Origin of the sequence: Candidatus Nitrososphaera gargensis Ga9.2, assembly GCF_000303155.1 — an archaeon.
GTDB lineage: Archaea > Thermoproteota > Nitrososphaeria > Nitrososphaerales > Nitrososphaeraceae > Nitrososphaera > Nitrososphaera gargensis.
Genome location: NC_018719.1, coordinates 2,481,383 through 2,593,181, shown reverse-complemented (window position 1 = coordinate 2,593,181; position 111,799 = coordinate 2,481,383). Strand labels below are relative to the sequence as shown.

The following is a 111,799-nucleotide window of genomic DNA, read 5'->3' as shown; positions in this document are numbered from 1 at the left end:
CAAAATGACATCATCCCACTCTTCATCACCATCTGATCTTCTTTATAGCACTGCAAAGAGGATTTGCAGTCAGGTGTTGCAGCTAGATAATTCAATCAGATTTGCAGGCCTTGCCAACCATATGGGAAGCCTGATCTCCTATGAACTGCGAAAAGGGCTTGTGCCTCTGCTTAACGAGGAAGAGCTCAAGAGTTATACGTTAAAGACAGTCCTTCGTATGAAGACAAGAGAGGACTATGAGTCAAAATTGGGAGATGTGATCTACACTTTTGCACTGTACAAGAAGATCAAGAGGGCCACTATTCCACTGGATCATCCAAATTTGGCCGCCCTTACGGTTTCATTTGACATGGCAGCAGATCATGAAGGCATCATTATAGATAAGATTCTGCCAATGATAAGGCGGGAGAAGTTGTTAACTACTGCTGTAGAAGCATGAAAGTAGCATTATTACTTCTCGGAAGAATAAGAGATTTTCTTTCAAGTGGGTGTGCAAATGAAAGCTGATAACTATCCGACTCCCTTACATGAAAGAATCTTTCTCCCCATGATGTTTCTGCAGGTTCCGTTTCAAAAGTAACAGATTCGGAAATAGCCTTGTCATTTTTCATGTAGCGGTACAGGCTATCGATATCTTCAGTATGAAATATTATCCGGCCAAAATCTCTCTGGTTCGTTTGTGTTCTAGGGTCATTGGCGTTTGTATCATCATCAGAGTTCTAAATTCAGGTACATGTTGCTACCTCCAATTTCAGATGTGGTAAATCGATCTATCGCCCCACCGCCATATACCAGCTTGAAGCCGGGCAACTTTGAGTAAAAGTTGAATGATTTCTTTATGTCTCTTACTTTTAGAGTAACAGCAGAGATATGATATATGCTCATGATATGATATCCCGTTCATAACATTGCTCTGATCTTTTTATCATCAATTCAGACTTTCCAGTGACCGCCCGCGGGTGTGTGGCCCTATCAAGATTATTGTGGCAGCCCCAAAGCAGAATAACGATATAGCTACCATAGTATTCAAGAATCCAAATGGACTTAATAAAACGAAAATGAATGGACCTATTGAAGAAATTGCTCTACTAGATCCCTCAATTATACCGAAACCAAAGGTTCGTATTCTTGTAGGAAAGACCTCTGCAGTGTAGGCATATAGGCTAGAAACGAGCCATGCATTTGCTCCAAAGGCTATAAAGCCTGCAATAACAAGGCCCGCATAGTCATGGATCAATATTCCTCTGAGAATAAATCCTATTGCCATAATGATACTGGCAATTAAAATCTGATATTTTCTTTCTAATCGCTCAGAAATAAAAATAGAAAGAATGCCTCCAACAACGAAGCCGATACCGCTAATAATGTTAATAGAAATTGAATCAGTCAAAGAATATCCTTGGTTTATATATTCTACAACAAGGAGCAGTGATGCATATACTGGAACAAATATGCAAACCCAGACTGCTATCAATAATGCAATACGCGTTGCAATAGTCCTATTCTTTAGAAGGTGGTGCCACCTATTCTTACGTCGATGATTATTCTTGGCAAATGTGGTGGCAGCATAATCGTGCTTCCTTTCAAGCGGTCTGATATTGAGAGAGGCAAGAACTGTATTAGTCTCCCCAAGTCGATTCTTAGAAAGGAGCCAACGTGGAGATTCTGGCATGCGGATCCTAAATAATAAGGACAAAAAGGCAGCAATACTGGGAATGGCCAGCACTGCTCTCCATCCATCAATTCCAGCCACATTATTTCCCTGTTGGATAAGCATCAAGGAAATGGGACCAGAAGAGGCCAAACCTACCCATCCAAGTACAATTACGATTGAAGTGTACTTGCCTCTTTTTGATTTTGGAGACATCTCGCCAATATACGCGCTTGCAACTGCAATTTCTGAACCTATTCCAATTCCAGTCAAAAGCCTAAAGATGCTCATTTGCACCATATCTTGAGAAAAGGCTGCCAGAAGTGATCCTATGCCAAGGATCAGGGTGGAGGCAATAAGTGCAGGTCTTCTACCATTAGAATCAGCAAAAACAGTAATAACAAAAGCTCCTATTACATATCCAATTACTGTTGTTGACGCGCCAACTGCGATCTCGTTATCGCCAACTGAGAAAGTTGATTTCAGAACAGGTGCAATATATGCATAATTTGTAATATCATAAAAAGCGAAAAAACTTGAGAAGCTTATTGCGAAGATGGCGCTCGATGCAAGGGGTATACCTTTTAGACCATCAATCCTCTTAGCTAGGTCATCGATTAGTACATCCAATCTGCTCATTAAGAGACCTTTCTCAACATTGCCTCAATAATAATCAATACGCGAATTTCGGAAACTCCTTTAATTTTCAATATTCAAAGAAACATTCATTCATCATTTGCTTTGCATTATTGTTCCCACTAGCGATTTTTAGGGGATGGGGAGCCTGTGGCCACTTTTTATTTGCATATGCTATGTAAAGCAACTTGTGCAAGAAGATTTTTTCTATATGCCTGCGAAAATATATGTCTGGTTAGATTCTTGTCTCGCTTCGTATTGCATCACTATATTTTAGTTAATGGCGAGAGAGTGATGCTGCTTCTTCTTGTTGTTGTGCTGTAGTGGGAGCTGTGGCATCCCAGAGTTTGAAGTAATATTTTGTCAAGTCAGCAGCCATCTTTTCATCTGCACATGTAATGCCCCATTTTATTTTCTGTGTTTCGCTCCAATCGACCAATTCTAAGGCGATTTCATTGCGATCAAAGATCATAAGACAGAATGGGACTTGCCCTACAATTCTTTTGACTCGACTAGGATACCATGGATTGGTAGTAACAGTCTTGCGCTCACGTGCATGCTTGTCTACCTTATCAAGGCTATTGCCCCTCTGCTCATTGAGAAATTTTCCTATTAATGAACGATCTGCTATTACTCTTACATCAATTCCTGCATTTGCTTTTGAAGATACTGCATTAATAATTACTTCATCAAAGAATCGACTTGCCAAAAGAATCTCCCGTTTGACATAATGGGAACGTTGAACTATCCAAGATGCCAGTTCGCTATAGCTCCAGAAGAACTTGATATCTATAGATGGATTGTTCATTGCGCGAGGGCGACCAACCACCTTTTCTATAAAATTTTGTATCTCATCATTGGAATATTGTTTTGTATTTCTTAGTGTGTCTATCATTTGAAGTGTTTTTCTGTTTTTTGCTGTTTCCATAAGTTGAAGAATGTGATTCTGATAAATGATCCGACCTAACGATGTATGGGCATAGATGCCGTCGTACTTACTGATCAAGCCTGCATCAATAAGCTGATTAAGTCTTGTATAGTACTTTCTCTTTGTTAGCCCAGTTTTTTCTATGGTTGAAGAATCCGCTTTGATTCCATTGCTTGCTAACATAAACAGTGCAAGACTATCATTAGAGGATAAAGTTGAAAGTAACTGTGAAATAGAGCTGCTTGCCATTTCAGGTGCAAGCTCAGGAATTTCAACCATTCTATGCAAGCCCTCCGCCAAATGCGTTAATAATTTTTACTGTGCGAGTCGAAACTTGCAGAGACAGAGATGCAGGCAAAACAATAAAGTGATTAATGTAGGCATTCATTTATCAAGCGCAAATTAATGGCTGAGAATACACGCGAGGCATTGAAACGTCCAATTGCGTTCTCAAGTTTTTGCTCAACAATATCGAGTTTTAAGGGGATTTGGTGTTTGTCTATTCCATAGAGGATTGATAGTGTCTTGAAAATTAGCTCACTTGCATCTTTGCCAAATATGTCGACCAGTCCTTGCTCAAATATTGTAGCTACCTCCATCATCACTTTATTTGGCATAGTATGATGGATTGAATTTGTATCAATTGTGCTTAGATGATGGATTTTCAATATCTTTAGAAGGATTGATGGCTTAAGAGACAAAACAACTTTTAGATCATAACAGTATACTACCTCGATCGGAATGTTGAATCTCTTTCCAACAAAATTCTCAAAGTCTAGTGGTTCTTCCTTGTAGTTTCCTGTTTCAAGTTCGATTTGAGGATTGACAAAGATTATGATGCCGCGAATATTGAGTGATACGTGCTTAGCTTCCAAAATGCTTTTTGCCAAACTATTTTTTGACCAATCAACTGGATTGTGATATCTCCCAGCATAAATCAAAGGCCGATCAACTATTATCAAAGAACCATTTGAAATACTCTTATTTAATACAGTTTCATTTAATTTTGCCATTTTGCGCTTCACATTATTTCCATCCATTTCAACGCCATATATGATCGCAAAACCTGCTGCTAGATAATCGAAAACTTTTTTGTAGATGCCTAAAATGGAGTGTTCGTTTGTCATCTCAATGATGGAAATGTTGTGAGTTTTTAGAAGATCTGACAAGACGGCACTCTTACGATGATACTCTTTATAACAGTTATGTCAAGTTGTAACTTTGTGCCGTATATTACTATAAAACGTAACGCACATATCTAGATGGAAAATATGAGTGAATACAAGGCCTGATAATTTCCAAAAGTTACATAGAGCAAGTCATCCTTAGCTTTAAGACAAAATATGCTAGAGCTGCAATAGCGGCTCGCTCTAGAAGCAAAAAATATTGGCTGTTGAATTTAGAGTGGCTTGGTCATTGTAAAGAGGCTCTAAAGCATGAGCTCGTTCGTGTGACCAATAATGCCTCTCAGAACAAAAAGCCTTTGCCGCTATGGCTGAATAATTGCTGTAGTAGTTATTGCCAAAGCAGGCGTATTGATTGCCTGTTGTTATTTATGTATTGTCTCATCAGTAAAAATTGCTTCTGTGTCATGATATACAAGTTCTTATAATGCTCATGAGATATTTCATAAACCTTGGATGACCTAAATTATTATCATTATCATTATACCATCGGTATTACACCAATGTCAAAACCGACTGCAGCCATCAAAGAAATTGCTACTGAATATTTAGATGCAGAAAGTAGTGCCCCGCTAAGTTTCAATCAGGTCAATGATTTTATTGACAATAGTATTGGTTTTGATAATTCTTCTTCGTGTAGGCACATATGAAGAGATAGAATCGGCAAGACAAATCGAGATGCGATACTTAAAAAGCTGATTACAAAGAGGAGAAACTTGCGTGTGTCTAGCTCATAGCGACCGTCCAAGAGATCAGGCTTCTGAAAGTGACATACTATAAGCTCAAATGATGAATAATGAAATTGATGTTGATAAACTCTTTGGGATTGTGGCTTCAGAGGCGAACCTGATTAAAGCAAGAGGAAGGGCTTTGGCCATGCAACTACAACTCGAACAGGAAGGTAGGAAACGATTTGAAAGTTATAATGTAACATGTATGTGTCCATATACTATGTTGATAATATTTTGGAAAGCCTTGATAAGGAATGGATGCAAGAGCTGCTTCGAAATCATGATTCAGTTATCTATGCTCCAAAGTTTTCTAATAGTTTGGCCTTGGCATTACCACCAATGTAAAGGTGACTAGACAAGAAGAGGGAGAGAGTAGAGGCAGGCATAAAGCCCAGGAGAGCTACTGAAGCCATTTTTTCCTACTTTCCTTAAATCCTCCTGAACCCCCATTAACTCTTATAAATCTACAAACTCGCACTCCTTGGTTATTGTATCCAGTATCGCAGCGGTTGCCCTGTAACCAAAAAACCAGCCGTTAGCAGTTCCCGGATTGATAACCATCGTCTTGTTACCCACTATATTATTCTCTGTCTTGTGCGTATGTCCATAAACTACAACATCGTATTTGCCTGATTGAATTATGGATTCTCGCCTTTTGAACTCGGTTCCATGATAGACAGCAATGAGTAAACCGTCTTGTTCAATTTCACAAAAATCGCCCCTTAGTTCGCCTTTTATTTTTTGAAAAGCATTAGTCAGACCTTTTATATCAACATCGTTGTTTCCCAAAACTCCTATTACTCTAATACTGTCAGAGAATGCTTCGACAGCTTCAGGAGTTGTTATGTCGCCTGCATGGATAATGAGGTCGACCTTTCTTTCAGCAAATATCTCTGTCGCAATTTCTATGTTTCTGATGTTATCGTGGGTGTCAGAAATTAATCCAATCTTCATTTTCTTCTTATCCTAAAAGATACTGAGAGCACATGTTGCTAACGAATAATGATACAACTAGAGACAGACACTCACTATACTTCTTTTCGACTGATTGTATTCTTAATTTCTTACCTTTGATGGTGTAGTGGAACTGAGCTAAACTAAGCCTATGTACCTAGAATGACCAAATATTAGGATATTGTCAGAGCAGGGCTATAGCTTGAATAATCATTATCGCGATGATTTTATCAATATTTTTTGTATTCCAAAGGACAGGGATATATTTCCTGATACAATCTACTTAATCCACATATTTTATCGCTGTTACAGTTATACGATAGTAAGCCAATGCACACTCATGTCAGAATTCTAGCGGAGAGGACGCGTTTATTTTTCATATTGTTTATGCCTCCTGTTGGTTGTTACCGTTTGTATCCCATTATGACACTGCAAAAATACTCTATGCACTTGGGTATAGAGGACGGTCAACAACAATTATGTAAAAAAGGTGCACCATGATTATATGACGACAACATCCAACCATCCCCAGTTGGGTCATAGCCCTGTAAAACCCATCCTAATTATTGGGTCGCCCGGTTCTGGCACTAGCTTACTTTACCAAATCCTGTGTTTACACCGAGATGCTGCATACATCAGTCATAACATGTTCCGTGCAGGACTACGCAGGACTGGAAGATTCCTAGGCGACCGGAGAAAAGCGTTATTTATGTTACAAAATCTTATCCACCGTGACCGGGATTCTAATCTTCCAAACGAGGCAGATGCCTTCTGGATGATGTATTTTGGATATTATAACTACATGACAGAACAAGACTATTCCGAAGAAATGGCTACCTATTTTAGAAAAAAAGTGCTTCAGGTTCAGAGTCTTTGGGGCCGTCCACGATTTGTGAACAAGAATCTACAAAACAGTTTTCGAGTTAGACTACTCAATGCAATATTTCCAGATGCAAAGTTCGTGCATATAATACGAGATGGCAGAGCAGTAGCATTTTCAATATTAAACAAAAAAGATGGAGGCGCGACTAGTCCTATCCTGCTTGTTGGTTTTAAAGATATTTTAGGTGAAAAGTATCAGTCAAATCGTTCCGAGCTTTATAATTACGGCCTAGCTTGGGCAGAATATGTCAGAAAAGCGAGGGAAGCAAGCGCATTTGGACGAGACAGGTACTACGAAGTCCGTTATGAAAACCTTATCGCAGAACCATACAACGAGCTTAAAAGAATTCTAGATTTTTGCGAATTGGACTGGTATAGTGAATTTGAGGACAGGATGCCACCTATCAAAGATATGAACAAGAAATGGATACAGAAAGCGACCAAGGACCAACTTGTAGAGATGGACGAATCCACAATTGACATGAGAAGGAACCTTGGTTATGACAATACAGTATCCTTGGTCTAATCGTGAAATATTATATATCCAGCTCGCTAGTTGTTCTGATCTGGAATAACGGGCTATTTCGTGTATTTTATATTTAATACTGCTAATAATCTTGGGATACAAGAAATTAGATAACTACTAAAAAATGAAAAACAGAGATAATACTGCTAATCGCTTTCTTTCCAAAGATGTTGCGGCATCACTTTCTATCATTATTGCCAGGATCTTCCATGCCGTAAACTGGTTCAATGTTGCTGCAATATTTCCGCTTATCGCACTTGATTTTGAGAATGATGATATTGCTCTGCTGGGTTCCATATCTGCAGCATTTTTCATCGGAGTTGGGATATTTCAAATCCCTGCAGGCATATTTGCAGCCAAATTTACTCCTAGGAGTTCAGCCATATTTGGAATAGCACTATCATCTATTGCAGCTCTGCTCTATGGGTTTTCATCAGAGGCATCTCAGCTTGTCTGGCTGCGCTTTATAGTGGGCGCAGGCATGGCATTCTTTTTCAGCTCAGGCATTGTGCTCATAGCTAGATATGCAAGCGCGAAATTTTCTGGCTTTTCAATTGGTCTTATGAATTCTGCACACTCGGCGGAATTATCGGGATATTTGCTTGGATTGTTATCGCCCAGATAGTTGGCTGGAGGCCAAGCCTTATACTGAGCGGTGCAATCGGCATCGTGACAGCCATCCTGATGTTTGTGGCTGTTCCTACTTCTCATGAGGCAGGGCGGCGGCTTAAAGGATCATCATCAATAACCCATGATGGGGGAGCTCTTGATGATGAACGCAGAGAGGAGAAGGAGGAAAAATCTTCTTCTCCTTCGGCCAATAAACAAGCACAGGAAGGCACCAGCAGAGGATTAGACACTTCAGATATTTGGCGAATATTATCGAACACTCTATTAATTGCGCTTGGCCTTGTCCTGATAGGCGTTCAAGCCTCTTGGGCCTTGCTGCTTACATTCATCGTAGTTTACCTACAGAGCCTCAATATTTCGCTTGAAGGCGCAGGAGTGATTGCAAGCATGGCGCTGATATCTGCCATCATATCAGCGCCATTGATTGGCGGCTTCTATGATAGGGCAGTCAAGAATGCAAGAAAGATTCTAGTGATTTGCGGAGCCGGTATAAGCATATCTTTTGCGGCAATGTCTTCCCAAATTATGCCAGTCATAATCATCTCGGTCATTTCGATTGGATTCTTTTCTGGTGGTGCGTTTACTCTTGCATATGCCATAGCGCGTAGGATGAGGATCATAATATCATCAACAACCGGTAGTGACGTACATGAACAAAAAGATAGAAACGATGACAACAGCCCAGAATTGGAACCTAGAAGGGGAGAAGAAGAAAAACACGATAAGTCTAAGGACAAGATGCCAGATTACAGTGCACTAAACATCGCTTGGATAAATGGTCTGTCTCTCCTTGGCATACTGTGGATGCCACTTGTGTTCTCGTTTACAGTTAAATCTTGGGCAGGATATCCGGGTGCTTGGCTCTTGTCAGCAATATTGGTTGCATTGTTTGTGTTCATCCCGTTGCAAAAAGTGGCAAAATAAAAAATGTAGAGGACAGGGATATATGCAACAAATAATAAAGAAAGAAAAAGACATTAAGGTATAACTCATATTTCTCGAAAAATAATATGAATCAAGACATATGCTATGCCCGTTAGCTTTGGTATCATGATTCATGGCGGAGCGGGAACAGGTAAAATAAGAAAATCTTCAAAACATGCCCAAGATATCTCAAAAGCCCTCGAAAACTCCGTTAGCACAGGATATGATATTTTAGAGAAATCAGATGGTGATGCAGCAGCTGTTAACGCAGTTGAATCAGCTGTTGCAAGCATGGAGGATTCAGGTCTTTTCAACGTTGGCATTGACTCCTGCCTGATCTTGGACAAGAGAATTGAAATGAATGCATCAATAATGAACGGAAAGGACCTTGCAGCTGGGTCCGTCGGCATGGTGCAGCACATGCAGAATCCTGTGAAACTAGCGCGGCAGGTGATGGAAAGGACGGATCACACAATGTTCGTGTCTGATGGCCCTTTAGAACTTGCAAAGCTCTTCAATATCACAGTTGCACCTGTTGAACCCTTCCTCTTTATTATTGATTTTCATCTTTTGCGGGAATAAACTGGTCGCAGGCCAAGGCTATGAAGCCGGCGACTGCCTCGATATTGTTGGTTGTTTCTTGGGGAATTAATGCAGGGGGCGTGTGTGTAGTCTGTGACAAAAAAGGATCTACTAGGAGGACATTGTTACACCTCCACAAAGCGACTCGTTTTCTATAACGTCGCCCTCTGCCGGATTGTAGTCAAAGATTTCGGTGTATTGATCGCAGACAAACCTGTCAGCGCCTGCGCCGCCATGATGCTCTGCGCCGCCCACAAGAGTATCGTCTCCATCCTCTCCGTACAGCGCTCCTGCCTGCCCTATGCCTTTGATATAGTCATTGTCAATGCCGCCATATGCAACGTTTTCTACGTCGTGCGGCTGCAAGTATATCTTGTCGTTGTCGCCCTCGCCGTATATGGCGCACGAGTAGCCTTCGCAGCTTATAGTATCTGGCCCAGAGCCGCCATGGATGGTGCCGCCAACGCTGCCAAACTGATCGCCAGTGTCCTCCACAAATAGTATGTTTATTGTGTCTGCGCCGCCGCGCCCGTACACGGTGTTGTATCCATAAGAGTCTTGGATGTAGTCATTCCCTTCTCCGCCGTCAAGCAAGTCGTCGCCCCTGTATCCGTATATCTTGTCGGCACCAGAGCCGCCATATGCTTTGTCGTTGCCAGCACCGGCTGAAATTATGTCTCTGCCTCCTAAGCCATGGATGGTATCATCCTCACCTGTCCCATAGATCATGTCGCTTCTGTTTGTGCCGGTCAGGTCCGCTGCCGAGACGGCTGCAATCGTTGACGGCATTGCGAGCACCACACCTAGCAGAACCGGTACGATGAACCGTGATCTGTTCCGGTAAAGGTCTTTTGCGTGTATCATGATCCAAACACAATTCTTGAATATTTACGAGATTTGGAGACGGACTAACGTGGAAAATGGCAGAACAAGGTACTTCATTCTTAAACCACGACACAAGACGAAGATTGAACGCCCAATTGCTATGTTCTCTACTCTCTTGAACCATGCCGGTCTTAGACATCAGCAGTAGGTTGCCCCTCACGTCTATCACACCTTGTTTTCAAGAATCCTGCTTGGATTTTCTATCTGTCGGGTGAGCCGAACTCATCTAAATTTTCCGATTCCTTATGCTGAAGATGTGTGTACACATTATTGATTAATTGGCTAGCTAGCTTCTTCTCTCTTCAATGGGAGGCATCATCAGGAACTATTGTTAGTTCCGTTAATTTTTCAGATCTAAGAACAACCAACTTTACAGCTTTGCCAATCAGCTCTTGCGTCAGCAACTGCTCTATGTCATGTAAACTCTCAACTTGTTTTCCGTCAAGGCTCAATACCACATCACCTATCAGTAGGCCGGCCTTCTTTGCAGGAGAATTAGGTTCGACTGAAACAACCATCAGCCCGGAATCTTGGTTTATTCCTGCCTGCTTTGCTACCTCTTCTGGAATGGAGATGGAGTATGAGGTAATCCCCAAATATGCGCGCCTGACCCTCCCGTAACTCTTCAGGTTTTCTACAATCCCTTTGACTTTGCTTGTCCTGATTGCAATGCCTCTGGAAGATATGTAAAAGGCGTTCAAACCTATCATCTTGCCACTTGCGTCTACCAATGGTCCTCCAGAGTAACCCGGATTCAGCCGGGCATCTGTTATGACCACGTTGTTCATCATTGTCCTTCGCCACCGTCCTCTCACAGAGCTTCTCGATGATGTGATGATTCCTTTTGTTATGCTTGCCTGCTCTCCAAAAGGATTGGCAAGAGCAAGTATCATTTGACCTGCTTTTAGATCTTCACTATCAGAAATTTCAATTGGTTGCAATGTCTTGCCGTTGTTCTTTGCATTGCTGATTTTCAATATTGCAATATCAGAGTAAGGGTCCTTGCCGACCACGTCTGCATGCATGGCACTTCCAAGCTCCTGAGAGCTTACCTGAACTTCTTTGAAACCCTTGACGACATGATAGCATGTAACGATGTAGCCATCATTGCTCCAAATAACGCCAGAGCCGCCTCCAAACATCCGTCCCGTTTGCACTCCCACCACTGACGGCGAGACCTTTTCTGCAACACTTATTATTGCATCAGACAGCGACGTTAGCGTGCTTGAAGGAGATTCATTGTTTTTGCTCAATCATGTTTCACCTGTATGTACTATCTATGGATGTTGCATTATTTGTTGACTAGCAAAATTAGTAACTCAGTCAATCAATAGATGTTCAACAATTACATATTGCGCTAAACAATTGCATTATTTTGTTTTGAGTAGAGTTTGATGATCTGCTCCATTAGTTGATGCGATGCCCTGACGGCATTGCTCAAATCTTTATTTTTATTATTGTTTTTGTTTTGTAGCAGCTTGCCTTCTATAATTAGCGATGAATCTGAAAAAAGGGCATCAATCTGTACTTTGCCATCCACTGTCAGCCACTTAAGAGTTATGCTGCTTTCTGTCTCTGAAGATCCAAACCAGCGCAGCATTCCAAACCATTTTCCTTGAAGGCCTGAAAGAATAGATTGCGAATCTACATCCTCTGGAAGGATAGTCTGGATCAATGGAACAGCAACATATACAGAGGATGATGGATTATAGCTTAGTGGGGTTGCAAAATGATGCTCTTCTCTTATATTATCAGCGACGCGGTATCCTTGATTCGTCTTGGCTATTACACCTGCACGTTCTAGCTCATCAAGGGCCCTCGATAGAGTCTCTTGATGCATTCCGATTTTCCTCTTGATCCCATCAAAAATAAAATTTGAAAGATTTTCTTCAATAATTAATTGCAGTATACTTGCTTCCTTTTTGGAGAATTGGTTTGAAAATCCAGCCAATTGAATGTAATAGAGAATATGAGCATACTAGGATTTATTGACCAATGCTCCCATAACTTGGTCACAAAAGGGAACTGTTATAGCTGCTGGTGGATTAATAACAATGTCCAAATGGGTAGTGTTCAATTTTTGGTTGGTGGTCAATTATCCCGCCTTATCACACATGCTTTCAGTCGAATTTAGAATAGTACTTTACGGTGGGTTTGCTATTCTGCTTTTAAGTTATTCCTGCGCTATAGCTACACATGTCGTACGAGATGTCAATAATTGTTTGTGGATACCTACTTGGTGATGCTGCTGTCGTTGTTATCGCTGCCTATCAAAGAGTATCTGTCCCAAATTCCAATTCAAGGCAAGATCGGCCTGCTTGCCATCGCCTGCAATAGTCTCACTTCGGCTAAGTGTTGCGGCGCCATCAGCTGTCATCTGTAGTACATACTCGGAATTACGAATCTTGCGAGCAATCATTAATCGTGGCGAAAAAGCTTCCTCGAAATTGTGAGCTTCCTTGCTACTTGCTTTTTCTCTGATGCTTCTTGGAATTCCAAGAGCAGCCTCGAAGATGAAGGTTGACAGAAATGGAGCCAAATCTGCAATAAATCGTCTAAGGTTTGAAACCTCCTTTTGTGGTATTCCATATGAGGAAGTATTCCATTCCAGAAAGTAGTTTCCAACCCGGACATCAGGTTTGACATAATCCTTTGGGATTAGGTATTCATTTAGTACATTGGTAGGTATATCCAACAAGACTACAGACTAACGTAATCAGCTCATAAGGGTATCTACTAAGAAGTACAGCGCTAATTTCACGGGCGCTTTTCTAATTTATCCTTTACAGCTATCAAGACACAAGGTACTTGGTCTCTATGTAGGTCACGAAGTAATCTGGATTATATCCTTCTTCATTTAAGATATTCTTAAGAAGCACCTTGGGCGCATAAACAGATCCGTGTTGGTGTATTTTTAGTCTTAACCATTCTCTGATGGACTTGAAATCGCCCTTGCTGATGTTTTCCTCATAATCCTTCAGGTCTTTGCGCATCTTTGAAGCAATTATTGCTGAAACCAAGTTTCCTAAAGTGTAAGTAGGAAAATACCCAAAGAGGCCACTACTCCAATGAGTATCTTGAAGCACACCCTGCGAATCTTCGGTTGGTCTCACTCCAAGCAATTGTTCCATTCTATCGTTCCAAAACTGAGGAATTTCAGAGACGTCTAGCTCATCTCCAAATATCTTCTTCTCTATCTCGTACCTTATTGCTATATGGAGATTGTAGGTAACTTCATCGGCGTCGACTCGTATATAATCAGGCTTGACATTGTTGAAATAAAGGTACAGCTCCTCATCGGTAGCCTGGTTTGCGAAATTTACTTGCTTTCTAATCAAAGGTGCGATCAATTGAATAAATGGCCTGCTTCTGCCTACAATGTTCTCCCAAAACCTTGACTGGGATTCATGAAGTCCTAGCGAAGATCCGCCTTCGACGGGAGTGACGGATAATGATTGATCGCACTGCAAGTGATACAAGGCATGACCGGCTTCATGAATAGTACTAGATATGGACCTTTTGAAGTCAGTCCATTCATAACGAGTTGTTATTCTGACGTCATTGAGACCCATGGCCTCTGTAAATGGATGGGTAGATACATCGATTCTGAAACGTTCCATGTCGTATTGCAGGAGTTCTAGAATTTTGCGATTGAGTTCATCGACCTTTTGAATGTCATACCTTGATTTTCCAAGATTGCTTTCCTTGCAAAATGGGCTGCCTGAATCCATGAGCTTTTTCAATATTTTCTGAATTTGCGGAGTCAGCACTCCAAATACCTTATCCAAATCGTCTACTGTAAGCTCCTCTTCGAATTGATCCAAAAGCACGTCATACGGATGCTTTTCATAGCCTATCTTGTCAGCGATTTGCTTCTTTATTTCTATCATCTTTTTGAGGTGGGGCTCGTACATCTTGAAATCGGATTTTTCCCTTGCCTGCCTCCAGACCATGTTGCCCCTTATTCTTTCCAGAGACTCGGCTTCAATAAGCTCTTTTGGTATCTTTAGCTGCTTGGTTATGTCCCTATCAAGTATCCGTATAATGCCCTTCTCTACGTCGTTTAGGCCCTCCTGTTGTTTCTTTGCTGATTCGACAAGGTCAACAAAATTCTTGCTTAGCAAAAGCCCTTTATGCAGCAGATGAAGCTGAGAATAGGCCACTCCTCTTTCTTCAGAGCCTTTCTTAGGCATGTAAGTCTCAAAGTCCCAACCCAATAGAGAAGTGGCGTGATTTATCGACCATATAGGTTTGTAAGCATCAAGAACCTGGTTTATGACAGGGTTCTCAGATTTCATGTCATCACACTTTTCAGGGATTGAAGTGAATCAGTCTATTAATAGTTCTGGTGACTTCAAGGGAGGCCAGTATCAATTCACCTCGTGAAATCAAACTCATCTCCCGTCAAGTTACGGGTATCGGCTGGCGATTTGTGGGCACGCTTCCACTTGGCAAAGTGATCCTCAAAAACAGTGTATCAAGATGCAGAGTGTAAGCGGGTTCGGAGGGATTCGAACCCGAATTTAGTTACTCCGAACTATATGATATATTATTCTGAGAGCTGATGGAGGTTCAATCGCATCTCTATCTTCCGGTCAGGCTTATGTACTCGTACGCCTTGACTGCGTTATCAAACGCATACTGCACCTTCTGGAACTGTTTTCTAAACTCTGCAACATCTTTGGCCACAATTGCAGGGTCCTGCTTGTCTATAACTACGCGCTTGATAAAGTTGGCAATCTCTTTCATCTCACTCTCTTTCATGCCAAGGCGCGTCGTCTCTGGCACGCCTATCCTCACTCCACTTGGGTGCATATAGTGCCTGCCAGCCTTGATATCACCCGGCAGCAGCTGCCTGTTCAGAATTATGCCCGCCTTCTCTAGCTGTTTTTCAATTGTGCCACCATCGCCAAACTTCATGACATCAACCGCAATCTGGTGCGATGCAGTATAGCCGCGCTTTTCTCCTAAAACTCTAAAGCCATATCCAGCCAGCGCCTCTGCAAGGGCTTTTGCGTTCTTGATGACCTGCTTGGCATACTGCTTGCCAAATTCAAGTGATTCAGCAAGTGCGATTGCCTTGCCTGCGACATGGTGCAGGTGGTGGCTGCTAGTGTTGCCAGGGAATACTGCCTTTTTGATGGCTTCGGCATGCTTTTCAAGCGACACAATGATTCCACCCTGCGGGCCCCACAGAGTCTTGTGCGAGCTCATGGTCATCGAGTCAACACCCTCTCTCAATGGGTCCTGGAACTCGCCACCAGCTATCAATCCAGCAACATGAGCCCCGTCATAGTTGACGTACATGCCATGCTGGTGCATGTATTCTGCAAGCTCTTTCACCGGGTGTGGGAACAGAAACAGACTGCCGCCGAACATGCCCATGGTGGGAGGCTTGCCTTCGCGTACCATCTCGTCTATCTTTTTCTTGGTCGCATCAACATCAATTGTCATCTCTTCTTTTGAAAATGGATAGTGCTCTATGTTCAACCCATGCACAAGGCCGGCGGTACCGGCATGTTCCTTCTTGCCGTGAGAAATGTGTCCACCTGCCGGTATTGAAGCCGCCATCATCCAGTCCCCTGGATTTGTAAATGCCGCATATATTGCAAGGTTTGCTACGACACCAGAGGTCGCACGACAGTCCGCAAACTCTGCGCGGAACACTTTACGCGCAAGGTCATTGCATATCAATTCAACCTGATCAATGTAAATGCAGCCTGCATAAACGCGCTCGCCGGGCCACCCCTCCGCGTAGCGGTTGCCAAAGTCAGACATGATGGCCTCCCTCACCGCCGGGCTTGGGATGTTTTCGCTTGCAATGAGCGGTATGGACCTGTCAAACCAGTCGTGATGCTCGCGCATCAGCTTCAGGACGTCGTCATAAGCCTTCTTGGCACTCATGATATCTCGCTTCTTTGGTGAGGGAATTGGTTCTTTTAAGTTATCGCTTTCTTTTCCTGCGTATCTATAATCAAGAACCTGTGCAACAACTCGCAGACTATTGCCGGCTTTTCAGCAAACGGGGCGTGACCCGCATCCTCCACTATTACGACGCTCGAGCCGCTTATTGATTCTTGAAAAACCCTGGAGTATTCAAGCGGGATCAGCCTGTCCTGCATTCCCCATATTATCAACGTGGGAACCTTGCTATCGCCTATCTGCTTCAGTGCATCAACTCCTATCTGATTGTAAACGCTGTTATCAAAGGCCGACTTGAAGGCATGCTTCGCGCCCGGCTGATTTATCCGATAGATAAACCCGTTAACTAAAATATCTGGTATCCTTATTGGGTCTGCGACGAGTTGTTCGAACACTGCCCTTACAGACTCTTTTGAAGGGTTCATCGCTGCTTCGAGGTATTGCTGCAGAAGGGGCGTCGGCCCATGCAGCATCCCAGACGTGTCAATCAGGACAAGCCTGTCGATAAGGTTCCTGTGTCTTGCCGCCAGCTGAGCCGCTACATAGCCTCCAAGGGAATGCCCCACAAAGCTTACAGGGCCCTCTTCTCCCATTCCTGCCTTGCCCATAAAATCTGCCACCACTTCCACAAACCTGTCAATGGTATAATCTATGTCTTCAGGCTTGTCGCTCATGCCAAAGCCTGGAAGATCCAAGGCAACGGTATGTAAGTCGAGCAACGCCAGTGCGTCTGGTATGTCAAGCCACCTGTCTGCAGAAGACCCAAGGCCGTGGATAAACAAAACATGATGGCGTTTCTTCCTGCTGCTATCTGCAGGATCGCTGCCGCCTTCAAGATATCTTATGTTCAAGCCGCCTGCTTTTGCAAAGGCCTGCTTCAAGTGCACAGCACCACATTTTCTTGTGCCGCACATCTATCTTAATTATTATTCTGCTATTTCGTCTATCCCAAAAACCAGCCCGCACTGCCAGCACGAGCCACGGCTGTACGTGTTGACCTCATTGCACTGGGGGCACCGGATTATTTCGGACAGGACATCCTCCGTAGTCTTTTCTTCATATTCTTCATCGCGTTCTTTATCTTCATGCTTTGCATGCGGGTCAAAGACGTTGCCGCACGTCGAGCATACAAACACGCCTGAATTGTTAACAAAGTTGCACCTTACGCATTTGCCAAACGGCCCCGGCTGGCGCCCTATCTCCTCTTCATCTTCGTACTGCACAGTAAAGCGTTCTTTCGAGTTTATCGTGATCCTGTTTTCAAGGTCGTACTCTTTGCGCCTGTGCTCGTCGCGCAGGGTCTCGTACGCCAAGTTGATCTCGGCCATCTTTTCGGTTGCTTCCGGCGACTTGTTCCTATCTGGGTGATATAGCTTAGCCAGCCTAAAGTACGCCTGCCTCACTTCATCGGCAGTGGCGTCTGGCGAGATCCCAAGCACAGCATAATAGTTCATGACGACCGATCATCTGCTCCAAAGGAGATCCTGATTACTGCTTCAACTAGCAGCCGCATCAGCTTGCCGGTGAGCGGCTGGCTATACACCCTGTCCTGCACCTTCAGGGACATTACGACTCTATCGGCACCTTCAAAGTGCAGCTTCTGCATATTGTTCTTGGCAACAATGGTTATCCCGTTCTGGCTGTGGCTTATGGACTCTATTGCGCCAAAGCCGACCCCAATGTGCCGTGACTTGCCGGCGAACACCAGACCTTCGACAGTTATGGTAATTGTGCCCCTATCAACTTCTACCAGCTCTTCTGCCGGCTCGGGACTCTGCGGCTGCGCGACATAAAAGTACAGGCCCTTTGCTATCCTGCCCCTTATGCCGCCCTCCATCGCCCGCGCTGTCCGGGGCTCCATTAGCGAAATGTTGTACATTGTCAAGACAACTGATCCGTCAACGGTAGCACCTTCGATGAGCGATAGATCACCCTGCTCCAGCTTCTTGATGGCATAGCCTATGTCTACCTGCCTTTGCCTATCTACTACCGTAGGCTGAGCCTTCTTCTTCCAGAGGCCAAATGGCATTATGTCTGCGCAAAGGATATCCTCTGGCTAGAGCTAGATAGCGTGATGTATGTAAAAAGAAATTTTGACAAGCCTCATGAGAACATTCAAGGATACCCAAAATAGAATATTCCACCATACAACCATTTAAGCAGGCACATAACGAGCTAGATTGAGTCTCTGTACCTGGAACGACGTAGTCATGGAAAAAAGATTGGAAAAGAACGCTTCAAGGTGGCTTATTCCTGCCGTTATTGGCGTTGCTGTGGTGGCGGGACTGGCATTTGCTATACTCTACGTCACTTATAATAATACAGAGGCTAACATACGCCAGAGCCTGTTTGAGCAGCAGAAGGACCGCCAGCTAGAGACTACAAAAGCTCTTGCGCAGCACATTGGATCAGATATGGACTCTATACTGATGAGGCTGGAAGCCTTGGCAAATATCGAGCTGCTGCAAAATGGAGATCTGACATCTCCCGAAGTCCGTCAGTTAGCCCAAAAGTATTTCGACACAGCCAATGAAATATCATACGTTGACTACCTGTTTGTCTTTGATAAAGACGATGTTGCAGTCCTAAATATCGTCGACTCACCAGAACAGCAGACGCTTGAAGGCGCTGATTTTTCAGAAAGAGATTATGTTCAGCAGGCACATGCAACCAGAGCGCCTGTTTTCTCTGATGGCTTCCAGGGGATCGACGGGAAATATAGGATAGCGATTGTGCATCCTATCATAAACAGAGAAACAAAAGAATATGTCGGCCTTGTCGGTGTCGCAATACCGACCATAGACCTTTTTGGACGGTATGGCAACATTTACCAGATCAAGTCGCAGTATCTGGCGGTCCTTGACACAAATGCAAACCATCTTGTCCACGGTAACCACGATCTGATTGGCAAGAATTTTTTTGATGAATATACCCAGCAGTTTACCCAGCAGAATGCAGACCTTAACAATGCGATGCGACAGGTGCTGTCTGGCCAGCCTGCACATACAGTCTATACGATAGAGGCTGGCGAGCGCCTGACATCAGGGCATCCGGTTTTTGTCCAGAACAAGCTAGCCTATGTGGTGTTTGTAGTCACTCCTACTTCTGTGATCTACTCAAATATCAACAGTATCTTGGCAGCGGAGCGCACTCAGGTATTTGTGCAACAGGTTGCACTAGCTACAGCAGTCGGGCTATTTGTCGCCTTTGCAGTGTGGCTCAACAGAAACCTGAACAAAGAGGTGAAAAGGAGGACACAGGAACTTGAAAATGCAAACAGGCAACTTGCAGAGGCAAACGAACAATTGAAGGCAAATGACAGGCTGCAAAAAGAATTCATCAACATCGCTGCGCACGAGCTCCGAACGCCGATACAGCCAATATTGGGCGCTACTGAGCTGATTGATGCTGGGTTTGAAAACAAAGATCGAGTGGAGATAACAAAGCCAGAGCTAGACCTGATAGTCAGAAATGCGAAAAGGCTTGAGAGGCTGTCATCAACTATTCTAGAAGTTGCGCGGATTGAAAGCAATTCGCTAAAGCTGAACAGGAAGATTCTGGACATAAATGAAAGGATAACAAATATCATTGCAGATGTTCGCGTCACCTTGGACTCAAACGGCAAGACCAAGAAGAAGGGTCTGAAACTATTGTTTGAGCCGAAAAATTCGCCAATCCTCGTTGAAGCAGACGAGGAAAGAATCACTCAAGCCATATCAAATATAGTTGGAAATGCTGTCAAGTTCACTGAAAGTGGCTCCATTGTCGTTACATCAGAAGCAAAAGACGACCATGCAATTATTACGGTAAAGGATACTGGCAGCGGAATAGATCCAGAAGTATTCCCAAAGCTGTTTACCAAGTTTGCGTCCAAGTCAGAAAAGGGAACAGGATTGGGGCTCTTTCTCACAAAGAATATTGTTGAGGCTCATGGTGGCACAATAAGGGCCGAGAATAATGAAAACGGAAAAGGGGCAACGTTCACATTTACACTACCTATTGCTGCCAGTTGAAACGGCTGAACTCAGATTGGTAGATTGAATAGTTACTTTAAAACCTAAGAAGAACTCAGTAGATTAATTCGTTTTTTGATATTAATGAGACTGACTAAATCGCTTTCCAGAAACTTTTGTCAAATCCAATAAAACAAAACTGTGCTCATGATTTCTGTTGTTACTACTTGAAACCTTGGCATGGGTTTCGTTGTTTGTCTCTTTGTTTTTGCTTGTTTACCTCATCCGTTCGTTCATGTTTATCCATATTGCGAACAAGAAAGCTGGCCAACTACTCTCCATCAAATCTCGTATCAAACACCGCGAGAAATTTATCGATCAGGCTGAGACTCCTCATTTCAATAGCAACCTTCCATTTGTCTCCTTACTTGTACCAACCCATAACGAGTCCTTAGTCATCAGGCGGCTAATCCGCTCTATTTGTGGTCTGATATACCCAAAATCACGATTTGAAGTAATAATTATTGATGATTCCGAGGATGATACGTACGACATTATTACGGATACAGCTGCAAAATTGCCAAACCTAAAAACTATACGTAGGAAGAATAGAAACGGATGGAAGGGAGGCGCGCTTAATTTAGCTCTTGATCATCTAGATACAAAATCAGCATATGTTTTGGTCATAGATGCGGACAACGTTCTTGCTCCCGATACCATCGAGCAATTCATAATTCGATTTTCGCAAGCCCGGCAATGGGACGATTCAGTGATTGCAATACAAGGATTTCCTATCTCAACAAGTAATCCTATACATCAAGAAGAAATCTCTAACTGGGTCGCTCGGGGAATTGACTTTAGGCTTGCACAAAGAAATGCTATTGAATTCCTTGCAAAGAATGAGCTGCAGCTTCCAGTACAGATCACAGGCAGCTTGTTCATGATAAGAACAGACATCCTGAAGGCTACAAGGTTCTCAACTGATCTCTGCGAGGATTGGGAGCTGACGCTAGATTTGCATTGTAATTGCAAAAATCCACAGTTATTCCCAAAACTCCGCGTAGTATTTGATGCATCTTTGGTATCATACTGCGAAGCTACAACGAATTTTGGCTCTTATTTCAAACAGAGGTTAAGAGTGAGTGAAGGGCATACACGTGGATTTAAGAAAAAAGCAAATCAAGTGTTGAAAAGCAAAAGTTTATCATTTACAGAGAAATTTGAATTGGCTCTAACTGGATTGCAATATGCAAAATTCATTTCCATACTTGCTTTAGCTATGATTGATGCTGCGATTTTGTCACTAATCTTAGCAGATAGCAGTACCTTGATTGTGGCGAACAATCAGATACTAGTGATATCTTTTGCAATTCAAGCTGGACTACTAGTATCTATTGTTATTGCGAACTTTATTGCAACGCGAACATGCGCTGGCATTAGAAAATATGGAATTAGAGATGTTGCCGGATTGCTGGCATTGAATATCCTTACGATGCCGGCTTTTGCCATAGGCTCATTTTATGGATTCTTGCGCAAGAGGGGAATATTCTACCGAACGCAGAGGAATATCCTAGATACAATTTCTGACTCTGCGGTATAAACTCTGCTATATATTGTCCCTAAAAGAAGCTGATCATCTATCTCTTTTTGCCATTGGTACATCCTTGAACTGTGTTTCGCCGCTAAATTCATTGTTCATATTTATTTCTGCTAATTCTAGTAAGTTGCGAGAATCACTACATTGCTCATCAAAGTGTTAAAAGCTTTGTTTCTTCCATTATTGCCAATGAATAAAAAATTATTGTTGCCTTGGTAGGCACGGTTCTATTATCGCTAAGTACATTATCGACAATAATATTAGTAATACTCCAAATACTATCTCTGCACAGGCACAGAGTCAGAACAATTCAAGCACGCAAGGAACGTCAACAACCACTGTACCGCCTCAAGGTAATACCAATCAGACTGGCAATAACCAAACGATTACTGCAGGTAACGTTACATTGCAGCTACATGGACAACTGGATGCCGCAATTGTAGCAGCGCAGAACAATGATACGCTGGGTGTGTTAATGAGCCTCTCACAAATTTTACAAGGCTTGGCTGAAATACATCGCCCTGCTGGCGATGCCACTGAAGTAGCTGCCACTTCCAGTCCAGAAACAATATCTAACCAAACAGCTACCGGTCAGTCTAGAACAACAAATATGACACCAATACAACTACTACATCCGGCCGGTAAGAAGCGACAATCCTATAACTCTCTATCCGACGGCCTGTATAGAGACTCATCTACTTCAAAGAGAAGAACGAAACTCTGAAAGTTTTTTGTCTCCCAATCCAGATATGTTGCGTGCTTAGAGACCATCGTCATTATACTGATAATGTGATGACCATTTCACATTCATTGTCACTTGGCAGATTCTCAATGTTCTTTTTGCCTGTGAATGTCCATTTCTTTAAATGTATCAAAACGCCTCTTACATATGGGACATGTTCTATCCTTTCGGCCCTGCAAATAGTCTGCCAAGTGCATCAAGTATATGGTAAAGCCAAACATCTCTCTTACTGTTGTTGGCATTACATCATGTTATACAGTTGACAATAAATTTACCAAATTCCGATTTAGTCTTAATCTCATAGCGTAAGCAAATAGAAAATTATAGTGATCTTTGCTCGAGCCATTTTACCACCTGAGGCCATAGTTCCTTGTGAACAGCCGAACTTACAGAGAGCTCAATATGACCAGTTGGATATCTGAGCAATTTCTTATCCTTGCTGGTGGCAATATCGTTAATCGGAATGCTGGCGGGAGGTGTGCAAATATCATCTAGGTCGCCTACAATATTTAGCAAGGGCATTGTTATCCTAGCTAGATCGACCGTTTCCAGCTTGCCATCTGGCAGTGCTATCTCTAGCTTATTTTTGACGAGCTGGTTCTGCTGATAGAGCTTGCTGATATAGTCTCTGAAAAAGCCGGCAGGGATCAATGGAGTATCATTCAGCCATGCAATTATTCGCATTGTATCCAATCCAAATTTCATTGAAGGTGTCCAGCTATTCATGTCTGCTGCAAACCTGAGTGCATCAAATGAATGCACAGCAGGATTTCTCATTATCAGCGCGAAATTGATGAAGTGGCAGTCAATGGTGTCAAACGCTCTGGCAATATCGTCCACGGGTAACTTGCGAAACCAAGAGGCAAGGATACTGCTGTCCTTATGGAAATCAACATGAGCAGACTGGAGTATCAGATTCCTGACATCTGTACCCCGTAGAGAGGAATAGATCATTGACAAAACACCTCCCCAGCTGTAGCCAAGAATGCTGACCTGCTCCGAGTGCGAAGCCTTCTTGATTAGATCTACTGCTCTGTGTATATAGCCTACATAGCCCGAAACAGATGGCTTGTTGTTTAGCTGCGCACCCCAATCCAAAAGGTAGACGTCAAAGCCGGCTGATACAAATTGCTCCACGATGCTTCTTCCTTTTCTGATATCCATGATATGATAGCGGTTAACGGGAGCATACACGATTAACAAAGGAACAGGATATTTTTTTGTCGATCGATTTTGTTGCAAGTCATAATAATGTAGTAGCTTTACGTCATCCATCTGATATACAACCTCGTGAGGGGTCTCTTGCAGCTCTAACAAACTTCCTTGCATAGCGCCGATGTCCCTGTGCAGATGAGTAATGGCAGTTATTGCAGGAAAACATATCGCGTTTGTTGTCGAATAGAGTGTAGCAACAGACTTTGTGAACCCGATCAAAGAATCTAGAAATGATTCAGACCGCAGATATCGGTTTGACTCTATATCGCTTTGCGATAACCACCTGTGGAAATAAAATGGCAAAGAATCAGTGACATACGAGCTAGGTTTCATGGATGCTGATGCATACACCAGCCAGTAATGGAAAATCATGCTGTTGTTTGCCGTAATGGCCTTTTGCAGATTATCTATTGGAGTAAATTCTCGATCCATATCCAATCACAAAGCTCTCAATATAAGTTACTGGTCGCTTGCTGATTCTTCATCTTTTTCTTTTATTTGCCAAGAGCCAGTCTCATTGCCCTCTATTATTTCAAACTCCTTTTCTTGGCCCCTCTCAAGATGTCTTGCTTGGTCATCCGAGTGGATTCCTGCTTTGTCGCCTATCTTTGACATATCGACATCACCAACTTTTGTCTTATCTTTTGATTGCATAGATAATAGTACATTGAAACAACATAGTATATCATTACTATGCGATTCTTTTCGTCATCCAAAAGCGCAAACTAAATGCTCTGCTTACTGCCTTTGCATTTTGATGGGCATTCTTGAATAACATCGCCATGATAATGAACGATATGGCAAACAGCCCGGCTGACATCGAGAATGTGGCCGTGTATCCAAACTGGGGTGCTGCTTCTCCAGCTATGACAGAGCCCAAGAAGAGCCCTATCCCAACAACACCACCATTGATCCCAAACATCTTGCCTTCATTCCCCAAGGATATTCCTCTCATAAAGAGAGCGGTAGTTGCCGTATGCCACATGCTGAATGAAACATCTATTGCAATGAAGGCCACAAAAGTTATCGTCAACAGTATAGTTGCCGAGTTTCCTGCTACTCCTGCCGCAAAGGCTGCTATTGACAATATCCCTATTAGTCTTGGAACATAAGCCCACTTGATAGTGTTATTTTCGCCTCCTAGGGCAGACGTGGCTCTGCTGTTAAATGGCAGATAGATAACTTTTGACAGGTGGAGTATCGTATATGCCAAAAAGATTTCTGAATCGCTTATCCCGTTTTCTTTTAAAAATGGGGTATACGGAGTAAAGAAAAGGTTGCCTGAAATAAAATAGAGGCACAACCCAACAAGAAAGATACATTCTCTTTTTGTCATGCCCCCGAGCATACTGCGCCAGCTCTTGATACCTTGGTTGGCGGCATTTGGTGAGAGTTCTTTTTTGTCGGCACCGAGATATGACGCCGGCTTTACATTTCTTGACAAAGTTGACGCCATTATTATCGAGATCATTGCAAGCCCTGAACAAACTATTGCAAAAGATCTTGCATCATCCTGATAGAACATGAGCCACAAATATCCGGCTAGCATTGCGATGACGATTCCTGCACAGGTAGCAAGAGTGATCCAACTTGAGGTCATGACCCAGTCTTTTCTTGCGGATCTTTCCATCACGAAAACATTTGTCACAGGACCTATCCCTGCTGTGAGAAACCCAACCATAGTAGATATCAGAATGAGTACTGAAATATCTGACGCAAAATATGTACAAACTGCAAGTATTGAGAGCGATGCAGCGCCAACTATGATTACAGCTGTTCTCAGGCGCATCCTGTCTATTAGTTTGCCCCATAGCAATGATCCAATAGTGCTGGCAATAGCCGACAAGAATATCGCCAGCGCGACTTCTTTGACTCCACCACCATAATTGAGCAAGTATAATGGAATGGCAGTAGACAGGCCACTTGTACTAGCGTTAAATGGAATTAGATAGTACGCCCATGTAAGGCCCTTTGCCGGCCAGAAGCTATGGAAAGGATGCAGCAATTGTTGTAACGAGCCCGTAGGGCGAACTCTGAATCTTATATTAAAAATTCATGATGGAAAATACTGAATTGACTATCCATAATAACAACGAAAATCCAATCCTTCTAATGTCGCATCCTGTCGCGGCAGATTATCCATCTTACGGCTTCGCCATAGCAAATGAACGTACAACTTCAGTCCATGCTGCACCAATATTTGCCCTGTTATAGCCTCCTCCGCCAAGTGCAATTATTCTTCCCATGCAATGCTTGTGCGCCAATCTATGCAATGCATCGGCCGCATATCTATGAGCTGCCGGGCTGTACTGCATGTGCGTTATTGGGTCGCCGGCCAGCCCGTCAGCGCCGCACTGCAGTATTATAAGTTCAGGCTTGATGCCGTCGACAAACTGCTCGACCTTATCAAACGCCTTGATGAATTCGTCATCGCCGGCGCCTGGCTCCAGCGGCAAATTCAGCTTCGTCCCTGCTGCCGTCCCTTTTCCAATTTCACTTGCAGAACCTGTGCCCGGATAAAGATGCCTGCCGTCCTCGTGAATGTCTGCAAAGAACAGCAATGGATCATCTTCAAACTCGTAAAAGACGCCATCGCCGTGGTGCGCGTCGATGTCGACATACATCACGCGATTTATCCCGTACTTTTTGCGCGCGGCAAGGATGGCCACTCCGATATCATTGAATACGCAAAAGCCGCCGGCGGTGTCGCGCCGGGCATGATGCAACCCTCCGATCGGATTGAACGCGTGGTCTATCTTTCTTCCCTTGCTGTCCTTGCCGGCTACCACCATGTCTAGCGCAGCCAGAGTTGATCCGATAACATAGAGCGACGCTTCAAAGACGCCCTTGAACGCCGGAGTGTCACCCCTGTCTAGCAGCATGCCGCCACCATGTCTCGATGCCATTCTGACAAGATCGACATATTCTTTGTCGTGAAATGAAAGCGCGTCTTGGTCGGTCCCAAGCATCGGCTCTTCTACGACTATGTTGTCAACATTCTCACTCTGCAACTTGGACCAGAACGCACCCAGCCTGTCGGTGCCAAACGGGTGCGATCCCTCGAACCCATACCTTGCAAGCGCCTCACCGTAAAACACGGCTATCTGGCACATACAGCATATGAATGCGAGAGATTGCAAATAAATATTCAACATCCATTAGACAGGGTACATGTTCACCGGCATTGTCGAGGGAATGGGCAGAGTCAGGTCTGTCTCAAAGAGCAAAAGAGGGGCAGACACCATTATGAGGGTCAGCCTCGGCAGGCTTGGGCGCAGTCTCAAGCGTGGCGACAGCGTCTGCATAAACGGCGCCTGTCTTACGGTGACGAAACTCTCAAAAGGCGAAGCCGAGTTTGAGATGGTGGCTGAAACGATAAGGAGAACAAACCTTGGCAAGGTCAAGGCCGGCGACAAGGTGAACATCGAAAGATCCATGAAAGTCGGCGACAGGCTTGAGGGTCACTTTGTCTTGGGTCACGTGGACGGCACTGGCATCATTGAGGACATTCAAAAGTTGCCGTCCGAGACAAAGCTCTGGATAAAGCTGGACAAGGGGCTGGCAGGATCGCTTGTCTCAAAGGGCTCGATAGCGGTTGACGGCGTCAGCCTCACACTGGTAGATATTGACGGCGATCGCGTCTCTGTATCGCTCATCCCTCACACTCTGAGCGTAACAACGCTGGGCTTGAGGCGCAAGGGCGACAGGGTGAACATCGAGACAGATATTCTTGGCAAATATGTTGCCAGCAATCTGCCAAAATAGTTAGAGCACGGATGGAAAACTGCAAAAACATCTCTGAGTGTAACAGGATACAGCACAATTTTGTAAATCCAAATATAGCACTAGAGGGCAAGATACCAGCTCAAGCGGCGGCATTAAAAATGCGTGGTTGGAACGAGCTCTTGAGGCTGGCTTTATCCAAGCAGTGAATTTTTATCATACCTTTGCATCTATTGTAGCTGGGAGGGTAGGGCTTTCTAGAGGCCCGCGCTTGGATGCTAATAACAGACAAGCGTGAGAATGGGAAGTCCTAGCATCATGGGCACATAGCGATGATGCATAACCCTGTAACCAGTCGGGCTAAATCCCACTCTCTATCCGCACCAACTGTTTTTTAACAACGGAAACCAACACCTGAGGACTTAACACTACCAAAATAGTGGTAGCAACCAGATTTTTAGTAATCTATTAATAATATCTGCCTGCAAAGCTAGCTGTATTGTCTCTTACTGAAGCAATAGCTGCTCTCAAGGCCGGCAAGTTCGTCCTCGTTCACGACGGCAAGGGACGCGAGAACGAGATCGACATGGTGGTTGCGGCAGAGTATGTCAAGCCGCATCACATTGTAACGATGCGGAAGGATGCCGGCGGCCTTGTGTGCCTTGCGATTGCAAACAACATTACAACAAAACTAGGGCTTGTCTATATGCATGATATGATCGCCAGTATGGGTAAGGTAAACCCTGTATTTTCAAAATTGACAGAAGGCAGGGCAGCATACGGCGACAAGCCATCATTCTCGATTTCGGTCAACCACCGCTCGACGTACACTGGCATCACCGATCATGACAGGGCGTTGACGATATCCAAGATGGCACAGGTCTGCAAGAAAATTGACGATGGCGGCGTGGATGACTTTGCCAAGAATTTCCGCGCGCCGGGCCATGTGCCGATTCTGATAGCGTCAAAGCGCCTGCTGCAGGACAGGATGGGTCATACCGAGCTGTGTGTTTACATGATGCAGCTTGCAGGGCTCACGCCTGCAGTTGCCCTGTGTGAAATGATGGATTCTGACACGCACAAGGCGCTTTCGATCGAAGACGCACAAGAATACGCGGACAAGTTCAACATCCCATTGATTGATGCAAGCGAGCTCAAAGCTCATGCCAAGGTGGCATAGCTGGCAATTGTTGACACATCTTGCAATAGTGGTTTCCGAGTTCAACAGCGAAATAACGTTCAAGATGCTCGAGCGCGCAAGGAATCATGCAGGTAAGATAGGCGCCAAGGTGAGCTATGTCTTGTATGTGCCAGGCACTTTTGACATGCCCCTTGCTGTCGAGCGGTTACTGAAAAAGAAAAACATTGACGCGGTAGTCACCCTTGGCGCCGTGATAAAAGGGGACACAAGACATGATGACATTGTAGCTGAAAACGCGGCGCGGCTGATAGCAGACCTGTCGCTAAAGCACGGCAAGCCGGTGGCGCTTGGAGTAACGGGGCCGGGTATGACGATAGACCAGGCAAGAGAGCGGGCAGAGCTTGTGCCAGTGAGAGCTGTAAACGCAGCTGTCAACATGGTTGCCCGGCTGAGAAAGCTACAAAAGGCAGTCGGCGAGGGAACAGTGGTAATAAATGATACAGCTGACAATAATTAGGATCGAAGGATACGGGCCTTGGACGGTCACGCTTGGAAGCGACAGGGAAGCACAACTGCAGATGCTACAGGCAAAAATCTACCATGACGTGCAGCGGCTCTTTTCAGAAAAGAACTGCATCGTCTTCTTCAACAGGTTCGATGAGTATTTTGCAATAACGAACGGCCTTGATGCTCTGGACCACAAGGAGATACAGCGCGAGCTGGCAGAGCTGTACAACGACCTAAAGATGTCCATGGCGATCGGCGCCGGCAAGACCGCGTTTGAAGCGAACTTGAACGCCTACAATGCAAGAAAAGAGGGCAGGATGCTTGATAATGAAGCCAGAATATTTGGCAATGCTCTTGATGACGCCGACATGGCGCAGATAATGCACATCGATGTCGATAGCTCGACAAAGGTGGGCGATCGCCTGTCGCCATATGAAATAACTGCCTTGGTTATGAAGATCTACAGCAGGCTTGCTGAAGAGTTCCTCAAACGCAACGCACTCACGTTCTTCCTTGGCGGCGACAACTTTATGGTCATCTCAAACGGCGTGACAAAAGAGCAGACAGACGCTGTAATAAAAAAAGTAACAGCAGGAATCGATATCAAGCTCAACTGCGGAATAGGCATAGGTAAAACAGGCAGAATGGCAGCAGAGGGGGCGACCAAGGCTCTTGACACCATTAGAGACCTGCGCAAGCAAGGAAAAATCCAACCAATATATGAAATACGATGTCTCTAGTCATAACCAACGCCAGCCTGTTGTTGGGCAAAGAGCTCGATTATGTTGAGAAGGGATACGTCGAGATCAAGGACGGAAGAATCAAGAGCGCTGCTGCAGGCAGCTACAGAGGCCCTGGCAGGAAGAAGCTGGACGCCAGCGGGTTTCTGGTCATACCAGGATTTATCAACGCACACACTCATATCGCAGACTCAATAGGGAAGGACATTGCTGCCGGCCATCGGCTCAATGCGCGTGTCCATCCTGTGTTTGGAGCAAAAAAGAAGATCCTGCAAAAGAGCCAGCCAGAGCACCTAAAGGCGTTCATCCGGAATTCTGCTATATCGATGATGAAAAAAGGCATCATTGCCTTTGCCGACTTTAGAGAAGACGGACCGGGGGGAGTAAAGCTCTTGAGAGATGCGATCGCAGATCTGCCAGTAAAATGCGTGGCGCTTGGCAGAGCAAATTATTACAGCAACCCAAAAGATGTTGCAGGCCTGCCGCCCGAAGCAATAGGGCAGACCCAGCAAGTGCTAGAGATCGCAGATGGACTTGGAATTAGTGGTGCAAATGAAAACACCGACATGGCGCTTTCGCAATATAGACAATTGGCAGGAGAAAAATTGGTCGCTATACATGCTGCCGAGTCAAAAGAAACGGTCGAGTTTTCAAAGGCGCACACTGGCAGAAGCGAAGTCGCTAGGGTGATGGATCACTTGAAACCAGACTTTATAGTGCACATGGCGAATGCGACAGAAGACGAAATTTCAGTTACTGCAAAAAACAGAACAGGAATTGTAGTCTGCCCAAGGGCAAATGGCGTGCTGGGTGCAGGCATGCCAAGGGTTGCCCTGATGCTCAGGCACGGTTGCCTAGTGGCCATTGGCACAGACAACGTGATGCTGAACTCGCCGGACATCTTGAGGGAGCTGGATTACATCTGGAAAGCATCAAGGGCAACTGAAGGTGAAGAAATGATAGAGCCGCGCCAGCTGTTAAAAATGGCAACTGTAAACGCCGCGCAAATTCTCCGGCTGAATTCTGGCTGCATAGAGGCTGGCCGCGCTGCAGACTTGATATTCGTTGACAAAAAGCATGTAGATCTGTACCCTATGCACGACCCATATGCCGCAGTAGTTCACAGGCTGAGCCAGAACTCAATCAGAGCTGTCATGATCGACGGGCGATTTGTGGAGGCAATAAATTGAGGGTAATAATGAACGGCGCAATGACAGTTGATGGCAAGATCGCTACTGCAAGCGGAGACTCGAAAATTTCCTCAAAAGAGGATCTTGTGCGCGTTCACAAGCTGCGTGCTACCGTTGATGCAGTAGTAGTAGGTATTTCGACGATCTTGGCAGACGATCCCCAGCTCACAGTAAGGCTGGTCAAGGGCAAAAATCCAACCAGAATAATTGTTGACAGCAGGGGAAGAATTCCGATTGATTCACAAATAATGCGCACGGCGTCCAAGATCAAGACTATCGTGGCAGTCACAGATCAAGCGCCAGAGGAAAAAATACACAAGCTAGAGGACATGGGCGCTAAGGTGCTTGTCATAAGCGAAGGAAAAAAGGGTCAGAGCGCTGCCGTGCCTCATGGAGTCAACCTGAAAGAGCTGTTTCGCAGGCTGGAAAAGATGGGGCTCAGAAGAATACTTGTTGAGGGCGGCGGCGAGCTCAACTGGTCTCTTTTGCGCCTTGGGCTTGTTGATGAGTTGACCGTGACAATTGCTCCACGAATAGCTGGCGGTAGGCTGGCAACAACGCTTGTTGAAGGTGACGGCTTTGATGAAATCGCGCAGGGAATACGGCTCAAGCTGGTCAAGGTAGAGAGGAAAAAGACTGGCGAGCTTTTGCTGCGTTATCGGCTGCTCTAACTAGGCAATGGTAGTAAAACTTTCAGTTGCGCCGAACACACATAAGCTATACAAACAAAAGAAAAATGTTGCCTACGTCTATGCGTAGGCTTTTTTGTATTCTTCATACAGTGATCGTTTAATGTTATCTGTTGCATCTTGAAGCTCTTTCTCATTATTCAAATCATTTCTGCTCTTGGCGTCAACGCCCAAGGATCTCAATTCCACCAGCCAATTGTTTATCTTGTTCATTTCTTGATGAAATTCTTGCTCTGGCACGGCTAAAACCAGAGACGATACCGCCAATAAAAAAGAAAGTGGTGTAATTATACATAGGAAAGCACTAGTAAAAAGATTGATTCACAAACTCCCTTTGGCATAGGTTGGACATCTGGCAATCGCATGGCAGCCACCAAGTCCTAGAACACATCACCATAAACATTTTATTAATAGAAGTGTCTGCGTAAATACAATGGAGGAAGAACTCGATCACAAGAGATACGAGTTTGCATGCAACGAGTGTGGGCAAGAATGCCGGTCTATCGAGGAATACATTCAACACTGCAAAAATTCCCACCCAAAACTGATCGGAACTGCACTTACGTAGATCTTGGCAATGATTATTACATCATGCATATTCCACAGCACTTTTTAAGATGTCACTCTATACTGCACTCCATACTTGGACAGCCCTGCCAAATTCAATATAGGACAGGCAATAGATGGCACAAAATTTGAGCTTGACCGTGCGTCGCTTACAAAACATGCGATAATCCTTGGAGCCACCGGCTCTGGCAAGACAGTACTTTCCAAGGTCATTGTGGAAGAGGCCGCGTTGCAGGGGATTCCGACCTTTGCCATCGATCCAAAAGGCGACATCGGCAACCTTGCATTCAAGTCAGTCAGTTTCGATTTCTCAACATGGTCTGGTAAGGAGGCGGATGCACTAAAAATTGACAGGGCAAAATATGCTGCCAGCCTGCAGAAAACGTACCGCGACAAGGCAGCTGAATTTAAGGTAGCGCCAAACGCAGCTGCAAACTTTGATAAAGTGACCGTCAGGATTTTTACACCAAAGTCGTCGGCCGGGCTTGCAGTCGGAATTTCACCTGACCTATCTGCCCCAAAAGATTTCAATCAGCTGCTGAGCACCGACATTGCTTCGGCTGCGGATCTGCTTGACCTCACTTCTTTCAACCTCCTCCGTCTTGCAGGCTATGGAGAAAGTGACAGAAAGCAAGTAACCTTCGTTTCTGCAATCCTTGAGAACGCGTGGAAAAACGGCGAGAGCCTCACGGTAAAAGACCTCATCAGGAATATTGAAAGCCCATCATTCAGCTATGTCGGCTCGCTTCCAGTCTCCAAGGTAGTATCCGATAAGGAAAGGAAAGACCTTGTAACAAGAATAAATCTGCTAATATCAGATCCAAAGCTGCGGTCATGGTCGTCAGCTAAATCAATTAATTTCTCAGAATTGTTCAACAGCCCATCCATCAATATCTTGGATCTTCGCAACATCCAGTCAGAGCAGGAAAAGCACCTGTTTGTCGAGCTGATACTACAGCAGCTGTTCCAATGGCTGATCAAGCAGGGCAGCGCGCAAACGCTCCGCTACCTTCTGTATTTTGATGAAATCGCCGGCTACTGCCCGCCTGTCCGAGAGCCGCCCTCCAAGAAGCTGCTGTTGCTGCTGATCAAACAGGCAAGGGCGTTTGGCTTAGGGATGCTCCTTGCAAGCCAGAACGCAGTCGACTTGGACTACAAGGTGATTTCAAACGCCAATGTTCGCTTTATCGGGAGGCTTGGCGCGCACCGCGACATCCAGCGCGTAAGCGTGGGGCTGGAGCTCGATTCCGACGCAGAAAGGGAAATCGCAAGGCTGCGGCCAGGCGAATTTTTCTGCAACACTTTTGATCCCAAGTTCAGAGGCGTCATCAAGTCGAGGTGGACCCTGACATACCACAGGGGACCACTTGAGAACAGCGAGATAGCCCAACTGATGGCTGAGTTTAAGAAAAGTGAACCCGTTGCTGAAAAGGAGGAGGAAGGGAGAGAAGAAGAACCTATAATTGAAGAAGAGCCGGAAAAGCCGGCCAGGCTCCTGCTGCCTGTTGTAGCGCATGAAGACCCAATAGTGTTGGCTGCAAGCGACGACGAAACATTCCTCTTGCTGGAAAAGAAGTTTGAGCCAAAGGACCTGTCCAGCTTTATCAAGCTTGGAAGCAACCTCAGATCGATCAAGGTGCTATCGGTAGAGCCGGAGGAAAGATTCTATCCTGTCTTTGAGCTGAACGTCTCAGTTTTTGAAAAAGGTTATGCCAAACAGTCGCTTGATAAGATAGTAGAGTTTGCTGCCATCGGCGACGACGATGGTCTTGTCGATATACCAGAGGAGCACATCATAACTTCACATCGCCTTGTCCCTGCAGAAACGCGCAAAGAGGCCGAGGCATGGAAAGGTGAAATCCAAAAGGCAGTCAACAGAATTGAAAAAGAGCTCAGGCACAAGTTTGACATTCTGATTGAAGAAAAAAGAAAGGAGAACATTGCAGCAAGATCAGAAAAGCCTCGCGCCAAGATTGCCAACATTGATGAAAAGGTTGCAAAATTGCAGCAATCAATCAACACTGACATTGACACGGTAAAAGAATACGAAAAGCTATACAAGGATGTAAAGAAGGAAAGCAAGAAGAAAAAGAGCCTCAAGCCGCGCCTGATATCCATAGAAAACAGAATTGATACAAACAAACAAAGGATATTGTCAACAAGGAGGAAGATAGAGCAGCTGCACACCAACAGAAAGGCGCTTGAAGACGAGCTGAAAGATATACAACATGAAGAAAAAGAAAGGTTCCATCAGGCGCTTGGCAACATCAAGAGCAAGACAAGCTTTGGCATCACCGGCTGGCTTGTTGAGACAGTATATCGAGCTAGGATCCTTGTGAATGATTCAAAAGAGCATTATGGCGACGTGATGTGGAGCGCCTACACCGGGCAGGGGACGTGGGGCAGGTGCTCTTCATGCTCAGTAGCACTCGCAGAAGGCTCGATCTGTAGTTGCGGCAACCTGTTATGCAGTACCCACCTTGCGTACTGCAAGATGTGCCTAGAGCCGGCATGCATGGAACACCGCGCGATATGCTATATTTGCAGCTCTACCTTCTGCGCTGCTCACTATATCCGGTGCGAGATATGCCGGTCTCCTGCATGTGCCAACCATAGTGGCACTTGCAGCATTTGCAACAGGAAGGTATGCAGCAACTGCTCGCAGAAAAAGGGGCTTATCAAGAGCAAGATAATCTGCCGTGGCTGCTCTATCATCTAGAACAGTCTTCGGGTTGCCTTAAAAATACACCAGACAATCCTTACAGGTGAAAAAACTCGCTCTAGCTGTCCTAGCGCTAGCAGTAATGACCGTCATCATTATGATGCCTGCCAGCGCGCAGAGCGGGGTTCCTGTAAAAAACGCCCTTGTAGTAGTGAACGGGCAGGAAGACCTGATACTCCAATCGATAATTGCGACAGGAGGCTCGCCTTCCAACGTGCGAAATGCGCTTGAAACGGCAGAGCTGCTGTCAGCTTTTACACCTCATGTATCAACAGACGCATTCGGCAGGTTTGAGCTAAACGAATCGCTTGATCCGGGCATCTACAACGTAACAGTGTTTGTGCCCGGTTTTGTAGCGTCATCAAACAACATAGTAGTAGTTGACGGCACTAGCGCGGCCAAAAACCTGACGATCTTTATGCAGCCGTCTGCTATGGTATCCGGGCGCATTACAGACGAGCAGGGCAGACCAATCCCTGGCATTGTAGTTGCAGCATCAAGCCCGCATTCGGCCAATTATGATATTACAATGGACGATGGAGTTTTCGTGCTTGACACCGGCTTGAAGACTGGCCAATACGATATCTATGCTTTCAAGCCCGGAATTGACATTGCCATATTGCAAAATCTTTTAAACAATACCGAGCTTGGTTCGCTTCAGAACAAAGTCCCAATCCTGTTCAAAACACAAGATGCAGGATACATATCGCATGTCTCTGAAGTGCAGCTGGAGCAGGGCAAGCTCACCACGCTGAACGTGCAGCTAAAGAACTCACATGCCATATCCGGCAGAGTAACAGATAGCGCCGGTAATGCTGTGCCAGACGTGGCAGTGTTTGCATTTGATAGCAACGGCATCATGGTCGATACTGCAGCAATTACAGATTCTGACGGGCGCTATACGCTTGACAACGATCTGGCACCAGGAGAATACACCATCATCATCCCGTCACTTTTCAGCAAGGAGTACGCCCCTGCAAGCGCTGCCGTGACTTTGCCGGCAGAAAATAATACAGTTAATTTTACACTGCACAAATCCGGCACAATCAGTGGAAGGGTGGTTGAACCAAACGGCAACCCTGTTGCAGATGCCACCATCTTTGCAATGCCAAAGGGGCTGCATGTGGACGATACGCAGCTTGCACTATTCCTTGCAGCAGGCACGGCTACCGCAAAAACCGATCAGGATGGCAGGTTTACTCTTGACAGCGGCATTAGCAGCGGCACCTATGTCGTCACGGCGTCCTTTGGCAGCGTGCCTGTTAGCAGTTTAATCGAGGTTCAGGCCGGCAGCCTTGCAAATATCGTCCTTGATTTTGGAGAAACAATTACAATAAGAGGCAAGGTAACAGACAGTAGCAGCGGCAGGCCCATAGAGAATGCTTCAGTAGTACCAAGCTTTGCCAGCGTCATCCCAAGTGCCGAATTGTTTGCAGCCAAGACCGGCCCTCACGGGGCATACGAACTGATCATCCCTATCAAGGATAATAGCACAAGATCGCTCTTTGATGAAGTCACAGTATCGGCAGACGGGTACAAGAGTGCGACTGTGCCAAGCAGTGCGGCGACGGTCATCAGGCTGGACAAGATGCCAGCAACCAAAATAACCGGGGTTGTGATAGCGCAAAAGCCTCTTTCACCGCCAGTCGAAACGGTGCTCGTGAGGAAGGGGACAGTCGTTTTTGAACATGAAGGGATGCAATATGGTGTAGGCCTGCAAACGAACTCGCGCATAGTGGATGCAGCCTTTGACCCGCCGAGCAGGAGCATCAACATTAGCCTGGAAGGCGTGCAGGATGCATCAGGCAGATCAGAATTCTCAATTCCCAAAGAATTCATGGCCGGACCCTTTGCAGTCAGCCTTGACGGCACGTCGGCGGCAGAAGGCGTCAGCACGGCAGAGAATCAGACGCATGCTATGATAACAATAGAGCACGAACACGACCTGCAAAAGATCACAATACAGGGTACAACTGCAGTGCCGGAATTTCCACTGCCTGCAGCTATAGCCGCAGCTGGCCTGGCAGCAATACTGGCCTGGAAGCGGTTAAGGCGCTAGGAGAAACCGCATTCGCCAAACACTTTATCTTCGCCAGTCTGCACTATTATGCAGCTTGCTTGGGAGCTAGCCTCTTGAATACTGTTGTTGACGCTATTTGTAAATGCCGCAGCCACAAAGCTTGTTATGAAAAAGACCAGCGCAATGACTACCAACAGGAAGAGTACTATCCGCGATTTGCTGCTGGTAGCGCTCATTGTGTAGGGTGGTGGGTAAAAGTAATTAGTATTCTTTTCTATCACTCATGATTTTTAAGGTTCTTGTCACGATATCAGTAGTAGATGTTTGAAAACGAGCACACCGTGCGCAGGTTCATGGCAGAGAAGGCGGAAGGGCAGTTTCACGATAGGTACGAGAGGGCACTGGAGCAGGTAAGGACAGAGTTTGGCAGGAAATATGCAATGATAATAGGCGGTAGGGAGGTAAGGACGCCAGCCACCACATCTCACGTATCGCCAATAGATACCAGAATAGTGCTTGGCCACCTTCCGGTTGGAAGCGCCAGCCATGTAAAGCAGGCCGTGGCGGCGGCCAAAAAGGCGTTTGAGAGCTGGAGCCGGACGAACTACCAAGAGCGCGTGCAGATATGCCGATCTGCAGCGGACATTATGAGCCAGCGCAAGTTTGAGCTTGCCGCATGGATCTCGTACGAGAACGGCAAGAACCGCTATGAGGCCATAGCGGATGTCGACGAGGCTATTGACTTTTTGCGCTACTACTCTGAAGAAATGGAGAGGAACAATGGCTTTGAAACAGTGATGAAAAGCGCCCAACCAAACGAAAAGAGCAGAAGCGTCATGAAGCCCTACGGCGTGTGGGGAGTCATCGCTCCATTCAATTTTCCTGCCGCCATCTTGGTCGGCATGAGTACCGGAGCGATCATTACAGGCAACACCGTGGTCGTCAAGCCGTCGAGCAATACGCCGATAATCGCATGCAAATTTGCCGAGGTGTTCAAGCAGGCGGGGCTGCCAGATGGCGTCTTTAACTTGGTGATAGGCCCAGGCGGCAAGGTTGGAGGCGAGCTCGTCAGCAACAAGGACGTTTCAGGGATCGTGTTCACCGGCTCCCGTGATGTAGGCTATGGCATGGCCCAAGAGTTCAGCAAAACAAGACCCAAGCCGCTTATAGCAGAGCTTGGCGGCAAGAACCCTGCTATAGTGACCGAGACCGCTGACATTGGCAAGGCAGTCGACGGTGTGCTCAAGGCGGCATTTGGCTACTCGGGGCAAAAGTGCAGCGCATGCTCACGCGTCTATGTGCACAAGAAAGTAAAAGACGAGTTCGTCAAGAGGCTTGTAGAAAAGACAAGGGACCTGCCTGTCGGAAACCCACTTGACCCCAACACCTTTGTCGGCCCGCTTGCCAACGAGGACGCCTACAAGAAATACCAGCGGTACGCCAAGATGGCTGACAGGGATGGCAAGGTCCTGGTCGGCGGCTCTGCCATAAAAGACGGCGAGCTAAAGCACGGCTACTACGTCCAGCCCATGATTGTAACGGGACTTCCAAAAAAGCACCGGCTGTTCAAGGAGGAGCTATTCGTGCCGATCCTGTGCGTGGCCCACTATGAAAAGTTTGACGACGCGATCAAGCTTGCAAACGAGTCCGACTATGGCCTGACGGCCGGCATATTCAGCGGCAAGCAGGAAGAGATCAAAGAGTTCCTCGACTGCATCGAAGCCGGTGTCGTTTACGTCAACAGGCAGGCGAGCGCGACCACCGGCGCGATGGTCGGATGCCAGCCCTTTGGCGGCTGGAAGAGCTCAGGCACCACAGGCAGGGGGACGGGCGGGCCGCATTACCTTACGCAGTTTATGCGCGAGCAGAGCCAGACTATTATTGTTGAATGAGAGATCTGGCCAATAAAAGCAGGTTGCGCTTGCGCTCCCTTATCCTGCGCACAGAGTAGGGAAGCCACTGGCTGCCGTAGGGGATGTACTCGGCAACTGCAAATTCTTTTGTGGTAAGCTCGTTTTTCAACTCATCCCGGATCCCCATCAGCAACTGGAACTCGAACTCCTTTGTACTGTCATTGCTCAGCCTGATGGCCTCTTCGATCATGTTCGAGTCGTGGGTCGCTATGGCAAAAAAGCTTCCGCTTTCAAAGAGCATCCTCATGAGCTTTACATAATTGGCGTCAACCTCCTCTTTTGTAGAAAAAGCGTGTTCCTCAGGCTCGTGATACGCGCCCTTGACAAGCCTCACCTTGCCGCCATGCTCGGCTATGTGCAGTAGGTCGCTTGCGCTCCGGCGCAGGTATGACTGTATTGCTACGCCAGTCATGTCGTACTGCTTGTAAAGCTCCAGATAGATAGCAATCGTGTCCTCGGTGAACTTGACAGACTCCATGTCTATCCACATGAATTGATCAAGCTCTTTTGCTCTGGCAGTAAGCCTCTTGAAATTTTGCAGGCACATGTCATAGTCGATCGCAAGGCCAAGCTGGGTCGGCTTGACCGACACGCATCCCCGCACCTGCCTTTTGCCGATCAGGTCCATCAATGACAGGTACTCCCTTACAGTCTGATCCACGATCTTGGCGTCGGTGGTGTCCTCGCCAAGGAAGTTCAGGATGGCGGACATGCCTCTGCTGTTGGAATCAAGCGCAGCTGCTATCGCCTCGCCAGCGTCATAGCCGGCGACCCACTTTTTTGCCACCCTGAACAGCAGCCGCTCCATGAGGCCAGCGTCATAGCTGTGCGAGTGGGTTGATGACGCAGTCGCAGTAGTAGTCTCCAATAGCAACAAAAATAATCGTGTTTCTCTGATATAACTTTAGACTGTAAGGATTGCCTTCTTCAGCTCCTTTATCTTGTAGAATGCCTTGCATGAGACGCAGCTCCAACCATTGACATCGCCCAGCTTTGTCACGATGATCCGCTGGAACATCTCGCAGCCGCAATCGGGGCAGTGTAGCATGAAAAGACCGAGGTCGCCCGGAATTAAATATAGGAAGCGAGATTGTTCTGGGTTAAACCTCTGCGCGCGGGCATCATATCATCATAAAATCTTTTTATTGAGTCTGCGTTGAAGGGTGCTTGCGCATGTAATAATGGTAATAGTAGTAGACGTTCTAAAGCAGGCATGCAGGCAGGTCCACGCCAAGACCCGCGGCCTTGCCGGGACTGACCGGGCGAGCAGGCAGATAGGCAGGGGGGCGGGAGGCGACATGTCGCGCAGGATAGACCTGATAGCGGAAAAGACTGTGATCGATATCCTCAGGAAGCGAGGAATAGACGCCACGATAATTGGCGAAGAGTGCGGCAGGATCGAGGGCAAGCGCGGCTACATTATAATGGATGCGATCGACGGCACCACGAACGCTGTGCGCGGGATACCGTTCTACTGCTGCTCTATCGCCTATGCGACCGACTTTAGGCTGAGCACCGTAACCGACGCGGCGATAATCGACCTTGCAAGGGGCGATCTCTACTACGCTTCAAAGGGCAAGGGCGCATTCCTCAACGGCAAAAGGATATCGGCCAAGAAGGAGAGCCCGGCAGACCCCGCGATAGGCATCAACATATCGGGAGTCAAGCCCACAGTCATCGAGCGTCTTGCTCCTATAATCGCAGAGGCCGACCACACCCGGCAGTTTGGCGCAAACGCGCTTGAAATGTGCTTTCTCGCCCGAGGGCTTCTGGACGCCTACATTGACCTGCGCGGTAAGATCCGGCCGACCGACATTGCCGCCGGCTACCTGATCGCAAAGGAGGCGGGAGCAAAGGCATACTCTGACAGCGGCTCGGACCTAGAGTCGGACCTTGACGTCAAGACCAGGCTGTCATATATGGTGGTTGCAAACGACGGCATGCGCGAGCGCCTTGCAGCTCTGTTCTGACCTCGTGCACACGCTTCTAGTGGAGCATGTCGAGATACACATGCGCGTTTCCAGTCCAAGAATAATGCAGGAATAGTTCAGTTCTTTTATACTCTGGAATATTTTTATTCCATCTTCCACGCTTGCGTCTGGAATAATATTCCAAAATTGAAATATTTTGAGCACGGACGAATATTCCAAACAAAAAATTATTCTGCCTTGATTCCATTGCAAAGCTGGCACTAGCTGACATTGAGCAGCAATGGCAGTTTGTATTATTAAAGAACTAATTTGAGGTTGGGTTTGTGCAACCTGTGATCAAAGGCTCAAAAACAAGGGCAGGTATAGCAATTTTAACACCTACGAATGAACCTATTATGACTCAGTTTGTAGCATGATTTAAAAGAATAATGCAGCAATTAATCGTCAATGCTGAAGACATCCTTCAGGCCGTACCCTCCGCTCCAAGAAGACTTTAACACATCAATTATCAGGATCGAGAGTAGCCAGATGCGGGAGCTTGGTATCAATTCTGGCGATATAGTACGAGGAGTGCGCAGCACAGGGGTAATTTGCATGCTAATAGAGGATGGCTACAAGCAGCCAAGCGATTCTACAATAACATATTTGCATGAATTGGGCATCATCTTGCCACAGGCAAGAATAAGTAACATAGTAGCATTGAATACAAATAATAAAGGTGCTTCTATGGTCGAGATAGAAAAGGTAGCCCAATCAACGCCCGCGCAAAGGGTCATCTTTACTACTTCGGATGCTCGCTGATCCATTATTATTATTTGCCGGGTTTAACAAGCCGCCTTTCAATCACCAAAACTGCGTATAGTTTCTTCTTGCAGTGCCAATTGTAGTAAAAATTGCTGAATATTAAAAAACTCTATGCTACAAAAATTAGTACGAGCACCGGGAGTAGCTAAAGGCTCAAAAGAAGCAGATGTGATGTTATGATGGCAGCCACCATATGTCAAGCTCTTGGCTCTACATTGCATTTGGCATATCAGCCGCTCTTCTAATAATAGGGGCATTTGCCATCATTACTGCTCAGGCTGAACTGGCTTCTGGCAAAAGAACAGTAACTATGGTTGGCAAGGTGGCTGCCTGCCGCACAAAAAGCCATGGTTTGGTCTATTTGGCGGTGGTGCAGAAACGCAGGAATGCCGCTTTGGATTCTTGGGAGAAGATGGAAAGCATTATTATGGCATAGACTACAATAGCGGGAACGAGTCATTCTGGGCATTGCTGAAGATACAGCCCAGCCGCTTCTTAGGCGAAATAACTATACCGGCCGCAGCCTTTCCCTCTTCAGAGGGTCTTGATAGATACGATATCGTGGGTGTGATTGTTGTTGGTTCCGCTACCTCGATAGAAAGATAATAGAATGCCGCCGAAGAAGCACGTTCAAATTTTTCAGCTCATGTAGCCGCCTGCTCGATAATCATTCGCTGGTTCTTTCTCAAGGTCACTTCTGATACGCCGGCCGCGTCCGCTATAGCAGCCTGGCTTTTTGGCTCGCCACTGCTCGTGCAGGCTATGTACAGCACCGATGCTGCAAGCCCCATAGGGTCCTTGCCTGCCGCAAGCCCGCTCTTTATGACGTTGTAGATCATGTCCATCGCCTTCCGCTTTGTGCGCTCGCTTATGTTGGCCTTGCTCGCCACACGGGAGACACACTTTGCAGGGTCAAGCATCGGGACCTTCAGGTCAAGCTCGCGTAACAGTATCCTATAGGCCCTTGCAAGATCCTTTTCTGTCGTGTTTGTCGCGTTTATGATGTCCTGCAGGGTGCCAGAGACGCCCATCTCCCTCTGCACGATGTAGATGGCCGCACCCAGCACGGCGCGCATCGTCCTGCCCCGTACAAGCCCCCGCTCCTGCGCCCGGCGGTAGATGTAGGCGGTCTTTTCGACTATCGCATCTGACAGCCCGAGCGCGCTCCGCAGCCTGTCAAGCTCAACAAATGCGCGCCTGAGGCTCCGCTCGTCCTGCCCCTTTATCCTGAAATCCCACGCCCGCAGGCGGTCAAAGGTCGATCGCATGGCCGCGTTGAGGCCGCTGCCGGCGCTCATGTCCGGCCTGCCGATAATCGTGGAGAGGCCCATGCCAGAGCGGGCAAGCGAAGTGGGGCTGGTCCTCAATTTGCTGCCCGGCTCTCTGGCAAGGACGCTCCAGTCCTCCTCCTCATTGCCTACGCGCTCGCGTATCACAAAGCCGCACTTTGTGCAGATAAGCTCGCCCGACTCGACATCGGTGACCTTTTGGCCGTCGCCGCAGTTTGGGCATATGATGCCCGCCGACTTTATTAGCATAACGCGCTTTGATGCGCTCTATGAGATATAACAGAACGAGGAGAATGCCTTAGAAGCTGATTCCAAAGCGACCCTACATTTGTCCACGATTCGTAGCAACCATCCTTCACCATTAACTTTAGATATACTACAACTATCTTCATCTTTTGTGGTAAGCTCTGCGAACGTTGCAAGGGCAAGATGCAGAATACCTCGCTTGCTGTCTGTGGTAAGTGCTCTCGCCGCTGCGAATGGTGTAATGCAAAGCTGAACCAGCTCAACTATGCTCAGACTTGCAGGTTCTGCAAGGCTGGAGAAGTATTGGGCAAGGCTACTAACAGACTTGGTGCTGAAAGAATTTCAAAGTCATTCTTTAGGACGCTGTATTCGAACAAGAAAGAAGCTGTAAGCGCCCGGGCCGGGATTCGAACCCGGGTCGGAGGAGTGACAGTCCCCCATACTGGACCGGACTGTACGATTCTGGTCAACAGAAGCAACCAGGTATCTCTATACTACCCGGGCGCACGTAATCCGACTTTTGTAAAACCAATTAAAACGTTTTGGTTCGCATAGGCTCGTCATCGTCAGAGTAGTAGTTGGCTGGGCTTAACAAACAGGCCAATCATCACCAGACCCAGCCAACCAAATTCGCGTTCCTTCACATCCTGGGGCAGCTTGCCGGCCCCAGCCATGCTCAGGCGGCTGCATGATGCGCGACAAGGTAATTATCGCTAACCGATCCAATTTCCGGCGACTCTGGGGTTAATCATGCAATATAAGATGGCATTAATAGATATTGTTGGATTCGTGCTTCAGAATAAAATCACGTACTCTGGTTGCGATACTATGTTTGCAAATTCGTAATTAGGATATCCTCCAACCTTGTCAAGCATATGAGTAGGACAAAGAGCTCTGTCCTGAACTACACATTACCAGTAGCTGTGATGCTGGCTGGGCTATTTGCAATCTCGTCTCACGGGGACGCGAGCGCTCAGTATGGCGGATCAGGGGCTGCTGGTGGTCAGGTAACACAGGAACAGCTGGCCCGGTGTGAAGAGCTGGGCATTGAAAGAAGCCAATGCACCGATGTTAACATCTTGGCAAGGGAAAGGCTGACGGCGGCGCAGGAGAATCCCTCGTCTGGATCTGGAACACCAATGCTCTCAACTGAGACAGGCCAGATGGCAGTCTTTATCGGAATCCTAGGCGCTATCTTTGGCGGCGTTGCTGCGATATTCTTCTTCAAGGGCAGAGGTTCAAAACCGATAACTAGGTAAACCTTCTCCTTTCTTTTTGGCTAGATCAGGTGCTCCTCTATAGATAGACATTGTGCAATATTTATTAGCAAGTCAGTAATTACTACTAGGTATGATAGAAGGACTAACGGACGGCAAGGGCGCGACGTGCGCTATAGTAGGTGTATGGGAAGTGCTGGGCAGAAGGTGGTCTCTCCACATTTTGAAGAACCTCAGCACAAAAGAAGTCATCAGGTTCAACGAGCTAAAGCGATCGCTGGCTGGCATCAGCAGCACGGTGCTATCGGAGCGCCTACTGGAGCTGGAGCGCGAAGGGTTGGTCACAAAAAAGATCTATCCTGAAGTGCCGCCAAGGGTGGAGTATAGCATGACCCCTCAGGCAAAGGAGCTTGAAGTGATAATAAAAGAATTGGCCCGCTGGGCCGAAAAGTGGAAGCGCCCAGCAGGGTTGAGAGTAGCTACCGCTGCTACCGTGGCTGCGCAGAAAAAAAGTAGTAGCTAACTAGCTAGTGCAGCTTCTGAAACCGCCTGTCCTGAGCTGTGACTACGCCTATTTCGACTACAGGCCGCTCGCCTAGTGCCTTTTCTATCGCCTTGTTGCTCAGCCCGACTGCCTGCTCGACGCTCATGTCGGCGCTGTATTCGCGCTGCACCACGTCCAGTGCAATGTCAGCCGACTGGCCGATCACAAAGCCCGAGCCTCTCATGAAGGTGCCGCTTGGGTCCACTTGGTAGAGCTGTACGCCGGCCTGATCTACGCCTGCAACGATCACTGATGCCGCCTGCGGCCTGACAGCGTATATTGTATAGTTGTGCAGGAACGACCCAAGGTGCTTTGCAAGCGATCCGATGTCGATCGGGCTTTCAAAGTTGAGCCTGTGCTTCTGCGCCTCAAGCCTCAGCTCCTCGATCAGCTGCAGTATGTCTCCGATGTACCCCGAGCCTGTTGCCCCGACATGGCCGTCGATTGTGAATATCTTTTCAGCAGGGTCTATCAGCGGCCTGACGGGTTTGATGTGGCTTGCCAGCAGCGCAAACGCCGGCGTCTTGATCCCAATTGTAGTAGATCCCCTGCGTACGGCTTCCAGCGCGCTGTCGACTAGCACTAGCCGGCCTTCAGGCCCGTAAAAGTACGGGTATCTTGTTGCTGAACCGTAGCTTCCAGTTTCTGCTGTCATCTCTACCTTGCAACCTCCTGTACTACCAAGTTCGGGATCACTAGCACGTCTATCCCGTTGCCAGAGCCCGGATCGCGCTCCATTGCTGCAGACACTGCCTTTGTGGCGACCTGCTTGGCTTCCTCGTTCGTGATCTCTTTGTGGTACATGCTCTCAAGCACTCCGTACGCTATTGGCGAGCCGGAGCCAGAAGACGCAAAGTCCTCGCTTGTTATCGCACCGCTCATGTCGGCAGCATAGATGTGCCCGCCTTCCTGATCTACCCCTGCCACTAGCAGCTCTACAAAATACGGCTGATAGTTCTTCATGCCGGAATATGCAAGGTTGGATATCAGGCGTGCAGACTCTTTGACAGTCAGCGGGAACCCCCTGCGTAGCTCGATCAGCCTGCGCTCCGCCTTTGCCACCTTGATCAGGTATTCCGCGTCTGACAGCTGGCCGGCTATTGCCACTGCGAGCGTGTCGTCTATCTTGGCTATCTTTTGCGTTATTTTCGACCCGATGAAGAAGCCCTTGCTGGCGCGCTTGTCAGAGCCCAGCACGACTCCTTCCTTGGTCTTGATGCCTACTATTGTTGTCATCTTGCTCTATTATGAAAGGCGCCGGGTAAATTGACCGGCAACGCCGGAAGCAGGTCACAGCTACTACTGCTACTGGTCTTGCTCGTTGAACTCGTCATAAATGAAGCATATCGCCAGAGCGCCAAGCGTGTCTATCCACAAGTCTATCCCCAAGTCCCAAGGTCCCGTCTCGATATTGGTGTTTGGGTCAAACATGACTGATAGTAGTTCATACACCTCCCAGATGATAAACGCTGCCCACGACACGCCTATGGCCGTCGGGTAGTAGACCCTCCTCCCCCTTGTGAGGTTGGCGTTGAGGATGGCTGCCGCCACCGCCATACCTGAAATGCCGTGGGTGATCCGGTCAACAGGCGTGATGTCGTAGATATGAAGTGCATACTCTGCTAGATAGTGCGCGCCTATCGCCACGAGCCCGATAAACGCCGAGAACACCATCCACCTGTTGCTCGTATCAAGGATCTTGTGGCCGGCAATTTTCCTCTCTAGGTTGTAGCCATGCTTGGGCTCCCTTTTCATCATGTACAGCGATATAAAGAGAAGGACAAACCCTACAGCGATCAGCGCTATCGACAGGATAGGGTTTTCAAGCCAAGGGTGGCCGTGCAACTGTGCAATCTTGCTAAAGCGGCCAAGCAGATAGCGATTGTTTGAGAAAGTTACAGAACAATTGAGGGGAGAGGATACGCTTGCCATATATGGCTGAAGGACAGGTATTACAGAGATCAACCTGTAGTGACGCTTACCCCTCTTCATGTTGCCTTTGTGTGGTGGATGCTCAAGCCTGGCCTTGGCAGGCTGAGCTTTGCCGCCATGACGGTAGGTGCCATGATCCCAGACATCGAGCCTCTTGTCGCTTGGATCTTTGGCTGGTCGGTGTTCTGCGGGTGGGACTTTCCCTGCTCGCCGGCCCCTGACAGGCTGGTTCTGCATTCAATCGTCGGCGCTCTGACCGTAGATGTCGCCCTGACGATCCTGTTTGTTAAGATACTTGGCAGGCTCTTGAAGGTGGGAAGGCTTGGGATACGCGGCTTTGACCGCGTCAAAATAATGGACGTTAGCCTTTACGTATCTGCGGCCATCGGCGCCCTGTCTCACGTGCTTGTCGACTGGCTCCACCATCCTGCAAACCCAATCTTTTGGCCGTTTCTGGTCAATGGCTCGTACTATGTCGGCGGCCTGCTCTTGCAGTTCATGGGCGTACTGCCTGCCTCGGCGCTGGTGGCGGCCGTATCCAGCGCGATAATGGTCGCTACGGTAAACAGAGCTCTCAACAAGAGCGGCCACAACTTTTGGCTGGTGCTTTCAAACCCTCCAAAAGCCCTGATGCTGATAACGGAAAACCTGAGCAAGAGCTGAGCTGCAAAAAATCGCACTAGTGCGCTGCAGCCTATGGGCATCGTACTTTTCCTTAGTTGGAAACCCCCTACCGCAATTATCGCACAGGTACGAATCTCTGGAAAGATGGCCCAGTCATGACGACCGGTCCTCATGTGGATTATTTACTGCTGGCCGCCATCTAGCTCTACTGTCTTTTCACGGCGGTTGTAGGGCGCGGCTATCCTGCTGCGGGTGTTGATCATTTTTCCGCTTCATTTTCTGCTGGCTCTTTTGATAGCATGTTCAGGCGCTTCTCTTTTGGCATGCCAGAGGTAGGCGAATATCCTATAAAGCAAGAATGAAAAATCTATCAGCTAATTGCTATGGTCATAGGCAAGAGCGACTCAAATCACATCATCCTTTTTCCAAGAAATTTGCAAAACCATAATGTCAGGCGCGAAAAGAATTAGCTTGCTGATAAATACGATAACGGCTGCAAAGACTGGCATGGCTAGTAGTAGCGCCGCTGCACTCCAGAATACAAAAGGCAAAGCTGCATAGACGCTTGCATGAGATGCGCCGAAGCATGCGAGTTCTGCGCCACCTCTGATCTCCGTGAGCAGGATGTCAAGATGATGGCCAGCTGCGCCCAGATCAACCGGGAATGCGCCGCCGTCTGCTGAGCGTCTGCATCGCTAATGTCAATGGACAGCCAGTTTGCAAAGCAATTTTGCAACCTGTGTGCCAACATCTGCGACGCCTGCGCTCAAGAATGCGATAGGCACAACGTTGACCACTGCAAGAGGTGCGCACAAGCATGCCGTAGTTGTGCCGAAGAATGCAGAAGGATGGCTAGATAAGAAGAATACCGAGCCACCTTCTTCTTTTTTGTCGTCTGGCGTTTGTAATTCTATTGAAGAGCAATAAACAGCGGCCCGGAACCCGGAACCATTTGCGCCAAGGTGACTTTCAAATGTGCAAGCTGGGACTGGGAGAGGCCCGGAAGCCGGCAACGTAGGGGAAGATGAAGAAAGCACCTATAACTTCCGGGCCAGCGTGCTTTTGGGGAACCCTTCGAAGGGTTAGGGGAACCTTTCGCTAAACGCCGATATTTGCCTACCGGATTTAATTAATAAAACAGAGGCATGATGACCTATCCATGAATGAACCCCGACCAGTCCTGTTCCTCATGCGGTACAAGTTTGACGCCTTGGGAAGAGGCCTGGTATTTTTGCAAGCAGCATCACTGCGTCATGCGGCGAGTGGCATGACTGCCGCAACGTCGGCGGATAATAATAATATTTTACAATTGTAAAGGCTCTGTTAACTTAGGTAATTCGTATAGCTAGGACTGTCTTAGCTTTTCATTGCCATGTGAGAAGAACCAGAACAGACCCAGCTATAATCAGATATGGTCTATACTTGTGTGTATTTCAATTCTAGGAGTTTCAGGCTATGGCAGCCACAAATCATTGGCACTGTCATCAAAAAGAGAACGAGCCACGTTACGGTATGAAAATGGGTACAGAAATACGCAGATTGTGCAGACAGGTTTCGGACAGACAGACACCTTGTAAGTGCGATATTTGTTGACGAAAAACATTGCTTCAGATAGACGGCATTGACTACTACTGGCTATGGGTTGCATATGAACCAGTACTAGGTACCTACTTGGCCATGCACCTGTCTCGTGACAGAACCATTTTCGTATGCTACCGGTTCTTCAAGCAGCTGCAAAGGAGGTAGGTAGGAAGCCAATATTCACAGATGGTGCTCAATGGTACATAATGACGCATGCAGGTGGCTCCGTCTACGTCATCGTCATCATCATCATGTCTATGGTACAGAACTGAAGAATTTGATGGAGCGGTTTATACAGAATATCAAGGACGACAGGACAGAATGTTTCGACGACCACTTTCCATGCAGAAAAAAGGCAGATTGCAGCAGGCAGCATGTGTGGAACTAGTTCAAGTTGTTCTTTCTATATTTGCACATGGGAGCAGACAGGATGCGGTTCATGTCATTTCTGGCTAGGGATGGTGGTTAAGTTAACGGAGCCTTGTAAACTGCTGTCGCTATATATGCAACGTGTATAGCCAATGCGATGCAAGGACATCATAGCAGCAACATGAAAGAGATGCACCAGCATCAGCATGGTGGCAGCAGCAGTCTGCGGTGGGCGACTGCAAAGCACGCCCTTAGGTGCCTGATAGGATGCAACATCGGCGAAGGAGCTGGAGTCGCAATAGGATTCCTGCTAGGGTGGGACGTGACCTCGACGCTTGTGCTGGCCGTAGGGCTGGCGTTTGCTGTCGGCTATGTGTTTACTCTGATACTGATGCTAAAGACATTGCCTTTGAGGCAGGCAGCAAGGGTGACGGTAGTTGGCGACACTGCAAGCATCTCGGCAATGGAGTTCACTGAGAACCTACTGGCGTTTACCATACCGGGCTTTATGATGGCGTCACTGACCGAGCCAATATTCTGGCTGGGCCTTAGCATAATACTGCCGGCCGGATACGTGGTGTCATATCCTGCTATGTACTGGGCCATGAAACGTGAACAGAGAAAAAGAGCAGGTGCGCAGGCCCCCATCCGCACCACCACTAATTTTTGTTGATAATTGCTATCAATTATTGTTGCTGTGGCCAAGCTGCTGCCTGTCCATGTATGCGCCAAGCTTGCTCTGCATCGCCTTTGTTATCTGCTCATAGATCGCGTACGACCCCACCATAGCCTCAACCTTTTCCTTTTCGGTGGACGCGTTGGTCTCTATCACAATGTAGTCGGAGATTAGCCGCAGGTTGATCTGGAATGAGCCGTCGTCGCTTGACCACTGGAGGGTGTAGCCAGTGCCGCTCTCTATCATGCCAAGCCACCTGAGGTTCTTGAACCATTTGCCTACCAGCTGGCGTATGATTTCGGTAGCTCTCACATTGAGTGGGATGTAGGTCTGCAACAATTGCATGTATTCCCTGCCCTTTGGCCTATGCATATCAAACTTTGAAATCGCAGACTCGCCTGTCCTGCTGAGCCTGTACCCTACCAGCGACTTTTCCACAAGCCCCATTCCTTCGAGCCTATGCAGCGCTCTTGACAGGCTTTGCTGGTGAAGGTTGAGCTTGCGCATCAGGCCCTTGAACGAATAGTTCGATCCCGTTTCGTTCAATACTGCCAGAATCTTGTTGTCGTTGTTGTGAAAATCAGCCGCAGAAAGCGCTTCTTGCTCTTCTTCTTCTTCTTCAACAAGTATCTGCGCCGTCTTGCCGTCACCAGAGATCACTTGCTTTTCTTTTACCACTACAACAGAATCCTCTGCCTTGGCCTCTTCCTTGAGGGCAGAAGATTTTTCGTGAGGGGCATCGCTTTCCACTTTCATGCTATTATCCGCTCTGCGAAATATAAGTTGTAAAGTAACTGTCTAGTGAGTAGGTAAGCAAAATGCTACTAGTACACCTCGATTGATTCTTCCTTGAAGCCCATCTCGACCAACATCGCCTTGACAGTCTCTCGGTGGTCGCCCTGCAAAATTATCTGACCGTCCTTGAACGTGCCGCCAGTGCCGATCTTGGTCTTTAGTTGCCTGGTTACGTCCTTGGCATTCTTGTTCTCCTGCAGGCCGGACACCACGGTCACCGGCTTGCGGAACTTTCTGACGTCCTTTGTAATCACGATGTTTGCTTCTCCTCTCTCAATCTCTTTTATCAGGTCGTCCATCGAATCAAAGTCGGACACTAGAGTTATCATAGCCACCCGCACTCAAAAGTGTTGTTATCGTCATCGTTGTGTAAAAAAATCGTCATGGGCGCTCGTCGACCTGTATGGGGATCTGGAGCTGGCGCCCATAGCGGTTGATGGTCAGCGTTAGCTGGTCGTTTACATGCTTTTTGCGGACGTGCGACGCGATCTGCGACGGGTCCTCTACCCTGTCGCCGTCTATTCCTTCAATGATGTCGCCCCTGCGCAGGCCCGCATCGTCTGCCGGACTGTAGGGCTCCACCTTGGCAATCAGCGCGCCCTCGCTTGCCGGCAGCCCGTAATAGCGGGCAAGCTGCGGAGTCACCCTCATTGATGAGACCCCGATCCACGGCCTTGTGACCTTGCCCCTTTCTATCAGCTCTTTCAGTATCGACTTGGCTGTGTTTATCGGGACTGCAAACCCGATCCCCTGAGCATAAGGCATGTTGGCTGTGTTGATTGCGACCACTTGCCCCTTTGTGTTGACAAGCGGCCCGCCAGAGTTGCCGGGGTTGATCGCGGCGTCTGTCTGTATGAGCTCTAGCACGCCGCTCCTTGCCTGTATACTTCTATTCAACGAGCTGATTATGCCGGCTGTGACTGCTGGCCCGCCAGTCAGCCCAAACGGGTTGCCGATCGCCATCACTATCTGGCCTGCCTTCAGCTCGTCCGAGTTGCCAAGCTCTGCGGCTGGCAGCGGCTGCTCGGCCTCCACCTTTATCACCGCAAGATCAGTCACCTCGTCGCTCCCGACCACCCTGCCTCTCAGCACCCTGCCGTCGGTGAGCGTCACCTTGAGCCTCTCTGCGTCGTCGATCACGTGGTTGTTTGTCAGGATGTAGCCCTTTTCGTCAATGACTACGCCAGAGCCCACGCCCTCGACCGGGAAGACCCTGAACAGCTGGTCCTGCAGCATCCTTACGCTTGCGATGTTGACCACACTCTTGGCCGCCTTTTCTACCGCATTAACAAGCACGTCTTCTGGAACAGGTATCATATGCGCCACTATATTGGAAGGCGGATGGTAAATTGACCAGCTATTGCAGAACCCGGTCACATCTGGTTTTTTGCCGTTTGGACAAAAGTAAATATAATTTGAAACATGGCACAAGGCACGTTGGCAGGAGGCTACACCAAAGTCATTGCTATTGCTGCGGTGGCCGTCTCTGCCGCTCTCCTTGTATCGATATTTGTTGTTGTCCCTTTTTTCACCTTGGTCGGCAGTGCGAATAACGATGCATCGGGCGGCTTGCGCATAGTGACAATCGCCCAACCCTATGCCGACGAGCCCGTCTTCCGGAATGTAAAGGCGTCGGACAGCGGCATGCAAGCCAGCTCGATGCAATGGGTCGTGGACCCGTTTGGCAGGAGCATGAGGACGTTCCATGAGAACAGGATCAACAGCAGCTCTTCTGAGGATGCAAAGCGTGCGTGGATTGGAAGCATTGACGCTCAAGAAAAGTACGTGCTCGTCCGCCTGCCTGAGTGGCTCGGCGGCTCGAAAAACGATCTATCATCCTATAGGGTCTTTAGCGCGTTTGATATAATGAGCCAGTGCAACATACGTTACTGGGATACCAGAATGCTCATTGAGGACCCCTGCCATGGGAATGGCTACAGGCCCTGGGACGGGTTGGTCGTGCAGGGGATAGCAAGCTTTGGCGCATCAGGCTCCAACGCAGGTCTTTTCAGCTCTTCCATCCTTGCCCTGCCACAGATGCGTCTTGGGGTTGACAGCGAGGGGTACATCGTTGCATACAGGCTGGATAATAGCCTGAACGGGGACGGAGTGGTAGGAGAGGGGAGGAGGTTCGCCCCTGAACAGCTTGAGCAGAGCAACAAGAAGATGATTGAAGTGGTCAGCGAATATGCCGGCTTTGAGCTTCCGCTTCCGACAATGGTTTCAGGCGGCCACCACTTGGTCTGGCTGGCTCCAGAAACGATGGGCATCGATCTGTTTCCCGGCCAGTCATTTGAAGGGTACGAAGGCACGTTCAGCGCAGTCTATCAACCAAGGCCACTGCAAGAGGGCTACAGCAGCTATAGAATCACAATCTTTCTGGATGAAAAACTGGTGGTGGATGATGCAAGCCAAGCAAAAGCAACATTTGATAAGTTGTTTGGGACAACAGCTTCGCCAGAATGTGAGCAAGGCTGCAGGTATATAGTCAAAAGCAACGATAACGCAATAGCCCGAGCTGACACCGAGGGTGAAGAAAACGGCACGCTTTATGCAGCGGCCCTTGCATGGGGAAAGTCAGACGGGCGGGATATCATGGTGGCAATTGAGGGAATAAATTCAAGCGCAGAAGAGCTGCTATCGATCGCAGAGAGCCTTGGCATCGCCGCCTACTAGCTACTACGGCCTGTAGTGAGCTGCAAACGTGTCCTGCTCGCTTGATCCAAGATCGCGCACAAACTGGCCGTTTATTAGCCTGCCATAAACGACCAAGTCCCGGGCCATCATCTGTACCCGTTTTGACAGCCTTGAGTTCACTATTTTGTCGCCTGAAAAGTCCTGCGGGCCGTTCACCGAGACGCCATATGGCATGCTCCAGCCGTAGCACTGGCGCACCGCCGTCCTCATCTGGTCCATCACCGTCAGGCCCTTCTCGTGGGACGCGACAATGTAGCCAAAGAGCTTGCCGGCAAACTCCTCATAAAAGTAGTCAAGAAAGTTCTTGAGGGCGCCTGACATCGAGCCGTGATAGTCCGGCGACGCAAGTATGATCGCATCAGCCCAAGCTACCGCCTCGGCCGCCTCTTCCACTTCTTTTGATGCCGGCGCGTTAGGGTCGTACAGCGGTAATTTCGCTTGAAGCAGGCGCACTTCTGCTCCCTGCTTTTTGGCATGTTCTAGCGCAATGTTGAGCGCCTGCGCGCTGTACGAGCCTCTGCGCGTGCTCCCTGCCACCCCTAGGACATTAAAAGTCGTTTTCATATTCTTCTATTACTTTAACGCATGCAAGAGACTAATTGACCGGCTTGTCTGCCACCCAGTCATGTCATCAGTTGTTGTTGACGGCGTACTTTTCCAGCAGGTCGAGCAGTATCAGCTCGGCCGGCCTGCCATCAGCCTGTATCGACAGCCTGTTTTCGTTTTCAACCTTTGTTGCGTCCCTTGTCTCTATTGAATTGTTGTCGTTGAGCTTTACCTTGCCTTCTATTACGAATACATTCGCCTTGCGATCCTTTGCAAGCTTGTGCTCTACTCTGCTTCCCGGAGTTAATGATGAGACATAGATTGCTGCGTCTTGGTGTATGTGGAGCGCCTGCCCGTTCTTTATGTTCTCTGGCACGATCACTGGCAGCAGCCTGTTCAACCTTGCTGCCCTGTCAAACCTGCGCTGCTCCCATGAAGGGTCAAGCCCGCGCTTGTTTGCAAATATACACATCTGCAGCAGCCTCAGCAGCTTTTCCTTTGAGTGGTTGTACTCCGACTGCAGTATGCCAGAGCCGGCAGTCATACTCTGGATCTCGCCGGGCTGGATAATGCCATGATTGCCTTGGTTGTCCCTGTGCTCAAGCTCGCCGTCAATGACATAGGTCACTATCTCCATGTCGCGATGCGGGTGCAGGTCAAAGCCGGTCTCCGGCTGTATGATGTCGTCGTTAAAGACGCGCAGTGGGCCAAAGTTCATCTTGTCCGGGTTCTGGTAATGGGCAAACGAAAAGTGCCAGTAGGTTGAGAGCCAGTCCTCCTCGTTATGGTAATGCTCGCTTGATCTGATTATCTCTATCATATGCCATTCAATACCCTGCAGGATATTTAAGCGTGGTAGCAATTCCTGACCTAGTTAGTTTGTCCCATACACCTAGGTAAGTCGGGGCTGACCTATGATCAACAATTTTCTCGGGCGTCGCCCACAGCGGAGCTGGCGTGGCGCCTTTTATGTCGGCAGTAAGAATGTAACAAACAAGTTTTTCATAGTGCAAATGGCGCCTCCTTAAATCATTTTCGATACTTTTGTTTACATGAACATGCTCGCAGCATCCCTGCTCTTGTTGCCGCTGGCGGCTGCATTTGCGCTGTTATATGGTCCGGCAGTGCAGGCTTCGTTGAACCCCGGCAACGAGCTCATGACTGCAAGCAACTACACGTTCCAGTCAGACACATTTTCGACCGATGGCGCTATAGGCTCGGTCGCTGGCGATCAGGTCGACCCTGTGATCATTACTGGCAGGTGGAGCCTAGATGTGCAAGGTGGCGTCGTCGCCGACTTTTCTGCAAACCTCACGATGGTAAATGCCAGCGGCGCAGGGTATCGCACAGTAGAGCTGTCAAACCTGTCGTCGACTGAAGTTACGATGGATGAAAACGGGACTGCGCTCATAAAAGGCGTGCTTGATGTCATAGTGAACAGCACAGAAAAATTGAGCGACGTCGATGTAGTAATCAAGCTTGCCAAGCTGCGCGCGCTCAATATGACCCTGAGCGAGCCGGATTATTATCTGGACGACGGCCCGATATATGGCACAGCAGACCAGCAACAACAGCAGCAACAGGAAACCACTACGACTGCTGGTTCAGCCGGCTTGATGCCTGAAGGCAGTGGCATATTTGGCAAAATCACCGAAAAGTTCAGGCTGCCGCAGCTGCCAAACCCGTTCAGATAGAGTTAGTCCTGTTTCTCGATGTTCTGGAGCGGGATTGTCACCTTGGGCTCGACCAGCAGCTCTTGCTGCTGCGCCCCTGCCGGCTTTTGCACTTGCGAATCTTTTCCTGCAGAATTAGAATCGGCGCCTATCTGTCTGCTTCTTATCAGAAACTCTCTGAGGATCTTGCTGCGCTCGTCTCCCATCTCGCTCGTCTTCACCTCGAACACGCCATGAATGACAAGCCTGTCATCTTTTTGATACAATCCAACCTCGATCAGGCCGTGGCCGTTGTTGATTATTGCCTGCTTCATGCTTTCCTCAAGCAGCTGGGAGTCGGGGTACGGGCGTGGGATGTACGACACAACCTCGTCGATTATGGTGTCACCGTAGATCATGACAGGGTTGCTGATCAGCATGTAGTTTGGCACCTTGATGAGCCTGCCCGTGCGAACGGATGGCAGACGCTCGCCGTCGCCAACCTCCATCACCGTCGTCCTCAGTATGCCAATTTCCATAATGTCTCCCTTTGTGGTGGCTCCGCCGTTGGTGATCTTGATCCTGTTGCCCACCTTGATGTCTTTGGTCTTTTTGATGACAACGGTTGCAATGAGATCCGCGATGTAATCCTTGAAGACAAATGACATGCCAAGCGAGCTAAAAATACTCAGCAGTGGCAGGATGGTGGCAAGATCCCCTACTTCCATTACTGCTGATGTTCATCCCAGAATCGGGTTAAGGCGCTGACTTGAAAAGTTCTAACAAGGCATGAAAAAGTGTTAAACTAAATCGATAGCCGCTTGGCGCACGAGAGGCACTCTACTATGACCTTTGTTTTGTTGTTCTCTATCACCTTGAATTTCTTGCCGCCGCATTGCGGGCAGACAGGGCACACCCTCAAGCCCTTTCCCATGCCTCTTCTACTACCACCTCTGAGGGTTGCTGTCAGAGCCGGCCAGCACCCTCATCCTCTCTATCCCGTTTACCTGTTCGATCACCCTTGCCACCGCTGGCGGCACGAGGCGCTTCCATTGCCCGCCGGCCAGCATGAGGCGGCGGATGTTGGTGCCGTTGTACTCCTCCTTTTTTGCGAACTTGGGGCTCTTGACAGCGAGCCGGGGGTCTTGAGAAAGCACAAGGTGCTTTACAAAGTCGTTGCCAGAGTAGAGCACGTCAAAGGATGGGACCATCGACCTGAGGTAGGCGATCCACCGGGCGTTGTTCTCGTCATTTGGGACCGGGATCACGTAACACTTGGCAAGGTCGATTCCGGTCTCTTTGAGCGCTTCATGTATCATGAGCACCCTCTCGCCGGCAGTGAAAGGGTCCTTGTCGATAAAGTTGAACTGGGCGCTGCCGATGACTACTACCAGCTCATCGCACTCCTCCAGAATCTGCTTTGCCAAGGCAAGATGGCCGCTGTGGAACGGCTGGAACCTGCCTGCCATCAAGCCCCTGCTGCTGGTGGTGGTCATGGCTTGCCTAGCTTATTCTTCCACTGCTCTATTTCCTTTGCTTCTATCTTGCGGAAGATGGGCTCGACTTTGCCAAGCTCATGCCCCGGCGCAACCGCCCGCAAATCCTTGGCTGATTCCCACGCCTGCTCGTGCACGCTGCCGCCACCCATCTTTAGCTGGCTCCATATTTTTTCGCAAGAGAATGGGATGAATGGCTCTAGCAGGATTGCCAAGCTCCGCACCGCATTCACCGAAACATACAGGGTGGTGTTTGCAGTGTCCTTGTTCGCCCAAGGCGTATTTGCCTGGAAGTACTGGTTCATAAAGCTGCTGTATTTCAGTACTCTCTTGAGCGCCTTGTCGATTTCGTTGCCTGCCAACAGCGACCCTGCCTCGTCAACTGCTGCGGCCAGCTCTTTTCCAAGCGAGTCGTCAATGTTTGCAGGCTCGGGCACCTTGCCACCAAAAGATTTTTGTGTAAATGACAGTGCCCTATTTACAAAATTGCCGACGTTGGCGATGAGCTCGTTGTTTATCCTTTCATAGAACGCGTCAAAATCAAAATTCAGGTCGTCCTGCGAATATGTGACTACAGAAGCAATGTAGAAGCGCAGGTAGTCTGGGTTAAAGGCAGAAGTGAAATCGCGAAGCCCGATGTACCAGTTCCTGCTCTTTGATATCTTTTGGTTCTGCAGCATAAGGTGGCCCCTTGTGGGTATGTAGTCTGGCAGCTTGTATTCAGAGTCGATTCCAAGGCGCATCGCGGGCAAAAAGAGATAGTGATGATAAACGATATCCTTGCCTATGAAATGGTAAATGTCAGATTCGTTCCAGAACTTTTTGCCGTCGCCCCCCTTCTTGTCGCTGATGAATTTTACAAGCGAAGAAATGTAGCAGAGGTGGTTGTCAAACCAGCCATAGAACACCTTGCCCTCTGCTCCCGGTATCGGCACGCCCCATGAGAGGTCGCGGGTGATGTCCCAGTCCTGAAGGCCCTCGTTTATCCAGTTGATGACATAGTTCCTGACTTCGGGTTGCAGGTTCTGATTTGCTGACAGCCATTCTTTCAACTTCTCTCCAAAGCTTGACAGCCTGAAAAAGTAGTGCTTGCTTTCCTTCTTGACCGGCGGCCTGCCGCATATGGCGCACTTGGGCTCCAGTATCTGGTCAGGGACGCGGCCGCACTTTTCGCAAAGGTCAGAGTACTGGTTCTCAGCGCCGCAGTAGGGGCACTTGCCTATCACGTAGCGGTCCGGCAGGAACTTGTCGTCAAAAGTGCAGTAAAACTGGATGACGTTCTGGTCATAGATATGCCCATTTTTCTGCAATTTTTTAAAGACGTACTGGACAAACTCGACATTTTCCTTCGAGCTTGTCTTGTAGAAAAAGTCAAACGAAATGCCAAGCGAGCTAAAATCTTCATAGTCGCGCCTGTTCCACAGCGCGACGTACTCTTCTGGGCTCTTTTTCTCCTTCTCTGCCCTTATCAGTATGGGGGTGCCAAAGTCGTCGGTGGCGCAGATGTGGTACGCCTTTACCCCGTTGAGCCTTGAAAAGCGTGTGAAAATGTCTGCCGGCAGGTAGGTGGAGGCTATGTGCCCGAGGTGTATTTCTCCGTTTGCGTAGGGGAGTGCGCTGGTGACTACCGCGCTCTTGGTGCTATCCGGCATCACAGTTCCAATCCACGCTCTGCATTTTAACCTAACTGGAGGAGGCTTGATAATGTCTCTGCTCTTTTGTCATTTCGTCTATCTTTATTCCCATGGCGCCAAGCGCGTACCTTGCAACCTGCTCGTCTATCTTTTCCGGCACGCTGTGCACTTTTCTTTCCATTTTGTCATGGTTTTTTGCAACATGCAGTATCGATAAAAGCTGATTGGCAAACGACAGCGCCATAACTTCTGGCGGGTGGCCTTCTGCCGCAACCAGATTGACCACACGCCCCTTTGACAGCAGAAACAGCCTCTTGCCGTTCACAATAAAGCGCTCGACATTTGGCCGGACCTGCGTGGGCCGGGCGGTGGCATAGAGCGCGCCAGTATCAATCTCAACGTCAAAGTGACCCGCGTTTGCCAGAACGGCGCCGTCCTTCATTTTCAGGAAATGCTCCTTCCTTATCACCCCTGTCTGGCCGGTGCACGTGATAAAAACGTCGCCTGCAGGCGCAGCATCAGATAGCCTTGATACCGCGAACCCGTCCATCTTTGCTTCGATTGCTCTCACCGGGTCTACCTCGGTCACTGTCACGGTGGCGCCCATGCCTCGTGCCCGGGAGGCCACACCCTTGCCCACCCAGCCGTAGCCGCAAACGACCACATTCTTGCCAGCAAGCAGCATGTCTGTCGCGCGCAGTATGCCATCCAATGTGCTCTGGCCTGTGCCGTGCCTATTATCAAAGAGGTATTTCGTGCGCGCGTTGTTGACCGCTATCACAGGGTAGAGCAGCTTGCCGGCAGCCTGCAGCGCGGCCAGCCTTTTCACACCAGAGGTCGTCTCCTCGGTGCCGCCAACGATGATGTTTCTTGCTTTCTGCTGACAGTGAGCCGCAGCATGCAGGTCGCCGCCGTCGTCGGTCACTATGGCTGGCTTGAACGCAAGGACGCTCTGGATGCACTGCTGGTACTGGGCCTTTGTCTCGCCACGCCACGCATAGACGTGCATTCCCTGCTCGTAGAGAAAGGCGGCAATATCATCCTGAGCTGATAGCGGGTTTGCAGAGCAGATTGCAATCTCTGCGCCCAGGCTCTTTGCGGCCATTGCAAGCACAGACGTCTCCTTTGTAATGTGGAGGCAGATGCCAAGCCGCAGGCCCGCCAACGGCTGCTCGCGTTCATTCTTTGATCTTATTTTTTCAATTATGCCCATCCGGCGCAAAGCCCATTCATGCGACAGCCTGCCCTTGGCTGCAAGCTTTGTGTCTGCTATCTTGCCGGGCATGCTTTCGCAATGTTTGGACCTGTACAAAAAGGCTACTGGTTTTCGTATTCTTGCCTGAATCTGGCTCTTCCCCTTCTCATTATCGCGAAAAGCGCCAGTATCACGGCTATCCACACGGCGGAAAGCATGATGTTGGTAAAGCTGACGTAGAGGTACGGCGTCGCATCCACAAGTTGCTTCTGTATGCCTTCTATTGATGCGTGGATGTCGTACATGCCTGTGTTGTATTCAGTGCTGTACGGCTCTAACGAGGATATCGAGTTTGCGCGGGCCAGTATGGCATCAAGGTTCCTATGTATGAGGCCAAAATCAGTCTTTGCAGTCGGGAACGACCACACGGGGTTGCCAAACTCTGGCAGCTCATTTCTGGCAAGCCTCACAAAGTATGCTATATCTTCTGGAGTCTGGGCCGACTCTGCCCTTGATAGGTAGCCGCCGGCCAAGTCCACAGGGTAGATGGCCACCTGATAGCCGTAAAGGGCCATGCCAACGCCAAAAGCGATGAGGGCGAGAACGCCGGCCATCATGAGCCTGTATGAGGATGCCATGCAGGACGGTATACACCCTTAGCGATATTTAGGTGTGGCGGAAGGATGCTCTTGCTCTAGCAATTGTCCAATAAGCATTTTATAACCAGATTGCTTACAGCAGGCTAGTTGGCATTTGTCAAGGTCGCCCAGAGGGGCGAGATCAAGGAGAACGGCGGCAAGGAGCTCAACATCAACGGCACGAGGGTCGCGCTCTTTTACGCAAACGGCAAGTACTACGCCATCGAGGCGCTCTGCCGTCACCAAGACGGATCGCTAGCGCCGGGCAAGATAGATGGCGAAGTTGTAGAGTGCCCGCTGCATTCGTGGCACTACAACATAAGGACGGGTGAGCTGCTCGACTACCTTGAAGGGGTCAAGCTGACGACCTACAAAGTGGACGTCCGGGGAAACGATATTTACATCGACGTCTAGAGTTCTCTTACTGTACCTTTCCAAGATTCCATGCAGAGAAGAATTTTGGCGTAATTTCAATTGTCCCATATGTCCCGCTCCGGGTATTTTCCATAAGCTCCCTTGCCACCGGGTGCTTAAGCGTTCCTAGGTACTTCAGGTTTATCTTCTCCAAGATAGAGATGTTCTTTTGCGTATCTTCGATAATGGTTGCTCGTGCCCTTCCCTTTACCCCTTCATAGAAGTAATTTTCATCATCGATGGAATAGTAGATCTTGTCAGGGTTTCTACGAATATTCTGAACTTTCCTTGATCTCTTGTCGGCATTAACATACATTTTGCCAGAATCCTTGTCGTAATAAAACATGACAGGAGCGATATTTGGATAACCCTCTTCGTCAAGCGTCGCCAGCTGCAGGTTAAGCCTGCTTTCAAGCAGTCTTGCAACATCAGCTTCAGTGACAGGCTCGGACATGCCGGGCATGGCCTGTATTAGCTTTGTCATGCGTTGATATCGCACACTTTTGATTTAAGCATTGAGAATCCAGACGACTACTCAGTTGTTATTGCATCGGCACATAACTCCTCATACCTGTCGGTCTGGCAAAGGTAAAAAGCCCGGGCAGGCCGCTTTAGCGACATTGAAATTATACAGCACGCTCAGCCGCCAGCTGGAGGAGCTAAAACCACAAGACAACAGCACCGTGAGGATGTACGTCTGCGGCGTAACAGTCTATGATGACTCGCACATCGGCCACGCGCGCACTGTAATAGTGTTTGATACGCTGCGCAGGTACCTGCTGTCAAAAGGCTACAGGGTCGTGTTTGTGCAAAATTTCACAGATGTCGACGACAAGATAATCAACCGCGCAAGGGCAGAGGGCAAAAAGGCGGAGGAAATATCTGAAAAATACATTGATAGCTACTTTCGCGATTTTGGCGGGCTGAACGTCATGCCGGCGGATTATCATCCAAAGGCGACAGAGCACATAAACGAAATGATCCATCTTATTGACGGCCTGATGAAAAAGGGCCACGCCTATCTGACGCTAAACGGCATTTACTTTCGGGTCAAGTCGTTCCCCGGCTACGGCAAGCTGTCAAGAAAGCCGGTGGAAGAGCTCGAGTCCGGCGCCAGAATAGAAGTCGACCCTACAAAGGAAGACCCGCTTGACTTTGCGCTCTGGAAGTTCTCATCAGAGGACCCCAATTGGCCGAGCCCGTGGGGCAAGGGGAGGCCCGGCTGGCACATCGAGTGCTCTGCAATGTCGCTCAAGTACCTCGGCGAGACGTTTGAGATCCACGGCGGCGGCCACGATCTGGTCTTCCCGCACCACGAAAACGAGATCGCCCAGTCAGAGTCGTACACGGGCAAGCAGTTTGCCAAGATATGGATCCACTCTGGCATGGTCACGATAAACTCACAAAAGATGAGCAAGTCGCTTGGCAACATCGTCACCATAGAGCAGGCGCTGAAGAGCTGGGGCATGAACCCTCTCCGGCTCTACTGTCTATCGGTGCATTACGCCAAGCCGCTTGATTACACCGACGAATTGCTGAAAGAGTCCGTGCAGAGGTGGCGTCAGATAGAGACCTGCGCCTTTGAGCTGCGCTCCGCAGCTGCTGGCAGCAGCGGAGGAGGCGAGGTTGACGCGGTGCACAAGATGTGTGACGAATCGATGAAGGCGTTTGAAGCAGCGATGGATGACGACATGAACACATCACTTGCGCTGACGGAATTCCTGAAGCTTGTCACAAGAATGAACCAGTATGCCGCAGCAGAAAAGCTGACAAAAGAGATGGCGGACGCGGCACTGCCAACATTCAACAGGATAATGAATAACATCCTCGGGCTCAAGACAGTCGAGGCCGGAGAAGAGGAAAGAAAAGAGATAGAGAGGCTAGTGGCAGCGCGCAACAGCCTGCGGGCGGAAAAGAAGTTCAAGGAGGCAGACGAGATCAGGAAAAAGCTGCTGGAGCGCTCGGTAGAGCTCTTGGATCACAAAGGCAGGACAGTGTGGGTCAAGCGGGAAAGGCCGGAATAGTGTAGTAGTCAAAATTTTCACCCTTTTGTGCATCTTCCTGCACTCTGGGACTAATGAGGTCGTCTGATGTTACAGAGGTGTAGTATATAATGAAGATAGTTGACGGCAAGCGTATGGGCTCAGTCACGGTCTTCGAGGATACTATCATGCTGGCGGAGGTTGTAGGCGATGTCATACTCAACAGTGGCCATCTTGAGCTCAAGGGCAAGGTTCTGGGCAACCTCTTTGTGCGCAAGGGCACGTGCAGGATGCTGGGCATAATACGGGGCAACCTTGAAAACGAAAAGGGAGACGTCGAGGTCTTTGGCACCGTTCACGGCAAGGTGATAACAAAAAGCGGCTATACCTATGTCAACCCCGGCAGCAAGGTTGGCTCTATAGAGCATGCTGTCCCGGTAAAGAGAGAAGAAAAAGAGAAAGAAGCAGTCAGCACCTAGTGGGTTTTTTCTTGCCTTATCTTATCCAAGTCTTTCTGCAGAGCCTTGATAGTCTTTGGTATCTCTTTTTCTGCGCACTGAAGGCAGACCTGCTGCAGCGAGAGAGGATAGGTGAAATACTTCTCGCCAAGCGCAATGTCGCGCTTGCATGATACGCACTTTTTCATCTTGTACGGGTCGGTGTTCTTGATTATCATCAATCAAACCTCGACCACTTCGCCTTGATCGGGCGCGTGGGCATCATAGCCGTATTTCTCGCGGATCTCCTCGGCAAACTTGATGCACGAAGGCCCGTCGCCGTGCACCGTCAGCACCTTGGGGTTGCCCTTGACGCGGTCTAGAATCTCAAAGAGTTCGCTTCTGCTGTTGTGGCCGGAGAATTCAAAGCGCCTGACATCAGCGTAGCATTTTGTTATCTTGCCGTCAAAGTTGGCGACGCGCTTGTCCAGGAGCATCCTGCCCGGCGTCCCTTCTCCCTGGTACGACACGAGCGCAATGCCGTTCTTTTCGCTCTGCGCTATCTGCTGCGTATAGAAAATTGCAGAGCCGCCCACCAGCATTCCTGCTGGAGAGATTATCGCGCACGGCTCGTTGACCACCTTCTTCCTCCTGCTCCATCCCTGTACCCACTCTGCCTCACCGATGGCGCGCTTGAACATGTCCGGGTCCCTGAGGAAAGCCTGGTGCCGGCTCATTATCTGGTTCGCCTTTAGCGCCATGCCGTCCATCACGACCTTGTGCTTGAAATTGTAGGCTTTAAGAACACAGGCTATCTCCTGCGCGCGCTCTACCGAGAACGACGGGATGAACAGCGTTCCTCCACGCTCTACAATATCGTTGGCGTATTCGATGAGATCCTTTTCAGCCTCCTCGCGTGGCTGTTGTTCAGTCTGCGAGTACGTGCTCTCTATTATCATCATGTCAATTTCGCCAAAGTCAAGATCGGCTGGCCGCAGCAGTTTCGAGCCGCGGGTATTGATGTCGCCGGTGTAGAACACCTTCTTGCCGTCATGCTCTACCACGACCGTCGCGCCGCCGACAACGTGGCCCGATTCGTGGAGCGTCACCTTGGCATCATTCACCATGTACGGCTCCCTGTACTGCAGGTTCTCGGAGCTCTTGAGCATGGTCATGACGTCGATGTATTCAAACGGCAGGTAGAACCCTGATAGCTTGATCATGTCTTCAATCAACAATTCAGACAGCTCAAACGTCGGCAGCGTGCCGAGCGCTGGGATGTCTGACGTGCCTGACAGATAAAGCGACGGCACAAAGCCGGAATGATCGAGATGTGCATGGGTAATGACTACGGCGTCTACCTCTTTTGGCTTGACGTGCATCGGGAATATAGGCTCCCTCTTGAGAAGGACGCCATAGTCCATCAGTATGTTGGTGTGGTCGCAATTTACGAGAAATCCAGAGCGGCCGACCTCTTTGGCCGCCCCTAAAACCTTTACTTTCAACTTGTTTTTACAGTAAAACTTTGGCAACACTTGCTTTAAATCTTGCTAATTTAGCGCAACAACAGATCTGGTTAAATAAATCACTTACCGCTTAGTCCTATGGTGCTGTCCAAGGACCTGGAAGATTCTTCACCGCCGCCAGACGGGCAAAAGTACGCCAACTTTATAGGAGTCAATGGAAAGCTGCAGCCGGTACCAAAAGGCGTGACTGCAAGAGGTCAGTCGTAGAAGAAACGCTCTGGAAAACACAGGTCAAAGCAGGTGCTCTCCAGCTTGATACCACTCTAAAATTAGAGCTGACGAACTTGCAGGCGATACGCGACAACCAGTGGGTAATGCTCAAGGACTGCGACATTATTGTCATAGACAAGACTACACAGGATGGCACAACAGTTGGGGACATCAAGTTCATCAAGCAGGGTACCTGTTATCACTTTCACCAAAGTCCCCGATCCCGATCGCATTGCAGCTATGGCGATAGCTGCCAAGGAACACGTGCTTGCACTCATCAGAGGGAGAAGCAGAGATCAAGGAAGAGGCGATTGCGCGCATAAAGGTTCGAATCAATGACATCACGTGCTTGCGCTGTACAAAGAAAAATCCTCTTGGGAGTAAGTTCTGCCGCCACTGCGGAAACAAGCTCTAGCCAAATTGCACCTGCCACATCAGCTCCGGCGCAGCCGGGTTTTCCAGCTTTTGCAAATAGCCGTAACCGCACTCATCAAGCACGCTTTCAAACTCATAGCAATCAGCCGGCTGCTGCTCTTTTTCAAGCTGTTTTTTGAGCGCCTTTTTGACAATGCCGGCCTTGTGCGGCCTGCTGTAGATGTACCAGAAGTTGTGAGCGCCCCGCATCTTGGCAAGCTCTATGCGCTTGCTGTCCGGCATCTTTGTGTAGTAGCGGTTCATGATCTCGGTATTCACGTCCTCCCACGAAGGCGTCCTCCACCAAGCGACCCTTTGGAAGCCGTGGCCATCAAACTCGGCCGCTAGGCTGATGCCTTGGTCAAGCGTCGTTATGATGACGTCGGTATTGCGTGCGACAGGGTCACGAAAGTCCTGCCCCGGCTCCATCCAGCCTACAAAAACAAGGTCATATTTCCTATCTATCCAGTGCGCGTCTGCTATCCTGATGTATTCTGGCTTTTCAATGCCAAGGCCGTAAAAGATCCCGCCTTCCTTTTCCATCCCCTCGGCATCTGGCAGGAACTCCCTCACATGCTTCAAAAAGTCGCCGTAGCCGCAGCCGACGTCAAGGTAGCTAGGATTGTTGGAGATCGCCCGGGTGATTGCGACGACGCGCAGCACGTCGACCTTGCGGTAGGCAAAATAGGAACCAGCAAAGAATGGAAAGATGTAGCGCTCATGGTACGGCGACACGGCAGCTGACTTGAACTGCGCCAGTGCCTGCCTTGCCTTGCGCAGGTCCTCGACGTTGAACGGCATGGTTAATCAAATATCACTTCCCATAGTTTTCTGTTGCCTGCAAGCGCCGGAAGCTCCTCTTTGTAGTGGAAGCCGCACTCGTCAAGCACCGACTCAAAATCGTACCTGTCACCTGCATCTTCCTTATTCAGCTGCGCCTTCAGGCCAGACCTGATTCTACTCGCAACGTCGGGCCTTGCATAGACATACCAAAAGTTGTGCGCAGTGCGCAATTTGGCAAGCTGCTCTTTCTTTGCAGCGTCAAGTGAAGGCGTGTAATAGCGGTTCATGAGCTCTGCGTTGACGTCTATCCACGAAGGCGTCCTCCACCACGCTATGCGCTTGTAGCCAAATTCGTCGTATTCGCAGCCGCCATTTATCCCGCACTGGCCGCCAGCGTCAAAGGTTGTGACCACGCACTTTGCCCATCGTGCCACGGGCCTGCGAAAGTCCTGCCCCGGCTCCATCCAGCCCACAAACGCCAAGTCTACCGGCTGGGACAACCCTTCAACAGGCACCAGCTGGATGTAGTCGGGCTTGGGGATCTGAAAAGCGTAAAAGATGCCTCCTTCCTTTTCGATGCCAGTAGCGTTCGGCAGGCGCGTGCGCACCTTCTCAAGAAAGTCGCCATACCCGCATCCAACGTCTACATAGCTTGGGTCTGGTGAGATCGACTTGGCGATGGCTGTCACCCTCTCTACGTCGACCTTGCGATACGCAAAATACGAGCCAGCGAAAAATGGGAAGATGTAGCGGGCATGGTGGGCAGGCGGCCTGCGGGCAAGAAACTGCTGATAAGCTTTGTATGCTCCCTGCAATTCCTGAATCGCGAAAGGCACAAGCTTTTGTTTCCAAATTAAATCCCTATATTTCTAATGCATTGTGGAATCCGTCGCGATTGCTATATAACGGCGTTTGCAAGAACCCAAAACGCTTATTAAGTTCGGTTTTCACTTTGGTGGTATGGTTAGGAAATTTGATGACTGGTGGAGAACTGTTCCAGCTGACTTGAAGACAAAGGCTCGCAAGGGCGACGAAGCAAACAAACCGTTGCTCAACCAGATAAACTATGTCCTTTTGCATCTTCATCTGGCAGGCAAGCACGATGCCAAGCCAACTCATGAAGAGCTGAAGGATTGGCTACACAGCGGCCAAGTCGATGTTCTCCGCATGAACAAATAAAATAACAATTCTTCCTTTCTCTTTTCCTTTATTTTCTCCAGCTCGTTAGCGCAAGCGCGCTTGCCGGATGCGCGTATATGTGTATGTTATAACAGCGTTTTGCAGTACCCATAGGGTTTAAATAGTTTCGAACAATACTGACGTCTAAGTGAATTATAGATGCCAATTGCTATACTTCCAGACGTCGATGAGCAAAGATGCATTGGCTGTGCACTCTGTGTAGAGATTTGCACTGCCCTCGGCCCGGACGTTCTCAGGGTAAAACCAGTCGAAGGATGGAAGAGGGGTAAGGCGTTCGTCTTTTATCCAGAAAGATGTATCTCAGACGGTGCTTGTGTAGGCGTATGCCCGACACATGCTATCTTCTGGATGAGGCCGATGGAATACACGGCAGGACAGCCAGTCCCTCTACACAAGAACGGTGTGTTCAGCAAGGGCTGGGAAGAAGGTTAAGTCCCGGACGAAAGAAAAAGAACTTCTTTCCTTTTTTTCATTTTTATTTTCTTCAACTATATTACAATGACAAAAGTTCAGGCTAATTTTTCCGCAGATACGTCAGGATGTAAGCTAGGCCGCCTGCAAGCACTCCTATGCTCAGCAATCCTGTAAAGGCCGCGATTATGGGTACGAATTGCTCCATTATTGCAGTGTTTGGCTGTAGCGAATCGCTCCCGCCCAGGATAATGCCAAGTATTCCCGAGCCTGCAAGACCTGCGAATATCATGGCGATCGTGGTAACGGCTCCGCCGACGTTCATGCCTGCAAAGTGTATCCACGCAAGGACAGATCTGAAACCCCGGATCTGCCTTCCCATACTTACTTCAAGGTGGCTGTAAAAGACAGCTGTTACTGCTATGGCCACCACCAGTATCAGGTAAAAGATGTACCCGAGGAAGAACCATTTTGCCGGACCTTCAAATGATAGCGAAAGGAACTGGATGATGTTAACCCCCGAAGTTAGCATCTGCGCAGCGACGACGGCCAGTGTAAGCCCAGTGATTACCGCGCCCTGAACTATGGCAGCTATTATGAACCTGTTAGACCACGCGCTGCTCTTGGTGACATATCCAGAGGAGCGTGCATCTGCAGCCATAGTCATTGTCATGGTGTTATTGTTTACCATCTGTTCGCAAATCAGCCTTGCTGAACCTTGATGCAAACTTGTCCAAAAGGAATTTGAGAAAATCTTAACTGCAAGATCCGACTTATACTATGGCATTACAAAAAGAAAGATGCATGAAGCATCATGATCTTTAACTAACTTGACACCATATTTCATTGGCGTCACATTGGCACTGGTAACTCCTACCTCAATTATTGGATATTTTTTCGCCAAGACACAGCAGGTCCGTCGCGCAGTGATCGTAACTACTCCCTGTCTTGTAGCTTTCAGCTATCTGGTAATATTTGGAATCCCATGTTTTTGATGATGCTACAAAACAACCAGATTTGTTGTTGCTAATAGAAACCTACTACACGAAAAGCCTTATCTGCTATGCTTCGCATTATCTGTCTGATATGTGCGACTACATGTATTATGAGCACAAGCAAAGGGGCAAACTGAAGAACGTGGTACCTACAGAGGAACCCGAGCTGGAGAAGGTAGAGGAGCAGCCAATGACAGTCAAGGCCTGAGCCCCTTCCTCCTTTTTTGCGCCTTGGAATTGATGTCTGCAAGCCTCAAAGGCTCGATGCCAAGCTCTTTCACAATCGCGACTGCAGTCTCTAGGCTAACCCTGTGGCCGACGCTGACGTACAATCTTTTCTTCTTGCCAATGACGCAGCCAAGGACTTCGCCGCCAAGCTCTACAAAGCCGTCAGGCCGGGCAGTCCCGCACAGATGGCTTTTTGCAACTCCTATGGTGGGCTTGTCAAGCGTGACCCCGACATAGCACGCAAGCCCGCACTTTCTTGGGTGCAACTGCCCGTGGGCATCGACCATCAACAGGTCATAATCAACACTCTTTAGCTTCTTGAGCACATGAAAGATTGGCTCGGCCTCTCTCAGCATCAAGAGCCCCGAGACATAGGGGTGCGTTGCCACGGTTTCTGCATGGACTGATTCCAATAGTTGCAAATTTCTATCCATTACCACTGCAGAGCAATAAGCAGTGTCGCCGCTGTATGCAACGTCAACTCCGCAGATACGGTTTATTTCGCCAAAATCGTCTTTTGCAACTACCTTTTTGGCAACCTCTTTTTGCAGCTTTATGGCGTCAGCGTAAGTAGTAGTCAAAGCGCCGAGATATCATTGACGAGCCGGGCATTTAGCCTTGCAGCTTTTGCAGCCTGCTCCATAAAGTCGTCGGCTATAATCGTCACCTGCTCAAATTTCTTCACGAACTCTTTCAACGATTCGATGAACGTGGGATAGTCCTCCGGCCTGTGGCCATATCTTGTGGCAAGGTTGTGCGCTGCCGGGAAAATGTCCGATATCTCGGCCGGGATTATGCCAAGGAACGGGCTGTAGCTGCAGACCTGCGCATCAGGTAACCTTTTCACGATCTCTCTGTAGCTTCTGGTAGAATAGAAAGGGTGGACCTCGCCTTCAGGGCACAGAACCAGTTTTTTCTTTGACGACTGGAACCCTGCGGCAGCCCTCCTGAACCTCTTTGCCTCTGGCCTATGCTGGTCTATTGGATCGTAGAAAAAGATTGCCCTTTCCTTGAAGAGCGGCGTTCCGCTCTCTAGCATTTCGATGTCCTTGAAGAGCTGCACCGCCTCCATCAGCTTTGGGTGCGCCCGCGCCTTTTGCATGACATATTCCCACAGCCTGCCATCCATTATCGCCTGCTTGACTGCGTCCACCTCGGCCTTGAGCACGTGAAGGTTGTGCTTTGCAACCTCGATTACGCGCTCGTCCCCATTCATGCCGCGCAGCTCCTGCAGACTATGAGAGGAGCACACCGGGCACTGGCACGGCAGGTAGACAAGCTCGTCAAGTCTGACAGTCCCGTTTGGGGTCATGTACCTGCCGTCCTTGGCGTACAGCATGTAAGAGGCAGAGTCAAACATGTCGCAGCCTAGCGCGACTGCAAGCGGAATAGTGAGCGGGTGGCCGGCCCCAAAGAGGTGGACGGGCTTGGCAGGGATGACTTTTTTGGCGGCTACTATCATGCGTGCAAGCGTCGCAAATTCATAAGCTTCCATCAGTTCGACCGGGCTTCCAAGCGCCATCAACTTGAACCCCATCCTGCCAAGCTCCCTTGCAGAATGTTCTACCAGATCAGAGTGCTCTGCGCCCTGCACAGGGCCGACCCAGATCGCGTCCGTATTTCCAACAACATCAAGGGTTTCCTGTGAATTTTTCAGAGTGGTTGCGACATACTCTTTGGCCCTTTCGTAGTCAAGGCCGTAGCCTGTTGGCTTGTCAAGCGGGATCGGTATGTCGCTCCTGATGTCCTTTTCAAACTGCGCCATCGCTGCCGGCTCGACTTCGACGGAGCCGTATTCGAGCACCTGATAGCCGCCCGAATCAGTCATGACTGCGCCGTCGTAGCCGATGATGTCATGTATGCCCCGCCTGCGTGCCTCGTCGCCATAGTGCCTGAGCGTAATGTAGGCGTTCGTAATCACAATACCAAAGCCCATTTTCTTCAAAAACTGGGTGCTGACCGTCTGCCTTACCGGATGCACAACAGGGACAAAGGCCGGCGTCTCAACGACTCCGTGCGGAGTCTCGAGCCTCCCTACGCGGGCCGCCAGATCCGAGTACCGGACCTCGAACACAAACACAACACTACCTCTTTGTCGTCTCCCTCATGAACTCGTCGTAGATAGACCTGACCCTGTCTGCGGCCAGCCCAGAGCCTTCCTCGACACCGGACTGGGTCACCTTTATCTTGTCCATGACAATAATGGCGCCCACGTCCTCCCTTATCTTGACAAGGCCGGGGAAGACCCTTGACAGCCTTTCTGCGAGAGCCTTGAAGTCAAACGGCTTTTCCATCAGCCTTACTTCCTTGACAAACGCGCCGTTGATAATGACCTTTAGGATGCCGCGGCCTTCCACGTTGTCAAGCACGACATCGAGCTTTTCGTCAATTCCGGCAAGAGTGCCGTTGTAAACTTTTTGATCCGAAGTTTCTACGGAGACTTTTTTTCCAAGGAACTGGAGCGTCTCCTCTCCAAATTTGCGAGTAACAACTGCAGCCATTACTTGATTGGTATCTTTCTGGTAGTATATATACGAATTTTTGTATCAGAGCACGCGTGACAGGCGCTCAAGCGCAGCCTTCCATTGCGATCTTGTGCGCTCAACTAGAGCCAGCCTTGCAAGCTTGCTGTGCTGCACTGCCACTTGGCTTGTTGAAGCGCCCTTGCTGCAAAAGTATACTTCGACGTTCGTATCGTCTTTCCAAGTTATGCGCATCGAGTTGTTCGCGGTTGCCTTTCTGACGGTAAATTCGTCTTTGAGCCACTGCCTACGCAACTTTTCATCGTTCCAGTGCTTGCACAAAACGCTGATCTGGACTTCAAACGTCCTGCTTGCGCTCACCGAGTAGCCGTCCGGCCTCTAGTGCTTTTTGCGCAATCCCTGCTCTCGCTCGTATGTGACTGTTACCATCTGGCACCACCAGCCGGGCACGCCGCGCTTATCATATAAGTATTCGGCAATCTCTGCGGCTCATTTTCATCGCACCGGCCTTGTCGAGAATTTCAAACCACTGCTGCCAGTCCTTGCCCGTCTTTGTCTTGATTGCCGCGTCGCTCATGCGCGCCCTGCTCATGCTATTGCTTCTATCTGGTCTTCTTAAATACATATAATGTCGCAATTGTGCCGGCTACGCCAATTCCGGCCAGCGTAACCATCCCAGCAGGGTTAACATGCCAGTATGTGATCACTGGTTCAAAGTCATTTCTTTCAAAAGAGTACCAGGAAATGCTTGGAGCCTGATCATTCAGGTAGTAATAGGAATAAACATTGTAGTTGGCGAAATTGTTCGGTTCACTGCGATATTCTACCCATTCCCTCAAAGTTCCATCCCTGATCGCCTGATCCATCTCTGCTTTTTTCATCTCCATCCAGTCCTTGCCCTTGTACTTATAGTATTCCTCCCAGACAGCTTTCAAGTAGGATTTCGAATATGGCGGCATATCAAGACATGGCTTTTCGGGTCAGTCCTCGTCCTGTATACATTGTCCATAGACCGGCTGTGCTAAAGCTAGTACTGCACTACTCAGCAAGACAGGCAGGAACCACCTTTTTGACAACTACTATATTATTATCACCTGATCTTGTTATAAGGAAATACCCAAACAGGATGATGATCAGTATTCAAAGAACCTTTGCATGTCGCCGCGCTCTGACACCAATGCAAGCCAGTCTATTCCTGCAGGTTTTGGCTTTTTGCGCAAGGCGCGCATAATTTCATTTGCAGTCTGATCCGGAGTCTTGCCGGTAGTGTCAAACTCAACGACCTTGCGCCTGCCAAAGATTTTTAACGAGTCATAGAGCGACACACCTAGGATCTCGCTTGCCAAATTCTCTTTGATTTTCTCTGCTCTGTATCCCCTCTTCTCAAGCGTCTTTTCAAGCTCGTACGGTGATCGCCGCAACACAGCCACCATGCTGATGCCAGCGGCCGGCTTTAACACATAGGGAGCAAGGTGCCCTACAACTATCTGGTCATTTCTTGTCTTTAGCAAATTGGCTAGCAGCCCATCCAGCTTTTTGACATCGACTTCAAGGCCGCGCTCGGTCTTTTTTGCAATCGCGTTGTCGTCTATGGCTACCCTGTTGATATCAATTACTTCGGCACCTATTTTTCCCGCGATTATCTTGGCGCTTGTGTGCTTGCCGACGCCGGGGTTGCCCGTTATGACCAGCTTCAACCTGCTGAATGATATTCGCTATACACTATATTTATTCGTGGGCTTCTCAAGCAATATGGCATGCGCACCTGCGAGTTTTGCGGCAGGGTCAGGTTTTACTCGCTCAACTTCCTGTTTTCAAAAACAGTGTGCAACGAGTGCTACCTGAGGATGAAGGAGAAGGAAAAGCAAAAGGAAAAAAGATAGATAGCTAGCCCTGCGCGCTTCCGCACTTTGTGCAGAACTTTGCGTTTGCCTTCAGCTTGTTGCCGCAGCTGGTGCAGAATTTTGTCTCGGGCTCTAGCGTCTCTCTATCAAGCGGCGTCAGTTGCGGTGGCGTCATTGCTTCCGTGGGTGCAGCAGACTCGATCCCGCCGTACATTTCAGTCACGGCCCCACTTGGCCTAAACGAGTCGTCAATGTCCGGCGCAAGCTCTGACTCTTTCTTGGCACCCTTTTCTTCAACGTAGAGCAAGAGCCGCGGCCCGCGCTCGCCGCCAGGCAGGTTTACTTGTTCGCCAAGCCACAGCGCAAACTTTCTCAGAGTCATCTCGGGGGTGGAAAATGTGAGTGAGTGGGTCGACATGTATTCCTCTGTGGCGGCCCTGCCGTTGAACGCCTTTGCCATTGCCAATGAGTGGCTAAAAGTGGCTATTAATTATTGCGACCTGCCGCACTTGCTGCAGAACTTGGCCTGCGCCGGTATTAATGCATCGCAGACGATGCAGTTCTTGGTGTTGCTGCTGCCTGCTTTAGTTTTTGGCAATTCGATGTCGACAGGCTTGAACGCCGGCTCTTGTGGAGAAGGAAGGGTGTATTCGCCGCCCGCCGCAGCTGCCGGACCAACCGAGCCGCCTGTGCCCACAAAGCCGCCTATGCCAAAACCTGCCTGCGGGGCTGCTGACGGGTACGAGCTTGTGCCTGTCGGGCTCTTGATGGACGTGCCTTTCTCCATAGCAGTCTTCATTTCCAATATCACGCGCACGGCAAGAAAATTCAGCGCAGACATTGCAACAAGGTACTCGCCTATCTTTGAAAAGAACTCTTTGTCGCCCATCTTGCCCTGCTTGTAGAGCTGGTTTGCGTCGATAAATGACTCGTACAAGTTCTGGGTGTCGTTGACCAGCTGCTTTAGCTTCTCGGCTAGCCCTCCGAGAGTATCGACGCCAAAAGACATTAAAAAATAGAGAGCCTGCGGGCCTTAAAAATGGTGTGCCCGCTGCTAGTAGTAGTTGTTATTGCCGTAGCGTCTTCCGCCACCGCCTCGGTAGCCGCTTCCGCTGCCACCGTAGCCTCTGTGGCCTCCGCCGCGCCTGTAGCCGCCATAGCCATCACTGCCGTAGCGTCTTCCGCCACCGCGGTATCCCCTGTCTCCACCGCCACCATAGCCGCCGCGCCTGCGATATCCTCCACCACCGCCATACGACTGCGGCTGGCGCTGCGCCACCACTGGGACGACAATTCCCATTTCGTCATTGAGCTTGCGTATCGGCAGCTGAGTTTGCGCCAGGATGCGGTCAAAGTCGGCAATCCTGTCGTTTGAGACAAGAGATATTGCCTTGCCTTCAGCGCCGGCCCTCGCTGTCCTGCCGATCCTATGGAAGTACACGTTGGGGTCGTCTGGCACGTCGTAGTTGATGACGTGACCTACAGCCGGGACGTCGATTCCCCTTGCCGCAATGTCTGTCGCGACGAGGATGTCTTCGGTCCCCTTCCTGAACTTGTGCATCGCGTTATCGCGCTGCCTTTGCGACAGGTCGCCGTGGATGGTGACTGCGCTAAAGCCTTCGCGCCTGAGGTTGTACGCAATCCTGTCGGCGCGCTGCTTTGTCGCTGCAAACACTATGGTCTGCGCCTTGCTGTCCTTGTTCTGCCTGATAAAGTTGCACAGGTGCTTGAATTTCTCGCGCTCTTCAACCACGAGGTAAGACTGGTCGATGGTGTCAAGCGTGATCTCTTCTTCGTTGAGCCTCACGTGCTCGATTTCGTCGCGCTTCATGTACTCCTCTGCCAGCCTCAGGATCTCCGGGGGCATTGTCGCAGAGAACAAGCAAGTCTGCCTGTCTTCGTTCACGTAGAACAGGATGAATTTGATGTCGTCGATAAAGCCCATGTCCAACATCCTGTCTGCCTCGTCGAGCACCACGAACTTGACATCGTCAAGTATTATCGAGCCCTGCTTGATGTGGTCGATAAGCCTGCCGGGCGTCGCAACTACTATCTGTACGCCCTGCTTGAGCTTGTCAAGCTGCACGTTGATGCTCTGGCCGCCATAGATGGCGACTGTCCTTACTCCTGTGTACTTTGCGAACCGTTTGATCTCGGTCGTGACCTGCACCGCAAGTTCCCTTGTCGGGGCAAGTATCAATGCCTGCAGCGGACCGTCAGGCTTGATCTTTTGCAATATCGGCAGGCCAAAAGCCGCCGTCTTGCCGGTTCCTGTGTGCGCCTGTCCTACGACATCTTTACCTTCCAAAACAAGCGGTATAGCTGCCTCTTGTATAGGGAACGGCGCCTCAAATCCATTTTCGGAGAGTGCTCTTGTTAGTTGTGCACTCAATCCCAACTCTTCAAATGTTTTTGTCATTTTCCTTTTTTCACTTTTTTGTATTTTTCTTTTCTATCCACAAAAGCCACGGAAGAGATGAAAAGTTTTTTGTTTTCCTTTTGACAAATCTGCCGTGCCGAAACTTTTGTCTTGCTCCTAGATAGGCCGGACACAGATATAAGGTATGCGGTAGAGCAGCAATTCAAGTTTAAATTTCAAGCCATTCTAACGAGCATGGTAGTACTATTACACATGCCAGACCCCAACGCCAAGCGCCTGCTGTGGTACCTTTTTGCAGGTTCGAGGGGCGGCGAGAATAGGATCAGGATAATCGATCTTCTCAAGGAGCGGCCCCACAACATGAACCAGCTGGCCGAGGAGATGGGGATCGACTACAAGGCCGTGCAGCACCATATCGGCGTTCTTGAGAAGAACAACATGGTCACCAAGACCGGTGAAAAGTACGGAGTGCTCTACTTCATCTCCAACTACCTTGAAGTCAACATCGAGGCGTTCAACGAGGTCAGGGCGGCGATAGAGAAGAAGCGGAGCAGTAGCAGTAGAGATCTGGAAAAAAGTAAATAAGCCAATTTCTTTCCCTGTTCTTCAATGGCTCTGCTAATGGACATCAGCTCCATAATCAGCATGGCAAACGTGGCGATACTTGTCGCGCTGCTGGCCGTGTATGCCAACATCTACAGCAAGACCAGAGCCACGTTCACAGTTGGCCTCGTGGTGTTTGCAAGCATGCTGATGCTCCACAACGGGATAGCGGTTTATGGCTATTTTGCAATGGCGCCGCTCTACTCTGATGATCTGCTGCCCTACTTTGTCGGCATACATATCGCCGAGCTCGCAGGGCTCGTAGCACTTTTGAAGGTCACGGTGTGGCCCGAGGGCGTGAAAACCACGCCGAAGGCCAGCTGAGAGCCCTGAGCCAATTTGGTGCAAATTTGGAAAAAAGTATTAAAGCAAAAATCGGGAGCTGCCTGTTGAATTGGTGTGGTAGAGACCAGCGTTCTGGTGTTTGCGCTTGCAGGAGCGGGATCGTTCTTCTCACCGTGCATCCTGCCGATAATCCCTGCATTTGTATCCTACCTGTCGGGCACGACACTGAGCGAGATACAGGGTCAGAACCAGAATGCCGGCGGTACCTCGGTCACCGTCAAAAAGTCCACGCGGCTCAACATCTTTTTGAACACTGTCTACTTTGTGCTTGGCTTTTCGCTAGTCTTTGCTGTGATGGGCGTGATATTGAACAGCTTCCTTGCCAACATCGGTACCGGCTTTCAGGCGACGCTCCAGACGATAGGTGGCGGTGTGATAATCGCGTTTGGTGCATACCTTGTCCTATCGACAAAGATACGCACGCTCAACTTTGAAAGGAGGATGACGGCGGCCAACCTCCCGCGCTTCAAGACAACCTACCTGACATCGTTCGTGTTTGGAGCCGCATTTGCCTCCGGATGGACGCCGTGCGTCGGCCCGATACTTGGCACCACGCTTACGCTTGCGGCCACCTCTCCCGGAGCAGCATACAATTCGCTTCTTGCATACTCGCTTGGCCTAGGAGTGCCATTTTTGATAACTGGAGCGTTCTTCTCACAATCCACCAAGATAATCAAAAAGATGGTCAAGTACCTTAAATATTTCAACCCAATAATGGGCGCAATCCTGATCGTACTGGGCGTACTCGTGATCACAAACCAGCTTAGCATAATCGGCAACTTTCCACTTGCTAGCGAGATAATCAATCTGGAGAGGGGTCTTGGTTGAACACGGACAACCTTAGCGCGCTTGCAGTAGGAGTCGGCGTGGTCGCGCTCATAGCCGGCTTTGGAGTCTACTTTAACAACCCTGATCTCAACAAGGCCGCGTCGGGCCAGCAGAAGAATTTCGTGCCTGCAGCCATTATTGAAAACGGCACTGTTACAGAAGTGCAGATAGACAAATCACAATTCAAACTAGCGCCAGAGCTTGCGCAAATCTCTGGCTACATCAACACCGACCTGGTAACGCTTGCCGATCTAAGAGGCAAGGTCGTGCTGATCGACTTTTGGACCTACAGCTGCATTAACTGCATCAGGACTATTCCCTACCTTAACGCATGGTACGAAAAATATGCGGACGACGGCTTGGTGATAGTAGGCGTGCACACGCCCGAGTTCGAGTTTGAAAAAGACTATGACAACGTCAAGGCGGCCGTTGAAAAATTTGGGATCAAGTATCCGGTGGCTCAGGACAACGACAAGGGGACGTGGAAGGCATACGAAAACCGGTACTGGCCGCGAAAGTACCTGGTTGACAACGAAGGCTACATCCGGTACGACCACATTGGGGAAGGCAGCTATGCCGAAACCGAAAAAGTGATCCAGTCGCTGCTGTTAGAGCGCGCCGCGTACATGGGCATAACCAACACTACTACTCCACTCGACCAGTCGATAAGCAACCCAAAAAACGCGCAGAGCGTCAACTTTGGCCGGATAGACACTCCAGAGCTTTATTTTGGATACCAGTTTGCAAGGGCGCCGCTTGGAAACCCGGAAGGCTTCAGGCCGGACCAGACGGTAAAGTACACGATCCCGGAAGACACGACGACGATCCTTCCAAATAGGATCTACCTTGACGGGGGGTGGAAGAATAACGCAGACCACATGGAGCTCCAGAGCGAAACTGGCCGGGTCGTCCTTTCGTACTCTGCAAAAGCGGTCAACATCGTCGCAGGCGGCAGCAGCGGCAGCGTTCTCTACATTTCAGAGGACGGCTCAAGCCTGACTGGCAGCAGCTCGCGCGGGGCAGACGTTTCAGAAGACGGTACAATTGCCATAGACGGGCAAAAGCTCTACAACCTTGCAATGCACGAGAATTACGGCAAGCACCAGCTAGTGATCAATGTCAAAGGCAAGGGATTTGAGATATACACCTTCACTTTTGGTTAAAGCTTGTCGGGCTCCTGTCATTTTTTGCAAAATTTCTAATTTTCCACATACTGGCATATGATACCGTTAATACCCGTCTTGTGGCAATAAGTGGCAAAATTTAGCGCGTTCCTTAAGTTGAAAGGTCATGCGGAAATAGGCAAAGGGGAGAGCAATGGAAAGCTTTCCCGAGCATCCCGTTCTCCCTTGGCGGCACCGTTCTTCTCTTACGTTGCCGGTGCCGCTACTCTCCCCTTTGATCCATTAATGCGATCCTGCCAACCCGAGCTGACCAACTGCTAAATTTTTCTAGTAAAAGAGACTACAATGCCCTTTATCATCTGCCGACCATCTGCCTGCAGCAGTGTAATAAAAAAATCGCCAGACTAAACCAGCTGTCCGCCGGCCGTTGCAGATCATATCTCTCGTGTACGCACGCCAACCCGCCTGCAACGGCTGCTACTACTCTTTCTTTTGAAATCCAAAATAGCAGGAGTAGCAGTATTCCTTGCCATAGATCACTCCCTGCGTGCCGCATTTTATGCAGGCCTTTTCGTGATCTATGGTGGAATCCAGCGACTTGGCCTTTTGCAGGCACTTACCACAGATGGGCGCTTCGAGGTTGTAGCTTGACAAAAAGCCGCTGCCGCACTGGGTGCATTTCAGGCTGTACATCTTGCCTTTCGGCTTCCAGCGTCTGAACAGTCCCACGGCTGACTATGAACGAAACTGAATAATCAATGTATCGACGACACGACGATACGCTGATATACTTAGCAGCACCGCATCAGTGCAATATATGTCTGACACGAGCCAGCTTCTTGTGCGCAGGATAAAGGACGGCACGGTGATTGATCACATCGAAGCAGGCAAGGCGCTCCTTGTGCTACGGGCCCTGAGCATAACAGGCAAGGAGGGCAACGTGATCACCGTCGCGCTGAATGTGCCCAGCAGCAAGCACGGCAAGAAGGACATCATCAAGGTGGAGAACAGGTTTCTGGAGACGAGCGAAACCAACAAGCTTGCACTCATTGCACCGCGCGCAACGATCAACATTATCCGCGACTACAAGCTCATAGAGAAGCGCAAGATCCAGCTGCCAGATTCTATCGTCGGGATATTCAAGTGCCCCAACCTGAAATGCATAACAAACAGCGGCGAGGAGATCAGGTCCACCATTGACGTCATTGACAAGGAAAAAGTAGTGCTCAAGTGCCGCTACTGCGCAAGGACGTTATCAATCGACGAGCTAGTGTTCTAGGCGCGAAGCTTTATCCTTCTTCTTGGCCGCTTTTGCTGCCACTCGACGTTGCTTTTTGGTAACTGATCCATAGCAAAATGGAACAGGATGAGCGGAGCAAACACTCCGACGGTGATCACCGCGAGCGTATAGCTGCCAAGGTAGAGCATGTAAAGCGTTATTCCTGCGCCGGTCATTATCTCGATCCAAGTGCACGTGCAAAGCTGCAGGGCAATATGCTTTAAGTTCACACTCTAATTTCGCACTTCAGCTATTTCTGCCCATTGGCGACCAGAGCGGAATATGAAAAATTGGTGGTTCAGGGCAAGTCGTTTGATATTATGATGCCATATGATGATAAACAGCTAATAATTCGGGATTTTGCTGGCATCTGATCAAGTTTTTATAGTTAGCATTGTCATCATCACAATAGCAGCCTCGCCGGAGGTGAGAGAATAATGGACCTTGCAAACATGACGATTATGGGCGTAATCGTTGGATTGGTGGTTCTAGTCTCCATTGTGCTGATGGCAATAGTCGGCGGGTCTCACGTGTTTGATTGACCGCCGGGCACCCTGGCGAACTTTTTAGACAGCTTGTAGCCAAAGCCCATCGCGATAAAAAGCGTTATCAGCCCCGCAGTGAGCGTTATGAAAAAGTCGGTCCTGATTACATAATGCATGATAAGCGTCACCGTCACTGCAGGAATAGCTATTATCACGGCCAAAAGCGTGCTTATCGCATAAACTCTGCCTACCGTGACCTTTTTCCGGTTCTCGTCTGTAGCCACAAAAAAGGAGAGGACCGGAATTAATTTAAGCCTTGTTATAGGCAGTTCTATCAAATCTTCGGCTGACGGGGTATATTAGGAACTATCAGCATAGAAATATGACTGGAAGTACAGAAAACTATAACATGCTGCCTCTCTCAGTTAACAAAGAGAAAGCATGCATTATTGGATGAAGTTTGTTCTGCATGGCAAGATATGATCAAAGTCAAGAAGCCTTATAGTGGGAACCGCAAGATGCATCCAGAAGTATATTCAAAGTATGCATCTCATGCTTCAATAGCAGAACCAAACGACCCAGTATATCTTGATACTCAGAGAATGTTCAAAGTCATAAAAACGGATAACAAAATGCCATACTTTGTTGCTATTACTGTCAAGCCAAGGTTGCGAATATGGTGCCCAATAAAAACAAAACAATATATCGAAGGCAATATTCATGACTCCAAGCTATTGAAAAGAGATGGTCACTATGAATTGTACTTGACCATTTCAAAAGAAGTTTCATTTGATAATGCTCATCCCTCTTCGATACTTGCTGTGGACATGGGTGAAAGGAATATTGCGACTGCTGTGCTGTTTGCAAACTCCTTTACTTCTAACCAAAGTAAGCCTATATTCATGGGCAGAAACGTAAGAGGATTGAGGCGCAAATACGCGTACTTGCGCAAAAAGCTAGGTAAAAAGAAGCTCCTGAGAATGGTACGCAAGGTCAGCAATAGAGAGCAAAGAAAGGTAAACGACATTCTTCACAAAATCAGTCGCCAGATAGATGACGTGGCAAAGGAGAACAATGCTGTCATACTACTGGGCGACCTATCTGGAATCAGAAATAGAACAAGAAGCAGACGATTCAACAGGATCATTGCAAGCATGCCATTCTATCGGCTGACAAAGTATATCGCGTATAAGGCAAACTGGGAAGGAACACCAGTGCTGACGACGAGGGAATGGTATAGCAGCAAGCTCTGCCACAGGTGCGGAAGTGACAACACTTTGCGACCACACCAAGGGCTGTTCGTGTGCCATGCATGCGGCTACCAGTGCAACGTCGACTATAACGGAGCTTTTAACCTAGCAAAGAGGTTAGGGAAGTTATCTTCTCTGACAGCACTGTCGGGTTCCAGTGCGAAAATCGAACGACTTTTTGTGATTCGATAAGTCCAGTCACTCATCAACCGGACTTGGCAGAACCTAGGCCCATCTGGTGCTTGTAGTAGCTTGCCAGCTTTGAATGCCTGATGCGCTCTGCAGTATTATTCGCATTTTGCATCTTGTGCAAATGAGTCCTGTACTGGTAGAGGTCGCACATGCATACTCCTGTCACGGGCTTGTACTTTACCCTAGAGATTTCGTGCTTTTTGTGATCTGCGTACAGTATCGGCAGCTTTGTCAGGCCGATGCTTGCAGCAATGCCTGCTATTGTGGCATAGAGGGCATGGGCCGGCTGAAGCAAAAGCAGCGGAAGGACAATGGATGCGACTACGCCCGCGGAAGTAGCGGCCATCGATATCCGCGACCACCTGTCATACGGAGCGACCTCGCGCTCGAATTGATCGATTAACATCTCTAGTTTCTCGTCTAACTTGCCTTCTTCAAGAGACGTCGCCGTTATTTGCATCTGCTATAGAATGGCTCTCGCTTGCTAATTAAGTTTATTGGAATAGCCAAATCTATATTCATTTTATTGATAGTAGGGATATAACAAACTATTATTATATAATCGGCAAAATTTTCATCTGTAAAATTATGATGTCAAAATAGCAACTATGGCAAAATATGCCCAGAATTTTTGATTTTCATTACTTAACTTGCGAAAATTTATTCAAATTGTCCTATGACCTAATTTCTTAGATTTATGATAATATACATTGCGTGTTTTACTGCGTTATAATTAATATTGCTTGCAATTCAAGAAAATATTGATGAGCAGAACCGCGCTCAAGTTTGAAAGCCAGAGGATTGACAAGCTGCCACCTGACATTCTCATAAAGGGAACATGGGTGAGCACTGCAATGGCGCTCATCCTTACCCTGCCTTCGCTTGGCCTCTTCATCGGCTTGTACGAGATGGGGATCAACATCGGCATCAGCGCGGGAATCGGCTTTGGCCTGCACTTTGCACTGCTCGCATTCTCCAGAAGGATCTCCAAGGCGATATCCTCGCTCTTTGAAGATTAAGATTAGTAGTAGAAGGGTAATGATTTTTATAAAGTATCAAGAGAACTGAGTGCTGCTTGAATACCAACAAGGTTAGCATGCCAAACAAGATTTTCGGCACCGTCCTTGCCCACAGCCTTCGGGGCAAGATGCTTTCCAAGACCGAGCTCCAGACTCTGGCAGAATCCAGAGACATTGACGAGCTTGTTACCAGAATGAAAAATACCGTTTACCTTGACGCGCTTGCCAAGCTTACCAAGCCGTATACTGCGGAAAAAGTCGAATCGGCTCTGCGTGAGCACCTTGTGAACCAGCACGCAAAAATAGTCAACATTGCAAACGGCTCTGCGATCCTCAGCGCTTATTTCGTAAAATACATCACTTGGAACCTGAAGATAATCCTAAAGGGCAAGGCGATGGGCAGGACGTACGAGGAGCTGCTGCCAAAGGTCAACCTGAGGGCAGAGGAGCTGGTAGGCCGCAGGGACTTGGTGGTCAAGGCGCTTGTCGCTAAGGATTTTGATGAGGCAGTCAACTCGCTTGCAGGAAGCGAATTTGGAGAAGACGCGCGAAAAGCCGCACAGGCCTACAAGGAAAAGGGCGACGTCAGGGTCTTTGACACTTTTCTAGACCACGCATTCTACAAGTCGCTTGATAGGGCTGTTGTCTTTGAGTCAAAGCTGCAGGACACGAACAAGGTCGCCGGCGTTGACGTCGATTCATACAATGTTCTTGCTGTTCTCCGCGGCAAGTTCTGGGGCCTGAGCGCAAACGAAGTGAACGACCTGATAGTCACTACGGGCAAGGTTTCAAGAGACGTGCTCCAGAGGATGATAAACACCGAAAAGATCCAAGAAGCAATAGGCGAGCTTGCAGGCACTGCGTACAAGGAGCTTATCCCAAGAAGCGCCGCAAACGACATTGACGCCATCATGCAGCTAGAGGTCGCATTTGAAAAAGAGTCACTCAAGCGCATAATGAACTCGTTCCGCACCGTCTTTACGGTCGCAAATCTGCTTGCGTCTATCAAGCTGATGGCTTTTGAAATAAGGAACCTTGCGGCTATTGCTGCAGGCGTCGAGCAAAAGATACCTTCAGACAAGATACTGGCAAGCCTTGTGCGCGTAGAGTAAGTGCATGTATTTGTCTAGAAATAGCGGCTAGCGGCTAGGCTGAGACCTTTTTCTTGCCGTCGTCGTACTTCCAGACCAGATTTGTGTAGAGCATCTGGGGCACCAGCTTCTTGAACTGGACGCCATCGGACTTGTACCACTTGGGGAACCATTCGTACAGGTGCAACCTGATTGTTTGGATGTAGACGATCAGGCCCTCTATCATCATGATGCCAATGTTGCCGCCGATTAGTATGGCAAGCCCTCCTCCGTGCTCGTACGAGTTGATGACCGTTACCAGAAGCGCCGTGTGGACAAGGAGCATAATGCCAAGCCGGGAGTAGCTGATAGTGTTGGCGAGCATTTCGATTGTCCTTACCATGACCGTTTCTACCACGATGCCCACAAGCCCTCCGCCTTCTGGCTCTTTGCCGTGTGCCAGCGCGTGCTTTTGCTCCTTCATGCCGCCCAGTATAGTTATGACAATGCAGGCAATGATGACAGGAGGCATCGCCTTTGCCACCAAGCCCACTGAGACCCAGCTTCCAAATACGAACGTCAGCCATGGCACCGGCGTCTCGTAGTAGTTGTCGCTCAGGAACATTCCAATAATGTCGTACTGGGAGCCAATGGCTGCCAGTATCAGCGAGACCACTGCCAAGTACTGTATGATCGCTGGTACATCGTGGGTGTAGACCATAATCTTGTTGCCCTGCTTCAGGTTGGCCCTCAGCCTGAGGAAGAACGCCATCAGCAGGTGGATAATGCCTACTGCTATGGACACCTCTAGTATCTTGACTACCTCTTCGAATGTCAGCTCTGACACGCTCAGCAGGCCTACAACTGGCAGCGCGTGGGCCAGAGGCTCTAGGAATGAGATATGATCAAAGTGGAACCCAAACATCTCTCCCGTGCCAAGGCCGCCGACTGTAGCTGCCAGGCCGCTTGCGGCAATGAGTGTTCCCCACACCTTGAGCCTGCCGTTGCCCCTGTAGCGGAACAGCATACCCAGGCCAAAGAGCAAGAGGCCGTGGCCAAAGTCTGCAAACATCAGCCCGTAGAATATCGGCCAGACAAATGCAATTATCGGCGTCGGGTCGACTTCGCCGTACCTCGGCAGACCTTGAGTCTCAGTAATGACCTGGAAGTTGTGCATGTATTTCTTGTTGGTCAGGAGCGACGGTAGAGGTTCTGAGCTGTGTTCGCCCTCGTGGCTGTTTACTGTCAGGTTGGCATCTTCGATTATCGAAACATAATCAGAGGTGAGCTTTTTGAATCTGTCCTCCATCTCTTGGGGGATATAGCCTTCAATGACTGCAAAGTTCTTGGTGCCGCCCGGCTTCCTTGTAATTTCCAAGACGTCCTTGGCGACTCTCGCAGCCTCCTGCAGAGACAGCAACTGCGTCAGGATCGACTGCTTGACCTTTTCGACCTCCTTGTCCATCTGCTCTGCCTTGGCTTCAAGCTCCTTGACCTTTGCCTTTGCAATCGCGTACGCTTCGCTCGGGTTCTGGGGCATGTCTGCCGGGATCTGCAGCGGGTTGACGCCAAAGCTCCTGAGCACCTTAAGCACCCGCTCCGAGTCCTCTGCAGAGCCAATGATGACAAGCGACGTCTTGTTCTCGTTCAGCTTGGTGGAAAAGATGGCAAGGTCGTCAAGGCTTTTTCTGATCTCTGCCTCGTCCTTGGCGTCAATGACAAAAAGGTTGGCAAAAAAGTTGACAAGCTTGCCAAACGCGGCAAGGTTCAGGCTCAGGTTTGCGGCATTTGACACTAGAGCCTCTAGGTTGCTGTACTCTTCGAGCTCCCTCTGCACCCTGTTGCGCTCTTCGAGCACCTTTCTTGGACCTTCCAGCAACTTGGCGCTCTTTTCTTCAAGGTCGGCGATGAAGCCCTGTATGTTTTCGGCGGCATAATCGTGCTTGCCCTTTGGAGCGCCCTTGAACATGGTCGCAAGCACGCCTGTCTCCGGCGGTATGCCGAGTGCCTTGACCACTTCGTCAATGTCTTGGTACAGCCTTTGCGCCTTTGTCAAAAGGTCGTCGTAATACGGGTTAATGTGTTCAGAAGCAGTATTCTGGATCGGGTGGAACCACTCCAGCGCAGCCAGCCTGCTCACGGCCTCCTGTGTCTCCATCCTTGGCAGGACGATGGTGGCCTTCATAAGTTTGGCTAGCCCCATAATCAGTGGTTGTGTGAACCCTATCTCTTTAAAATCCTTTCTTCAGATGTAATGTGATTTTTTGAAGCAAAAGGAAAAAGTGGTTGTTGCCAAAAAAGTGGCAGAGAAGATCTTTCTTGGTTACTGGCCCAAGATGATGAACATCATGACTATGCCATAGATGGCGATTGACTCGACCATACCTACGATAATAAAGACGCTTGACTGCATCTTGGGGTTTTCGCTGATTGCTGCCAGACCTGCAGCACCCACAAAGCCAAGGCCAAAGCCTGCTCCAAGCGCTGCCAGACCGAACGCCATGCCTGCTGCAATAAACTTGAATGAATCAGGTGTAGCCGCCGCGCCTTCGCCGCCTTCCTGCGCAAACGCGGCTTCTGTTGTCATAAAGCCTGCAAATGCAACTGCTGCGAGAACCGTTAAAAGACTTGCTACCTTTCGTTGCATATATCTATCAAAGTTCCGACATTCTAAGCCCTATTTAATAGTAACTACACGGAGGGAAGTGATAAATAATACAAAAAAGGAAAATGAGTTAGGCCTTTGACATCGCCTTGCGCTTGCTGGCGGCGATGCTCTCCTTGATCTCTTGGGCCATTGAATCGCGCTCGGCCTTGAGCTGGGCCTTGGCCTTTACAAAATAGTCCGAAATCGCGTCTGATGTCATGTAGCTGATCCTGTAGCCTCCGCTTCTGCCACCTTCTTCTTATCAAGCACTACTTTAACCTTCTTGAGCCTGACGAATTCTTCGCGCTCGCGCTCTTCAAGCGTGGCCTTGATGAATGCCATGGCGTCCTGGTACTGCGGGATAATGACGTATTCCAGCGCGTTGATCAGCTTTTGCGTGCGCTCAAGCTCTTTTGCAAGGCTGAATATCGCGTTTTCATATTCCGCCGCCTTGCAGATGCCTGGCAGCATGTTCTTGATTAGTTTGGCCGCCTTGTCTACGGACGCGTTGGTCTCGACAAAGCCATAGGAAAGCGCTTGGCCGCCTTCTTTTGTTTTGACTTGGAGCGTCGGTATCTTGACGTCGACGATGCGCCTTACGTTCACATCGACTTCCATGACAGAAGGCGTCGAGTCGGATATCGATTCAAGGGTGGAGGTGCCAAGGCTCATGTACGCCTGGTACACGGAGGAATAGATCTCCCCAAGCGGCGTCCAGATGTCTTCTCTGGCCTTGTTTGCCTCGTCGATCATTTCGTCTATCTTTTTGAGCAACACTTCGCGCTTGTCGTCGAGGATCTTGTGCACCATCTTGGCAACCTGCATCGAGCGCCTTATCTTGATAAGCTCGATCTTTGTTGCTGTGACCCTTCTTCCAAACGACATTGCTTTTTCCCTACTTGTTGCTGCCCTTGTAGTATTGCTTCACGTGCTTTTCCTTGATCTTGGTCAGCTCGCCTTCTGGAAGGCTTGACAGCACGTCCCACGCCCTGCCGAGCGTCTCATCAAGCGCCCTGTTCTCATCTGGCGCCTGCTTTAGGAAGTGCTGCTCGAACATGTCGCCAGCGTCAAGGTATTTCAGGTCGACGCCTGTAAGCCCTGCCCTGCCGACGATTTCTGCAAGCGCCCTGACTTCCTGTGCCCTTGAATAAGCGTCGTAGAGCTGGTTGCCGACTTCCATGTGGTCTGATCTGGTCTTACCTTCGCCCACTCCGTCCTTCATGAGCCTTGACAGCGACATGAGCACATTGACCGGCGGGTAGATGCCCTTTCTGAACAGGTCGCGCCCAAGCACGATCTGGCCTTCGGTGATGTAGCCTGTCAGGTCTGGAATTGGATGAGTGATGTCGTCTGCCGGCATCGAAAGAATTGGCACCTGGGTCACGCTGCCGTTCTTGCCCTTTATCCTGCCTGCGCGCTCGTAGTTGTTTGCAAGGTCGGTGTAGAGGTAACCCGGATAGCCCTTTCTGCCCGGCACTTCTTCCCTCGCCGCGCTGATTTCACGGAGCGCTTCGGCATAGTTAGTCATATCGGTCAGTATAGCAAGCACATGCATTCCAAGGTCAAACGCCAAGTATTCTGCTACTGTCAGAGCCACTCTGGGTGTGATGATCCTCTCGATCGCCGGATCGTCTGCAAGGTTGAGGAACAGCACCGAGCGCCTCAGCGCACCAGACTCTTCAAGGCTGCGCTTGAAATACTGTGCTTCAGAGTACTGCACGCCAATTGCTGCAAACACCACCGCAAAGTCTTCCTTTGTCCCGACTACCGTCGCCTGTCTGGCTATCTGCGCCGCCAAGATGTTGTGTGGCATGCCAGAGCCGGAAAAGATCGGCAGCTTTTGTCCCCTTACAAGGGTCAGCATGCCGTCGATTACTGATACGCCTGTCTGGATGAACGATGTCGGGTATTCGCGCCTTTCCGGGTTCATGGGCTCGCCGTTGACATCGAGGAACTTGTCAGCGATCGGGTCTGGCAGGCCGTCGTTTGGCCTTCCAAGCCCATCAAACACTCTGCCCAAGAGCTCCTGCGAAACTGGCATCTCCATCGTCTTGCCCAAGAACTTGGCCTTTGTTCCAGTGATTGTAAGGCCGGTGGTGCCTTCAAACACCTGCACAATGGCCTTGCCAAAGCCTACTTCGAGGACCTTGCCGAGCCTGCGCTCGCCGTCTGCTGTCTCGATCTCGACCAGCTCGTCAAACGATGCCTTTGTGATGCCGTCGATTACCATCAGCGGGCCCTTGATCTCGGCGACCTTTGTGTATTCTACTCCAGCCGCTGTTTCAGGCAACTACCTTCGCCTCCTCTGCTGCCACTGCTGCCGCGCCACCTACAGCCTTTCTGAACTGGTCGTCTATCTGCTTGTCCAAGTCGTCCAGCTTGCTCAACTGCTCTTCTGGTATCTCGAACTTGGCCTTCAGGAGAGCCGGGATTATCGGCATCGCCCTAATGTCTGCAAGCGGGGTGCCTGCCTTGAGCGCCTTTTGCGCTTCCCTATAGAACTTGACCATCAACTTTACAAGCTTGACCTGCTTTTGCGGGCTGCAGTATGTGTCCACCTTGTCAAAAGAGTTCTGCTGCAGAATGCCTATCTTGACCATCCTTGCCACTTCGAGCACCAGCTTTTCCTCGTCTGGCAGCGCCTCAGGGCCGAGCAGCCTGACGATCTCTTTCAGCGTATCCTCTCTTTGCAAAACGTGATACGATTCAGCCCTCAGGTCGTACCATTCGCCAGTGACGTTCTCCTTCCACCACTTGCTCACGTCTTCGAGGTATCCAGAATATGACTGCATCCAGTTGATGGACGGGTAGTGTCTTGAATATGCAAGCCTGGTGTCAAGCGCCCAGAAGGTCTTGATGAACCTGATAGTGTGTGTTGTGACTGGCTCGGTAAAGTCAGCGCCTGACGGCGACACTGCGCCTACCAGCGTGACAGAACCGGCCCTGTTTGGCGAGCCAAGTGCCTTTACCCTGCCTGCGCGCTCGTAAAACTCCGCAAGCCTTGACGCAAGGTATGACGGGTAGCCCTCTTCTGCCGGCATCTCTTCAAGACGGCCAGACATTTCGCGCAGCGCCTCTGCCCACCTGCTGGTCGAGTCGGCTACGAGCACTACGTCATAGCCCATGTCGCGGTAGTATTCTGCCATGGTGACGCCTGTGTAGATGGACGCTTCTCTTGCAGCTACTGGCATGTTGCTCGTGTTAGCCACAAGCACAGTTCTTTCCATCAGCGGCCTGCCAGAGCGCGGGTCGATAAGGTGTGGGAACTCGACAAGCACCTCGGTCATCTCGTTGCCGCGTTCGCCGCAGCCAATGTATACTACCACTTTGCTGTCTGCCCACTTGGCAATCTGGTGCAGCGTGACCGTCTTGCCTGTGCCAAAGCCTCCGGGGATCGCTCCTGTTCCTCCCTTTGCAATCGGGAAGTAGGTGTCGATCACGCGCTGGCCGGTTACAAGTGGGACTGTCGGGTCGTAGCGCTCAGCGTAGGGCCTCGGCTTGCGCACGGGCCACTTGTGATACATCTTTAATGACACTTTTTCGCCGCCCTTTTCTGTAGTGGCAATCACATGCTCGATGTCATAGTCGCCCTCGCCTGCAATGTCTACCAGCTTGCCGCTTGGAGAGTTTGGCGGGACAAGGATGCTGTGCGTCAGCAGCGGGGTCTCTTCCACCGTGCCAAGGATCGATCCGGGGCCAACTTGGTCGCCCTTTTTAGCGACCGGCTTGAACTTGTACTTCTTTTTCATGTCCACCGGGGTCGTGACCACGCCCCTTCCAATGAAGGCGCCGGACTTTGCAGCGATCTCATCCAGCGGGCGCTGGATCCCGTCGTAGATCCTGCCAATGATTCCGGGACCCAGAAGGACCGATAACGGCTGGCCGGTGCCAACCACAGGTTCGCCTGGCTTTAACCCAGACGTCGACTCGTATACCTGAATAAATGCAACGTCGCCAGTCAGCCTGATGACTTCGCCGATGAGCTTTGATTCGCCCACCTCAACCGTTTCATACATCTTTGCTGCAGACATGCCGTCTGCCTTGACTGCCGGGCCACTAACCCAGACGATTCTCCCTTTTGCTACTGCTACCATTTTACGCCTCTTCTCCTCCTCTCAGCATCTGGGCTATGTTTTTCCTTATTAAAGGTTTGAGTCTTTCAATTCGAGAATCAAGAGTGTTGTCAAATGTCATGGTGCCGTCGGCGGACTTGACCCTGATGCCTCCCAGCACGTCGATGTGCTGTTCGGACACCCTCGCCTGCACCTTCGAGTTCTTTTGCTGCAGGTCGGCCACTATCTTTCTGACCAGCTCGGCGTCGTTTTTGTTGCATTCAATTACTACCCCACCAGAGCCTACTGACGAGACGCTCTCTTCAATTATGTTGCTCATGAGGGCCCTGTAGCTGTCCTTGCCGCCAGAGGCCGCAAGCTTTTTCCTTGCCTCTTCAAACGCGTTGTTGACGGCGTTTTCAATTGTGACGAGTTCTTGGTTGCGGGCGGCAAGCCTTGCCGACCCAATTATCTGGCGCTTCAGGTTCTCGGCTTGTTTTTTTGCCGACCCAATTATCCTAGTGCGCTCAGCCTCCAGCTTGCCACGGGAAGCTTCAAGGTTGTTTAGCGATTCTTGGTAAGCAGAGTCTATTTTTGAAACCAGTTCCGCTTCTTTCTGCGATAAAACCTTGCTGATCGTGCGCTCTAAAGCAGAATTTGAGCTCATATTTGATCGAATTCGTCCTTCTCACCCGATTTTAACCTTTTGACGCGGTCTCTCTAAGTTGTTGCACTGGTCCTGCCAAGTAGTAGTAGCTTGCTGTCCACGCTTTTTGCAAGTGCCCTTATGCGCCTCAGGTGCCCGCCCTCCCAGTAGACCTTATTACAGACAGTGCACTGGTAAAACTCCCTGTGCATCTTGGCCACCTTATCTGGCAGGCCATTTTTCACCTGCTCTGGCTTTTTCTCCTCCAGCAGCCCGTTGCACACCGAGCACCGGGAGCCTATGCCGTCCAGATCCACCGAAGTAATGCCATTCTTTGAAAGGATGTGCACCAGATCTTCTAGATCGCTTGCGCCGCTGACAAGCACGCCCCGCGCTCCTGCCTTGACCACCCGCTTGAACAGCTCCTTGTCTGCAGTCAGGATTACTCTGCCCTGCTCGATGCCCATCTTCAGGATTTCGTCGTCGTGCGCGTGCGCAATATAGAGCGTGTCAAAGCCGAAAATGCGAAGCTTGCGGGCGACGCTTCCAAGCATCGCGTCTGCAAGAAAGCTAGGCGCCTTCAGCGCCACCGGACGATTCGCCTCTGCACACTTCGCAGATGAACGTGCCCTCGTCGTACTGCAAGAGGTCCGACCACTCGCCGCACTCATCGCAGTATCCTGATACGTTGCCAGCATGCCGGGTGATGCCAAGCTCGCCCCTGATTATTGCTGCTTTCTCGGAGACTACGTCGACAAGGTCGGGCGTCACTGCTATTACGTCTGAAGAAGAAATGATGCCAACAAGCCTATTCTTGTAGACTACGCCGAGGCGTTTGATGTTATGCTTCCTCAGCTGGCGCGCGGCCTCGGTGATGCTCTCCTCGCTCTCTATGGTGTGGATCTTTTGCATCACATCCTTTGCCTTTATCTGGCTTGGCCTAGCATCCTTGACAAGTCCATTTGAAACAATGTCCCAGTCAGTCACGATGCCGACAGGCTTGTCCTTTTCAATAATTACGATGCTTCCGATCTTTTCCTCCTTCATCTTTTTTGCAATGTCGCGGATCGTGTCATCTGGCGAAGCGGAAACCACGGGGCTGTTCATGATGTCCCTGACAAGCACGCGGGTGGTCATGTTTGCGTCGGCATGTTCTCTAACTGGCTTTTTTACCACGAAAAGTAATCACATTTCTGGCTTTAATTACTTATCTTCTGCCTGACCGGCCTTGTTTAAAAAGGTCATTATCAGAGCCAACTTTCTACACAAAATGCATTTTAGTTTAATCTATGCATGCTATTCTAGTACAAGGGAGCAAAATATGTCATCATCCGTGAGCCACAAAATGAGCCTAGGAAAAACACTAAAACGTAATTTTGACATGCTGATAATACTTACAGCTGTAGCAATAATCCCATTTGCTGGAGCAGTTGAGGACTATTATGTTTCTGTCTATACCTCAGTAGCAAGCGGAGCAGGACTCATAGTATATTTTGCTGCTCTTGGCATGGTCATAATTGGACTCGTTCTTAGGATTTATAGAAGTGTGTCTGGCGGATTATAGTTCGACCTTCTAAACAAAAGAGGCTTTTTAAATAAAGCCTGCCTGACCACGTGCTGTAAACGATATCCTTGACTGGCCAGTCGGAAGCGCCCTTACAAAGTCGTCAAGGCTGATGCGCTTTATTGTTTCTGCTGCTTCTTCACTGTTGTCGCCGGCTGCTGCTATTTTTACAAATTCTGATTTTGCTTTTTTTGCCGCAGTCATTGGGTCCATGCCGCCCTGCAGGAGCACGGCGTAAAAGATCGCCCTGCTTTTTATCGCCTCTTCCGGCCCGCAGACAAGCGTCTCTCTGCCGTTGAGCTGCACAATGCCGATTGCAAGCCTTATCTCTACCCCCTTGAGGTAGTTCCGCTTGCCCTCTATTACAAACGAACCCTTTGGCAGGAACTGACCTGTCGGTGCCCCCTTTTTCACCTGCTCTGGCATTACCCAGTACGCATCGGCGCTAGAGAGCCCGTCCTTCCACGCCCTGCTGAACGAGACAGTAGCCTTTGCCACCTGCAGCAATGACGGATCGATTCTGCCCTCCTTCGCCGGCGCTGCCGCATTTTTGACGATGAAAAAAGGCGAGCCGTGCACTTCGGCGTGGAACACAATGTCGTCCTCTGTCAGGTGCTTGCGTATCAGCGCCGAGTTCGACGAAGCGTCGCGCCCGCCAATCGCCAAGAGCCCGTCAGTGGTGATAAACCATCTGTAGCGCTCGTACCATTCTTTGGCAGTCTGCTCTTTTACAACGACTTTTTTGTGAATGGCAGCAGTCTGGCTGCGCAGCTTTTCGATCTGGGCGAGCAATTTTGCCCGAGCCCCTTCTATCGACGCGCTGCCCCGCTCCATCTCTTTTGCCCTTGCAAAAAGCATTGAGCTTGCCTTAGCAAGATTCGCCTGCATCTCTACCTGCTCGCCTGCCACTTCGATGTACTTGACTCCCTTTTCCTTCACTATCGATGCCGAGTTGGCCGCCAGCACGTCGTGGACCTTGCCGTCGTCAGGGTTCTGGTAGGAAAGCGCCATGAGCTCATTGGCAAGCTTGCGTATCGCGGCCGACTTTTGCATCACCGCTTCCTTGGCCTTGTTCTGCTCGTCAAGGTCGTGCTCAAGGATCGCTATTTGCCTGTCAAGCTCGACCGTCTTGCTGCTGCGCCCGATGTCCAGAATCTCAGCACTTAGCACTTCGTCGACCGCCTCCATGTACGACGCGGCAGCCTTTTTCGTGCTGATTTTTCCAGCAGCCTCTTCTGTCATTATCGGCAGCGCTTCTACTGGCTTGTTATCGCCCTCCTGCATGATTATGATGGGCTGGTGGTTCCTGCCCGCGCTGACGTCATTTACCAGATTCTTGATTATGGAATAGATTTTCTCGACTTCTTCGTCAGACAGGCGCGCTGCTTGCTTGTATGGTTCAATGCCTGCACGCTTGGCGACCTCCTCGACGAATTTCTTTGGCATAGAGATGCTGCGCCCGATCCACCGAAGCACGTCGAGGCTCTTTGCCTCATTTCTCAATGAAAGCATCTGGTCAAGCGTGACTTCAAAAACATCGACTCCTCTAGCCGGCGGGTAGGCGTATCGCAGCCCGACGTTGAGGGTCCTGTGCCTAACTTGGATCGGGTTTAGGATCGCGATTATCTGCATGCCCTCGTCGCATATCACTAGGTTGCCCTCGCCAAAGAACTCACAGACGGCGACCCTCACCTTTCCGTCAGGGTGCCTGAATTTCATCGAGACAATGCGCTCGCTTCCGGCCTGCTCTATCGACTCTAATTTTGCGCGCTCTAGCTCTCTCTGCGCGGCGCCCTCGAGGCTGTTCTCCTCTACCGGCTTGAATTTCAGTTTCGTGATCCACACGCCCCTTGTGGACAGGACGAGCATGATGTCCTCCTGCGTCGGGTGGTGGAGCTTGAGAAGCAGGGAGCTCTTTGTTATGGCATTGACGCCGCTTACATAATACCCTGAGGTGACCCTGCTCCCGATCTCGTTGACAAGGTACCGCAGCTCGATGCCGGACAGCTCCATACGTCTTAGGGAAGCGGCATACCACAAATATTAAACAATTGGGTTCTGTCAAGTCTTCGGTAGTTTAGCATTTTGAAAAGAGCTGTCAAAAAGTAGGTTGCTAATCTATCTATCTGTTAACTATTGTAACTTCAGACATAACAACTGTTGAGTATATCAGTGGATTGTCCAAACCACTCAAGACATATGCGCGAAGCTGATAGGTATCCGCTTTCAGAGGAGTCCAAGATATTCCTATGCCCACCACAGAACCATTGGAAGCTATTTGCCCAGTCTGCCAGCCTAGCATCTCTGTTATCCCATTTGAATATTTGACCTCTATGATTGTTGCATATTCCATGTCATCGTCCACATAACTCTGAGCAGTCGTGGCTACGACTAGCTAGTCTCCGGGAGCAATTGGTCTGACAGGTGAGAATAATCTGTCCTGATTACTGGCTGGGATGCCTCCATCATTACTACACTGTAGGCAAAGGCTGAAGGCAGCAGATAGAATAGAAGAGGCACAATAATAATCGCCAATACAAGAAGCCACACACAATATCGAGCCAACTATATGCGAGTCATTCAAGATGATAATTACATGAATTTATGCTATATGGAAGCATTCTGAATCATGGTAACCGACTTACTTATTTTCGCCTTCTATCTTTACCCCTGTTGCTTCTAATGGTGTCTGATCGTTCACAACCCCTCATGCGGCCTTATGTCACTATAGTACGCGCGATTGATAATACCTTGTTCCCGGTTCACAATTGTAGCATTTTTCGTGTGAGAAATGCGACATGCTGCCGCATTTTTTGGCATACTCTACTGGAAACGTACACGCTCCTTTATTCCCAACAACAACTACCGGCCAGCCCAGCATGACTGCACATATAGCCGCAAGGCATTTTACCAGCTATAATTTAATCAAAAAAGGCAACAATTTGGATATATTTGAAAAGGTTTATTACATGCGCGCTCTGGTGGGAGTAGCTGCTGGCATTGTCGCAGGTTTTCTGATCCCATTTGACACTTCCAATTCTCCTGTTGATCAAGGCGTAGCTGTCGGCATGACCTTTGGAATCGCGGTGGTGTTCTACTTTATCTCCCTTGGAATCGGAAGGGGCATCGCCAAGAACGTGCCAAAGGACAAGCGCAGAAAAGTCGCCATGGAGGGCATCGTCCCATTCATTTTCCTGCTGCTGACGTTCATGATCATAGTCTACACGGCGCTTCACCAGTCGATTCTAACATAAATAGAAATATCGGCGCCAGCTCACATAAGCAGCAACAAATTGCTGTGGGACTATCGCACGCCGGGCATCCCTGACGAACTTTTCGAGCGAACAGAAGAGGTGCCCATAACAAAGGAAGACATCCGCGCGATAGCCCTAAGCAAGCTGCGGCTCAGGGAAGGCCATTCTGCGATAGATATCGGCTGCGGCAGCGGAAGCATCACCGTAGAGCTGTGCCTCCAGACAAAGGGCGGCAGCGTATACGCCATCGACTTTGACCAAAAGGCAGTCGAGTTGACCAAGAAGAACCTGAGAAAGTTCGGGGCAAATGCAGAGGTCATCCTTGGCAAGGCCCAAGACGTCCTGCCAAAGCTGCCGCAGGTTGATGCGGTGATGGTCGGCGGCACATGGGGCGACACCAGGCAGGTGATCGAGCTTGCAGCCAGCAAGCTGAAAAAGGGCGGCAGGATCGTGATCGACACGATACTCGTAGAAACGATGTACCAGGCGCTTGCTGCGGTAAATGAGCTAAAGCTGGCCGAGGTCGACATTACCCAGATAACAATTTCAAAGGCCCGCAAGGTGACGACTGGGACCATGATGCTTGCGAGGAACCCTGTGATGATGATATCGGCGACTAGAGCCTAGATATTGCAACATCAAGATATTCTCTGTCGATCTCAAAGCCAACAAACGGGATTCCAAGGCGCACTGCCGCAACCGCGGTCGATCCGATGCCGGTGAACGGGTCGACTACCATCTTGGCGCCGCCGTGCACCTTTATGCACATCTCTGGCAGCTTGACTGGGAATGTGGCCGGGTGCGGCCGCTCGCTCTTGCTCTGTATCGTTTCATAGGGGATGAACCACGTGTTGCCCCTGTCGCGCCTGTCCTCCTTGGCAGTCTTCCACCGCCCGATGTTTGTCTTGTCCTGGTATGGTATCCCGACTGCTAGCTTGTCAAGATGGGCGTCGCCGGCCTTTGTAAAGTGGAAGATGTATTCGTGGCAGTCGTTTAGGAACCTGTCGCTTACTATGGGCTTGAAGTGGCCTACCGCGATGTCGCCGGCGATGTTTGGGTAATTGCCGACGTCGGCCTTGCTTATCGCTATCGACTTTATCCAGTGGATGACGTTCTGCAGTACAAAGTGCTTCCTCAGGACAGAGGCGACGTCCCACGCTATCCACTGGTCCTTTGGCTTGTTGCCTATGTTTAGAAAGAACGAGCCGTCGTCTGCAAGTGCCTGCTTGACCGCGACGCCCACCTCCTCCATCCACGCCAGATACTTTTCGCGCGGCAGCGCGTCGTTGTAAGAGCCATAGCCGATCCCGATGTTGTAAGGAGGCGACGTGACAACCACGTCAACAGATTTTTCGCCGACGTTTTCCTTCAGGCCACTGATACAGTCCTTCAGGTAAAAGGTGGCCGAGCAGCCATTCTTTTGCACAACCCCGTAAGGCGCGTCCTCTTGATTCTGCAATGGATCAACAAAAACATGCAGCAGCCTAGCATTTATCCTTTGCATTTTCTTCACGTAGGAAGAACGTGAAGAATCTATTGTTGCCATTAAAAGCGAGTCTGCTCAATATAGCTAGCACATACACACATGTTGCCTGCAACAATGGAGTGCCTTCACCAATGCAGAAGGTGCGGCATCATCTATGGCTGCAATAATAACAAGAAAAGATGCAGCCAGCCCTTTGGAAGTGGCTACTGTGGAGTGTGCTCGTCGCCAGCGGCGACAACAGTGAATTTTATGACAATCATCAACTAACAACTAGCGGGCTATGGCAAAGTCAAGCTCTACCCCGCGCTTTTTGTCATAGTTGAAGGTAAAGCTCTCTTTTTCTGCAAGCGGTATCCGAGAGATCGCGGCATCGCACTGGGGGCATGCTACAATGTCATGCCTTCTGGTGGTAATCGCCGAAGCCGTCCAAAAACAAAAATCACATATAAGAAATTCACGTGTAAGTTTTAAAGAATAATCGACATTTTGAATCTCCAGTACAGATGCCATTATCACATTGAAAGTGATCCTTGATATTAAAAGAGTCTGGAGTGTTGTACTAATGCTATTGCTCGTTTTAATGTTCTAGAGCTTTATTCTTGGAGACAAGCTTGGCACTTACCGCGGCTCCTAGGATCCCCATTGCGGCCGCAGGCGCAACCATAAGTGGCATGACTGTTCCCATTATTTCGAAATATGTTATTGCAATGAGGCTTGGCCATATGGTAGTTCGCCCCAGCGCCTCGCCATATGTGTACGTTATCAGCGGGTAGTACAGGGTAAAGAATGCAAGCCCTACTATGGCGCCGGCGGCATACAGTGAGATTTTTGATCTGGAAAATGACAGCACCGCGTCGGCCGCTATAAACGGTATTATGTTGGTGGCCGCATAGAACAGAAGCGTTTGCACCAGCGCATCATTTGGCACTATTGATGTTAGCATGCCAGTCACGATGAAGGCCGCGCCGACAGCCGTCATCACGCCAAAGCGCCTGCCTGCAAGGGCCGACGAGCTGCACGCCAGCACCGATATTACGGCTGGAAAGCCAAGTGTGGCAACAGCCACCCCGAGAGTCGGGTGCGGATTAAAGTTAAAGTAATCGGTCTTTGAGAAAGGAAGCGAAAACATATCCACTATGCCAGAGACTGCAAGCCACACCGGCAACACGCCGATTATGATGAGCAAGGGAGGCAGCCTGGATTCCTTGAAAGCCATGCTGCCGTAGTAGACCATGCCTGCAAGGGAGCCAATGCTGCTTGCCACCATCCCGCTTACAAGTACAAAGTGGGGTGGGCTGAGGAGCCCATCAAGCCCAAACGCCGAATGCCACGCAAAGTCAACCGGCCCGGCAACCACCAGTATTATGACGCCGGCCACGACCAACTTGATCGGCCTGATGATCATCGCGCCGGCACGCCTTGAAGTTAGGAACAATATTATGGCACCAACCACCGCCGCGCCCGCTCCAGAGTAGAGCACTGCATGCGGAGGCGCAAAAAAGGTTTCAGGCTTGTTCAGCAGGTGGTTGCTGATGTCCCAGCTGCCGCCGCCTGCCGCCAGCAAAACGCCGAGGCTCACAAGCACATAGCTGGCGAGAAATCTGGAGCTAGAGCCAATGATGCTCTGAGCAGGGCTCTGTTTGAAATAGTTCATTCACTACTTTTTCGTTTCGCACATTCGATAATTAAGGCTTTGTAGTCACTACCTGCACCTGATACACATCCACAAACTCCTTCTGGTAGTCACTGACGCCCTCTTGCGGCCAGTGCGCCCTGTTCCAGCTATGAGGAAACGCAATAGACTTGACAAATATCACAAATGTGCCCTCTGTCTCGGGCCTTACCTGCAGGTCGATATTGTATGTGCCGCCACCTGCCCACGGCCTGCTAGAAGCTTCGATCGACGGGTATTGTGCATTCACCATCCTTTCACCGCTATACTCTGAGCCGACCTCTGTTCCAATGCTAATCCGCAGGGGTGTCTGGGCAAAGTTGTGCCTGAGAACCTCTATGCTGTCAGACCTTGTGAGGTTTGGAAAGCCCACTGACACAATCTGCATGTCTGCCTCTTCACCCCTGTTTGTGCCAGCCACAGAAATGGTAAATGTCTCTCCAAGTTCAACCTCGGACGCGGACAGATTTACGTTCGTGATAACTGCCTCTGGTCTCCTCGGTTCTATCAGATAGAGCTGGGGAAAGACATAGAGCGAAAGCGAAAAGTACAGCGCAAGCGACGCTGCGGCCACGCCTGCCAGAACTATCGCCCTAGACGATAACAACTATCACAGGGTTACGCCTTTGACCTTTTATTCCTTGGCACAATGCGAAAATACTACCTCTTCCCCATTTTATACGTGCTAAAGGCGTCGTATGTCCTGGCGGCCGCCGTGGCGGTCGCGACGCTCGTGCCGATCACGCTTGCGCTTGCACGCATAGGGCCGGAGATAGAGATAGGAGGACAGCAGACGCTCGGGGTCTATGACAACGCGGAGAGCAGGATCGAGGATGCAAGAGGGGACGCCGAAGCAGTCTACCAGCAGATCGGGACGGAGGAGATCCCAGAGGTCAAGGACTACCACGACATTCTGGGTGCCAGCGTGGTAAAGCGCGACGAGGCTTTCTTTTTCACCATCGACCTTGCAGGCAATCCCAACAACAACACCGACTTTGAAACACTCTACCGATGGCACATCATAACAACGAGCCCGATAACAAACAGGGAACAGCAGTACACGATCATGTTCCCAAACTTTGCCCGGGGTAATTCTACCACTGACGGATGGTATTTTGCGGTGTATGACGAGACCGTCAACACGTTCATCGTCCGGCCAACAAGGATCACGGAAATGCCAGAGGACAGAGTCGAGTTCCCGGTGGAGGACTTTTACATAGGGGCCCCTACCCGGTTCATCTACTGGGTGGACGTGTCGGTGAGGCTCAACGGCACACTTGGCCAGCCGGACTATCTAATGGACTATGCGCCGTGAGATCAAGATCAGCTTGGAGATTCTGCCACAGTAACCTGTTTTTCCAGCATAAAGCTCTCACCTGACACCTCGTCAGTCACGACATAAGTAATCAGATAGTCGCCTACTGGGAATGGGCTTGCCTGAGTAAGCGTCAGCTCCAAGAACAGTTCCATGTTGGACCTGTGGGAAACTATGCTTCCAACTGGTATGTCTTCTATCACCTGAAGCTCGGTGCCATTTCCGCTGGCTATCACATAATCCGCGGTCATGTTCATCAGGTAAAGCGTGTTGCCCTCTTCATCGATCACCTGCTCATGGTCAAATCCGACCGGTTCGACGTACAGCACCATCGTCTCACCGGGTCTGAATACATTCCCGTGCTCCTGATATACGCCATAGCCGGCGGCGGAGAACTCCTCAACAAACGTGCTGAATGCGGCGTCGAACTCTGTTTGGTTCCATGCTGCCAGGTACTGCTCTTTTGCCTCGTCTAGCGTCATGCTCGACGCCGTGTTGTTGTCGGTCAACGTCCCTGTACTTGGCATCTGGTTCTGCGCCAACGCAGCTCCAGAAACTGCAGCAGCTATGGCGGCAAAAACGATTATCATGGTACGGCTGAAAAATTCACGATACATGGCAGAAGGAAGAGGTGTGCTTGGCTCTTAATTGGTTCGGCGGCATCTACGCGAAAAAGCTTCATAGAAGGGGTGTAAAAGGCGCCTAGCGATCCTGCATCAACGACCTGTTACAGCCCATGCCGTTAAAGTCGCGTTTTTATCCGATGCAGTTTTGTCCGCCAAGCGCCAAGGTCAAGCCACGACTTTCGGCACTACCATCACTATATAATGATAGCAATTGCATAAAAACATTCTCATTTTATGATATTTTAGATATCAGACCCAATCAATGTTATTTTAGTTGTTATGTGACCTAGTTTCATAGATTTCTTACAATAAGCATGATTGTTTTTTGGTCGGCACATGCCGCACAAGGTTTACGGAATCAGCGGCGAGAAAGCCCCTGCCATTCATGGCGAGGATGAATCGCCATTATATTTTTTAGGTGCTGCTGATGCTGATGCTGATGATGATAACAAGCCTTATCCATCCAGCGAGAGAGGCTGCTGCGATGGTGAACCTGAAAGCGGGGCTTCCCAGGGGATCAACGCCGTGCAGCGCCGAGTCAACCGGTCGCCAACAGCAATACAGCGACAGAGCGAGTGAAGAAAAAGGTGAGAAGAATCTCTACCGAGGTACAGGCACACTGTCTGCATCAGGGGCTGCAGCTGACACAGCCCAGGACCTCCGTGATGGTAGTAGACAGGAACCGTGTGATCAGGCAGGAACCCCACACCCTTCAGGGTTGAGAGGATGTCAGGGGCCCTTCAGTTCACTTCTTGGAAACTTCCATAAGTGCTGAAATAATTGAATTGAAGGAAGCCGTCGTTTGCAACAATAGTTTTTGTCGACGACAGATCCATTATGAGGGTTTCAAAGGCTTCCGGGAGCTCGATTATTGCGCGGTGGATCTTGCCTGAAATGCTATTTTCGCCCGGCGCGGCTCCTGAACGGTGTCTGCCGAGCTGCCGTAAACTGCAAAAGGGCCGCCACTTGCGCCGCCAGTGATTATCTTTGACAACGCTTCAAACTGATCATCGCTTGCGCGCTCGTCGATATAGTATGAAATCTTGCCGTGACCTTCATGTATTGGACCGGGCCACGAACCTATCCATGCCATGTTTAGCCTTGCAAATTCGATGCTGCCATAGTTGCCCTTTATGATGTGAATCCTAATGACCGAGTCGCAGTTGCCATGTGTCGGTCTAGCATTGAACTGGCATGGGCAGCCCCAGTCGCAGTTGCAGCTATCGAGATAGTAGGCACGCATCTGCCACTTTGTCTTTTTCATATGCTTCACAACATTGCATCGCTATTTCTGCTTTTTTCAAAATCGCATATTTTTTAATGCCGGTCTTTTCTTGTACAGCTAGTGCTCAATTCAATAATATCGAGGCAGCTTGCCAGCTCTGGCTGCGGCAAGTTGCTGTCAGGCGATGGGATAACCACGCCGGACTTGACCATCAAGGGCATGCCGGGCATAATTGCATCATTTGCCAAGCTAGTGCCCATCTTGAAGGAAAAGCCCGGCGACCTTGCGCAGTGGAACACGCATGCCCGGTCGCTATTGGAAGAAACGTCTGAAGCTTACGTAAAGGCAAAAGCAAACGCCAAGCTGCAGGTTGCAAGCCACAAAGAAGCTTTCGAGTTTTTTGGCGTGCCAGAAGACAGGATAGATGCTGCGCTCAGGGCTTTTTACGGCCAATAGTCAAAGCATAAATGGGCAAATTTTTGCGTAATAGCCGTGGTCATAGCCGTCGCGCTGGTAGAGCCCCAGTACCACGTCAACGTGGGCCACGTTGCCAGGCTGATGGAGAATTTCGGCCTCAAGAGACTCTATTTTATCAAGCCGCATTTTGACAGGGTGGAGGCGCTGAAATATTCAACGCACGGCAAGGACGTGCTTGAAACTGCAAAAACTGCGACCCTCAAGCAATTGAGGAAAAAGTTTGACATCCTCATTGGGACGACTGCAATCCCGGCGACGAGCAGGCTGAATGTCCTGCGGGAGGCGACAGGTGCCGAGCAGATAGCCAAGATAATCCACAGCGGGGACGGCAAGAACTTTTGCATCGTGCTTGGCAGAGAGTCGTCAGGGCTCAACAACGAAGAGCTTGCCATGTGCGACCTTGTAGTCATAATCGACACAAAGACAAAGTACAGGACCATGAACATAGCTCACGCGCTTGCGATAATGCTCTACGAAATTTCAAAATTAAAGCCGGAACTGCCTGTGAAAAAGAGCAAGAAAAAGATCGACCTAGCATCGCAGCAGGACATCGACCTCTTGCTGCATTATGTCGGCAAGGTGGCAGACGCCGGCAACTATGACGCGCACAAAAAGCCGCTGCTAGAAGCGGCGGTCAAAAAGATGCTTGCAAAGAGCGTGCCCACGACAAAGGACGTGATGCTTATGGTGTCGCTTTTGAGGCGGAGTCTGCTTGCTATTGAAAGGAGGAAAAGACGTGCAGAGCATGCTTGATATAATCAGCGCCGCCGTTGCAAGGCATGCAAGGACTGCAAAAAATGAAATGCGCCTCATGCGGCGTCATGTTCATGTCTGAAAACGGCTCAAAGAAATGCCCGTCGTGCTCTTCGCATGGAAGCGGCCACGGCATGGGCGGCTGTGGCTGTGGTCACAGTCACTAAAAGATAATGAGGATGCACAACTGACCCGCCCAATGCACGTCATTACGGGCCAGCGCATCTCTCCTTTTTTCTTGTATTTTGTTTCCTCGTTGCTTACATACCTCAGCAGCACGAATGAAAGCCGGCACATGCATCACTCACAGCTTTTTCGAGATCGCGCGGTTGCAACTAACCGGCAAGCGATGCCATCCCATGACGGCGGCTGCCAGTTCGCGCTTTCTTCGGTTAGACAGTTTTATCGTTATCCTCTGCGTTTGCGTTGCTTCCTGCGACACCTGCGTACGTCAATCCTGCGCTTGTCGGCTCTGGTTTGTCTTTCATTACTGCCTGTAGGTGCCTGTTGCGCCTCGCCTTCGTTTTGCGCAACATCAACTAGAACGAACATTTGAAAAATGGCAGGGTCAACATTTTGGATGTCACGTGTCAGCTTACAACAAAATTGGTAAGGTTTATGACGCAATGGATCGAGAAAGGTTGCATGGAGCACTACAAGCTGGCGCCGAACTTGAAGATCTGCAGGATTCTCAACGGCATGTGGCAGGCCGCCGGAGCCCACGGGCGTATCAACCCGCAGGCAGCGCTGGAAGAGATGGCCAGATACCACCGTGCCGGCTTTACCACGTGGGACCTTGCGGACATTTATGGGCCGGCAGAGGACTTTATCGGCGATTTTATGCGCAGTCTGCCACAGCAGGAGCAGGAAAACGTCCAGGCGCTGACAAAGTGGGTGCCAGAGCCGCAAAGGATTACCCGGCAGATGGCCCAGTCAAGCATTGAAAGGTCGCTCCGCCGTATGAATATGACATCCCTTGATCTGGTGCAGTTCCACTGGTGGGACTACAACAACCCGTACTACATGGATGCTCTGAAGTACCTGTCGGACCTCCATGATGAGGGCAAGATCAGGAACGTCGGCCTTACCAACTTTGACACCGAGCGCATGCAGATAATGAAGGACGCTGGGCTAAAATTGGTGTCAAATCAGGTGCAGTATTCTATAGTTGACCGCAGGCCGGAGGTAAAGATGGCGCAGTTTTGCCGCGACAATAATGCCAGCCTGCTTGCGTACGGCACGATCTGCGGCGGCCTGATGTCCGAGCGCTACCTTGGCAAGCCTGAACCATATGATCTCGACACTGCCAGCCTGAAAAAGTACAAGCGCATGATAGACGCATGGGGCGGCTGGCAATTGTTTCAGGAATTGCTGTCGACCCTCCACGCCATAGCGCAAAAGCACGGCGTAAGCATTGCAAACGTGGCGACGCGCTATATCCTTGACAAGCCAGCTGTGGCAGGCGTGATAATTGGTGCCCGGCTTGGGATAGCGAACCACAGGGATGACAACGCACGCGTATTCAACTTTCGGATGGACAAGGATGACAACAGTAGCATTGAAGATGTATGCAAAAAATCAAACGATCTGTTTGAGATGATCGGCGACTGCGGCGACGAATATAGATAAGAAAAAAGTCAGTGACTTATGCGTCACTGGGTTAGAGATCTTGCTGCTGCGTCAATCGTGTACGTGACAGTGAACGGCTCTGAGCTCCTCTTGTGGAACACAAGCCCACTTCCAGCGAACTCAAATGTCCCTGACGCGGTCGGAACGTCTCCAAGCACATAATTGTTGTCGACAATCCCGGTCAGGTGCGAATAAGTTATTGTCGTGCCATTGATGACAGCAGTAGGCGGCGCTCCATGTTCGGCATCAGGCGTTTGATCGGGGTTGTAGACATGCAGCACTTCAACTTCGATAGGCTTGCTTGCGGTAAACGTGACCCGCCCGGTGTATATCTTGCCGTCGTCCCTTAGCGGCAGCGCAAAAACCACCGCATGAGGCAGGTTGCCGGTATGCGCCACGGGAGCTGCTGTTCACATCTTGGTTTCCTGTATTCTATAGATCGTCTGGCTTTGCTGCTGCGCTGTCGCGTTGCCACTTACAATAGTTGTTATCATCGTGGCTGCGAGCGCGGCCGCCAGAAGGACTATGACGGTTGTTGGTCGCTTGGTTGTTTCCATGCAAGCACTGCTGTTCTGGGCAATGATATAGGTTCCGTTGACTGAAAAAACAATACGTTTACTTGCTAAGAATTTAATTCGCGAACTGTACATAGTCTGGCAAGGGAGAGAGAAAAAAGAAATGTCAGAGAGGATAGCTTGCGAACACTGCAACGACAAGGAAGCAGAGATCTTTACGGCAACTGGCAACTACTGTGTCAGCTGCTGGCAGCTAATTACAGAAACGGGAGCCTTTGCTTAACACTTATCCTCTTTTTCTTTTATTTCAGATGAGACCTTCTCGCATATTATTATGCGATAGCATTTGTAGACGCTCGAGTAGTAGTAGTGGGCGGTGAAGGTCTTCCAAATCTCTCCGCTATTTTCTTGTACATATCCAGTTCTTGGGCCGACAGCGGCCTAATCTTTGTCATGGCCTCTTCAAAATGCTGCATATGTATTTTCAGCTCCTTGGCATTCTTTTCAGCCTCCTGTGCCTCCGTATATTTTGAAATGTGTTCTCGCAGTGCAAGCATCGTTGCAGCCGATGCTACTGCTGCAATATCTGCACCAGTGTACCCATCCGTTTTAGCGGCAAGATCGTCGACATTCACATCATCAGCAAGCGGCTTTTTCCTTGTATGGATCCGCAATATCTGTCTTCTTCATTCATAGTCAGGTGGTGGCACATACAAGAGTCTGTCAAACCTTCCCGGTCGTAGTAGCGCAGGATCTATAATATCGGGTCTGTTAGTCGCTGCAATTACTACTACATTTGTCAACATTTCAAGGCCATCCAGCTCTGTTAGCATCTGACTAATGACGCGCTCGGTAACGTGCGAGTCGCCAAAGCCTCCGCCTCTTGTGGGAGCTATAGCATCTACCTCGTCAAAGAATATGATACATGGCGCTGCTTGCCTTGCCTTTCTGAATATCTCTCTGACCCCCTTTTCTGATTCGCCGACCCATTTTGATAGTAGTTCAGGTCCCTTTATGCTGATGAAATTGGCTTCGCTTTCATTGGCTGTTGCTTTTGCCATCAATGTTTTTCCAGTACCAGGTGGGCCATAGAGAAGAATGCCTTTTGGGGGAGTTGCGTCAGCATAAGCAAATACCCCTTGGTACTTCAATGGCCATTCTACAGCCTCGCGCACCTCTTGCTTTACAGCTTCCAGTCCGCCAATATCCTCCCATTTGACGTCTGGCACCTCAACAAAAACTTCCCTCATTGCAGACGGTTCCATCTCTTTTATCACATCCATAAAGTCCTGCATCTTGACAATAATCTTGTTCAAAGTTTCAGCAGGAACGCTTTCCGCAGAAACATCAATTTCTGGAAGTATGCGCCTTAGCGCACGCATTGCGGCCTCTTTAGCGAGCGATTGGAGGTCTGCTCCCACAAATCCATGAGAAATGTCTGCAAGCTTTTCCAACTTTACGTCATCTGCTAGTGGCATTCCTCGCGTATGAATCTGCAAGATCTCAAGCCTGCCATTCCTATCTGGAACTCCGAGCTCTATTTCTCTATCAAACCTTCCAGGGCGTCGCAGAGCAGGATCGATGGCATTTATTCTATTGGTGGCGCCGATTATGACAACTTTTCCCCTAGCAGTCAGGCCATCCATCAATGATAGGAGCTGAGCTACCACTCTCCTCTCGACTTCGCCTGTCACTACTTCGCGTTTAGGGGCTATCGAATCAAGCTCGTCTATGAATATAATCGACGGTGCATTCTTTTGCGCTTCCTGGAAAACATTGCGCAGCCGCTCTTCGCTTTCGCCATAGTATTTGCTCATGATTTCCGGACCTCCAATCGTGTAAAAGTTGGCATTTGTTTCATTGGCTACCGCCTTTGCGAGCAATGTTTTGCCAGTTCCCGGCGGGCCGTGGAGAATAACGCCCTTGGGGGCTTCTACTCCAAGTCTCCTAAAGAGCTCGGGATGGCGCAGGGGCAGCTCTATCATTTCTCTTACTTTTGTTACCACATCCCGCAGTCCGCCAATATCTTCGTAAGTAATGGCTGGAATGCCGCCTTCCTGAGCTGCAGCGGCTTTGGCTACTTCTTCAGATAATGTAACCTGCGTAGAGGCATTAATTATTACAGGCCCGGATGGATTTGTACCAGCGACTACCAAATCAATTCGCTGTCCCATAATATTGAGAGGAATAGTATCGCCCCTTGTCACAAGTTGGTCTTCCAGAAATCCTGCCAGATATTCTTCTGCACCTAGGATGCGCAATGGCTCGGTAGGTGCCAACGTAATACTTTCTGCGGGCTTTGCTTGTACTTTTCTGACGTCAACCGTATCGCCAATGCCTACGCCAAGCCTGCCTCTGGTATAGCCATCAATGCGGACAAGACCTTTCCCATAATCAACCTGATAAGCAGGCCAGCTAAGAACTGTCGTCTTTCTTTTGTCAGTAGGTGAACTTCTATTGCGTCTCCTGTCGATATGCCAAGGCTCTCTGCCACCTTGGGGTCAATTCTGGCGATTCTTCTTCCGACATCTCTTGTATTGGCCTCGGCAACTTTCAAGCTCGCCTTGTTATCGTTAAACGCTATTGACATGAGCTATTCTGTACTCCCTACGGTCATCATAGGCGCGGCAAGAAATGTAAAAGTTAACTTTTATTCGGTCAAGGCAAGGCGTTTGGCAGGGTAACTGTTGCTGAATGTTTAAAAGTACTCGTCATCAGACTCTGCTTGGTCTCTGAGGTCATCGAGCTCGTCAAGCCACTCATCGCCGGACCTGATGTCCCACCTCATCTCTACTTTTGCCGGCGGAGCGAGCACGTCTTTTATGCGAAAGACCACCAGAGGAAGTTTTATCCTGTCCAGAACGTCTATCTGGTCGCTGGAAAATGCGCCATTTCCGATCTTTACCCAGCAAAGCGCATCTGGATTTGCTAGCATTACATCTCCGTATTTGCTGAGCTGGCCTGTCTTACAAGCCAGATAGTCAAACAGAAAATTGCCATTAACAGATCTGGATAATTCCTTGACTTCTGTAACAATCTTGTCCATCAACTTGATGCTGATCCTGTGAACCCCTTTATTGAAAACCAACGTATTGCCCTTGATGTCGATGTCTTTGAGCGCAATGTACGCCCAGCCTTTCTGGTCGCAGCCTTCCTTGTAGTACAGCTCGCGGAGCGCGTCCTTGAGAGAAGGCGTTATTTCTAGGCCCATTCAATCTGCCATTGCAATAGGCGGGAATAAAATTTTACTCAGGCGACCAGATTGTTTCGCGCCGGCCGCCGTTTCCTCCACATTCGGCGCACATTACTGTTCCGAAGCCCTTGCAGTCATAGCATGTCTGCCAGCCCGGCGAAACCTTGCCAGAGCCACCGCAATTAAAACAAGTCCTCCTTCCATTGTTGCAGAATGTGCATTTTTTCCATACCTGCCTGCTTGACATCCGAGTTTTCCTGATAACTGACGGCTAATTAAGTGTCGCTACTGTGACTTGCATGCGCATAATTTTATAGATTGATATATGCATAGTCTTATCCTGTTAGTTGTCTAATGGTATCCGTCTTGCCACTTCGCAGTACCGATCAGTATTCGTGGGGGCTGATTTAGAAATCACCGCACAGGTCAGGATTGTTACTTCGGTGGCTCCATACGTGACTGCTGCCAATGCGCTGCAGGCCATCAAGCTGGCACATGAAGACGGATTTTCAGGGGTAGAGCTAAATGAGGATCACCTCCATCAGCTGGTGCAGGTCAAGCCAAACTGCCTCAGGCTGATGAGAACCTACAGTGCGGACAAGCACATGATAAACTCTCTCCACAAGACGCTCCACCGGCCAAGCATCGATTCGCCAGACCAGAGTGAAAGAAAACGCGCAGTAGAGTATACCATTAAAACGCTCGACTACATGGAGGTTGCCGGCATCTATAGGATGGTGCTGCACAGTTTCAGCGACTTGCCCGCATTCTTTTGCCTGAAGGGTGAGTGTGCCAACAAGGCAGGATACTTTGTGGGCTGTAACGCGGTGAAAATCTATGGAATTTTTGCTCCCGTTCTAAAGGCTTATCGCCAAACAAGAAAAAAGGAGTTTCAGGAAAACTTCGTGCATTCGCTTTCAGAAATCGCAAAATACGCCGCTGACAGGAATGTTGATGGCAAGCCCATCGAAATTGTACTTGAAGAGCATTATTCCGATGCCATTGATTACGACAGCGTCCCCTATGGGAGAGGAAATTTCGCCAACGTGATTAGAGGTATTGATACTGCACATCAGCTGATAAGAACCGGTCGCAACACTGACCTATCGGAGATAAATGAACTGATCCACTTCCATGCAGTCGATACAAACGGCGTGATAGACGACCACAGGACGATAGGTAGGGGGAAGGTAAATTTTGAGAATAGCTTGTCCACTGCCATTGGGAAAAATCTGACAGACACTATTGTGCTGGAAGATGGCACAAGGAATAGCGCGCTAAAATCCAAAGAAGTGCTGATATCAATGATAAGACGCATCAGCACTACAGTTAGCTCGCGCAGTGTCTAAGTTTTGCAGCATTCATACAATACTCTGGCAATGGCTAACTGCATGCCAATCATTGGAGCAAAGGTTAGTGAAAAGAAACTTTGGAATATGCAAACTCGTGCAGTGAATGGTTAAGGTCTGCTATGCTTGACCAGAGCTTTTCCGCTTAAATATCTGTAGCTCGAATGGAGCTTGTGATCGAAGAAAAGCAGCACAGGATCATATCGCCTTATTCGCTTCTCACCCTGCTAGTACCCGTAGTTGCCCTTGTAGCCGTTCTGCTCTATGGGAATTTGCTTGCTCTCAACTACGTCCACGTTTTGATGGGAGGCACGTGGACTGGAATCGATTTGTTTATGGGCATAGTCATGAGCCAAGTGATGAAAGGACTTGAGCCCCAAGCCCGAACGCAAGTGATCAAAAAGTTGGTGCCTGTTATGCTCTTTCTTATGCCAGCTCTTGCGGCAGTCGCGATAACTTCTGGCATAACCCTTGCCCAGAGGATGAACATGCCGACACTTGAATCGCCCACCATCATTGCAGCAGTGATCATAGTCATAATTCTCTCTGTGCAGGGCTTTGGAATGATAATGCCTACAGAGATACGAGTCTTCCTAGAGCTTCAAAAGAAGGAGCCTAACCGGGACAAGATAATACGATGGGGGATGAGGAACATTAAACTGGCCGGTAGCCAAGGAGTCTTCCAGGTGGCTCTCATATTTGTCATGGCAAATTTGGCGAAGGGATTTGTATAAGCAATTTTCAGACCAACATTAAGCATAGGTCTTTACAGAACATTGCCAATTAACCATCAACGGCTGCTTCTATATACAATAATTCTGACATGCCATATTATGGCAACACAAGAAATGACGCGTAATGAAGCAAGCGGTCA

At 49.2% G+C, this 111,799-nt stretch carries 131 protein-coding genes, 1 tRNA gene and 3 pseudogenes (2 of these 135 cut by a window edge); 54 read left to right on the top strand and 81 right to left on the bottom strand.

Annotated features, from left to right (window positions below; genetic code table 11):
- Window positions 1-439: the 3' portion of a hypothetical protein gene (locus NGAR_RS15465; protein ID WP_148681603.1), read on the top strand. 164 nt of this gene lie to the left of the window's left edge; 439 of the gene's 603 nt are visible here — the last part of the coding sequence; its start codon lies beyond the left edge, outside the window; it ends in the stop codon at window positions 437-439.
- Between the two features lie 272 nt (window positions 440-711).
- On the opposite strand, the gene NGAR_RS17995 is transcribed toward NGAR_RS15465, so the two are convergent.
- The 5 genes from NGAR_RS17995 to NGAR_RS15445 all read right to left on the bottom strand — a co-directional run bounded on the left by NGAR_RS17995 (window position 712) and on the right by NGAR_RS15445 (window position 6,084).
- Complete coding sequence (locus tag NGAR_RS17995) at window positions 712-885, bottom strand: VOC family protein (protein WP_015020742.1); 174 nt, start codon at window positions 883-885, stop codon at window positions 712-714.
- A gap of 43 nt (window positions 886-928) precedes the next feature.
- Window positions 929-2,290, bottom strand: a complete 1,362-nt coding sequence (locus NGAR_RS15460; RefSeq protein WP_148681602.1) for an MFS transporter — start codon at window positions 2,288-2,290, stop codon at window positions 929-931.
- 274 nt (window positions 2,291-2,564) lie between these two features.
- On the bottom strand, window positions 2,565-3,494 hold the full coding sequence (locus NGAR_RS15455; RefSeq protein ID WP_015020740.1) for a hypothetical protein: 930 nt from the start codon (window positions 3,492-3,494) through the stop codon (window positions 2,565-2,567).
- Window positions 3,495-3,586: 92 nt separating this feature from the next.
- Window positions 3,587-4,342, bottom strand: a complete 756-nt coding sequence (locus NGAR_RS15450; protein WP_148681601.1) for a hypothetical protein — start codon at window positions 4,340-4,342, stop codon at window positions 3,587-3,589.
- Window positions 4,343-5,586: 1,244 nt separating this feature from the next.
- Window positions 5,587-6,084 carry a metallophosphoesterase gene (locus NGAR_RS15445; protein WP_015020737.1) on the bottom strand — a complete coding sequence of 166 codons (498 nt, stop codon included), beginning with the start codon at window positions 6,082-6,084 and terminating at the stop codon, window positions 5,587-5,589.
- Between the two features lie 505 nt (window positions 6,085-6,589).
- Between NGAR_RS15445 and NGAR_RS15440 the strand changes: the two genes are divergently transcribed.
- On the top strand, window positions 6,590-7,492 hold the full coding sequence (locus NGAR_RS15440; protein ID WP_015020736.1) for a sulfotransferase family protein: 903 nt from the start codon (window positions 6,590-6,592) through the stop codon (window positions 7,490-7,492).
- Window positions 7,493-7,609: 117 nt separating this feature from the next.
- Here the strand turns inward: NGAR_RS15440 and NGAR_RS18585 are convergent, their stop codons facing one another.
- On the bottom strand, window positions 7,610-7,807 hold the full coding sequence (locus NGAR_RS18585; protein ID WP_228369377.1) for a hypothetical protein: 198 nt from the start codon (window positions 7,805-7,807) through the stop codon (window positions 7,610-7,612).
- Here NGAR_RS18585 and NGAR_RS15430 point away from each other — a divergent pair.
- Together NGAR_RS15430 and NGAR_RS15425 are read left to right on the top strand one after the other, a co-directional pair.
- A pseudogene (locus NGAR_RS15430) lies at window positions 7,731-9,046 on the top strand (MFS transporter). The gene NGAR_RS18585 and the pseudogene NGAR_RS15430 sit on opposite strands and share 77 nt — an antisense overlap.
- A 126-nt stretch (window positions 9,047-9,172) precedes the next feature.
- Window positions 9,173-9,628: an isoaspartyl peptidase/L-asparaginase gene (locus tag NGAR_RS15425; protein ID WP_015020733.1), complete on the top strand. Its 456-nt coding sequence runs from the start codon at window positions 9,173-9,175 to the stop codon at window positions 9,626-9,628.
- Window positions 9,629-9,739: 111 nt separating this feature from the next.
- On the opposite strand, the gene NGAR_RS15420 is transcribed toward NGAR_RS15425, so the two are convergent.
- The 9 genes from NGAR_RS15420 to NGAR_RS15380 all read right to left on the bottom strand — a co-directional run bounded on the left by NGAR_RS15420 (window position 9,740) and on the right by NGAR_RS15380 (window position 18,464).
- Window positions 9,740-10,417: a calcium-binding protein gene (locus tag NGAR_RS15420; RefSeq protein WP_228369213.1), complete on the bottom strand. Its 678-nt coding sequence runs from the start codon at window positions 10,415-10,417 to the stop codon at window positions 9,740-9,742.
- Between the two features lie 398 nt (window positions 10,418-10,815).
- Entirely contained in the window at window positions 10,816-11,766 is a 951-nt protein-coding gene (locus NGAR_RS15415) for a S1C family serine protease (protein WP_015020731.1), read from the bottom strand.
- Window positions 11,767-11,870: 104 nt separating this feature from the next.
- Window positions 11,871-12,464 carry a winged helix-turn-helix domain-containing protein gene (locus NGAR_RS15410; protein WP_015020730.1) on the bottom strand — a complete coding sequence of 198 codons (594 nt, stop codon included), beginning with the start codon at window positions 12,462-12,464 and terminating at the stop codon, window positions 11,871-11,873.
- A gap of 306 nt (window positions 12,465-12,770) precedes the next feature.
- A complete protein-coding gene (locus NGAR_RS15405; RefSeq protein ID WP_148681598.1) occupies window positions 12,771-13,208 on the bottom strand; it encodes a hypothetical protein in 438 nt (145 codons plus the stop codon).
- Between the two features lie 97 nt (window positions 13,209-13,305).
- Window positions 13,306-14,811, bottom strand: a complete 1,506-nt coding sequence (locus NGAR_RS15400) for a carboxypeptidase M32 (RefSeq protein ID WP_015020728.1) — start codon at window positions 14,809-14,811, stop codon at window positions 13,306-13,308.
- 286 nt (window positions 14,812-15,097) lie between these two features.
- The gene (locus NGAR_RS15395) at window positions 15,098-16,417 is read right to left on the bottom strand and encodes a serine hydroxymethyltransferase (RefSeq protein ID WP_015020727.1); all 1,320 of its coding nucleotides are present in this window, start codon (window positions 16,415-16,417) and stop codon (window positions 15,098-15,100) included.
- Between the two features lie 35 nt (window positions 16,418-16,452).
- Window positions 16,453-17,316: an alpha/beta fold hydrolase gene (locus tag NGAR_RS15390; RefSeq protein WP_187147558.1), complete on the bottom strand. Its 864-nt coding sequence runs from the start codon at window positions 17,314-17,316 to the stop codon at window positions 16,453-16,455.
- A gap of 45 nt (window positions 17,317-17,361) precedes the next feature.
- The gene (locus tag NGAR_RS15385; RefSeq protein WP_015020725.1) at window positions 17,362-17,889 is read right to left on the bottom strand and encodes a J domain-containing protein; all 528 of its coding nucleotides are present in this window, start codon (window positions 17,887-17,889) and stop codon (window positions 17,362-17,364) included.
- Entirely contained in the window at window positions 17,886-18,464 is a 579-nt protein-coding gene (locus NGAR_RS15380) for a hypothetical protein (RefSeq protein WP_015020724.1), read from the bottom strand. Before NGAR_RS15380 ends, NGAR_RS15385 begins: the two co-directional genes overlap by 4 nt.
- A gap of 151 nt (window positions 18,465-18,615) precedes the next feature.
- On the opposite strand from NGAR_RS15380, the gene NGAR_RS15375 reads away from it, so the two are divergent.
- Both NGAR_RS15375 and NGAR_RS15370 read left to right on the top strand, forming a co-directional pair.
- Complete coding sequence (locus tag NGAR_RS15375) at window positions 18,616-20,448, top strand: sensor histidine kinase (protein ID WP_015020723.1); 1,833 nt, start codon at window positions 18,616-18,618, stop codon at window positions 20,446-20,448.
- 157 nt (window positions 20,449-20,605) lie between these two features.
- Entirely contained in the window at window positions 20,606-21,988 is a 1,383-nt protein-coding gene (locus NGAR_RS15370) for a glycosyltransferase (protein ID WP_148681597.1), read from the top strand.
- Between the two features lie 1,060 nt (window positions 21,989-23,048).
- Here the strand turns inward: NGAR_RS15370 and NGAR_RS17990 are convergent.
- The 4 genes from NGAR_RS17990 to NGAR_RS15350 form a co-directional block, all read right to left on the bottom strand.
- The gene (locus NGAR_RS17990) at window positions 23,049-23,864 is read right to left on the bottom strand and encodes an alpha/beta fold hydrolase (protein WP_266190326.1); all 816 of its coding nucleotides are present in this window, start codon (window positions 23,862-23,864) and stop codon (window positions 23,049-23,051) included.
- Between the two features lie 537 nt (window positions 23,865-24,401).
- Window positions 24,402-24,596, bottom strand: coding sequence for a hypothetical protein (locus NGAR_RS15360; RefSeq protein WP_015020719.1), 195 nt, complete (start codon window positions 24,594-24,596; stop codon window positions 24,402-24,404).
- Between the two features lie 37 nt (window positions 24,597-24,633).
- On the bottom strand, window positions 24,634-25,947 hold the full coding sequence (locus NGAR_RS15355) for an MFS transporter (RefSeq protein WP_228369212.1): 1,314 nt from the start codon (window positions 25,945-25,947) through the stop codon (window positions 24,634-24,636).
- Between the two features lie 139 nt (window positions 25,948-26,086).
- A complete protein-coding gene (locus tag NGAR_RS15350) occupies window positions 26,087-27,055 on the bottom strand; it encodes an acetoin utilization protein AcuC (protein ID WP_015020717.1) in 969 nt (322 codons plus the stop codon).
- 58 nt (window positions 27,056-27,113) lie between these two features.
- Between NGAR_RS15350 and NGAR_RS15345 the strand changes: the two genes are divergently transcribed.
- The 6 genes from NGAR_RS15345 to NGAR_RS15320 all read left to right on the top strand — a co-directional run bounded on the left by NGAR_RS15345 (window position 27,114) and on the right by NGAR_RS15320 (window position 31,914).
- A complete protein-coding gene (locus tag NGAR_RS15345) occupies window positions 27,114-27,707 on the top strand; it encodes a riboflavin synthase (protein ID WP_015020716.1) in 594 nt (197 codons plus the stop codon).
- Window positions 27,708-28,164: 457 nt separating this feature from the next.
- Entirely contained in the window at window positions 28,165-28,845 is a 681-nt protein-coding gene (ribB, locus tag NGAR_RS15340) for a 3,4-dihydroxy-2-butanone-4-phosphate synthase (RefSeq protein WP_015020714.1), read from the top strand.
- A 10-nt stretch (window positions 28,846-28,855) separates the two neighbouring features.
- Entirely contained in the window at window positions 28,856-29,323 is a 468-nt protein-coding gene (ribH, locus tag NGAR_RS15335) for a 6,7-dimethyl-8-ribityllumazine synthase (protein ID WP_148681595.1), read from the top strand.
- Window positions 29,301-30,053: a GTP cyclohydrolase IIa gene (locus NGAR_RS15330; protein ID WP_015020712.1), complete on the top strand. Its 753-nt coding sequence runs from the start codon at window positions 29,301-29,303 to the stop codon at window positions 30,051-30,053. Before ribH ends, NGAR_RS15330 begins: the two co-directional genes overlap by 23 nt.
- Entirely contained in the window at window positions 30,044-31,243 is a 1,200-nt protein-coding gene (locus tag NGAR_RS15325) for an amidohydrolase family protein (RefSeq protein ID WP_015020711.1), read from the top strand. The genes NGAR_RS15330 and NGAR_RS15325 overlap by 10 nt, the downstream gene beginning before the upstream one ends.
- A complete protein-coding gene (locus tag NGAR_RS15320; RefSeq protein ID WP_015020710.1) occupies window positions 31,240-31,914 on the top strand; it encodes a 2,5-diamino-6-(ribosylamino)-4(3H)-pyrimidinone 5'-phosphate reductase in 675 nt (224 codons plus the stop codon). Before NGAR_RS15325 ends, NGAR_RS15320 begins: the two co-directional genes overlap by 4 nt.
- A 78-nt stretch (window positions 31,915-31,992) precedes the next feature.
- Here the strand turns inward: NGAR_RS15320 and NGAR_RS15315 are convergent, their stop codons facing one another.
- Window positions 31,993-32,172: a hypothetical protein gene (locus tag NGAR_RS15315; RefSeq protein ID WP_148681594.1), complete on the bottom strand. Its 180-nt coding sequence runs from the start codon at window positions 32,170-32,172 to the stop codon at window positions 31,993-31,995.
- Window positions 32,173-32,575: 403 nt separating this feature from the next.
- Here NGAR_RS15315 and NGAR_RS15310 point away from each other — a divergent pair, with 403 nt between their 5' ends.
- Together NGAR_RS15310 and NGAR_RS15305 are read left to right on the top strand one after the other, a co-directional pair.
- On the top strand, window positions 32,576-35,218 hold the full coding sequence (locus tag NGAR_RS15310) for an ATP-binding protein (RefSeq protein ID WP_015020708.1): 2,643 nt from the start codon (window positions 32,576-32,578) through the stop codon (window positions 35,216-35,218).
- Window positions 35,219-35,303: 85 nt separating this feature from the next.
- On the top strand, window positions 35,304-37,280 hold the full coding sequence (locus tag NGAR_RS15305) for a carboxypeptidase regulatory-like domain-containing protein (protein WP_148681593.1): 1,977 nt from the start codon (window positions 35,304-35,306) through the stop codon (window positions 37,278-37,280).
- Here the strand turns inward: NGAR_RS15305 and NGAR_RS15300 are convergent.
- Window positions 37,277-37,522 carry a hypothetical protein gene (locus NGAR_RS15300; protein WP_148681592.1) on the bottom strand — a complete coding sequence of 82 codons (246 nt, stop codon included), beginning with the start codon at window positions 37,520-37,522 and terminating at the stop codon, window positions 37,277-37,279. The genes NGAR_RS15305 and NGAR_RS15300 overlap by 4 nt on opposite strands.
- A gap of 39 nt (window positions 37,523-37,561) precedes the next feature.
- On the opposite strand from NGAR_RS15300, the gene NGAR_RS15295 reads away from it, so the two are divergent.
- A complete protein-coding gene (locus NGAR_RS15295) occupies window positions 37,562-39,133 on the top strand; it encodes an aldehyde dehydrogenase family protein (protein WP_015020705.1) in 1,572 nt (523 codons plus the stop codon).
- Here the strand turns inward: NGAR_RS15295 and NGAR_RS15290 are convergent.
- A complete protein-coding gene (locus NGAR_RS15290) occupies window positions 39,120-40,022 on the bottom strand; it encodes a proline dehydrogenase family protein (protein WP_148681591.1) in 903 nt (300 codons plus the stop codon). The genes NGAR_RS15295 and NGAR_RS15290 overlap by 14 nt on opposite strands.
- A gap of 36 nt (window positions 40,023-40,058) precedes the next feature.
- Window positions 40,059-40,202 carry a hypothetical protein gene (locus NGAR_RS17985; RefSeq protein ID WP_187147556.1) on the bottom strand — a complete coding sequence of 48 codons (144 nt, stop codon included), beginning with the start codon at window positions 40,200-40,202 and terminating at the stop codon, window positions 40,059-40,061.
- A 133-nt stretch (window positions 40,203-40,335) separates the two neighbouring features.
- Between NGAR_RS17985 and NGAR_RS15285 the strand changes: the two genes are divergently transcribed.
- The 3 genes from NGAR_RS15285 (at window position 40,336) to NGAR_RS15275 (ending at window position 42,495) form a co-directional block, all read left to right on the top strand.
- Complete coding sequence (locus NGAR_RS15285; protein ID WP_148681590.1) at window positions 40,336-41,124, top strand: inositol monophosphatase family protein; 789 nt, start codon at window positions 40,336-40,338, stop codon at window positions 41,122-41,124.
- Between the two features lie 408 nt (window positions 41,125-41,532).
- The gene (locus NGAR_RS15280; RefSeq protein ID WP_015020702.1) at window positions 41,533-41,886 is read left to right on the top strand and encodes a hypothetical protein; all 354 of its coding nucleotides are present in this window, start codon (window positions 41,533-41,535) and stop codon (window positions 41,884-41,886) included.
- Window positions 41,887-42,291: 405 nt separating this feature from the next.
- Complete coding sequence (locus tag NGAR_RS15275) at window positions 42,292-42,495, top strand: hypothetical protein (protein ID WP_148681589.1); 204 nt, start codon at window positions 42,292-42,294, stop codon at window positions 42,493-42,495.
- A gap of 38 nt (window positions 42,496-42,533) precedes the next feature.
- Here NGAR_RS15275 and NGAR_RS15270 read toward each other — a convergent pair whose 3' ends face one another.
- On the bottom strand, window positions 42,534-43,427 hold the full coding sequence (locus NGAR_RS15270; protein WP_015020700.1) for a transcription initiation factor IIB: 894 nt from the start codon (window positions 43,425-43,427) through the stop codon (window positions 42,534-42,536).
- Window positions 43,428-43,816: 389 nt separating this feature from the next.
- Window positions 43,817-43,928: transfer RNA gene (locus tag NGAR_RS15265), tRNA-Asp, on the bottom strand.
- 371 nt (window positions 43,929-44,299) lie between these two features.
- Between NGAR_RS15265 and NGAR_RS15260 the strand changes: the two genes are divergently transcribed.
- The gene (locus NGAR_RS15260; RefSeq protein WP_187147555.1) at window positions 44,300-44,683 is read left to right on the top strand and encodes a hypothetical protein; all 384 of its coding nucleotides are present in this window, start codon (window positions 44,300-44,302) and stop codon (window positions 44,681-44,683) included.
- A 91-nt stretch (window positions 44,684-44,774) separates the two neighbouring features.
- The gene (locus NGAR_RS15255) at window positions 44,775-45,164 is read left to right on the top strand and encodes a winged helix-turn-helix transcriptional regulator (RefSeq protein ID WP_015020698.1); all 390 of its coding nucleotides are present in this window, start codon (window positions 44,775-44,777) and stop codon (window positions 45,162-45,164) included.
- Between the two features lie 4 nt (window positions 45,165-45,168).
- On the opposite strand, the gene NGAR_RS15250 is transcribed toward NGAR_RS15255, so the two are convergent.
- The 3 genes from NGAR_RS15250 to NGAR_RS15240 all read right to left on the bottom strand — a co-directional run bounded on the left by NGAR_RS15250 (window position 45,169) and on the right by NGAR_RS15240 (window position 47,117).
- Window positions 45,169-45,840, bottom strand: a complete 672-nt coding sequence (locus NGAR_RS15250; RefSeq protein WP_015020697.1) for an Ntn hydrolase family protein — start codon at window positions 45,838-45,840, stop codon at window positions 45,169-45,171.
- 2 nt (window positions 45,841-45,842) lie between these two features.
- Entirely contained in the window at window positions 45,843-46,421 is a 579-nt protein-coding gene (locus NGAR_RS15245) for an Ntn hydrolase family protein (protein ID WP_015020696.1), read from the bottom strand.
- Window positions 46,422-46,490: 69 nt separating this feature from the next.
- Entirely contained in the window at window positions 46,491-47,117 is a 627-nt protein-coding gene (locus NGAR_RS15240) for a hypothetical protein (protein ID WP_148681588.1), read from the bottom strand.
- A 39-nt stretch (window positions 47,118-47,156) separates the two neighbouring features.
- On the opposite strand from NGAR_RS15240, the gene NGAR_RS15235 reads away from it, so the two are divergent.
- The 3 genes and pseudogenes from NGAR_RS15235 to NGAR_RS15225 all read left to right on the top strand — a co-directional run bounded on the left by NGAR_RS15235 (window position 47,157) and on the right by NGAR_RS15225 (window position 50,364).
- Window positions 47,157-47,780: a DUF4184 family protein gene (locus NGAR_RS15235; RefSeq protein WP_148681587.1), complete on the top strand. Its 624-nt coding sequence runs from the start codon at window positions 47,157-47,159 to the stop codon at window positions 47,778-47,780.
- A 530-nt stretch (window positions 47,781-48,310) separates the two neighbouring features.
- Window positions 48,311-48,601, top strand: a pseudogene (locus NGAR_RS19475) (four-helix bundle copper-binding protein).
- 1,247 nt (window positions 48,602-49,848) lie between these two features.
- Window positions 49,849-50,364 (top strand): DUF4396 domain-containing protein, encoded by a 516-nt coding sequence (locus NGAR_RS15225; RefSeq protein WP_015020688.1) that lies wholly within the window; start codon window positions 49,849-49,851, stop codon window positions 50,362-50,364.
- A 9-nt stretch (window positions 50,365-50,373) separates the two neighbouring features.
- Here the strand turns inward: NGAR_RS15225 and NGAR_RS15220 are convergent, their stop codons facing one another.
- The 3 genes from NGAR_RS15220 to NGAR_RS15210 all read right to left on the bottom strand — a co-directional run bounded on the left by NGAR_RS15220 (window position 50,374) and on the right by NGAR_RS15210 (window position 52,479).
- A complete protein-coding gene (locus tag NGAR_RS15220) occupies window positions 50,374-51,117 on the bottom strand; it encodes a MarR family transcriptional regulator (RefSeq protein WP_148681586.1) in 744 nt (247 codons plus the stop codon).
- A gap of 74 nt (window positions 51,118-51,191) precedes the next feature.
- Window positions 51,192-51,479 (bottom strand): SUI1 family translation initiation factor, encoded by a 288-nt coding sequence (locus NGAR_RS15215; RefSeq protein ID WP_015020686.1) that lies wholly within the window; start codon window positions 51,477-51,479, stop codon window positions 51,192-51,194.
- Between the two features lie 64 nt (window positions 51,480-51,543).
- On the bottom strand, window positions 51,544-52,479 hold the full coding sequence (locus tag NGAR_RS15210) for a S1C family serine protease (protein ID WP_015020685.1): 936 nt from the start codon (window positions 52,477-52,479) through the stop codon (window positions 51,544-51,546).
- 105 nt (window positions 52,480-52,584) lie between these two features.
- Here NGAR_RS15210 and NGAR_RS15205 point away from each other — a divergent pair, with 105 nt between their 5' ends.
- Window positions 52,585-53,838 carry a hypothetical protein gene (locus NGAR_RS15205; RefSeq protein WP_148681584.1) on the top strand — a complete coding sequence of 418 codons (1,254 nt, stop codon included), beginning with the start codon at window positions 52,585-52,587 and terminating at the stop codon, window positions 53,836-53,838.
- Window positions 53,839-53,841: 3 nt separating this feature from the next.
- On the opposite strand, the gene NGAR_RS15200 is transcribed toward NGAR_RS15205, so the two are convergent.
- Both NGAR_RS15200 and NGAR_RS15195 read right to left on the bottom strand, forming a co-directional pair.
- A complete protein-coding gene (locus NGAR_RS15200) occupies window positions 53,842-54,423 on the bottom strand; it encodes an NADPH-dependent FMN reductase (protein ID WP_015020683.1) in 582 nt (193 codons plus the stop codon).
- A gap of 67 nt (window positions 54,424-54,490) precedes the next feature.
- A complete protein-coding gene (locus NGAR_RS15195) occupies window positions 54,491-55,225 on the bottom strand; it encodes a pirin family protein (RefSeq protein ID WP_015020682.1) in 735 nt (244 codons plus the stop codon).
- A gap of 232 nt (window positions 55,226-55,457) precedes the next feature.
- Between NGAR_RS15195 and NGAR_RS15190 the strand changes: the two genes are divergently transcribed.
- Window positions 55,458-56,099: a hypothetical protein gene (locus NGAR_RS15190; protein ID WP_015020681.1), complete on the top strand. Its 642-nt coding sequence runs from the start codon at window positions 55,458-55,460 to the stop codon at window positions 56,097-56,099.
- A 2-nt stretch (window positions 56,100-56,101) separates the two neighbouring features.
- On the opposite strand, the gene NGAR_RS15185 is transcribed toward NGAR_RS15190, so the two are convergent.
- The 6 genes from NGAR_RS15185 to NGAR_RS15165 all read right to left on the bottom strand — a co-directional run bounded on the left by NGAR_RS15185 (window position 56,102) and on the right by NGAR_RS15165 (window position 61,020).
- On the bottom strand, window positions 56,102-56,785 hold the full coding sequence (locus tag NGAR_RS15185; protein ID WP_015020680.1) for a mechanosensitive ion channel family protein: 684 nt from the start codon (window positions 56,783-56,785) through the stop codon (window positions 56,102-56,104).
- A gap of 77 nt (window positions 56,786-56,862) precedes the next feature.
- On the bottom strand, window positions 56,863-56,991 hold the full coding sequence (locus NGAR_RS19005) for a hypothetical protein (RefSeq protein WP_266190317.1): 129 nt from the start codon (window positions 56,989-56,991) through the stop codon (window positions 56,863-56,865).
- A gap of 10 nt (window positions 56,992-57,001) precedes the next feature.
- Window positions 57,002-57,553, bottom strand: a complete 552-nt coding sequence (locus NGAR_RS15180; RefSeq protein ID WP_015020679.1) for a nicotinamide-nucleotide adenylyltransferase — start codon at window positions 57,551-57,553, stop codon at window positions 57,002-57,004.
- On the bottom strand, window positions 57,550-59,205 hold the full coding sequence (metG, locus tag NGAR_RS15175; protein WP_015020678.1) for a methionine--tRNA ligase: 1,656 nt from the start codon (window positions 59,203-59,205) through the stop codon (window positions 57,550-57,552). Before metG ends, NGAR_RS15180 begins: the two co-directional genes overlap by 4 nt.
- 31 nt (window positions 59,206-59,236) lie before the next feature.
- Window positions 59,237-60,472 carry an adenosylhomocysteinase gene (locus tag NGAR_RS15170; RefSeq protein WP_148681583.1) on the bottom strand — a complete coding sequence of 412 codons (1,236 nt, stop codon included), beginning with the start codon at window positions 60,470-60,472 and terminating at the stop codon, window positions 59,237-59,239.
- 32 nt (window positions 60,473-60,504) lie between these two features.
- Complete coding sequence (locus NGAR_RS15165) at window positions 60,505-61,020, bottom strand: hypothetical protein (RefSeq protein ID WP_148681582.1); 516 nt, start codon at window positions 61,018-61,020, stop codon at window positions 60,505-60,507.
- 108 nt (window positions 61,021-61,128) lie between these two features.
- On the opposite strand from NGAR_RS15165, the gene NGAR_RS15160 reads away from it, so the two are divergent.
- Window positions 61,129-61,434, top strand: a complete 306-nt coding sequence (locus NGAR_RS15160) for a Rieske (2Fe-2S) protein (RefSeq protein WP_015020675.1) — start codon at window positions 61,129-61,131, stop codon at window positions 61,432-61,434.
- A 7-nt stretch (window positions 61,435-61,441) separates the two neighbouring features.
- On the opposite strand, the gene NGAR_RS15155 is transcribed toward NGAR_RS15160, so the two are convergent.
- Window positions 61,442-61,918 (bottom strand): pyridoxamine 5'-phosphate oxidase family protein, encoded by a 477-nt coding sequence (locus NGAR_RS15155; RefSeq protein ID WP_015020674.1) that lies wholly within the window; start codon window positions 61,916-61,918, stop codon window positions 61,442-61,444.
- A 136-nt stretch (window positions 61,919-62,054) separates the two neighbouring features.
- Between NGAR_RS15155 and cysS the strand changes: the two genes are divergently transcribed.
- Both cysS and NGAR_RS15145 read left to right on the top strand, forming a co-directional pair.
- Window positions 62,055-63,458, top strand: coding sequence for a cysteine--tRNA ligase (gene cysS, locus NGAR_RS15150; protein ID WP_148681581.1), 1,404 nt, complete (start codon window positions 62,055-62,057; stop codon window positions 63,456-63,458).
- An 89-nt stretch (window positions 63,459-63,547) separates the two neighbouring features.
- Window positions 63,548-63,895: a hypothetical protein gene (locus NGAR_RS15145; RefSeq protein ID WP_015020672.1), complete on the top strand. Its 348-nt coding sequence runs from the start codon at window positions 63,548-63,550 to the stop codon at window positions 63,893-63,895.
- Here the strand turns inward: NGAR_RS15145 and NGAR_RS17980 are convergent.
- Window positions 63,892-64,095 carry a hypothetical protein gene (locus NGAR_RS17980; RefSeq protein ID WP_015020671.1) on the bottom strand — a complete coding sequence of 68 codons (204 nt, stop codon included), beginning with the start codon at window positions 64,093-64,095 and terminating at the stop codon, window positions 63,892-63,894. The genes NGAR_RS15145 and NGAR_RS17980 overlap by 4 nt on opposite strands.
- Entirely contained in the window at window positions 64,096-65,358 is a 1,263-nt protein-coding gene (locus NGAR_RS15135; RefSeq protein ID WP_148681580.1) for an MBL fold metallo-hydrolase, read from the bottom strand.
- Window positions 65,359-65,457: 99 nt separating this feature from the next.
- Here NGAR_RS15135 and NGAR_RS19000 point away from each other — a divergent pair, with 99 nt between their 5' ends.
- Both NGAR_RS19000 and NGAR_RS17975 read left to right on the top strand, forming a co-directional pair.
- Entirely contained in the window at window positions 65,458-65,586 is a 129-nt protein-coding gene (locus tag NGAR_RS19000) for a hypothetical protein (protein WP_266190315.1), read from the top strand.
- 271 nt (window positions 65,587-65,857) lie between these two features.
- On the top strand, window positions 65,858-66,004 hold the full coding sequence (locus tag NGAR_RS17975) for a zinc-ribbon domain-containing protein (protein WP_187147553.1): 147 nt from the start codon (window positions 65,858-65,860) through the stop codon (window positions 66,002-66,004).
- Here NGAR_RS17975 and NGAR_RS15130 read toward each other — a convergent pair.
- Together NGAR_RS15130 and NGAR_RS15125 are read right to left on the bottom strand one after the other, a co-directional pair.
- Window positions 66,001-66,804 (bottom strand): hypothetical protein, encoded by an 804-nt coding sequence (locus NGAR_RS15130; RefSeq protein WP_015020669.1) that lies wholly within the window; start codon window positions 66,802-66,804, stop codon window positions 66,001-66,003. The genes NGAR_RS17975 and NGAR_RS15130 overlap by 4 nt on opposite strands.
- 2 nt (window positions 66,805-66,806) lie before the next feature.
- On the bottom strand, window positions 66,807-67,601 hold the full coding sequence (locus NGAR_RS15125; protein ID WP_015020668.1) for a hypothetical protein: 795 nt from the start codon (window positions 67,599-67,601) through the stop codon (window positions 66,807-66,809).
- Window positions 67,602-67,746: 145 nt separating this feature from the next.
- On the opposite strand from NGAR_RS15125, the gene NGAR_RS15120 reads away from it, so the two are divergent.
- Together NGAR_RS15120 and NGAR_RS15115 are read left to right on the top strand one after the other, a co-directional pair.
- On the top strand, window positions 67,747-67,965 hold the full coding sequence (locus NGAR_RS15120) for a hypothetical protein (protein WP_148681578.1): 219 nt from the start codon (window positions 67,747-67,749) through the stop codon (window positions 67,963-67,965).
- Between the two features lie 159 nt (window positions 67,966-68,124).
- On the top strand, window positions 68,125-68,418 hold the full coding sequence (locus NGAR_RS15115) for a 4Fe-4S dicluster domain-containing protein (protein ID WP_015020666.1): 294 nt from the start codon (window positions 68,125-68,127) through the stop codon (window positions 68,416-68,418).
- Between the two features lie 82 nt (window positions 68,419-68,500).
- Here NGAR_RS15115 and NGAR_RS15110 read toward each other — a convergent pair whose 3' ends face one another.
- From NGAR_RS15110 to NGAR_RS15075, 8 genes are all read right to left on the bottom strand, one after another.
- Window positions 68,501-69,088, bottom strand: a complete 588-nt coding sequence (locus tag NGAR_RS15110; RefSeq protein ID WP_015020665.1) for a hypothetical protein — start codon at window positions 69,086-69,088, stop codon at window positions 68,501-68,503.
- A gap of 501 nt (window positions 69,089-69,589) precedes the next feature.
- On the bottom strand, window positions 69,590-70,201 hold the full coding sequence (locus NGAR_RS15100; RefSeq protein WP_015020664.1) for an endonuclease V: 612 nt from the start codon (window positions 70,199-70,201) through the stop codon (window positions 69,590-69,592).
- On the bottom strand, window positions 70,198-71,694 hold the full coding sequence (gene tgtA / locus NGAR_RS15095) for a tRNA guanosine(15) transglycosylase TgtA (RefSeq protein ID WP_148681576.1): 1,497 nt from the start codon (window positions 71,692-71,694) through the stop codon (window positions 70,198-70,200). Before tgtA ends, NGAR_RS15100 begins: the two co-directional genes overlap by 4 nt.
- A gap of 10 nt (window positions 71,695-71,704) precedes the next feature.
- A complete protein-coding gene (locus NGAR_RS15090) occupies window positions 71,705-72,121 on the bottom strand; it encodes an Lsm family RNA-binding protein (protein WP_015020662.1) in 417 nt (138 codons plus the stop codon).
- Window positions 72,122-72,166: 45 nt separating this feature from the next.
- On the bottom strand, window positions 72,167-72,463 hold the full coding sequence (locus NGAR_RS15085; RefSeq protein ID WP_015020661.1) for a hypothetical protein: 297 nt from the start codon (window positions 72,461-72,463) through the stop codon (window positions 72,167-72,169).
- 100 nt (window positions 72,464-72,563) lie between these two features.
- Window positions 72,564-72,695 carry a hypothetical protein gene (locus NGAR_RS18995; RefSeq protein ID WP_266190314.1) on the bottom strand — a complete coding sequence of 44 codons (132 nt, stop codon included), beginning with the start codon at window positions 72,693-72,695 and terminating at the stop codon, window positions 72,564-72,566.
- A gap of 10 nt (window positions 72,696-72,705) precedes the next feature.
- The gene (locus NGAR_RS15080; RefSeq protein ID WP_015020660.1) at window positions 72,706-73,038 is read right to left on the bottom strand and encodes a hypothetical protein; all 333 of its coding nucleotides are present in this window, start codon (window positions 73,036-73,038) and stop codon (window positions 72,706-72,708) included.
- Between the two features lie 198 nt (window positions 73,039-73,236).
- Window positions 73,237-73,800: an adenylate kinase family protein gene (locus NGAR_RS15075; RefSeq protein WP_015020659.1), complete on the bottom strand. Its 564-nt coding sequence runs from the start codon at window positions 73,798-73,800 to the stop codon at window positions 73,237-73,239.
- 60 nt (window positions 73,801-73,860) lie between these two features.
- Between NGAR_RS15075 and NGAR_RS18990 the strand changes: the two genes are divergently transcribed.
- The gene (locus NGAR_RS18990; protein ID WP_266190313.1) at window positions 73,861-73,986 is read left to right on the top strand and encodes a hypothetical protein; all 126 of its coding nucleotides are present in this window, start codon (window positions 73,861-73,863) and stop codon (window positions 73,984-73,986) included.
- A gap of 4 nt (window positions 73,987-73,990) precedes the next feature.
- Here NGAR_RS18990 and NGAR_RS15070 read toward each other — a convergent pair whose 3' ends face one another.
- The 3 genes from NGAR_RS15070 to NGAR_RS15060 are packed head-to-tail and all read right to left on the bottom strand — an operon-like array spanning window position 73,991 to window position 76,366.
- On the bottom strand, window positions 73,991-74,407 hold the full coding sequence (locus NGAR_RS15070; RefSeq protein WP_148681574.1) for a zinc ribbon domain-containing protein: 417 nt from the start codon (window positions 74,405-74,407) through the stop codon (window positions 73,991-73,993).
- Between the two features lie 30 nt (window positions 74,408-74,437).
- Window positions 74,438-74,956 (bottom strand): zinc ribbon domain-containing protein, encoded by a 519-nt coding sequence (locus tag NGAR_RS15065; RefSeq protein WP_015020657.1) that lies wholly within the window; start codon window positions 74,954-74,956, stop codon window positions 74,438-74,440.
- Window positions 74,957-75,001: 45 nt separating this feature from the next.
- Window positions 75,002-76,366, bottom strand: coding sequence for a DEAD/DEAH box helicase (locus tag NGAR_RS15060; protein ID WP_015020656.1), 1,365 nt, complete (start codon window positions 76,364-76,366; stop codon window positions 75,002-75,004).
- Between the two features lie 213 nt (window positions 76,367-76,579).
- On the opposite strand from NGAR_RS15060, the gene NGAR_RS15055 reads away from it, so the two are divergent.
- The 4 genes from NGAR_RS15055 (at window position 76,580) to NGAR_RS15040 (ending at window position 79,266) form a co-directional block, all read left to right on the top strand.
- Window positions 76,580-76,912 (top strand): ArsR/SmtB family transcription factor, encoded by a 333-nt coding sequence (locus NGAR_RS15055; protein ID WP_015020655.1) that lies wholly within the window; start codon window positions 76,580-76,582, stop codon window positions 76,910-76,912.
- A 24-nt stretch (window positions 76,913-76,936) separates the two neighbouring features.
- Entirely contained in the window at window positions 76,937-77,254 is a 318-nt protein-coding gene (locus NGAR_RS15050; protein WP_015020654.1) for a hypothetical protein, read from the top strand.
- 75 nt (window positions 77,255-77,329) lie between these two features.
- On the top strand, window positions 77,330-78,103 hold the full coding sequence (locus NGAR_RS15045; RefSeq protein ID WP_015020653.1) for a cytochrome c biogenesis CcdA family protein: 774 nt from the start codon (window positions 77,330-77,332) through the stop codon (window positions 78,101-78,103).
- On the top strand, window positions 78,100-79,266 hold the full coding sequence (locus NGAR_RS15040) for a thioredoxin family protein (RefSeq protein ID WP_015020652.1): 1,167 nt from the start codon (window positions 78,100-78,102) through the stop codon (window positions 79,264-79,266). Before NGAR_RS15045 ends, NGAR_RS15040 begins: the two co-directional genes overlap by 4 nt.
- Window positions 79,267-79,707: 441 nt before the next feature.
- On the opposite strand, the gene NGAR_RS15035 is transcribed toward NGAR_RS15040, so the two are convergent.
- Complete coding sequence (locus NGAR_RS15035) at window positions 79,708-79,956, bottom strand: hypothetical protein (RefSeq protein ID WP_015020651.1); 249 nt, start codon at window positions 79,954-79,956, stop codon at window positions 79,708-79,710.
- Between the two features lie 88 nt (window positions 79,957-80,044).
- Between NGAR_RS15035 and pyrI the strand changes: the two genes are divergently transcribed.
- Complete coding sequence (gene pyrI, locus NGAR_RS15030; protein ID WP_148681573.1) at window positions 80,045-80,506, top strand: aspartate carbamoyltransferase regulatory subunit; 462 nt, start codon at window positions 80,045-80,047, stop codon at window positions 80,504-80,506.
- On the opposite strand, the gene NGAR_RS15025 is transcribed toward pyrI, so the two are convergent.
- Window positions 80,503-80,736 carry a hypothetical protein gene (locus NGAR_RS15025; RefSeq protein WP_015020649.1) on the bottom strand — a complete coding sequence of 78 codons (234 nt, stop codon included), beginning with the start codon at window positions 80,734-80,736 and terminating at the stop codon, window positions 80,503-80,505. The genes pyrI and NGAR_RS15025 overlap by 4 nt on opposite strands.
- A 296-nt stretch (window positions 80,737-81,032) precedes the next feature.
- Window positions 81,033-81,275, bottom strand: a complete 243-nt coding sequence (locus tag NGAR_RS15020) for a hypothetical protein (RefSeq protein ID WP_148681572.1) — start codon at window positions 81,273-81,275, stop codon at window positions 81,033-81,035.
- A 165-nt stretch (window positions 81,276-81,440) separates the two neighbouring features.
- Here NGAR_RS15020 and NGAR_RS15015 point away from each other — a divergent pair, with 165 nt between their 5' ends.
- Window positions 81,441-82,433: an RNA-guided endonuclease InsQ/TnpB family protein gene (locus tag NGAR_RS15015; protein WP_015020647.1), complete on the top strand. Its 993-nt coding sequence runs from the start codon at window positions 81,441-81,443 to the stop codon at window positions 82,431-82,433.
- 13 nt (window positions 82,434-82,446) lie between these two features.
- Here NGAR_RS15015 and NGAR_RS15010 read toward each other — a convergent pair whose 3' ends face one another.
- Entirely contained in the window at window positions 82,447-82,893 is a 447-nt protein-coding gene (locus tag NGAR_RS15010; RefSeq protein ID WP_015020646.1) for a hypothetical protein, read from the bottom strand.
- A 304-nt stretch (window positions 82,894-83,197) separates the two neighbouring features.
- On the opposite strand from NGAR_RS15010, the gene NGAR_RS15005 reads away from it, so the two are divergent.
- Window positions 83,198-83,452: a hypothetical protein gene (locus tag NGAR_RS15005; protein WP_015020645.1), complete on the top strand. Its 255-nt coding sequence runs from the start codon at window positions 83,198-83,200 to the stop codon at window positions 83,450-83,452.
- Between the two features lie 56 nt (window positions 83,453-83,508).
- A complete protein-coding gene (locus tag NGAR_RS15000) occupies window positions 83,509-84,564 on the top strand; it encodes a V0D/AC39 family V-type ATPase subunit (protein WP_148681570.1) in 1,056 nt (351 codons plus the stop codon).
- A 34-nt stretch (window positions 84,565-84,598) separates the two neighbouring features.
- Here NGAR_RS15000 and NGAR_RS14995 read toward each other — a convergent pair whose 3' ends face one another.
- The 9 genes from NGAR_RS14995 to NGAR_RS14960 all read right to left on the bottom strand — a co-directional run bounded on the left by NGAR_RS14995 (window position 84,599) and on the right by NGAR_RS14960 (window position 93,043).
- Entirely contained in the window at window positions 84,599-86,725 is a 2,127-nt protein-coding gene (locus NGAR_RS14995; RefSeq protein ID WP_015020643.1) for a V-type ATP synthase subunit I, read from the bottom strand.
- A 120-nt stretch (window positions 86,726-86,845) separates the two neighbouring features.
- A complete protein-coding gene (locus NGAR_RS14990; RefSeq protein WP_015020642.1) occupies window positions 86,846-87,109 on the bottom strand; it encodes an ATP synthase subunit C in 264 nt (87 codons plus the stop codon).
- Window positions 87,110-87,257: 148 nt separating this feature from the next.
- Window positions 87,258-87,389 carry a hypothetical protein gene (locus NGAR_RS18985; protein ID WP_266190308.1) on the bottom strand — a complete coding sequence of 44 codons (132 nt, stop codon included), beginning with the start codon at window positions 87,387-87,389 and terminating at the stop codon, window positions 87,258-87,260.
- Entirely contained in the window at window positions 87,386-88,054 is a 669-nt protein-coding gene (locus NGAR_RS14985) for a V-type ATP synthase subunit D (protein WP_015020641.1), read from the bottom strand. Before NGAR_RS14985 ends, NGAR_RS18985 begins: the two co-directional genes overlap by 4 nt.
- 10 nt (window positions 88,055-88,064) lie before the next feature.
- Window positions 88,065-89,459, bottom strand: coding sequence for a V-type ATP synthase subunit B (locus NGAR_RS14980; RefSeq protein WP_015020640.1), 1,395 nt, complete (start codon window positions 89,457-89,459; stop codon window positions 88,065-88,067).
- Window positions 89,452-91,263, bottom strand: a complete 1,812-nt coding sequence (locus NGAR_RS14975) for a V-type ATP synthase subunit A (RefSeq protein WP_015020639.1) — start codon at window positions 91,261-91,263, stop codon at window positions 89,452-89,454. The genes NGAR_RS14980 and NGAR_RS14975 overlap by 8 nt, the downstream gene beginning before the upstream one ends.
- Window position 91,264: 1 nt before the next feature.
- Complete coding sequence (locus tag NGAR_RS14970) at window positions 91,265-91,888, bottom strand: V-type ATP synthase subunit E (RefSeq protein WP_015020638.1); 624 nt, start codon at window positions 91,886-91,888, stop codon at window positions 91,265-91,267.
- Between the two features lie 53 nt (window positions 91,889-91,941).
- The gene (locus NGAR_RS14965; protein WP_015020637.1) at window positions 91,942-92,457 is read right to left on the bottom strand and encodes a Mut7-C RNAse domain-containing protein; all 516 of its coding nucleotides are present in this window, start codon (window positions 92,455-92,457) and stop codon (window positions 91,942-91,944) included.
- Complete coding sequence (locus NGAR_RS14960) at window positions 92,438-93,043, bottom strand: CBS domain-containing protein (RefSeq protein ID WP_015020636.1); 606 nt, start codon at window positions 93,041-93,043, stop codon at window positions 92,438-92,440. The genes NGAR_RS14965 and NGAR_RS14960 overlap by 20 nt, the downstream gene beginning before the upstream one ends.
- A gap of 145 nt (window positions 93,044-93,188) precedes the next feature.
- On the opposite strand from NGAR_RS14960, the gene NGAR_RS14955 reads away from it, so the two are divergent.
- Window positions 93,189-93,431 (top strand): hypothetical protein, encoded by a 243-nt coding sequence (locus NGAR_RS14955; RefSeq protein WP_148681568.1) that lies wholly within the window; start codon window positions 93,189-93,191, stop codon window positions 93,429-93,431.
- Between the two features lie 27 nt (window positions 93,432-93,458).
- Here NGAR_RS14955 and rqcH read toward each other — a convergent pair whose 3' ends face one another.
- Together rqcH and NGAR_RS14945 are read right to left on the bottom strand one after the other, a co-directional pair.
- Window positions 93,459-95,444, bottom strand: a complete 1,986-nt coding sequence (gene rqcH, locus NGAR_RS14950; protein ID WP_015020634.1) for a ribosome rescue protein RqcH — start codon at window positions 95,442-95,444, stop codon at window positions 93,459-93,461.
- A 109-nt stretch (window positions 95,445-95,553) separates the two neighbouring features.
- Window positions 95,554-95,784 carry a hypothetical protein gene (locus tag NGAR_RS14945; protein ID WP_148681567.1) on the bottom strand — a complete coding sequence of 77 codons (231 nt, stop codon included), beginning with the start codon at window positions 95,782-95,784 and terminating at the stop codon, window positions 95,554-95,556.
- A gap of 460 nt (window positions 95,785-96,244) precedes the next feature.
- Between NGAR_RS14945 and NGAR_RS14940 the strand changes: the two genes are divergently transcribed.
- On the top strand, window positions 96,245-96,685 hold the full coding sequence (locus NGAR_RS14940; protein WP_228369211.1) for a hypothetical protein: 441 nt from the start codon (window positions 96,245-96,247) through the stop codon (window positions 96,683-96,685).
- Between the two features lie 42 nt (window positions 96,686-96,727).
- Window positions 96,728-97,312: a precorrin-6Y C5,15-methyltransferase (decarboxylating) subunit CbiT gene (cbiT, locus tag NGAR_RS14935; RefSeq protein WP_148681881.1), complete on the top strand. Its 585-nt coding sequence runs from the start codon at window positions 96,728-96,730 to the stop codon at window positions 97,310-97,312.
- Here the strand turns inward: cbiT and NGAR_RS14930 are convergent.
- Entirely contained in the window at window positions 97,302-98,231 is a 930-nt protein-coding gene (locus NGAR_RS14930) for a DNA-methyltransferase (RefSeq protein WP_015020630.1), read from the bottom strand. The genes cbiT and NGAR_RS14930 overlap by 11 nt on opposite strands.
- 39 nt (window positions 98,232-98,270) lie before the next feature.
- Here NGAR_RS14930 and NGAR_RS17970 point away from each other — a divergent pair, with 39 nt between their 5' ends.
- Window positions 98,271-98,438 (top strand): hypothetical protein, encoded by a 168-nt coding sequence (locus tag NGAR_RS17970; protein WP_228369210.1) that lies wholly within the window; start codon window positions 98,271-98,273, stop codon window positions 98,436-98,438.
- Window positions 98,439-98,441: 3 nt separating this feature from the next.
- Here NGAR_RS17970 and NGAR_RS14925 read toward each other — a convergent pair whose 3' ends face one another.
- The 3 genes from NGAR_RS14925 to NGAR_RS14915 form a co-directional block, all read right to left on the bottom strand.
- Window positions 98,442-98,681, bottom strand: a complete 240-nt coding sequence (locus NGAR_RS14925; RefSeq protein WP_015020629.1) for a hypothetical protein — start codon at window positions 98,679-98,681, stop codon at window positions 98,442-98,444.
- A 67-nt stretch (window positions 98,682-98,748) separates the two neighbouring features.
- A complete protein-coding gene (locus NGAR_RS14920) occupies window positions 98,749-99,825 on the bottom strand; it encodes a hypothetical protein (RefSeq protein WP_015020628.1) in 1,077 nt (358 codons plus the stop codon).
- A 31-nt stretch (window positions 99,826-99,856) separates the two neighbouring features.
- Window positions 99,857-100,450: a hypothetical protein gene (locus tag NGAR_RS14915; RefSeq protein ID WP_148681565.1), complete on the bottom strand. Its 594-nt coding sequence runs from the start codon at window positions 100,448-100,450 to the stop codon at window positions 99,857-99,859.
- Window positions 100,451-100,525: 75 nt separating this feature from the next.
- Between NGAR_RS14915 and NGAR_RS14910 the strand changes: the two genes are divergently transcribed.
- Window positions 100,526-101,158, top strand: a complete 633-nt coding sequence (locus NGAR_RS14910; RefSeq protein ID WP_148681564.1) for a hypothetical protein — start codon at window positions 100,526-100,528, stop codon at window positions 101,156-101,158.
- A gap of 8 nt (window positions 101,159-101,166) precedes the next feature.
- Here the strand turns inward: NGAR_RS14910 and NGAR_RS14905 are convergent, their stop codons facing one another.
- A complete protein-coding gene (locus NGAR_RS14905) occupies window positions 101,167-101,775 on the bottom strand; it encodes a hypothetical protein (RefSeq protein ID WP_148681563.1) in 609 nt (202 codons plus the stop codon).
- A gap of 345 nt (window positions 101,776-102,120) precedes the next feature.
- On the opposite strand from NGAR_RS14905, the gene NGAR_RS14900 reads away from it, so the two are divergent.
- Entirely contained in the window at window positions 102,121-102,363 is a 243-nt protein-coding gene (locus tag NGAR_RS14900) for a hypothetical protein (protein WP_015020624.1), read from the top strand.
- A gap of 289 nt (window positions 102,364-102,652) precedes the next feature.
- Here NGAR_RS14900 and NGAR_RS14895 read toward each other — a convergent pair whose 3' ends face one another.
- A complete protein-coding gene (locus NGAR_RS14895) occupies window positions 102,653-103,048 on the bottom strand; it encodes a DUF1326 domain-containing protein (RefSeq protein ID WP_015020623.1) in 396 nt (131 codons plus the stop codon).
- An 81-nt stretch (window positions 103,049-103,129) separates the two neighbouring features.
- Here NGAR_RS14895 and NGAR_RS14890 point away from each other — a divergent pair, with 81 nt between their 5' ends.
- From NGAR_RS14890 to NGAR_RS14880, 4 genes are all read left to right on the top strand, one after another.
- Window positions 103,130-103,465 carry a hypothetical protein gene (locus NGAR_RS14890; RefSeq protein WP_015020622.1) on the top strand — a complete coding sequence of 112 codons (336 nt, stop codon included), beginning with the start codon at window positions 103,130-103,132 and terminating at the stop codon, window positions 103,463-103,465.
- A 36-nt stretch (window positions 103,466-103,501) separates the two neighbouring features.
- Complete coding sequence (locus NGAR_RS14885) at window positions 103,502-104,239, top strand: RNA methyltransferase (protein ID WP_015020621.1); 738 nt, start codon at window positions 103,502-103,504, stop codon at window positions 104,237-104,239.
- Between the two features lie 26 nt (window positions 104,240-104,265).
- The gene (locus tag NGAR_RS17965; protein WP_187147746.1) at window positions 104,266-104,406 is read left to right on the top strand and encodes a hypothetical protein; all 141 of its coding nucleotides are present in this window, start codon (window positions 104,266-104,268) and stop codon (window positions 104,404-104,406) included.
- Window positions 104,407-104,791: 385 nt separating this feature from the next.
- Window positions 104,792-105,868: an aldo/keto reductase gene (locus NGAR_RS14880; protein WP_015020620.1), complete on the top strand. Its 1,077-nt coding sequence runs from the start codon at window positions 104,792-104,794 to the stop codon at window positions 105,866-105,868.
- Window positions 105,869-105,891: 23 nt separating this feature from the next.
- Here the strand turns inward: NGAR_RS14880 and NGAR_RS14875 are convergent, their stop codons facing one another.
- The 5 genes and pseudogenes from NGAR_RS14875 to NGAR_RS14860 form a co-directional block, all read right to left on the bottom strand.
- The gene (locus NGAR_RS14875; RefSeq protein ID WP_015020619.1) at window positions 105,892-106,266 is read right to left on the bottom strand and encodes a hypothetical protein; all 375 of its coding nucleotides are present in this window, start codon (window positions 106,264-106,266) and stop codon (window positions 105,892-105,894) included.
- 12 nt (window positions 106,267-106,278) lie between these two features.
- On the bottom strand, window positions 106,279-106,425 hold the full coding sequence (locus NGAR_RS17960; RefSeq protein WP_187147548.1) for a hypothetical protein: 147 nt from the start codon (window positions 106,423-106,425) through the stop codon (window positions 106,279-106,281).
- A gap of 290 nt (window positions 106,426-106,715) precedes the next feature.
- A pseudogene (locus tag NGAR_RS14870) lies at window positions 106,716-108,973 on the bottom strand (CDC48 family AAA ATPase).
- Between the two features lie 108 nt (window positions 108,974-109,081).
- Complete coding sequence (locus tag NGAR_RS14865; protein ID WP_015020616.1) at window positions 109,082-109,594, bottom strand: hypothetical protein; 513 nt, start codon at window positions 109,592-109,594, stop codon at window positions 109,082-109,084.
- A gap of 34 nt (window positions 109,595-109,628) precedes the next feature.
- Window positions 109,629-109,823 (bottom strand): hypothetical protein, encoded by a 195-nt coding sequence (locus NGAR_RS14860; protein ID WP_015020615.1) that lies wholly within the window; start codon window positions 109,821-109,823, stop codon window positions 109,629-109,631.
- A gap of 100 nt (window positions 109,824-109,923) precedes the next feature.
- Between NGAR_RS14860 and NGAR_RS14855 the strand changes: the two genes are divergently transcribed.
- The 3 genes from NGAR_RS14855 to NGAR_RS14845 form a co-directional block, all read left to right on the top strand.
- Entirely contained in the window at window positions 109,924-110,925 is a 1,002-nt protein-coding gene (locus NGAR_RS14855) for a TIM barrel protein (protein WP_148681561.1), read from the top strand.
- 164 nt (window positions 110,926-111,089) lie between these two features.
- A complete protein-coding gene (locus NGAR_RS14850; RefSeq protein ID WP_015020613.1) occupies window positions 111,090-111,659 on the top strand; it encodes a hypothetical protein in 570 nt (189 codons plus the stop codon).
- 99 nt (window positions 111,660-111,758) lie between these two features.
- Window positions 111,759-111,799: the beginning of a hypothetical protein gene (locus tag NGAR_RS14845; RefSeq protein ID WP_148681560.1), read on the top strand. 199 nt of this gene lie beyond the right edge of the window; the window shows 41 of its 240 coding nt (coding positions 1-41); it begins with the start codon at window positions 111,759-111,761; its stop codon lies beyond the right edge, outside the window.

Excerpts from the sequence above, each read along its gene's own strand:
- NGAR_RS15170 (WP_148681583.1), bottom strand. The coding sequence starts at position 60,472 with ATGCCCGGCAAGATAGCAGACACAAAGCTTGCAGCCAAGGGCAGGCTG.
- metG (WP_015020678.1), bottom strand. The coding sequence starts at position 59,205 with ATGCCGGATAGCACCAAGAGCGCGGTAGTCACCAGCGCACTCCCCTAC.
- NGAR_RS18585 (WP_228369377.1), bottom strand. The coding sequence starts at position 7,807 with ATGAAAAATGCTGCAGATATGGAACCCAGCAGAGCAATATCATCATTC.
- NGAR_RS14860 (WP_015020615.1), bottom strand. The coding sequence starts at position 109,823 with ATGTCAAGCAGGCAGGTATGGAAAAAATGCACATTCTGCAACAATGGA.
- NGAR_RS15285 (WP_148681590.1), top strand. The coding sequence starts at position 40,336 with ATGGTAATAGTAGTAGACGTTCTAAAGCAGGCATGCAGGCAGGTCCAC.
- NGAR_RS14900 (WP_015020624.1), top strand. The coding sequence starts at position 102,121 with ATGCCGCACAAGGTTTACGGAATCAGCGGCGAGAAAGCCCCTGCCATT.
- NGAR_RS15165 (WP_148681582.1), bottom strand. The coding sequence starts at position 61,020 with ATGGCATCCTCATACAGGCTCATGATGGCCGGCGTTCTCGCCCTCATC.
- NGAR_RS15420 (WP_228369213.1), bottom strand. The coding sequence starts at position 10,417 with ATGCCGTCAACGATTGCAGCCGTCTCGGCAGCGGACCTGACCGGCACA.
- NGAR_RS19005 (WP_266190317.1), bottom strand. The coding sequence starts at position 56,991 with ATGGGAAAGGGCTTGAGGGTGTGCCCTGTCTGCCCGCAATGCGGCGGC.
- NGAR_RS15010 (WP_015020646.1), bottom strand. The coding sequence starts at position 82,893 with ATGCAAATAACGGCGACGTCTCTTGAAGAAGGCAAGTTAGACGAGAAA.
- NGAR_RS18990 (WP_266190313.1), top strand. The coding sequence starts at position 73,861 with ATGCGCACCTGCGAGTTTTGCGGCAGGGTCAGGTTTTACTCGCTCAAC.
- NGAR_RS15065 (WP_015020657.1), bottom strand. The coding sequence starts at position 74,956 with ATGTCTTTTGGCGTCGATACTCTCGGAGGGCTAGCCGAGAAGCTAAAG.
- NGAR_RS15455 (WP_015020740.1), bottom strand. The coding sequence starts at position 3,494 with ATGGTTGAAATTCCTGAGCTTGCACCTGAAATGGCAAGCAGCTCTATT.
- NGAR_RS14895 (WP_015020623.1), bottom strand. The coding sequence starts at position 103,048 with ATGAAAAAGACAAAGTGGCAGATGCGTGCCTACTATCTCGATAGCTGC.
- NGAR_RS15155 (WP_015020674.1), bottom strand. The coding sequence starts at position 61,918 with ATGACAAAGCTAATACAGGCCATGCCCGGCATGTCCGAGCCTGTCACT.
- NGAR_RS15195 (WP_015020682.1), bottom strand. The coding sequence starts at position 55,225 with ATGATAGAGATAATCAGATCAAGCGAGCATTACCATAACGAGGAGGAC.
- NGAR_RS15255 (WP_015020698.1), top strand. The coding sequence starts at position 44,775 with ATGATAGAAGGACTAACGGACGGCAAGGGCGCGACGTGCGCTATAGTA.
- NGAR_RS15250 (WP_015020697.1), bottom strand. The coding sequence starts at position 45,840 with ATGACAGCAGAAACTGGAAGCTACGGTTCAGCAACAAGATACCCGTAC.
- NGAR_RS15450 (WP_148681601.1), bottom strand. The coding sequence starts at position 4,342 with ATGACAAACGAACACTCCATTTTAGGCATCTACAAAAAAGTTTTCGAT.
- NGAR_RS15305 (WP_148681593.1), top strand. The coding sequence starts at position 35,304 with ATGACCGTCATCATTATGATGCCTGCCAGCGCGCAGAGCGGGGTTCCT.
- NGAR_RS15380 (WP_015020724.1), bottom strand. The coding sequence starts at position 18,464 with ATGCCATTTGGCCTCTGGAAGAAGAAGGCTCAGCCTACGGTAGTAGAT.
- NGAR_RS15185 (WP_015020680.1), bottom strand. The coding sequence starts at position 56,785 with ATGGAAGTAGGGGATCTTGCCACCATCCTGCCACTGCTGAGTATTTTT.
- NGAR_RS15295 (WP_015020705.1), top strand. The coding sequence starts at position 37,562 with ATGTTTGAAAACGAGCACACCGTGCGCAGGTTCATGGCAGAGAAGGCG.
- NGAR_RS15180 (WP_015020679.1), bottom strand. The coding sequence starts at position 57,553 with ATGACCACCACCAGCAGCAGGGGCTTGATGGCAGGCAGGTTCCAGCCG.
- NGAR_RS15210 (WP_015020685.1), bottom strand. The coding sequence starts at position 52,479 with ATGATACCTGTTCCAGAAGACGTGCTTGTTAATGCGGTAGAAAAGGCG.
- NGAR_RS15090 (WP_015020662.1), bottom strand. The coding sequence starts at position 72,121 with ATGGCTGCAGTTGTTACTCGCAAATTTGGAGAGGAGACGCTCCAGTTC.
- NGAR_RS14985 (WP_015020641.1), bottom strand. The coding sequence starts at position 88,054 with ATGTCGTTTGGAAGAAGGGTCACAGCAACAAAGATCGAGCTTATCAAG.
- NGAR_RS17965 (WP_187147746.1), top strand. The coding sequence starts at position 104,266 with ATGCAAGGACTGCAAAAAATGAAATGCGCCTCATGCGGCGTCATGTTC.
- NGAR_RS15385 (WP_015020725.1), bottom strand. The coding sequence starts at position 17,889 with ATGAACTATTATGCTGTGCTTGGGATCTCGCCAGACGCCACTGCCGAT.
- NGAR_RS14970 (WP_015020638.1), bottom strand. The coding sequence starts at position 91,888 with ATGAGCTCAAATTCTGCTTTAGAGCGCACGATCAGCAAGGTTTTATCG.
- NGAR_RS18995 (WP_266190314.1), bottom strand. The coding sequence starts at position 72,695 with ATGAGCAGGGCGCGCATGAGCGACGCGGCAATCAAGACAAAGACGGGC.
- NGAR_RS14905 (WP_148681563.1), bottom strand. The coding sequence starts at position 101,775 with ATGTATCGTGAATTTTTCAGCCGTACCATGATAATCGTTTTTGCCGCC.
- NGAR_RS15345 (WP_015020716.1), top strand. The coding sequence starts at position 27,114 with ATGTTCACCGGCATTGTCGAGGGAATGGGCAGAGTCAGGTCTGTCTCA.
- NGAR_RS15270 (WP_015020700.1), bottom strand. The coding sequence starts at position 43,427 with ATGCTAATAAAGTCGGCGGGCATCATATGCCCAAACTGCGGCGACGGC.
- NGAR_RS15330 (WP_015020712.1), top strand. The coding sequence starts at position 29,301 with ATGATACAGCTGACAATAATTAGGATCGAAGGATACGGGCCTTGGACG.
- NGAR_RS14925 (WP_015020629.1), bottom strand. The coding sequence starts at position 98,681 with ATGGCATCTGTACTGGAGATTCAAAATGTCGATTATTCTTTAAAACTT.
- NGAR_RS15130 (WP_015020669.1), bottom strand. The coding sequence starts at position 66,804 with ATGCCGTTCAACGTCGAGGACCTGCGCAAGGCAAGGCAGGCACTGGCG.
- NGAR_RS15145 (WP_015020672.1), top strand. The coding sequence starts at position 63,548 with ATGAAGATAGTTGACGGCAAGCGTATGGGCTCAGTCACGGTCTTCGAG.
- NGAR_RS17970 (WP_228369210.1), top strand. The coding sequence starts at position 98,271 with ATGTTGCCTGCAACAATGGAGTGCCTTCACCAATGCAGAAGGTGCGGC.
- NGAR_RS14850 (WP_015020613.1), top strand. The coding sequence starts at position 111,090 with ATGGAGCTTGTGATCGAAGAAAAGCAGCACAGGATCATATCGCCTTAT.
- NGAR_RS15205 (WP_148681584.1), top strand. The coding sequence starts at position 52,585 with ATGGCACAAGGCACGTTGGCAGGAGGCTACACCAAAGTCATTGCTATT.
- NGAR_RS15115 (WP_015020666.1), top strand. The coding sequence starts at position 68,125 with ATGCCAATTGCTATACTTCCAGACGTCGATGAGCAAAGATGCATTGGC.
- NGAR_RS15110 (WP_015020665.1), bottom strand. The coding sequence starts at position 69,088 with ATGGTAAACAATAACACCATGACAATGACTATGGCTGCAGATGCACGC.
- NGAR_RS17985 (WP_187147556.1), bottom strand. The coding sequence starts at position 40,202 with ATGCTACACTGCCCCGATTGCGGCTGCGAGATGTTCCAGCGGATCATC.
- NGAR_RS15440 (WP_015020736.1), top strand. The coding sequence starts at position 6,590 with ATGACGACAACATCCAACCATCCCCAGTTGGGTCATAGCCCTGTAAAA.
- NGAR_RS15280 (WP_015020702.1), top strand. The coding sequence starts at position 41,533 with ATGCTGAAGACATCCTTCAGGCCGTACCCTCCGCTCCAAGAAGACTTT.
- NGAR_RS17995 (WP_015020742.1), bottom strand. The coding sequence starts at position 885 with ATGAGCATATATCATATCTCTGCTGTTACTCTAAAAGTAAGAGACATA.
- NGAR_RS15360 (WP_015020719.1), bottom strand. The coding sequence starts at position 24,596 with ATGCAATCAAAAGATAAGACAAAAGTTGGTGATGTCGATATGTCAAAG.
- NGAR_RS15400 (WP_015020728.1), bottom strand. The coding sequence starts at position 14,811 with ATGAAATCTGAGAACCCTGTCATAAACCAGGTTCTTGATGCTTACAAA.
- NGAR_RS15060 (WP_015020656.1), bottom strand. The coding sequence starts at position 76,366 with ATGACAAAAACATTTGAAGAGTTGGGATTGAGTGCACAACTAACAAGA.
- NGAR_RS15050 (WP_015020654.1), top strand. The coding sequence starts at position 76,937 with ATGGCTCTGCTAATGGACATCAGCTCCATAATCAGCATGGCAAACGTG.
- NGAR_RS15005 (WP_015020645.1), top strand. The coding sequence starts at position 83,198 with ATGAGCAGAACCGCGCTCAAGTTTGAAAGCCAGAGGATTGACAAGCTG.
- NGAR_RS15200 (WP_015020683.1), bottom strand. The coding sequence starts at position 54,423 with ATGAAAACGACTTTTAATGTCCTAGGGGTGGCAGGGAGCACGCGCAGA.
- NGAR_RS14930 (WP_015020630.1), bottom strand. The coding sequence starts at position 98,231 with ATGGCAACAATAGATTCTTCACGTTCTTCCTACGTGAAGAAAATGCAA.
- NGAR_RS15425 (WP_015020733.1), top strand. The coding sequence starts at position 9,173 with ATGATTCATGGCGGAGCGGGAACAGGTAAAATAAGAAAATCTTCAAAA.
- NGAR_RS14955 (WP_148681568.1), top strand. The coding sequence starts at position 93,189 with ATGTCATCATCCGTGAGCCACAAAATGAGCCTAGGAAAAACACTAAAA.
- pyrI (WP_148681573.1), top strand. The coding sequence starts at position 80,045 with ATGTCTGACACGAGCCAGCTTCTTGTGCGCAGGATAAAGGACGGCACG.
- NGAR_RS15190 (WP_015020681.1), top strand. The coding sequence starts at position 55,458 with ATGAACATGCTCGCAGCATCCCTGCTCTTGTTGCCGCTGGCGGCTGCA.
- NGAR_RS19000 (WP_266190315.1), top strand. The coding sequence starts at position 65,458 with ATGGTGCTGTCCAAGGACCTGGAAGATTCTTCACCGCCGCCAGACGGG.
- NGAR_RS15460 (WP_148681602.1), bottom strand. The coding sequence starts at position 2,290 with ATGAGCAGATTGGATGTACTAATCGATGACCTAGCTAAGAGGATTGAT.
- NGAR_RS15260 (WP_187147555.1), top strand. The coding sequence starts at position 44,300 with ATGAGTAGGACAAAGAGCTCTGTCCTGAACTACACATTACCAGTAGCT.
- NGAR_RS15445 (WP_015020737.1), bottom strand. The coding sequence starts at position 6,084 with ATGAAGATTGGATTAATTTCTGACACCCACGATAACATCAGAAACATA.
- NGAR_RS14995 (WP_015020643.1), bottom strand. The coding sequence starts at position 86,725 with ATGGGGCTAGCCAAACTTATGAAGGCCACCATCGTCCTGCCAAGGATG.
- rqcH (WP_015020634.1), bottom strand. The coding sequence starts at position 95,444 with ATGGAGCTGTCCGGCATCGAGCTGCGGTACCTTGTCAACGAGATCGGG.
- NGAR_RS14920 (WP_015020628.1), bottom strand. The coding sequence starts at position 99,825 with ATGAACTATTTCAAACAGAGCCCTGCTCAGAGCATCATTGGCTCTAGC.
- NGAR_RS14945 (WP_148681567.1), bottom strand. The coding sequence starts at position 95,784 with ATGGAATATGCAACAATCATAGAGGTCAAATATTCAAATGGGATAACA.
- NGAR_RS14975 (WP_015020639.1), bottom strand. The coding sequence starts at position 91,263 with ATGGTAGCAGTAGCAAAAGGGAGAATCGTCTGGGTTAGTGGCCCGGCA.
- NGAR_RS15225 (WP_015020688.1), top strand. The coding sequence starts at position 49,849 with ATGCAAGGACATCATAGCAGCAACATGAAAGAGATGCACCAGCATCAG.
- NGAR_RS15395 (WP_015020727.1), bottom strand. The coding sequence starts at position 16,417 with ATGAGTGCCAAGAAGGCTTATGACGACGTCCTGAAGCTGATGCGCGAG.
- NGAR_RS15070 (WP_148681574.1), bottom strand. The coding sequence starts at position 74,407 with ATGGCAAAGGCGTTCAACGGCAGGGCCGCCACAGAGGAATACATGTCG.
- NGAR_RS14990 (WP_015020642.1), bottom strand. The coding sequence starts at position 87,109 with ATGACAACAGAAGCCGCGTTTGCGCAGGAAGGCGGCGAAGGCGCGGCG.
- NGAR_RS15120 (WP_148681578.1), top strand. The coding sequence starts at position 67,747 with ATGGTTAGGAAATTTGATGACTGGTGGAGAACTGTTCCAGCTGACTTG.
- NGAR_RS15240 (WP_148681588.1), bottom strand. The coding sequence starts at position 47,117 with ATGGCAAGCGTATCCTCTCCCCTCAATTGTTCTGTAACTTTCTCAAAC.
- NGAR_RS15350 (WP_015020717.1), bottom strand. The coding sequence starts at position 27,055 with ATGTGCCAGATAGCCGTGTTTTACGGTGAGGCGCTTGCAAGGTATGGG.
- NGAR_RS18985 (WP_266190308.1), bottom strand. The coding sequence starts at position 87,389 with ATGACATCAGACGCGATTTCGGACTATTTTGTAAAGGCCAAGGCCCAG.
- NGAR_RS14865 (WP_015020616.1), bottom strand. The coding sequence starts at position 109,594 with ATGGGCCTAGAAATAACGCCTTCTCTCAAGGACGCGCTCCGCGAGCTG.
- NGAR_RS15245 (WP_015020696.1), bottom strand. The coding sequence starts at position 46,421 with ATGACAACAATAGTAGGCATCAAGACCAAGGAAGGAGTCGTGCTGGGC.
- NGAR_RS15055 (WP_015020655.1), top strand. The coding sequence starts at position 76,580 with ATGCCAGACCCCAACGCCAAGCGCCTGCTGTGGTACCTTTTTGCAGGT.
- NGAR_RS15325 (WP_015020711.1), top strand. The coding sequence starts at position 30,044 with ATGTCTCTAGTCATAACCAACGCCAGCCTGTTGTTGGGCAAAGAGCTC.
- NGAR_RS17960 (WP_187147548.1), bottom strand. The coding sequence starts at position 106,425 with ATGGAAACAACCAAGCGACCAACAACCGTCATAGTCCTTCTGGCGGCC.